95 protein-coding genes (1 of these 95 only partly in view) are annotated in these 106098 nt (G+C 40.5%); 56 read left to right on the top strand and 39 right to left on the bottom strand.

The features are described from left to right. Positions 1–1393, top strand: the 3' portion of a protein-coding gene (locus CLV94_RS15310; protein WP_121377386.1) for a sialate O-acetylesterase. 512 nt of this gene lie to the left of the window's left edge; only the last 1393 of its 1905 coding nucleotides appear in the window; its start codon lies beyond the left edge, outside the window; its stop codon occupies positions 1391–1393. A 75-nt stretch (positions 1394–1468) separates the two neighbouring features. Here the strand turns inward: CLV94_RS15310 and CLV94_RS15315 are convergent, their stop codons facing one another. Next, positions 1469–2440 (bottom strand): hydrogen peroxide-inducible genes activator, encoded by a 972-nt coding sequence (locus CLV94_RS15315; RefSeq protein WP_121377387.1) that lies wholly within the window; start codon positions 2438–2440, stop codon positions 1469–1471. A 121-nt stretch (positions 2441–2561) separates the two neighbouring features. Here CLV94_RS15315 and CLV94_RS15320 point away from each other — a divergent pair, with 121 nt between their 5' ends. Then, positions 2562–2978 carry an OsmC family protein gene (locus tag CLV94_RS15320; RefSeq protein WP_121377388.1) on the top strand — a complete coding sequence of 139 codons (417 nt, stop codon included), beginning with the start codon at positions 2562–2564 and terminating at the stop codon, positions 2976–2978. A gap of 77 nt (positions 2979–3055) precedes the next feature. On the opposite strand, the gene CLV94_RS15325 is transcribed toward CLV94_RS15320, so the two are convergent. From CLV94_RS15325 to CLV94_RS15340, 4 genes are all read right to left on the bottom strand, one after another. Further along, positions 3056–4987, bottom strand: a complete 1932-nt coding sequence (locus tag CLV94_RS15325; protein ID WP_121377389.1) for an OmpA family protein — start codon at positions 4985–4987, stop codon at positions 3056–3058. 11 nt (positions 4988–4998) lie between these two features. After that, entirely contained in the window at positions 4999–5910 is a 912-nt protein-coding gene (locus CLV94_RS15330; protein WP_121377390.1) for a PorP/SprF family type IX secretion system membrane protein, read from the bottom strand. A 51-nt stretch (positions 5911–5961) separates the two neighbouring features. Further along, complete coding sequence (locus CLV94_RS15335; protein WP_121377391.1) at positions 5962–14802, bottom strand: DUF7507 domain-containing protein; 8841 nt, start codon at positions 14800–14802, stop codon at positions 5962–5964. A gap of 265 nt (positions 14803–15067) precedes the next feature. Further along, positions 15068–15799 carry an aquaporin gene (locus CLV94_RS15340; RefSeq protein WP_121377392.1) on the bottom strand — a complete coding sequence of 244 codons (732 nt, stop codon included), beginning with the start codon at positions 15797–15799 and terminating at the stop codon, positions 15068–15070. A 261-nt stretch (positions 15800–16060) separates the two neighbouring features. On the opposite strand from CLV94_RS15340, the gene CLV94_RS15345 reads away from it, so the two are divergent. Then, entirely contained in the window at positions 16061–19057 is a 2997-nt protein-coding gene (locus CLV94_RS15345; protein WP_121377393.1) for a ligand-binding sensor domain-containing protein, read from the top strand. Here CLV94_RS15345 and CLV94_RS15350 read toward each other — a convergent pair. The 3 genes from CLV94_RS15350 to CLV94_RS15360 form a co-directional block, all read right to left on the bottom strand. Then, on the bottom strand, positions 19054–19680 hold the full coding sequence (locus CLV94_RS15350) for a response regulator (RefSeq protein ID WP_170148816.1): 627 nt from the start codon (positions 19678–19680) through the stop codon (positions 19054–19056). The genes CLV94_RS15345 and CLV94_RS15350 overlap by 4 nt on opposite strands. Positions 19681–19788: 108 nt before the next feature. After that, positions 19789–20490 (bottom strand): response regulator transcription factor, encoded by a 702-nt coding sequence (locus CLV94_RS15355; RefSeq protein ID WP_121377395.1) that lies wholly within the window; start codon positions 20488–20490, stop codon positions 19789–19791. Position 20491: 1 nt separating this feature from the next. Beyond that, positions 20492–21868, bottom strand: a complete 1377-nt coding sequence (locus CLV94_RS15360; RefSeq protein WP_121377396.1) for a sensor histidine kinase — start codon at positions 21866–21868, stop codon at positions 20492–20494. A 183-nt stretch (positions 21869–22051) separates the two neighbouring features. Here CLV94_RS15360 and CLV94_RS15365 point away from each other — a divergent pair, with 183 nt between their 5' ends. From CLV94_RS15365 to CLV94_RS15380, 4 genes are all read left to right on the top strand, one after another. Then, positions 22052–22954, top strand: coding sequence for an alpha/beta fold hydrolase (locus tag CLV94_RS15365; RefSeq protein WP_121377397.1), 903 nt, complete (start codon positions 22052–22054; stop codon positions 22952–22954). Between the two features lie 29 nt (positions 22955–22983). Then, positions 22984–24084, top strand: coding sequence for an alpha/beta hydrolase (locus CLV94_RS15370; RefSeq protein ID WP_121377398.1), 1101 nt, complete (start codon positions 22984–22986; stop codon positions 24082–24084). Positions 24085–24162: 78 nt separating this feature from the next. Next, complete coding sequence (locus CLV94_RS15375; RefSeq protein ID WP_121377399.1) at positions 24163–24948, top strand: alpha/beta hydrolase; 786 nt, start codon at positions 24163–24165, stop codon at positions 24946–24948. Positions 24949–25061: 113 nt separating this feature from the next. Then, on the top strand, positions 25062–26234 hold the full coding sequence (locus CLV94_RS15380) for an acetyl-CoA C-acyltransferase (protein WP_121377400.1): 1173 nt from the start codon (positions 25062–25064) through the stop codon (positions 26232–26234). A gap of 78 nt (positions 26235–26312) precedes the next feature. Here CLV94_RS15380 and CLV94_RS15385 read toward each other — a convergent pair whose 3' ends face one another. The 6 genes from CLV94_RS15385 to CLV94_RS15410 form a co-directional block, all read right to left on the bottom strand. Beyond that, positions 26313–26993: a hypothetical protein gene (locus tag CLV94_RS15385; RefSeq protein WP_245982610.1), complete on the bottom strand. Its 681-nt coding sequence runs from the start codon at positions 26991–26993 to the stop codon at positions 26313–26315. 47 nt (positions 26994–27040) lie between these two features. Then, on the bottom strand, positions 27041–28024 hold the full coding sequence (locus CLV94_RS15390; protein WP_121377402.1) for a hypothetical protein: 984 nt from the start codon (positions 28022–28024) through the stop codon (positions 27041–27043). Between the two features lie 46 nt (positions 28025–28070). Next, positions 28071–28565: a hypothetical protein gene (locus CLV94_RS15395; RefSeq protein WP_121377403.1), complete on the bottom strand. Its 495-nt coding sequence runs from the start codon at positions 28563–28565 to the stop codon at positions 28071–28073. Positions 28566–28607: 42 nt separating this feature from the next. Continuing rightward, complete coding sequence (locus CLV94_RS15400) at positions 28608–30128, bottom strand: WG repeat-containing protein (RefSeq protein ID WP_121377404.1); 1521 nt, start codon at positions 30126–30128, stop codon at positions 28608–28610. Between the two features lie 46 nt (positions 30129–30174). Further along, on the bottom strand, positions 30175–30648 hold the full coding sequence (locus CLV94_RS15405) for a hypothetical protein (protein WP_121377405.1): 474 nt from the start codon (positions 30646–30648) through the stop codon (positions 30175–30177). 87 nt (positions 30649–30735) lie between these two features. Continuing rightward, positions 30736–31059 (bottom strand): DUF4870 domain-containing protein, encoded by a 324-nt coding sequence (locus CLV94_RS15410; RefSeq protein ID WP_121377406.1) that lies wholly within the window; start codon positions 31057–31059, stop codon positions 30736–30738. Between the two features lie 234 nt (positions 31060–31293). Between CLV94_RS15410 and CLV94_RS15415 the strand changes: the two genes are divergently transcribed. Both CLV94_RS15415 and CLV94_RS15425 read left to right on the top strand, forming a co-directional pair. Continuing rightward, entirely contained in the window at positions 31294–33150 is a 1857-nt protein-coding gene (locus CLV94_RS15415; protein ID WP_121377407.1) for a transcriptional regulator, read from the top strand. Between the two features lie 356 nt (positions 33151–33506). Next, positions 33507–34379: a cation diffusion facilitator family transporter gene (locus tag CLV94_RS15425; protein WP_121377409.1), complete on the top strand. Its 873-nt coding sequence runs from the start codon at positions 33507–33509 to the stop codon at positions 34377–34379. A gap of 58 nt (positions 34380–34437) precedes the next feature. Here the strand turns inward: CLV94_RS15425 and CLV94_RS15430 are convergent, their stop codons facing one another. Beyond that, complete coding sequence (locus tag CLV94_RS15430) at positions 34438–35004, bottom strand: hypothetical protein (protein WP_121377410.1); 567 nt, start codon at positions 35002–35004, stop codon at positions 34438–34440. A 25-nt stretch (positions 35005–35029) separates the two neighbouring features. Further along, positions 35030–35440, bottom strand: a complete 411-nt coding sequence (locus CLV94_RS15435; RefSeq protein ID WP_147406645.1) for a hypothetical protein — start codon at positions 35438–35440, stop codon at positions 35030–35032. A 364-nt stretch (positions 35441–35804) separates the two neighbouring features. Between CLV94_RS15435 and CLV94_RS15440 the strand changes: the two genes are divergently transcribed. The 3 genes from CLV94_RS15440 to CLV94_RS15450 are packed head-to-tail and all read left to right on the top strand — an operon-like array spanning position 35805 to position 37735. Beyond that, complete coding sequence (locus tag CLV94_RS15440; protein WP_121377412.1) at positions 35805–36743, top strand: ring-cleaving dioxygenase; 939 nt, start codon at positions 35805–35807, stop codon at positions 36741–36743. A 6-nt stretch (positions 36744–36749) separates the two neighbouring features. Beyond that, positions 36750–37376, top strand: a complete 627-nt coding sequence (locus tag CLV94_RS15445) for an alpha/beta hydrolase (RefSeq protein WP_121377413.1) — start codon at positions 36750–36752, stop codon at positions 37374–37376. Further along, positions 37376–37735, top strand: a complete 360-nt coding sequence (locus CLV94_RS15450; RefSeq protein WP_121377414.1) for a cupin domain-containing protein — start codon at positions 37376–37378, stop codon at positions 37733–37735. The genes CLV94_RS15445 and CLV94_RS15450 overlap by 1 nt, the downstream gene beginning before the upstream one ends. A gap of 63 nt (positions 37736–37798) precedes the next feature. Here the strand turns inward: CLV94_RS15450 and CLV94_RS15455 are convergent, their stop codons facing one another. Then, positions 37799–38146 (bottom strand): winged helix-turn-helix transcriptional regulator, encoded by a 348-nt coding sequence (locus CLV94_RS15455; RefSeq protein WP_121377415.1) that lies wholly within the window; start codon positions 38144–38146, stop codon positions 37799–37801. Between the two features lie 111 nt (positions 38147–38257). On the opposite strand from CLV94_RS15455, the gene CLV94_RS15460 reads away from it, so the two are divergent. Further along, on the top strand, positions 38258–38860 hold the full coding sequence (locus tag CLV94_RS15460) for an FMN-dependent NADH-azoreductase (protein WP_121377416.1): 603 nt from the start codon (positions 38258–38260) through the stop codon (positions 38858–38860). An 80-nt stretch (positions 38861–38940) separates the two neighbouring features. Here the strand turns inward: CLV94_RS15460 and CLV94_RS15465 are convergent, their stop codons facing one another. Then, complete coding sequence (locus tag CLV94_RS15465) at positions 38941–40455, bottom strand: tetratricopeptide repeat protein (RefSeq protein WP_121377417.1); 1515 nt, start codon at positions 40453–40455, stop codon at positions 38941–38943. A 128-nt stretch (positions 40456–40583) separates the two neighbouring features. Further along, complete coding sequence (locus tag CLV94_RS15470) at positions 40584–43739, bottom strand: T9SS type A sorting domain-containing protein (protein ID WP_121377418.1); 3156 nt, start codon at positions 43737–43739, stop codon at positions 40584–40586. Between the two features lie 299 nt (positions 43740–44038). Here CLV94_RS15470 and CLV94_RS15475 point away from each other — a divergent pair, with 299 nt between their 5' ends. Further along, a complete protein-coding gene (locus CLV94_RS15475; RefSeq protein ID WP_121377419.1) occupies positions 44039–44956 on the top strand; it encodes a phytanoyl-CoA dioxygenase family protein in 918 nt (305 codons plus the stop codon). Positions 44957–44972: 16 nt separating this feature from the next. Here the strand turns inward: CLV94_RS15475 and CLV94_RS15480 are convergent, their stop codons facing one another. From CLV94_RS15480 to CLV94_RS15495, 4 genes are all read right to left on the bottom strand, one after another. Further along, positions 44973–45482 (bottom strand): hypothetical protein, encoded by a 510-nt coding sequence (locus CLV94_RS15480; protein WP_121377420.1) that lies wholly within the window; start codon positions 45480–45482, stop codon positions 44973–44975. Positions 45483–45601: 119 nt separating this feature from the next. Further along, a complete protein-coding gene (locus tag CLV94_RS15485; protein ID WP_121377421.1) occupies positions 45602–46048 on the bottom strand; it encodes a response regulator in 447 nt (148 codons plus the stop codon). 63 nt (positions 46049–46111) lie between these two features. Further along, positions 46112–46549, bottom strand: a complete 438-nt coding sequence (locus CLV94_RS15490; RefSeq protein ID WP_121377422.1) for a hypothetical protein — start codon at positions 46547–46549, stop codon at positions 46112–46114. Between the two features lie 188 nt (positions 46550–46737). Then, a complete protein-coding gene (locus CLV94_RS15495) occupies positions 46738–47451 on the bottom strand; it encodes a LexA family transcriptional regulator (protein ID WP_121377423.1) in 714 nt (237 codons plus the stop codon). A gap of 409 nt (positions 47452–47860) precedes the next feature. On the opposite strand from CLV94_RS15495, the gene CLV94_RS15500 reads away from it, so the two are divergent. The 6 genes from CLV94_RS15500 (at position 47861) to CLV94_RS15530 (ending at position 59687) form a co-directional block, all read left to right on the top strand. Beyond that, the gene (locus tag CLV94_RS15500; RefSeq protein ID WP_121377424.1) at positions 47861–54886 is read left to right on the top strand and encodes an Ig-like domain-containing protein; all 7026 of its coding nucleotides are present in this window, start codon (positions 47861–47863) and stop codon (positions 54884–54886) included. Between the two features lie 37 nt (positions 54887–54923). Then, on the top strand, positions 54924–55850 hold the full coding sequence (locus tag CLV94_RS15505; protein WP_121377425.1) for a PorP/SprF family type IX secretion system membrane protein: 927 nt from the start codon (positions 54924–54926) through the stop codon (positions 55848–55850). A gap of 11 nt (positions 55851–55861) precedes the next feature. Then, positions 55862–57796 carry an OmpA family protein gene (locus CLV94_RS15510; protein ID WP_121377426.1) on the top strand — a complete coding sequence of 645 codons (1935 nt, stop codon included), beginning with the start codon at positions 55862–55864 and terminating at the stop codon, positions 57794–57796. Positions 57797–57946: 150 nt separating this feature from the next. Then, positions 57947–58144, top strand: coding sequence for a hypothetical protein (locus tag CLV94_RS15515; RefSeq protein WP_121377427.1), 198 nt, complete (start codon positions 57947–57949; stop codon positions 58142–58144). Positions 58145–58490: 346 nt separating this feature from the next. Next, a complete protein-coding gene (locus CLV94_RS15525) occupies positions 58491–59345 on the top strand; it encodes an SDR family oxidoreductase (RefSeq protein ID WP_121377485.1) in 855 nt (284 codons plus the stop codon). Between the two features lie 90 nt (positions 59346–59435). After that, positions 59436–59687, top strand: a complete 252-nt coding sequence (locus tag CLV94_RS15530) for a hypothetical protein (protein ID WP_121377429.1) — start codon at positions 59436–59438, stop codon at positions 59685–59687. Between the two features lie 79 nt (positions 59688–59766). Here CLV94_RS15530 and CLV94_RS15535 read toward each other — a convergent pair whose 3' ends face one another. Continuing rightward, entirely contained in the window at positions 59767–60078 is a 312-nt protein-coding gene (locus CLV94_RS15535; protein WP_147406646.1) for a hypothetical protein, read from the bottom strand. Positions 60079–60558: 480 nt separating this feature from the next. Here CLV94_RS15535 and CLV94_RS15540 point away from each other — a divergent pair, with 480 nt between their 5' ends. From CLV94_RS15540 to CLV94_RS15560, 5 genes are all read left to right on the top strand, one after another. Continuing rightward, positions 60559–61116 (top strand): helix-turn-helix domain-containing protein, encoded by a 558-nt coding sequence (locus CLV94_RS15540; RefSeq protein WP_121377431.1) that lies wholly within the window; start codon positions 60559–60561, stop codon positions 61114–61116. A 45-nt stretch (positions 61117–61161) separates the two neighbouring features. Beyond that, positions 61162–61614 (top strand): response regulator, encoded by a 453-nt coding sequence (locus tag CLV94_RS15545; protein ID WP_245982612.1) that lies wholly within the window; start codon positions 61162–61164, stop codon positions 61612–61614. 18 nt (positions 61615–61632) lie between these two features. After that, positions 61633–63414 carry an ATP-binding protein gene (locus CLV94_RS15550; protein ID WP_121377432.1) on the top strand — a complete coding sequence of 594 codons (1782 nt, stop codon included), beginning with the start codon at positions 61633–61635 and terminating at the stop codon, positions 63412–63414. A gap of 151 nt (positions 63415–63565) precedes the next feature. Next, complete coding sequence (locus CLV94_RS15555; RefSeq protein WP_121377433.1) at positions 63566–65944, top strand: TonB-dependent receptor; 2379 nt, start codon at positions 63566–63568, stop codon at positions 65942–65944. A gap of 16 nt (positions 65945–65960) precedes the next feature. Continuing rightward, entirely contained in the window at positions 65961–66782 is an 822-nt protein-coding gene (locus tag CLV94_RS15560; protein ID WP_121377434.1) for a DUF4249 domain-containing protein, read from the top strand. On the opposite strand, the gene CLV94_RS15565 is transcribed toward CLV94_RS15560, so the two are convergent. Genes CLV94_RS15565 through CLV94_RS15580 form a run of 4 tightly spaced genes read right to left on the bottom strand, consistent with a single transcriptional unit; the run spans position 66783 to position 68735 of the window. After that, entirely contained in the window at positions 66783–67169 is a 387-nt protein-coding gene (locus CLV94_RS15565) for a rhodanese-like domain-containing protein (RefSeq protein WP_121377435.1), read from the bottom strand. Between the two features lie 56 nt (positions 67170–67225). Then, positions 67226–67540, bottom strand: a complete 315-nt coding sequence (locus tag CLV94_RS15570) for a rhodanese-like domain-containing protein (RefSeq protein ID WP_121377436.1) — start codon at positions 67538–67540, stop codon at positions 67226–67228. Positions 67541–67560: 20 nt separating this feature from the next. Next, the gene (locus tag CLV94_RS15575) at positions 67561–68178 is read right to left on the bottom strand and encodes a thioredoxin family protein (RefSeq protein ID WP_121377437.1); all 618 of its coding nucleotides are present in this window, start codon (positions 68176–68178) and stop codon (positions 67561–67563) included. Positions 68179–68201: 23 nt separating this feature from the next. Then, on the bottom strand, positions 68202–68735 hold the full coding sequence (locus CLV94_RS15580) for a TlpA disulfide reductase family protein (protein WP_121377438.1): 534 nt from the start codon (positions 68733–68735) through the stop codon (positions 68202–68204). Between the two features lie 148 nt (positions 68736–68883). Between CLV94_RS15580 and CLV94_RS15585 the strand changes: the two genes are divergently transcribed. The 9 genes from CLV94_RS15585 to CLV94_RS15625 all read left to right on the top strand — a co-directional run bounded on the left by CLV94_RS15585 (position 68884) and on the right by CLV94_RS15625 (position 76829). Continuing rightward, positions 68884–69345: a MarR family winged helix-turn-helix transcriptional regulator gene (locus CLV94_RS15585; RefSeq protein ID WP_121377439.1), complete on the top strand. Its 462-nt coding sequence runs from the start codon at positions 68884–68886 to the stop codon at positions 69343–69345. Between the two features lie 8 nt (positions 69346–69353). Continuing rightward, positions 69354–69986 (top strand): NAD(P)H-dependent oxidoreductase, encoded by a 633-nt coding sequence (locus tag CLV94_RS15590; RefSeq protein WP_121377440.1) that lies wholly within the window; start codon positions 69354–69356, stop codon positions 69984–69986. Positions 69987–70012: 26 nt separating this feature from the next. Next, entirely contained in the window at positions 70013–70582 is a 570-nt protein-coding gene (locus tag CLV94_RS15595; protein ID WP_121377441.1) for a YceI family protein, read from the top strand. A 206-nt stretch (positions 70583–70788) separates the two neighbouring features. Next, positions 70789–71358, top strand: a complete 570-nt coding sequence (locus tag CLV94_RS15600; protein WP_121377487.1) for an anthranilate synthase component II — start codon at positions 70789–70791, stop codon at positions 71356–71358. 192 nt (positions 71359–71550) lie between these two features. Next, the gene (locus CLV94_RS15605; RefSeq protein WP_121377442.1) at positions 71551–72177 is read left to right on the top strand and encodes a TetR family transcriptional regulator; all 627 of its coding nucleotides are present in this window, start codon (positions 71551–71553) and stop codon (positions 72175–72177) included. Further along, positions 72167–73510: a TolC family protein gene (locus tag CLV94_RS15610; protein WP_121377443.1), complete on the top strand. Its 1344-nt coding sequence runs from the start codon at positions 72167–72169 to the stop codon at positions 73508–73510. Before CLV94_RS15605 ends, CLV94_RS15610 begins: the two co-directional genes overlap by 11 nt. 12 nt (positions 73511–73522) lie before the next feature. Next, complete coding sequence (locus CLV94_RS15615) at positions 73523–74602, top strand: HlyD family secretion protein (RefSeq protein ID WP_121377444.1); 1080 nt, start codon at positions 73523–73525, stop codon at positions 74600–74602. 73 nt (positions 74603–74675) lie between these two features. Next, positions 74676–76262 carry an MDR family MFS transporter gene (locus CLV94_RS15620; RefSeq protein WP_121377445.1) on the top strand — a complete coding sequence of 529 codons (1587 nt, stop codon included), beginning with the start codon at positions 74676–74678 and terminating at the stop codon, positions 76260–76262. Between the two features lie 219 nt (positions 76263–76481). Next, positions 76482–76829, top strand: a complete 348-nt coding sequence (locus CLV94_RS15625) for a hypothetical protein (RefSeq protein WP_121377446.1) — start codon at positions 76482–76484, stop codon at positions 76827–76829. On the opposite strand, the gene yaaA is transcribed toward CLV94_RS15625, so the two are convergent. Next, positions 76830–77588, bottom strand: coding sequence for a peroxide stress protein YaaA (gene yaaA, locus CLV94_RS15630; protein WP_121377447.1), 759 nt, complete (start codon positions 77586–77588; stop codon positions 76830–76832). It abuts the gene before it with no gap. Between the two features lie 138 nt (positions 77589–77726). Between yaaA and CLV94_RS15635 the strand changes: the two genes are divergently transcribed. The 5 genes from CLV94_RS15635 to CLV94_RS15655 all read left to right on the top strand — a co-directional run bounded on the left by CLV94_RS15635 (position 77727) and on the right by CLV94_RS15655 (position 80705). Continuing rightward, positions 77727–78308: a Crp/Fnr family transcriptional regulator gene (locus tag CLV94_RS15635; RefSeq protein WP_121377448.1), complete on the top strand. Its 582-nt coding sequence runs from the start codon at positions 77727–77729 to the stop codon at positions 78306–78308. Between the two features lie 266 nt (positions 78309–78574). Beyond that, a complete protein-coding gene (locus CLV94_RS15640) occupies positions 78575–79294 on the top strand; it encodes a pirin family protein (RefSeq protein WP_245982616.1) in 720 nt (239 codons plus the stop codon). A 41-nt stretch (positions 79295–79335) separates the two neighbouring features. Continuing rightward, entirely contained in the window at positions 79336–79866 is a 531-nt protein-coding gene (locus CLV94_RS15645) for a YceI family protein (RefSeq protein WP_121377450.1), read from the top strand. A gap of 51 nt (positions 79867–79917) precedes the next feature. Further along, positions 79918–80226, top strand: a complete 309-nt coding sequence (locus CLV94_RS15650) for a hypothetical protein (RefSeq protein WP_121377451.1) — start codon at positions 79918–79920, stop codon at positions 80224–80226. 62 nt (positions 80227–80288) lie between these two features. After that, positions 80289–80705 carry an OsmC family protein gene (locus tag CLV94_RS15655; RefSeq protein WP_121377452.1) on the top strand — a complete coding sequence of 139 codons (417 nt, stop codon included), beginning with the start codon at positions 80289–80291 and terminating at the stop codon, positions 80703–80705. Between the two features lie 12 nt (positions 80706–80717). Here CLV94_RS15655 and dcm read toward each other — a convergent pair whose 3' ends face one another. Further along, positions 80718–81722 (bottom strand): DNA (cytosine-5-)-methyltransferase, encoded by a 1005-nt coding sequence (dcm, locus tag CLV94_RS15660; protein WP_121377453.1) that lies wholly within the window; start codon positions 81720–81722, stop codon positions 80718–80720. Between the two features lie 150 nt (positions 81723–81872). Here dcm and CLV94_RS15665 point away from each other — a divergent pair, with 150 nt between their 5' ends. After that, on the top strand, positions 81873–82340 hold the full coding sequence (locus tag CLV94_RS15665) for a helix-turn-helix transcriptional regulator (protein WP_121377454.1): 468 nt from the start codon (positions 81873–81875) through the stop codon (positions 82338–82340). A gap of 119 nt (positions 82341–82459) precedes the next feature. Beyond that, positions 82460–82999 (top strand): DUF4199 domain-containing protein, encoded by a 540-nt coding sequence (locus CLV94_RS15670; RefSeq protein ID WP_121377455.1) that lies wholly within the window; start codon positions 82460–82462, stop codon positions 82997–82999. A gap of 53 nt (positions 83000–83052) precedes the next feature. Here the strand turns inward: CLV94_RS15670 and CLV94_RS15675 are convergent, their stop codons facing one another. The 4 genes from CLV94_RS15675 to CLV94_RS15690 all read right to left on the bottom strand — a co-directional run bounded on the left by CLV94_RS15675 (position 83053) and on the right by CLV94_RS15690 (position 86119). Beyond that, positions 83053–83244: a hypothetical protein gene (locus CLV94_RS15675; protein ID WP_121377456.1), complete on the bottom strand. Its 192-nt coding sequence runs from the start codon at positions 83242–83244 to the stop codon at positions 83053–83055. A 167-nt stretch (positions 83245–83411) separates the two neighbouring features. Further along, the gene (locus tag CLV94_RS15680; protein WP_121377457.1) at positions 83412–83840 is read right to left on the bottom strand and encodes a DoxX family protein; all 429 of its coding nucleotides are present in this window, start codon (positions 83838–83840) and stop codon (positions 83412–83414) included. Between the two features lie 627 nt (positions 83841–84467). Next, a complete protein-coding gene (locus tag CLV94_RS15685; protein WP_121377458.1) occupies positions 84468–85511 on the bottom strand; it encodes an RluA family pseudouridine synthase in 1044 nt (347 codons plus the stop codon). Further along, entirely contained in the window at positions 85508–86119 is a 612-nt protein-coding gene (locus CLV94_RS15690; protein ID WP_121377459.1) for a PASTA domain-containing protein, read from the bottom strand. The genes CLV94_RS15685 and CLV94_RS15690 overlap by 4 nt, the downstream gene beginning before the upstream one ends. Before the next feature lie 174 nt (positions 86120–86293). Between CLV94_RS15690 and CLV94_RS15695 the strand changes: the two genes are divergently transcribed. The 3 genes from CLV94_RS15695 (at position 86294) to CLV94_RS15705 (ending at position 88361) form a co-directional block, all read left to right on the top strand. Further along, positions 86294–87280, top strand: a complete 987-nt coding sequence (locus CLV94_RS15695; protein WP_121377460.1) for a D-alanine--D-alanine ligase — start codon at positions 86294–86296, stop codon at positions 87278–87280. After that, the gene (gene coaD / locus CLV94_RS15700; RefSeq protein ID WP_121377461.1) at positions 87268–87726 is read left to right on the top strand and encodes a pantetheine-phosphate adenylyltransferase; all 459 of its coding nucleotides are present in this window, start codon (positions 87268–87270) and stop codon (positions 87724–87726) included. The genes CLV94_RS15695 and coaD overlap by 13 nt, the downstream gene beginning before the upstream one ends. Before the next feature lie 68 nt (positions 87727–87794). Further along, positions 87795–88361, top strand: coding sequence for a PhnA domain-containing protein (locus CLV94_RS15705; RefSeq protein ID WP_121377462.1), 567 nt, complete (start codon positions 87795–87797; stop codon positions 88359–88361). 146 nt (positions 88362–88507) lie between these two features. Here the strand turns inward: CLV94_RS15705 and CLV94_RS15710 are convergent, their stop codons facing one another. After that, positions 88508–89851: a DEAD/DEAH box helicase gene (locus tag CLV94_RS15710; protein WP_121377463.1), complete on the bottom strand. Its 1344-nt coding sequence runs from the start codon at positions 89849–89851 to the stop codon at positions 88508–88510. Between the two features lie 108 nt (positions 89852–89959). Here CLV94_RS15710 and CLV94_RS15715 point away from each other — a divergent pair, with 108 nt between their 5' ends. Continuing rightward, positions 89960–91690 (top strand): M14 family metallopeptidase, encoded by a 1731-nt coding sequence (locus tag CLV94_RS15715; protein ID WP_121377464.1) that lies wholly within the window; start codon positions 89960–89962, stop codon positions 91688–91690. An 11-nt stretch (positions 91691–91701) separates the two neighbouring features. Here the strand turns inward: CLV94_RS15715 and CLV94_RS15720 are convergent, their stop codons facing one another. Beyond that, on the bottom strand, positions 91702–92304 hold the full coding sequence (locus CLV94_RS15720) for an NUDIX hydrolase (RefSeq protein ID WP_121377465.1): 603 nt from the start codon (positions 92302–92304) through the stop codon (positions 91702–91704). A 7-nt stretch (positions 92305–92311) separates the two neighbouring features. Between CLV94_RS15720 and pyrE the strand changes: the two genes are divergently transcribed. Together pyrE and CLV94_RS15730 are read left to right on the top strand one after the other, a co-directional pair. After that, a complete protein-coding gene (gene pyrE / locus CLV94_RS15725; RefSeq protein ID WP_121377466.1) occupies positions 92312–92977 on the top strand; it encodes an orotate phosphoribosyltransferase in 666 nt (221 codons plus the stop codon). A gap of 17 nt (positions 92978–92994) precedes the next feature. Beyond that, positions 92995–93387, top strand: coding sequence for an SRPBCC family protein (locus CLV94_RS15730; RefSeq protein WP_121377467.1), 393 nt, complete (start codon positions 92995–92997; stop codon positions 93385–93387). Between the two features lie 53 nt (positions 93388–93440). Here CLV94_RS15730 and CLV94_RS15735 read toward each other — a convergent pair whose 3' ends face one another. Then, positions 93441–94172, bottom strand: coding sequence for a biotin--[acetyl-CoA-carboxylase] ligase (locus CLV94_RS15735; protein WP_121377468.1), 732 nt, complete (start codon positions 94170–94172; stop codon positions 93441–93443). Between the two features lie 92 nt (positions 94173–94264). On the opposite strand from CLV94_RS15735, the gene rsfS reads away from it, so the two are divergent. The 7 genes from rsfS (at position 94265) to CLV94_RS15770 (ending at position 99812) form a co-directional block, all read left to right on the top strand. Further along, positions 94265–94636, top strand: a complete 372-nt coding sequence (rsfS, locus tag CLV94_RS15740; protein WP_121377469.1) for a ribosome silencing factor — start codon at positions 94265–94267, stop codon at positions 94634–94636. A 12-nt stretch (positions 94637–94648) separates the two neighbouring features. Beyond that, positions 94649–96589 carry an ATP-dependent zinc metalloprotease FtsH gene (gene ftsH, locus CLV94_RS15745; RefSeq protein ID WP_121377470.1) on the top strand — a complete coding sequence of 647 codons (1941 nt, stop codon included), beginning with the start codon at positions 94649–94651 and terminating at the stop codon, positions 96587–96589. 111 nt (positions 96590–96700) lie between these two features. Then, positions 96701–97300: a lactate utilization protein B/C gene (locus CLV94_RS15750; protein ID WP_121377471.1), complete on the top strand. Its 600-nt coding sequence runs from the start codon at positions 96701–96703 to the stop codon at positions 97298–97300. 1 nt (position 97301) lies between these two features. Continuing rightward, positions 97302–98105, top strand: a complete 804-nt coding sequence (locus tag CLV94_RS15755) for a phosphatidate cytidylyltransferase (protein ID WP_121377472.1) — start codon at positions 97302–97304, stop codon at positions 98103–98105. Then, on the top strand, positions 98098–98757 hold the full coding sequence (locus CLV94_RS15760; RefSeq protein WP_121377473.1) for a phosphatidylserine decarboxylase family protein: 660 nt from the start codon (positions 98098–98100) through the stop codon (positions 98755–98757). Before CLV94_RS15755 ends, CLV94_RS15760 begins: the two co-directional genes overlap by 8 nt. Further along, entirely contained in the window at positions 98757–99023 is a 267-nt protein-coding gene (locus CLV94_RS15765) for an acyl-CoA-binding protein (RefSeq protein ID WP_121377474.1), read from the top strand. The genes CLV94_RS15760 and CLV94_RS15765 overlap by 1 nt, the downstream gene beginning before the upstream one ends. Before the next feature lie 3 nt (positions 99024–99026). Further along, positions 99027–99812, top strand: a complete 786-nt coding sequence (locus CLV94_RS15770) for a superoxide dismutase (RefSeq protein WP_121377475.1) — start codon at positions 99027–99029, stop codon at positions 99810–99812. Positions 99813–99876: 64 nt separating this feature from the next. Here CLV94_RS15770 and CLV94_RS15775 read toward each other — a convergent pair whose 3' ends face one another. Continuing rightward, positions 99877–102510: a valine--tRNA ligase gene (locus CLV94_RS15775; protein WP_121377476.1), complete on the bottom strand. Its 2634-nt coding sequence runs from the start codon at positions 102508–102510 to the stop codon at positions 99877–99879. A gap of 253 nt (positions 102511–102763) precedes the next feature. On the opposite strand from CLV94_RS15775, the gene CLV94_RS15780 reads away from it, so the two are divergent. Further along, complete coding sequence (locus CLV94_RS15780; RefSeq protein ID WP_121377477.1) at positions 102764–103192, top strand: DUF1573 domain-containing protein; 429 nt, start codon at positions 102764–102766, stop codon at positions 103190–103192. Positions 103193–103223: 31 nt separating this feature from the next. Here the strand turns inward: CLV94_RS15780 and CLV94_RS15785 are convergent, their stop codons facing one another. Continuing rightward, positions 103224–104540, bottom strand: a complete 1317-nt coding sequence (locus tag CLV94_RS15785) for a PDZ domain-containing protein (RefSeq protein ID WP_170148817.1) — start codon at positions 104538–104540, stop codon at positions 103224–103226. A gap of 129 nt (positions 104541–104669) precedes the next feature. On the opposite strand from CLV94_RS15785, the gene CLV94_RS15790 reads away from it, so the two are divergent. After that, positions 104670–105860 carry a pyridoxal phosphate-dependent aminotransferase gene (locus CLV94_RS15790; RefSeq protein WP_121377479.1) on the top strand — a complete coding sequence of 397 codons (1191 nt, stop codon included), beginning with the start codon at positions 104670–104672 and terminating at the stop codon, positions 105858–105860. Positions 105861–106098 lie beyond the last annotated feature (238 nt).

A 106098-nucleotide genomic window follows, 5' to 3' on the forward strand; every position in this document is an offset into this window, starting at 1 on the left:
TTTTTTCGGAAGGGAATTGTTCCAAAAATACAATGTGCCGATCGGACTCATCAATTCGTCTTGGGGCGGTACCAATATTGAGGCTTGGATGAGCGAAGACTTGATGGGAAAACATACGGCTGCCCAAAAAGTAATTGCCGAGATGAAAGGCATCAACTTTCAAGAGGTCATGAAGAGTTATAAAAAGGAATTCACGGCTTGGGAGAAAAAAGCAGACGAACTGGATTTGGGCACAAAAGAAAAATGGCACAATAAAGATTACAATACGTCGTCCTGGAAAACGATAACCTTGCCTGTGTATTGGAGCAAAGCGAAGGTTACGCCTAACGATGGCGTCATCTGGGTAACGCGAAATTTCGAACTGACAGCAAAAGACTTGGCCAAAGATGAGCTGACCTTAGCTATCGGACGTGTCGATAATGAAGATATTACGTATATCAACGGCATAAAAGTGGGTGAAAGCACACAGAAGGATTTGGATCGTTTTTATAAAGTTCCGAAAAGCGTGCTGGTTGCAGGGAAAAACGTGATTACTATCCGCGTAAAAAACACAGGCGATATTGGCGGTTTCCGTGGCGATGCACAATCGTTATATATTGAAACGGCATCACAGCGACTTTCTTTGGCGGGGGAATGGAAATATGAGGCTGGCACAAAAGATATCGAAGAAGTTCCTGTTAGACAGCATCCGACAAAATATCCAACGTCTTTGTATAATGGAATGGTCGCTCCTTTTTTTGGCCTAAAAATCAAGGGAATTATCTGGTATCAAGCCGAAGCGAATTCTAAAAACGCGAAAGAATACGCCGGAATGTTTAAGGATATGATTACGGACTGGAGAAAGAAATGGAATGCAGACTATCCTTTTATATATGCACAGCTTCCTAATTATGCCAACCAAAACAACCGCTGGATAACATTGCGCGAATCACAAAGCAAGGCGCTGGAATTGAAGAATACCGGAATGGCCGTATTGATCGATGTAGGCGAAGACGATAACATCCACCCTATCCACAAGCAGATTGTTGGCAAACGCATGGCGCTGATTGCTTCAAACGTAGCATATGGCGAGAAGGATGTTCCGGCATCGGCTCCTGTTTTTGACAGTTTTAAGATTGACGGAAATTCAGTTACTGTCACTTTCAAAAACGGAACTTTTGCGCCTGAAACGGCAAAGGCTAACATCAATGGCTTTATGGTTGCGGGAAGCGACAAAAAATTCTATCCTGCAAATGCTTATTTACAAAGCGACATGAAAACCATAAAGCTCAGCAGCGATAAGGTTTCGTCTCCAAAAGATGTCCGCTATTTGTGGGAAGATGCTCCTGGAAAAATCATGCTTTATAATAAAGAAGGACTGGCAACACCCCCTTTTAGAACCGATAGTTTTTAATTAGTTGATTTAGTTTAGTTATTTTTATTTCGCAAAAGATAGCTTACAGGAGAAATCTTGTAAGCTATTTTTATTTTAGAGAAAACCTTTTGTCGCGTTAATGAAATAAGGCGAATCGTTCCATTGGATCTTACGATAGCTGAAATCTATCTTCAAGGTTTCTGGAAGGCAGTCCCAAATGCTCTTGCTCATTTTTTCGAGCAATAGTTTTTTGGAAAAGGTATCCGAAACGACCAAGCTGATTTCGCGTATGGGCTTTGGTTCTTTGAACGGCTTGAAGAGCTGCTTTTCTTTTTCATTCAATATGGAAAGTTCGGGTATGATGGCAAAGCCTAATTGTGCCCTTACTAGGTTTTTCAGCGTTTCAATAGAACTAATATCATACGAAAATTGTTCGCTGATCTTCCTGTCTTCTTTAAGACCGCAGATATCGAGAAGCTGTGCATTATAGCAATATTCATTTTGCAACAAGAGCAATTCCGGCTTGTCACTGGCTTGCAGCTCGTAAAAATCTTCTTGGGCCAAAGGATGGTTTTCATTCAGATAAGCTACAAAAGGTTCGTTGAAGACATGGTGTTCTTTTAAATTTGGATTTCCGGTCGGACTGGCCATTAATGCAACATCTAGAGCGCCTGTTTCGATATCGTGCATGAGATGGCCTGTAGAGGCTTCCTTGATGACAAATTGCATCTTTGGCGCCGCTTCTTTCATGGACTTTATGAATAGCGGAATCAGATAAGGCGAAAGTGTAGAAATGACTCCTAATTTGATTTCTCCTTCAAGTATGTTTTTTTCATTGACAACAAAATCTCTGATTTCGTTTACTTCTCTAAGGATTTTTTTCGCTCTCGAAATAATCTTAGCGCCTAAAACGGTCGGCGTCAACGGAACTTTTGTACGGTCAAAAATCTTAATTCCTATTTCTTCTTCCAGATTTTTTAATTGTATGGTAAGTCCTGGCTGGGTTACCATACAAACTTCTGCTGCCCTAGCAAAATGGCGTTTTTCGTCTAAGGCTACGATGTATTTTAATTGCTGAATTGTCATACATTATAATTTTATTTTATAAAGGTAAAAAATTATCAATTTGATTTATGACTAAACCCGCAATAAATTTGTCCTATCAAAAATCAACAACTAATAAATAAACAATTTAAAATCAAACATTATGAAATTTACAAGAAAAGCAAACGCACAATGGCAAGGAAAAGGAATGGAAGGAAAAGGAACCATCAGTACACAAAGCACCACTTTAGACAAGGCACAATTATCTTTTAAAACTCGATTCGCAGAAGGTGTTGGAACCAACCCTGAAGAATTAATCGCAGCAGCACATTCTGGTTGCTTCACTATGCAATTGAGCTTCTTGTTAAGCGAATTAAACTATGTACCGACTGACTTAAGCACGGAAGCCGTACTTACTTTTGAAGACGGAACGATTACCAAAATCCATTTGGAACTAAAAGGTGATGTTCCTGGAATCACCAACGAAGAATTCCAAAATACTGCCTTGAAAGCCAAACAAATCTGTCCGGTATCAAAAGTATTAAATGCCGAAATCACCTTGACCGCTACGCTGGCATAATCAAAAAGTTATTTTTCTAAACAAAAAAACCGTGCCTTAACAGCACGGTTTTTTAATTTTAAAACTATTTTAGAACATTACATGGCTGTAATAATGAACTCACTTCTGCGGTTTAGCTGGTGTTCTTGTTCAGAACATTCCACGCCGTCGGCGCATTTGTTAACCAATTGCGTTTCGCCATAGCCTTTTCCAGTTACTCTTTCTTTGGCAATTCCGTCTTGAATCATCCAAGCGATAGTAGATTTTGCTCTTCTATCAGAAAGTTTTTCGTTGTATTTGTGCGTCTGGCGGCTGTCGGTATGTGAACGGACATCTACTTTCATGTTTGGATATTGCTTCATGACATCAACGATTTTAGCCAAATCGATGGCTGCGTCTGGACGGATGTCTGATTTATCCAAGTCGAAATAGATAATCTTGATTCCGAACGTCTTTGCCAAATCGGTTCCAACCGTAATTTGTTTTACCGGCTTGTCCAATTCGATAGAAAGATCGGTTTCTCCAGATTCTTTCGGGATGATCGCTTTCAATTCCGTTGGCGTATAATCTTTGCTTTCTGCTTTTACGTAATACGCATTGCCGCATTCTACATCAAAACTATACTTTCCTTCGTGGTCAGCATAAATCGTCTTGATGACCTTGAAAGAAGCATCAGACAATGTCACACGAGCATTGGCAATCGGAAGTCCAGATTCTCTATCCGTAATTTTTCCTGATAATAACTGCTCGCATTTCAGCTGTCTTGTTTCTTGGAATTTATAGATATCATCATAGCCTTTTCCGCCATCTCTGTTGGAAGAGAAAAATCCAAAGCGGGTCTTGGTATCAATGATAAAGGCAAAGTCGTCTTTCGGTCCGTTAACCGGAGCGCCTACGTTTTTGATTTCGCCATAACTTCCGTCTTTGTTGATTTGAGTAACAAAAACATCCAATCCGCCTAATCCCAATTGTCCGTCCGAAGCAAAATACAATTCGCCTTCTTCTGTAATGTATGGAAAGGTTTCACGGCCTTCTGTATTGATCTTGTTTCCTAAGTTTTCTGGCGTGCCAAAAGTTCCATCGGCATTAATCGCTACCTTAAACAAATCCGACTGGCCTAATGTTCCAGGCATATCCGAAGCAAAATACAACGTCTTTTCATCAATGCTTAAAGCCGGATGCGCTGTGCTGTAATTGTCGCTTGTAAACGGAAGCTCGGTAATGTTTATCCATTTTCCGTTTTCAAGAACGCCTTTGTAGATTTTCAAAAGCGTTGCCTTATCGCTGTTCTTGCCTCTTTTACCTTTGTTGTAATTGTTTCTGGTAAAATAAACGGTCTTTCCATCTTTTGTAAAAACCGGCGTCGCTTCGTTGAATTTCGAATTTAGGGACGTATTGAATTTTTCAGGTTCCAGCATATTTCCATCCGAACTAATCTCAGCGGCATACAGCTTCGTAAATGATTGGTTGGTCCATTGGTGTTTTCTGTTGAAGATGCCTCCCGTGTCTCTTGCCGAAGCAAAAACCAATTTGTTGTCGTAAAAAGCAGTTCCGTAATCGGAATATTCTGAATTGATTCCGATGTTTTCTACCTTATATCGTCCAGAATTCGCCTTGATATCTTCGAGATAATCCTTATGCTTCGTATACAATTGCGCTCTTAAATCGTCAGCGTTCTTTTGGTTGAACTGCGACAGCATCTCATTGGCTTTTGCATAATCGCCAACCGATTTCAAAGTCTGCGAATAACGGTAATAGTATTCTGCATCAACAGGCTGGTTCATCGCAAAAAGCTCGGCATACCATTTATTGGCCTTGTCTAATTCGGCATTGAAATAGTACGCATTTCCAAGCTTCTGGAACAAATCAACCGACTTGTATCCTTTTTCAGCAACTCGCTCATAGGTCTTGATCGCATCTACATAGGCAAATTCTTCGTATTTTTTATCTGCAGATGCAAGTTTGGCTTCTTGTGCCTGGGCCGTCATTAAAGCAAAAACCGCCAAGGCTGTATATAAATGTTTTTTCATAATTACTGCTTTTAGAAGAATCTTGGAGATGTTACTTTATTGAATTTGTTGAACAGCTCGAAACGTAGGAATACCTCATGCGAGCCTGAATTGTAGTTGGAAAGCTTAGTCGTTTCCAAATCATATCCATAGCCGATAAAAAGTCCGTCGGTTACTTGAAAACCAGCCATCGCACTTACGGCGGCATCCCATCTCCAAGCCACGCCAAGCGTCAGCTTGTCGTTGAAAAGGAAATTTCCTGAAAGATCGGTCTGAAGCGGTGCTCCGTTTACGGCTTTCACCAAAAAGGCAGGCTTGAATTTGATGCTTGCGCTCAAGTCAAAAACATAACCTCCAATCAAGTAGAAGTTCATTCTTTCTTGGTTTACGGAAACAGAATTATCATCGTATCGGTGCGTTTCGAAAAAGTTCGGCACCGAAAGTCCCAAATACATCTTATCGGAATGAAGATACGCTCCTGCCCCTATGTTTGGCGTGAAGTTATTATTCAGGTCCTGAAAGCGAGGATCTCCTTGGTCGGCAGGATTCAATTTATTGATATCCAGATTAAAAAGATTCGCAGTAGCCTTGATTCCGAAAGACAGCTTGAATGTTTCCGATGTCTTTACCGTATAGGAGATGTCTGCAGAAATTGCATTCTCATCTGTCGGTCCTATCCTGTCGTTGACAAAAGAAAGTCCCATTCCTATATTGGTACCGTTAATCGGCGAGTTGATCGAAACAGCGTTGGTCACGGGTGCTCCATCCAAACCAACCCATTGCGTTCTGTGAAGTCCAAAGATGCTGAAAACGCCTCTTGAACCTGCATAGGCCGGGTTAATATTGATGGTATTGTACATGTATTGCGTGTATTGCGCATCCTGCTGAGCAAAGGTGGTTGCGGTTGCAAGAATCCAGACGAAAAGTATGATTATTTTTTTCATTGATTTATTTTGTTTATTCTGGGAACCATTACGGTTCCCAGAAATTTAACTTTATCTGCTTAAATATAAATAGCCGCTTTTCTCACTAACAGAACCGTCTGGTTTTTTATATTTCAAGAAATAGAAATACGTACCGTCTGGCAATCCTTCAGATTTGTTCACTGTAACTCTTCCTTCAGAATAGCCTCTGAAAGCCTTGTCGTTGTTGTTATAGCCGTTTGCTTCATAGACTAGAACTCCCCAGCGGTTGAAAATCTCTACTTTGTTATCTGGATAGCATTCTAAGCCACCGATGTATAAAATCTCGTTGTCTCCGTCATTGTTTGGCGAAACCGCATTAAATACATTGATCGTACAGCCGTCAATTTCGATAACCGTCGGGTTATTTCCTGTATTGTCGGTGTTATCTGAAGCATCGGTAGCTTCTTCTCCAAGAGGACTTCTACCGGTTGCAATAGCTTGGTTCGAAACACTTCCTGCATTGATATCCGCCTGCGTAATAGCATACGTTGCAGTAAATGTAGTGCTGTCGCTTTGTCCTACTGCTAAAGTAATAGGGCCTCCGCTTACCACAACTCCAGGAAGCGGATCGTTGATAGTCACATCGCTCAAGCTCACATTTCCTGTATTGGTCACTGTGAAGTTATACGTGATCGTTTCTCCAGCTTCTGCAATTCCGTTATTGTTCTCATCATTAAATATCGCAGTCTTGATCAAGGCAATACCTGGATTCTGTTCTAGAATCGTAACAGTACAATCTGGACAAGTCGGCTCATATAATGGATCATCCGTACCTACTGGCGAAGGATCTTGCGATTCATCGTCTATCGGATTTCCGTTCGGGTCAGTTCCTTCAGCCAATGCTAAATTATACACAGCCCCTAATTCAATATCCGCCTGCGTTATCGTGTACGTTGCTGTGAAAGTAGTACTATCCGAAGCTTGTGGCGCTAAAGAAGCCAATGGTCCGCCTGAAACTGTAACGATTGGGTCGGTTACCATAATATTGGTGATGGTAACGTTTCCTGTATTGGTTACTGTAAAGTCGTATTCGATAACATCTCCCGCATTTACGATACCGTCATTGTTGGCATCTTGATACGTTCCTTCTTTCCACAATTGGAAACTTGGATTCTGAGGCAAGGTCGTTACCGTTGGATCATCATTGCCTGGCAATGTAGGATCGTTGCTGTCAGACAAATCAGTAATTGGCTGTCCGACAATCGGAGTAGCGCTAACTAATGCCTGGTTGTTTACAAATCCAGCATCTACATCGGCTTGCGTAAAGGTATAGACGGCAGTAAATGTAGTGTTGTCTGTTGCTCCTGCATTTAGCACTGCAAGAGGACCGCCGGTTACTGCCACTAATGGATCCGTTACCGTAATGTTCGTCAATTGCATGCTTCCTGTATTTACGACAGAGAAATTATAGGTGATCGTCTCTCCTACTTGCGCAAAACCATCGCCGTTGGCATCATTGAAAGTTCCAGTCTTGGTAATTTCAATCGATGGCACTTGCACTACAATTGTTACTGTAGCTGTATCGCAATTCGTCGGATTTAAGACCTCACAGATGCTATATTGCAAAGTGTAAGTTCCTGCCGGTGTTCCTGCTGCTACAGAGATTGTTCCATCAGCATTCAATGTCAATGGCGCATCTGCAGTTATAGTAGTCAAAGTTACTTCCGAAGGAATCACTGCAACGCCGTTTAAAGTGTCATTTGAAAAGACATTTCCAGCGTTTACTTGTCCTTCGTTACCATTTACAACCGCAGCACTTAAGTCGTCGTTTACGGCATCAATCGGAGCCGGATTAACTACTATGGTTACTGTTGCCGTTTCACAGTTCGTAGGGTTTAATATTTCGCACAACTGGTATATGATAGTGTAAGTTCCCGCAGGTGTCTGTGGGTCTACGCTTACCGTTCCTGTTGCAGGGTCTAGCTCAACACCTGGGTTTGAAGACGGTGTCGTTACCGTAACCACCACTTCAGACGGGATTACCGGAACGCCGTTTAAGGTATCGTTGTCCAATACGTTTACAACGTCTGGGTCGCCAGTATAGCCGTTTACCGGATCAGGTGTGTCGTTTACTGCATCAATTGGTGCTTCTTCAACAACTATAGTTACCGTTGCAGTCTCACAATTTGTTGGGTTTAATATTTCGCACAATTGGTACACGATAGTGTAGGTACCCGCAGGTGTCTGTGGATCTACGCTTACGGTTCCTGTCACAGGATCTAGTTCTACGCCTGGGTTCGAAGACGGTGTCGTTACCGTAATCACTACTTCAGACGGGATTACTGGAACGCCGTTCAACGTATCGTTATCTAAGACATTCACTACATCTGGGTCACCCGTGTAACCGTTTACCGGAGTTGGGTTGTCATTTACTGCATCGATTGGTGCTGGGTTAACCACTATAGTTACCGTTGCAGTCTCGCAGTTGGTAGGGTTTAATATTTCGCACAATTGGTATACGATAGTGTAAGTACCTGCAGGAGTCTGAGGATCTACGCTTACCGTTCCTGTTGCAGGGTCTAATTCTACGCCTGGGTTAGAAGACGGTGTCGTTACCGTAATCACTACTTCAGACGGGATTACCGGAACGCCGTTCAACGTATCGTTGTCCAATACATTTACAACGTCTGGGTTGCCCGTATATCCGTTTACAGGAGCTGGGTTGTCATTTACCGCATCAATCGGAGCTGCTTCCACCACAACCGTTACGGTTGCCGAGTCGCAGTTCGTAGGATTCAATATCTCGCACAATTGGTAGACGATAGTGTAGGTGCCCGCAGGAGTCTGTGGGTCTACGCTTACCGTTCCTGTTGCTGGGTCCAATTCAACGCCTGGGTTCGAAGCAGGTGTCGTTACCGTAACCACTACTTCAGAAGGGATTACCGGAACGCCATTCAACGTATCGTTGTCTAACACATTGACTACGTCTGTATCGCCCGTGTAGCCGTTTACCGGAGCTGGAGTATCGTTCACCGCATCGATTGGCGCTGCTCCAACCACAACTGTTACGGTTGCAGAATCACAGTTGGTAGGGTTCAATATCTCGCACAATTGGTACACGATAGTGTAGGTTCCCGCAGGTGTCTGTGGGTCTACGCTTACCGTTCCTGTTGCCGGGTCTAATTCAACGCCTGGGTTAGAAGCTGGTGTCGTTACCGTAACCGCTACTTCAGACGGAATAACCGGAACGCCGTTTAAGGTATCGTTGTCTAATACGTTGACTACGTCTGTATCGCCTGTGTAGCCGTTTACCGGAGCAGGAGTATCATTCACTGCATCAATCGGTGCCGCTCCTACCACAACCGTTACGGTTGCCGAGTCGCAGTTCGTAGGGTTCAATATCTCGCACAATTGGTAGACGATAGTGTAGGTTCCTGCAGGTGTCTGTGGGTCTACGCTTACCGTTCCTGTTGCTGGGTCTAATTCTACGCCTGGGTTCGAAGCTGGCGTCGTTACCGTAACCGCTACTTCAGACGGAATTACCGGAACGCCGTTCAAGGTATCGTTGTCTAATACATTGACTACGTCTGTATCGCCAGCATATCCATTTACTGGTGTTGCTGGAGTATCATTTACCGCATCAATCGGAGCTGCTCCCACTACAACAGTTATGGTTGCTGTATCACAATTGGTCGGGTTTAGTATTTCGCAGATCGTATAATCAAAAGTATAACTTCCTGCTGCTGTGCCAGCCAGCACATCTACTGCTCCTGTAGTCGTATTGAATGTTATTCCTGCCGGAACACTTCCAGGGACTACGCTAATAGTTACTTGGCTAGGTAGTACTACTACCCCATTCAACAAGTCATTTGTCAGTACATTTGGAATGGCATTACCTCCTGCATAACCATTTACTGGAGTTGCATTAGTATCGTTAAAAGCTTCTATTTCTGCTGCTTCCACTACAACTGTAACCGTTGCCGAATCACAATTTGTCGGGTTCAGCACCTCACATAGTTGGTAGATAATCGTATAATTTCCCGCAGGTGTCTGTGGGTCTACGCTTACCGTCCCCGTTGCTGGGTCTAATTCAACGCCTGGATTCGAAGCCGGTGTTGTTACCGTAACTACTACTTCAGATGGAATTACCGGAACGCCGTTCAACGTGTCATTAGTCAATACGTTTACTACATCTGTATCGCCCGTATAGCCGTTTACTGGAGCCGGAGTATCGTTCACCGCATTAATCGGCGCCCCTTCTACTACAACCGTAACCGTTGCCGTATCACAGTTCGTAGGGTTCAGCACCTCGCATAACTGATAGATGATCGTATAAGTGCCCGCAGGTGTCTGAGGGTCTACGCTTACTGTTCCCGTTGCTGGGTCCAATTCAACGCCTGGGTTTGAAGCTGGTGTTGTTACCGTAACTACTACTTCAGACGGAATTACCGGAACGCCATTCAACGTGTCATTAGTCAGTACGTTTACTACATCTGTATCGCCTGTGTAGCCGTTTACAGGAGTAGGATTGTCATTTACTGCATTGATTGGTGCTGCAGCTACGTTTACCGTAACCGTTGCCGTATCGCAATTCGTTGGGTTTAATATCTCACAAATAGTATAATCAAATGTGTAGGTTCCTGCCGGAGTTTCTGCATCTACCGTAACCGCGCCTGTTGCCGTATTAAAGGCAAGCCCTGCCGGAACTGCTCCCGGAAGCACTGAAATAGTCACCGCACTTGGAACAACTGCCACGCCGTTAAGCGTATCATTTGTAAGTACGTTTGGTATTGCCGTTCCTCCTGCATAACCGTTTACTGGCGTCGCAGTCGTGTCATTATTGGCTACAATTGGCGCTGCTGCCACGTTTACAGTAACTGTTGCCGTATCACAATTTGTTGGGTTTAATACTTCACAGATCGTATAGTCGAAAGTATAGGTTCCTGCCGGAGTTCCTGCATTGACCGTAACCGCGCCTGTTGCCGTATTGAAAGCAAGCCCTGCCGGAACTGCTCCCGGAAGTACCGAAATGTTCACCGCACTTGGAACAACCGCCACGCCGTTCAGCGTATCATTAGTAAGCACGTTTGGTATAGCTGTTCCTCCCGCAAGTCCGTTGACTGGCGTTGCCGTAGTATCGTTATTCGCTACAATAGGAGCCGCTGCCACGTTTACCGTAACCGTTGCCGTATCACAGTTCGTTGGGTTGATAACCTCACAAATCGTATAGTCGAAAGTATAAGTTCCTGCCGGAGTTCCTCCATTGACCGTAACCGCGCCTGTTGCCGTATTAAAGGCAAGTCCAGCCGGAACTGCTCCTGGAAGTACCGAAATGTTTACCGCACCTGGAACAACTGCCACGCCGTTAAGCGTATCATTTGTAAGTACGTTTGGTATAGCCGTTCCTCCTGCAAGTCCGTTGACTGGCGTTGCAGTAGTGTCATTATTGGCTACAATTGGCGCTGCTGCCACGTTTACCGTAACCGTTGCCGTATCGCAGTTGGTCGGGTTGATGGTCTCACAGATCGTATAGTCGAAAGTGTAGGTTCCTGACGGAGTTCCTGCATTGACAGTAACTGCGCCTGTTGCCGTATTAAAGGCAAGCCCAGCCGGAACTGCTCCTGGAAGCACTGAAATGTTTACTGCGCCTGCAGCGATTGCTGCACCGTTCAGCGTGTCGTTGCCAAGCACATTCGCTATAGCGGTGCCTCCTGCAAGTCCGTTGACTGGCGTTACAGTAGTATCATTATTGGCTACAATAGGAGCTGCTGCCACATTTACCGTAACCGTTGCCGTATCGCAATTGGTCGGGTTGGTGGTCTCGCAGATCGTATAATCGAAAGTATAGGTTCCTGCAGGAGTTCCTGCATTGACCGTAACCGCGCCTGTTGCTGTATTGAAAGCAAGTCCTGCCGGAACTGCTCCCGGAAGTACTGAAATGTTTACTGCGCCTGCAGCGATTGCTGCACCGTTCAGCGTGTCATTGCCAAGCACATTTGCTATAGCGGTGCCTCCTGCAAGTCCGTTGACTGGCGTTACAGTAGTATCATTGTCTGCTACGATTACATTATTAGGTGTTGTCGTTACAGAATCTGTATTATCAGTCGTATCAGGATCGTTTTCGTCTCCGTCAACCGAAGCTGTATTCGTATAGTTTCCTGTTGCGTTTACCGTTGCCGTGATCACCAATGTCTGGTTGGCACCGTTGGCCAAGCTGCCAATTGTCCAGATTCCTGTTGCTGGAACATAGTTAGCTCCTGCCGTATGAGAAACATAGGTATATCCTGTAGGAAGCTGGTCTGTTACAATAACATTTGTCGCGTTCGCTGTTCCGTTATTTGTAACAAGCAAGGTGAATTCTACTTGATCTCCTACGCTTGGAGTAGTATCATTTACAGTCTTGCTGATCTGCAAGTTGGCATCAGGATCTGGTGCTACTGTTATCTCATCTGTATTGTCGCCTGGCACCGGATCTGTTTCTGTTCCCGTTGCCGTTGCTACGTTCGTATAATTTCCTGTAGCATTTACAGTTGCTGTAACGGTCATAGTCTGGGTGGTACCATTAGCAATAGTACCCACATTCCAGATTCCCGTACCAGAATTGTAAGCGCCTGCCGTAACTGTTGCAGAAACAAATGCAAAACCAGTCGGCATCAAATCTGCTACTGTAACTCCAGTAGCAGCATTCGGTCCGTTATTCGTAACAGCTATCGTAAAGGTTACTTGCTGCCCTACTGTCGGAACCGTAGCGTTTGCTGTCTTCACAACCCTAAGATCTGCTATAGCTGCAACGTTCAAATTATTATAAGCGATGTTGTTACAATTCTCAACAGCTGTTCCGTTTAGACACTCTAAATGCGGGTCTGTCGGAGGCGTAGTACCTGGATTCGTCGCATCGATATCAGTCACGTCAGCCGGACGGATAATCGAAGCTTCTACATTTAAAGGCAATCCTGCCAAAGAGGATCCTACTGTTCCTGTAATCGTGAATACGATTTCAGAACCGTTTGTCATGTTAAGGTCTGCAATATAATTGCCCGTAACCGGATCAACTGTTCCGGTAACAACTACTACAGTTCCTTGGCTGTTTACGTAAGTAACGCCCGTTATCGTGAATCCGGCTGGAACAATAAATGCAAAGCCGGCTCCAGTTACGTCGCTAGGTCCGTTATTTTTTACGACAACTTGATAGTTCATCGTTTGTCCGATGCTGATAGTTGTCGTTGATGGTGTGATGCTTTCTACTTCCAAGTCGGCAGAAGCAACAATGATATCTAATGTCTTTATGATGACTTCGCCGGGAACAAAACTCCATGTATCCAATGATTTTTCGTTTCCAAAGCTCGAACCTCCATCTCCTGTGTTTCCAGAGCCAGAACTTCCTGAGCTATTTCTTCCCCATCTGTGTCCGTTGCTGTTACTTGAAATACCAGCATTTCCTGAAGCTGTCGGGTTTGATACCGTATTTACATTTCCTCCAGTAACATTCGAATCGTCCCAGTACACCAAGTCTCTGTTCGGAGTAAATAAAGCATAGCTTTCATTCAGCTGCTCGATGATGATACCTCCCGGATTGATTTCCATGTCGATAAAAGGGAAATGCACCTCGGCACCAAAAAGCTGTACCCTGATCTCTCCGATATTGGTATTCGGCGCCAGTACATTGCCTGCTCCGTCTCTTCCATCCCATAAAATAGTATTTGTTCCCGGAGAACAGTTTCCTGTAATGGTTCTGGTCGGGAAATCTCCGATTATTTCAATCCTGAACGTTCCGGCTAGGTTGGAATCAAAACCGATATAGGCTCCTTTGTTCCCCGAAAGGTTAGGCGTTCCTTCTACACCTGTATAGGTCAGGTTAGTGGCTGTAGGCGTTATCACCGCATTCTTAAGCCATGTTGTAGTGCTTGATGACGTACTTACTGCTTGTATCGCGTTAGCAGGCAAGTCCGCTGCAGGATCTGTATAAAATATCTTATGGGTCACATTATTGGCATCATCTTGGCTTCTAGGATCGTGAACCCTAAAATCAGCGCTTGAAGGACTTGAAATATTCAAACTCTTATAAGATGGTCCTCCTGTGGTATCTAAAAATCCTTTGTTATTTACAAAAAAAGTAAAACCTACTCCGTTAGAGCCATTATTGGTTACCCTGTAGGCAACTCCATCTCGTGTTAAAACGACAAATTTGCCATAAAAGGCTTTTGCTGATGAAAACACTGTTCCTTGTATGTGCAAGTTGAAAACGTTAGAATATACTCTTCCGGAAATCCAAGCCGAGTTAGCCGCATTCCTTACCGATACGTCCCAAGCCGCTATCAGTTCCGTATTGTTTCCTTGCGTCCAGGCAGCATCTGCAGCGGTATCGGTAACCCCAGGCGTAGAGCTGCTGGTTTCAGAGCCCGAAGGCAAAAATTCTACTTTCCAGATTCCGGCCTGTCCCGCACCTACGGTAACAGTATACGGAAGGTATCGGTTACCTCCTGCTCCCTGTCCCGGATATTGAGGTCCGGCCAGCTCGCCATTACGGTTCGGTATCTGTCCTGTTGCGGTTGCGGTAGTAAGATACTCTGATCCATTCGGAGCAATCAGCCTGATTCGGCCATTCCCTATATTCTGGGCACTCGATGCAGCAGCAATAGTCTCTCCAACATTGGCATACACATAGTGCGTCCCCAAGGTCTTGAACGGCCAAGAGTTGATTGTAGTTCCTCCTGCCGTATAGCTATTGCTGTACAGAAAAGCACGGTTCCCAGTAACTCCCGAAGGATAAAGATCTTTACTCCCGTCTGCATATAGAGACGAAAAGCCGGCAATAGTCAGAAGGAAACTCAGTAAAAAAACTTTCTTGATTCTTACGGCAGTATCCCTAAACATGACGCTCACCTGTCGGTAGGGCAAGAATCTGCCTTGACAACTGTAGTTTTTGTTCATCGTTATAATTTTAATTATTTATTTGAAAATGAGGGGAAAACGGTTTAATGGTGGTATCGTTTTATAAGCAATCAGCTTAGAAGAGCATAATTTTTACGCATACACGAATGGATTTGGTTAATAAATAGGTTCAAAGGCAAGCCAGATTGCTAGAGCAACCATGACCGTGCAAATTTCCTTAGTATGAACCGTAGGCGTTGTAGATAATAAATACAGCATTTGTAGAATAAATTCTACAAGCCTTGATATTGTTTTAGGCTAGTCTCTAATGGACAGGCCTGATAAAAGTGATGAAGTAAATAATCCCTGCCATGCAGGCACCTGCAAATGGAGAGAGCCAGACGATTACTGCATCCAACATTTCGTGCTTTCTAAAAAGCAGCAGCTCTCCTGCTGTCATGGCCGGATTCAATGGATAGCTGGTAATCGACAGGTTGACAAAGTTGGCAATGCCTATGGCTATTGCCATAAAAGTTGCCATATAGAGCCTGCCTTTCTGCAAATACGTCAGGCCTAAAAAAAGCAGCAATACAATAAACATCATTACGCTCTGGCATACCGACGAAAGCATCAGGCTTTCGGGATGATGCGGGACAACAGGTGTAGAAAACAGCAAGATAGAATCATTCCTATTATCCGAAAACAAGAAAAAAACAAGCAGCGTAGCCAAGAGACCGCTTATGATATGGGTGCATATATAGACAACCAGCTTGCTAAAACCGATCCGGTTTGCGATAAAAAACCCGACCGAAACGGCAGGATTAAAATGTGATCCCGACACGGAATACAGAAAAAAAGTAGTCAAAAAGGTAATGCCTCCGATGGAAAAGCAGGCCAGGATCTGGTTCAAAAAAGCATCCTGAAACCCTACTACAGCCGAAGCCGCAAGAGCAAAAAATGTCAGCAGAAAAGTTCCTGTAAATTCTGCCAAAAGGCTCCTGAGCTGTATCGTATGGATCGTATTTTTATGCCTATCGGCAAAAGCAGTCAAACGCATATACTCTAAAAATAATATGCAAGGGAAAGAAACCCTCTCCCTTGCATGAAGTAATCAAAACCAATAAAATTAATAGGGCCAAATCTTTTACTAAATTCCACATTGGCTGTCGAAAAAATTGTGGCTCATATCACTATTCTTTGTAGAATTAATTCTACAAAGAAAGCCGGCGTTTCTCATCCTTATCTTCGTAATATTGGACACTGAACTGCCCCGTTCAGATTAAGATATTATTATGCCACAGATTAATATCTGGTAACGATGCGTTTTCCCAAGCACTTTTTATACATATATCTTATCTCGCTCTTTAGCTCTTCTCCTTTATTTTCACAGCAAGAAAATAGAGATTACGACCTTATATGGCATTCTGCCGACGACAACAGCCTGCCGCAAAACAGCGTAAAATCGATTATCAAAGACCGTTATGGGTTCTTGTGGCTTTCGACCGAAAACGGACTCGTGCGGTATGACGGAAACAAATTCAAGGTCTTTAACATCGAGAACCTCAAGGGACTGACCACAAACCGGATCAGCTATTTCAGAGGCACCGTAGCTACCGACAGTATTTATGTGCTCAGCGATTTTGCCGACTTGATCCTCATCCGAAAGAACAAGCCAGCTATAATTCCCGATAGCAAAATTCCAGAGTCTTTTCGCATCCAAAACCAACTGCTGAAGGGAAAAAGATATTTTATCCACAAAATCTACAAAACCGACAACAGCTACTTTAAGCTTGCTGATGGAACCATTACCGCTTTTACCAGAGACAGCAAGCGCCTTTGGGAAATCGCGCACGATCTCGATGCCACGTTCTTTATTTGCGACAACGTACTCTACTCTTATACGGCTAAAAATTTCGTGCGTTTTGAAAACGGGCGGGCCTATTTTACTACTATAGAAGGACTCCCGTCCTCAGGCTTTGAGCTGATTCCCAACCAGGTCGCGCAGCAGACTTTCTTTACTTTCAACAATACAGTCTATCTGCTCGAGAGCCATCAAGGAAAGCTGCAGCTGAAGCCGCTCCTTACCCATTTCGACATCGCCAAGAACAATATCATTTCCTATTATTACGACTTCCAAAATGAGACTCTTTATCTCGGGAGCAGTACCAACGGATTGCTTATCGTCAAGAAGAAAAAATTCAAGAGCATCTTGGGCAACAACAAGAATGGCGTGTACTATGCCCAGATTCACTATGGCAAGAACAGCTTCCTGACTGCCTCTGGAGAAATATTCAGCGAGCAGGGAGCCCAGAAAAAACTCGTATTCAACATAGAGACCGACAATTATACGCTTCTCACCGACAAGCAGGGCAATATATGGACCAAAGACAATAATACGGTCTACAGACTAAATAAAAAGACTCATTTTTCGACCATCGACAAATGGTTTTTCGAAGACCGCGTCATCCAGCTGTTTGAAACCAAAAAAGGCGAAATGCTGGCCGGAACCGCCATTGTCGGCTCGCCTGATGGCAAGCTCTTTATGCTAGACACATCCGACCCGAAAAAAAAGCCCAGCTTTAGGCTCTATATGAACCTGCCTTTCAACCCTACCTATATGGCAGAAATTGAAAGCAATATTATCTGGACAGGATCACATCTGGGATTCCACCGGATTTTTCTAAAGGAGAAAAAGATAGAGAACATCAAAGAGATTTCGAATACCTATGTCCGCAGCATTTATATCGGCAAGCCCGACGAAATATGGGTAGCTACCTACGAAAAGGGATTCTTTCTTTACAACCAGTTTACCAAAAAGACCACCCACTTCCCTATCGACAAGAACCGCTACCTGCTCTCATCGCACTGCATGATCGAAGACCAGAACGGCTACTTGTGGATAACAACCAACAAGGGGCTCTTTCAGGTATCCAAAAAGAACCTTTTTGAATATTCGGAGCAGAAAACAAAACACGTCTACTACCAGTATTATGACAAGTCGGACGGATTTTATACCAACGAATTTAACGGCGGCTGCCAGCCTTGCGGCCTGCGGCTGGAGAACAATTCCATTTCGTTTCCTTCCATGCGGGGCATTGTTCTCTTTTCTCCCGAAAAGATAAAACTGCTCCTGCCCGACAATGATATCTATTTCCAGGAAGCCGAAGTCGACAGCCGCTACCAAGAAATCGGCAACGATACGCTGCAGCTAAAAAATGATTTCGGAAGGCTCAGGCTGTTTATCAACAGCCCGTATTACGGAAATCCTAACAACCAGAATATTGAAATCAGGCTGCAGGGACCAATCTCCCAAAATTGGATTCCGCTTAAAGACAACGAGATTTCCTATACGTCGCTGCCGCACGGCACCTATTATCTTACGGCCCGAAAGCTTACTGGGTTTAACTCCGGCTACAAATACAAGACGCTCACCATACTCGTGCCGCCAGCCTTCTATGAAACAATCTGGTTTAACATCCTCCTTGTGATCATCGGACTGCTGCTGGTATTCTATACTATAAAGATGAGAATCCGATACATCAGAAGAAAGAATATCCTTCTGGAGAAAAAAATTGCGGAACAGACTTCCCAGCTCAGGAACACCATCAGCACGCTCAGAAAGACCAAGGAAAACCTCAGCGAAGAGATCATCAACCACAAAAAACTTATCGGAACCATAACGCACGATATCAAAAGCCCGCTCCGTTTCTTGGCGCTGACCGGAAAGCATGCCTACCAAAATATTAACGACACTGCTGCGATAGCCGAAGACCTGAAATCGATCTACACCTCATCGTTCCATCTCTTTAATTTTGTAGACAATCTTCTGGAATATACCAAGGTAAGCAAGCAGGAAAATTCGTCAGACCCCTACAACCTATACGGTCTTGTAGAAGAAAAGATAAAAATATTCCTGAACATTGCGGCGTCCCAAAAAACAGAAATAACCAACAGGATTGACCGCAGCAGCATACTGACGACCAACAAGCTCTTGCTTTCTATTATCATCCACAACCTGCTGGATAATGCTGTCAAGAATACCTTAAATGGCAAGATTAGCTTTACTTCGGGAAGAAAAGGAGAAAACATCTTTATAAAAATCAAGGATACGGGCAAAGGAATACCTCCCGATGTAGTAGCATTCTATGCGAATACCAAAAGTACCAAAGCATCAGAAAATGCCAGAAAAACAGGAATGGGACTGCCCATGATCACCGAACTGCTGATTATCCTAAACGGCAGTATCGATATTGAAAGCACGCTCGGCAAAGGAACCGAAATCACTATCTGGCTGCAAGAAGAAAAAAGTAGCTAGTTATCGTAAATCTTCAGCATCTCGACCAGGCTGACTACATTATTGATGCGCAGCTTTTCGAAAATCCTATTCTTATAAGTGCTTACCGTTGTCATCTGGATGTTCAGCAGGTTGGCTATTTCCAAGTTCCCTTCCCCGCGAGCCAAAAGTCCGGCTACCTCGATTTCTCGATCCGACAGGCTTTCTAGAGGATTGATAGGAGTCTTGTGCAAGACATTCTCCAAGATCTTCTCTTTGACGGCAGCGCTGATGTATTTTCCGGTTTCCATGACCACCTGCACGGCGTTCACGATCTCGCTTTCTGAACTGTGCTTGTTCAAGAAGCCGTTGGCTCCGGCATGGATATAACGCAGCGCATACTGCTCTTCGTCATAAGCCGAAAACATCAAGATGGTCAGGTCAGGGTGTGATTCCCTGATCTTTTCAATCATCTTGGTGCTGTTGCCACCCGGAAGGTTGATATCTAAAAACAATAAGTCAGGGGCATTTTCTTTCAGCTGTGACAATACAGAAGGAAAGCTTTCTGCATGGTCTACTGAAATCCCTTGAAAGGATTCCTTCAGTATTAAGGAAATTCCATGCCTGACAACGCTGTGGTCGTCAGCTAGTAGTATTTTTTTCAATTCGGTTACCATGGGGATCGGTCAGTTTACCTGTCAAAAATACAATTATTTCGTTGAAAGGCAAAGAGTAAGAAAATTACTTATAAGCGCTTTATGCACAATCTTCCCCTACAAGCCTTCTTTGACAATCATCTTATACCCTATTCCCCTAATGTTCACGATAGAAATGGCATCATCGTCCGCAAAATGCTTTCGTATCTTCGTAATAAAGACATCCATGCTCCTCGCATTAAAGAAAGTATCGTCGCCCCACAAGTCTTGAAGCACACGCTGCCTTTGCAGCACATTGTTCTTGTTTAAGATCAATTGCAGGATCAATTCGTTTTCCAAATGTGTGAGTACTGTTTTTTTTTCGCCGCTGCTCAGTTCCATACTCGAATGGTCAAAAACATACTTGCCGATCTGGAACGTAGTCTGAGCCTGAGGCTCGCTCTTTGAAACCGTCACCCGATTCAGCAGCGCCTTCATCCGTATGATCAATTCTTCAATGCTAAAAGGCTTTTTTAGATAATCATTGCCCCCTATCTCAAACCCTTTTACCACATCTTCTGTCAAGGAACGGGCCGTTAGAAAAATCACCGGAATGTTCGGGTCGGTCTTCCGGATCTCTTTCACAAACGAGTAGCCGTCCAGTCCGGGCATCATGATATCCACAATACAAATATCAAAGATCTTAGCTTTAAACACTTCCAAACCTTTTCTTCCGTCCAAAATCCATTGAACCGAAAAGCCATTCTTGACCAGCATGTCATTCGTTATTTTGCCTAATGACTCCTCGTCTTCTAGATAAAGTACTTTTATAGTGTCCATATTATACAGGTAAGATGATTTCAAATGTAGTTCCCAGATTGTCTTTTGAATCGACCAATTCGATCGTACCGCCATGAAGCGCAACCACATCCTTCACATAGCTCAAGCCAAGCCCATAGCCTTTTACTTTATACTGGTCGCCATTCGGAACTCGAAAATAAGAAGAAAATATCTGATTCTTGTACTTCAGGTCAATTCCGATTCCATTATCCGAAAAACGAATTGTTGTAAACTTGCCATCTTCTGCCGCCTCAATCAAGATTCGCGCATCCTCAGCAGAATATTTCAGCGAATTGTCGATCAGGTTCGTAAAGACATTCGTAAAATGCTCCTTGTCTACCGTAACAAAAATAGTATCAGGGATGGTTTCATGCGCCACCACCGCTTTTTTTATGGCCAATTGCGGTTTTAAGTCCGATACGATACCCTCAACAAAATCACGAAGCTTTACCATCTGGAAATCCATCACCATCTTGCCCTTGCTCAATTTTGCATCGTTCAAGATCGATTCGGTCATGGCAGAAAGCCTTTTCAGGTCATTCCGCATCAAGCCGATGTATTCCCTTGCCGTTTCCTTGTCATCCAGAATATTATACGTAGTCAGCGCCTCGGTAGCCGCATACAGCGTAGCCAGCGGAGTCTTGAACTCGTGCGTCATATTGTGCGTGAAATTATCCTTCATCTCCATAAGCCTTCTTCGCTTGTCGATATTCTTCAGCAAGAAAATCACGGCGCTCACGCAAATCAAAAGATAGAGGAGCGACAGCAGTATCGACCCAAACATCTTGTATAAGATCACCTCCATAAGGTTCCTAAAATACAACTGGTAGGTTCTCCCCGAATCAATTTGAGAGACTATCTTTTGAGAATTGTTGTTCGTGTTTTTCCATTTATGTTGCGGAAAGACCAGCTTGTTTTTTCCTTTTTCAACCAACAATGAAAACTCCAATCCGGGATAAGAAGCATTCATCTCTTTTTTGATATCCAGATAATACGGCTTGATATCCATCTGAGCCGCATCGTTCTTTTCCATCATCTGGTTCAAGGCATCGGTAGCCTGGTTGTCAAGAAGCTCATCTCCTTCATACGAAATCTTCACTTTTATATCTTCTCCTTTTAATGATTTCAAGACATCTGCCAATTTACTGCTGACATTATCCGACAAGCCAGAAGCTGCTCCAGTACCTGCAAGCGCATTCAGGTCTTTCTTTAATACCCGAGCCTGAAGGATATTTTCGGCTTCCTTCACAACTAAGATTTTTTGTTCTGCATATACAGAGTACAGCCAATACACCTGAAAGGTCGCTATCAAGGCAATCGCAATGCCCGCATACAGCCGTATGACCCTATTGCTTATGTTAACTCTTGGTTTTCTCATAAAACAAAAATAGATAAATAATAAAGATATCGTTTCCACTTAACACTAAATAACAGTATGCAACACCAGATAACTCTTTGACGTTCAGATGCGCTATACATTTGTACTATCAATTTGTCACAACAGCCAAAAAGGTACAGACAAAAGGATATTAAATAAACAATAACCATAAAATACTACAACATGAAAATCAAGACTACACTTATCAGCTTAGCACTGCTCCTTGCCACAGGAGGACAAGCCGAAGCCCAAAACGCAGCCAGCTCAAAAACACAGTATGCTGCCACTGGCGACAGAAAAATTGCCTACCGCTCTATCGGGAAAGGAACACCGATCATTCTCGTAAACCGTTTCAGAGGAACATTAGACACTTGGGATCCTTTATTCTTAGACAAGCTGGCAGAAAATTACAACGTCATTACGTTTGACTATACCGGAATCGGTTCTTCAACAGGAACGCTTCCTACGGATATCCCGACCGTAGCAAAAGACATCAAAGACCTGTCCGATGCCTTGAAGCTTAAAAAAATCATCGTCCTAGGCTGGTCGTATGGCGGATTGGTAGCTCAGGCAGCCACGTTCCAATATCCCGAACTGGTTACGCATTCTATCTTAGTCGGCACAAACCCTCCCGGAAAAAACGAAATCCCCCTAGAACAAGTCTTCTTTGACCGGGCACTTAAACCGATCAACAGCTTTGATGACGAAATCGTCCTGTTCTTCGAGCCCAAATCCGAAAGCAGCAAAAAAGCCGCCCAGCTGTCGCACGACAGGATCTATAAAAGAATCGACGTTTCTAAAATTCCAGCCACACAAGAGGTCTTCGAACGCTATTTCAAAGGAGGCGCCGGATTTAGAGAAGACAAGCAAAACTTTAGGGAGCAATTGCAAACCACGCAGACCCCAATTCTGGTCATCTCAGGCGACCACGATATCAGCTTTGCCGTAGAAAACTGGTTCGCATTGCTTAGGGAATTGCCGACTACGCAAATGATTGTCTTCCCACACACTGGACACGCACCACAGCACCAATACCCAGAACTCACCGCAAACTACATACACAATTTTATAACACTCAATAAATAATAATTAATCAATTTAAAACCACCTTTATTATGAAAACAACAACTTTTTTAAGACCAGCTACCGGATTGTTATTCTTGACTATCCTTACAGCATCCTGCTCAGACAATCCAAAAATTAGCGTAAGAACAGGAGACGAAGCACAAGAAACAGCTTCAGAAGACGTAGAAATCCAAGATTATGCCACCGACCCGAACATCGACAGGGGCACCAAAGAATTCTTAAAAGTATTGAACTCTGGCGGAACACCCCTAGAAAAACTATCTAAAGAAGATGCCAGAAACGTTTTAGTAAATGCCCAAGCAGGCGTCAAGGTAGACCTTTCGGGAATTGAAGAATCAGAAAAAACGATTACGAGCGACGGCCTTACCGTAAAACTAAACATCGTCCGTCCGCAAGGTAAGACTGGAAAGCTACCTGCCTTTATGTTCATCCACGGCGGCGGATGGATACTCGGAGATTACCCAACGCACAAACGATTCGTAAGAGATCTAGTAGTAGCTTCAGGATATACGGCCGTTTTTGTAAACTACACCCCATCGCCAGAAGCTAAATACCCTACCGCCATCAATGAAATATATGCCGCTACCAAATGGGTAGCCGAGCACGGAGATGAAATCAACGTAGACGGAAAAAGACTTGCCATGGTCGGAAACAGTGCCGGCGGCAACATGGCAGCAGCCGTAACCCTGATGGCAAAAGAGAAAAACGGGCCTGAAATCAAATCGCAAGTACTCTTCTGGCCCGTGGCAGACACCAATTTTGAGACAACATCGTATAAAAAATTTGGGAAAGACCGCTTCCTAACCTCTTCTGTAATGCAATGGATGTTTGACCAATACACTACAGATGCCGAAGCCCGCAAGAGCATCTATATCTCTCCGGCAAGTGCAGACGCGAAACACTTTAAGGGACTTCCTCCAACACTGATCCAAGTAGCAGAAAACGATATCCTGCGTGACGAAGGAGAAGCCTACGGAAGAAAACTAGACGAAGCCGGAGTGCAAGTAACCACCGTTCGCTATGACGGCATGATTCACGACTTCGGACTCCTAAATGCCTTGGCAGAACTCCCAACCACAAAATCACTATTCATTCATGCCGGAGCCGAACTCCAAAAACACCTAAAATAATCCAAACAATGGCATGGCATCGAACCCCGATGCCATGCCTATCCAAAACAAGAAATATTAAATTAAAATCATATTACAATGGAAAATATCAAATCAAAAACAGTCGTATTTATTACCGGTGCCTTCGTTAGCCATACCGGATGGGACCAATGGAGAGCCTATTTTGAAAGCAAAGGCTATACCACCCTAGCACCAGCCTGGCCCCAAAAAGATGCCCCAGCCTCAACCTTGAGAGACAGGCAACCTAACGATACCGGATTGGCCAACCTAAGGTATTCCGAAGTGCTTGACCATTATGCCAAGATCATCCAAGAACTGCCAGAAAAGCCTATCCTGATCGGACATTCGCTAGGCGGATTGACAGCCCAGCTATTATTGCAGCGCGGTATCGCAGCGGCAGCAGTAGCCATCCACTCCGCACCACCGCAAGGCGTACTCTCTTTTGAATTCTCTTTCTTAAAATCATTGTGGAAACCGCTAGGGCCGTTCAGCTCTACCAAAAAAACACACCTGATGAGCTTTAAGGAATGGCAATATGCCTTTACCAACGGACTATCCTATGCCGTACAGAAAGATGCCTACGAAAAGAACACGATTCCAGAATCCAGAACCGTATTGAGAGATACCCTGACCAGCGTTTCCAGAATCGATTTCAGCAAGCCTCATGCCCCGCTTCTTTTTATTTCTGGCAACAAAGACCACATCATGCCCGCATCGCTAAACTACAAGAACTATAAGAAATACAAGAACAACGGCTCGGTTACGAACTACAAGGAATTTGAAGGAAAGAACCACTTTGTGCTCGGACTCCCTACCTGGAAAGAAGAAGCAGACTACGCGCTTAACTGGATCCAAAAGAACTAAGCATCACAACCTCAGCCTTTCAAGCAAAAGGCTTTCCTAAAAATAAAAGTTAAATGAGTTGCTTAATTATACCGATTGGTATATTTTTGCGGCTCATTTATAGTTTCAAGAATATGAAAAATGTATATATCGCACTAGCTAAGAGAACGCCCATCGGAGGCTTTCTCGGCACGCTTTCCCATCTGTCTGCCATAGAATTGGGAACGCTTGCCATTGAAAACGTACTGCAAGAATCCAACATCCCAACCGATGCGGTCGACTCTGTCTATATGGGCAATGTATTGAGCGCCAATCTCGGACAATCTCCAGCCCGACAGGCCTCTAAATTTGCCGGAATTGCGGATGAAACCGATGCAACCACCATCAATAAAGTTTGCGCCTCTGGCATGAAAGCCGTCATGCTCGGAGCCCAGCAGATACAGCTTGGCATCGATACTGTCGTAGTTGCGGGCGGCATGGAAAGCATGAGCAATACGCCCCATTACATACAACAGCGCAAATGCAACAAGATGGGACACGGACAGTTGGTCGACGGACTGCTGAAAGACGGACTGACCGATGTCTATAATAACTTTCATATGGGAAATGCGGCAGAAATCTGTGCCCGCGAATACGGCCTGACCCGCGAAGCGCAAGATGCCTTTGCTGTAGCTTCTTATGAAAAGGCCGCAAAGGCGACCAAAAACGGCAAGTTCAAAAACGAGATTATTCCGATTTCCATAGCCCAAAAGAGCGGCACGTCCCTAATTTCTGAAGACGAGGATATTTTTAAGATCATCCCCGAAAAAGTACCGACCCTAAAACCGTCGTTTGAAGAAGGCGGCACCATCACTGCGGCTAATGCCAGCAACCTGAATGATGGCGCTGCAGCGCTGCTGCTTGTTTCTGAAGAAGCTTTAGAGAAATACGGCCTTACTCCGCTAGCCAAGATTATCGGCTATGCAGATGCGGCACAGGCTCCAGAATGGTTTACCACCTCCCCTTCTATTGCCATCCCAAAAGCCCTGAAACAAGCAGGTCTTGCGCTGGAAGCTATTGATTATTTTGAGATCAACGAAGCTTATTCAGCAGTTATTTTAGCCAACCAGAAAATCTTAGGCATTGCCCCTGAAAAAGTCAATGTATATGGCGGCGGCGTTGCCATGGGGCATCCTATCGGAGCCTCTGGTGCGAGAATTATTGCTACCCTTATTTCTGTACTGCACCAAGAAAACGGAAAATTTGGCGTAGCAGCCATCTGCAACGGCGGCGGCGGCGCATCGGCTATCGTGCTCGAAAAAATATAAGGCGGATTTTCAAGCAATAGAGCCCGAAATAGAATCAAGAACTTTTGAGCAGGAATAAGGCAATACACTAGCATTGTCTTATTCCTGCTCAAACTTTTTCAACGTTCCGTCGGTGCCAAACTCAATAGCATAACGCTCGCGGCTGCCGTTGATGCTCGACGGAAACCAGCGCATGCGGTTGTCCCAAACCGAAACATACACGCTTGTCGTCGGCTTTGCCCCTTCCACCTGCGCCGCCTTTTCATTATACGTCTTGGCAATAGCGGCCACGGTAGCAAAGCGCACGCTGCTTAGCGGAACCATCCTGCTCTGTATATTGTCCCTTACCGATAACAGCTTCGGGCTCGGCTCAGACCATTGCCCTTTTTTATATTCATAGCTGTCTACATACTTCGGATTCTCAGGGTGCTGGAGCATCACATGGATGCTGCCTTCGTTATAAAAATGAATCGTGGCATAAATAAAGATATCTTTTCCTGCATACTGCGGCAGCTTCTTTAATGCCACTTCCGCCTCATTTAACTTGCCTTCATCCATCAGGAAATTAATATCCCTGCCCTCTTTATGATGCACTGTATGAGTCGTCGTATGCGTTTCTACCATAGTAGTGACCTGCTGCTCGATCTGCTTTATCTGCTCTTCAACAGCCGCCTCATACGGACTTGAATGTGGCGGCACTGCGGCTGGCGGCACCACCGTTTCTTTCACGGCAGGATGAAATGTATCTTCGATGCTTTTTGAAAACTGTTGGCAGCCCATACAAAAGGAGCCGCACAAGAGTAAGGTTAATGCTTTTTTCATACTGTCTAGCTTATTTCTTCCAGATCCGCCTCAAACGCAATACGGTCTGGATGGTCCTTGAGATAAAAAATGACTGCCGTTTCCTGCTTGGCACTGTTTAGGTCGAGCAGGTCGACGATTTTTTTGATTTCTGCCCTCCGGGTCCGTTTCAGGTGGTCGGTAAATTCTAGCTGGAAGCGTACCATCGGCTGCTCGTTGATGTACGTTCCGGTCTGGCTTGCACTGATAAGCCTTGCGGTAGTGCGTATGCCCTTGTACTTGATCAGCACCGCCTCGTCTAGCCTTTTGCCGCCGATGCGGTTAAAAATCAGCCGCAGCAAGCCCCTGTAAAACAAAAGCACGGCCGGACAGATAATCAGGGGATGCCAGAACGCCATAAAGCGCCAGCCCATCCCTATATTTTCTGTCTGATACGAATAGACGTAATACCCAACCACCAAGACGACTACTGCGATCCAGCCCAAAAACACAAGCAGAATGCCCAGCGGACGTATCGTGGCCTCTGAACTGGCAAATGTAAAATACGGAACGTGCTTTATCTCCCTATCAATGAGCACCTCTACCTTTTTGCCTGCTTCAAAACGGCGCTCCGATGGCCTTGCATCGTTTACAACCGTCTTTTGTATGATTTCAGAATCTGCCAGGTTCTTGAATGCCAGACGAAGCTCGTAGGTATCGTACCGGCTGCCGTCTTTAGAAATCTTTACGGCCGACCTGATTTCTGCCAGCCGCAGTATTCCATGCGCTTTCAAGCGTTCGATATTCCGTTTTGCAATAAAATTAGACAGTACCCATTTCTTAAAATAGCCGGCCAGAAGCAGCAGCCACAAGACAACAGATACGGCCAAAAGGCCCAATGCCACCCACGGACTTGTACTGCCCAGCTCAGGCGAGTCTTCGCTCTTGATGTTGTAATACAAGAGCATTGGGAAAGGAATAGCGTAGAACAGCATGAACAGTATCCAAAATAATCCAAAACCTCGTTTCATTTCTATTGTGTTTTAGTAGTTGTTTTGCGACATCCGAAGTATCAAATTATGCATTTCTGACAAAATCCAAGATAGGTCCCAATACTTCCTCTATATAAGCTACTTCCCTCTCGCGGCTCTTTTTGCTGTCGGTAAAAGTATCGCTGATGCTATAGTTCTTTAAGAACTGTTTCCCTTTCCTGCCGATGACATAGTGCATGGCACCGCATTCCCAAGAATTGATGATGAGCATTTCTTCAAATCCCATCAGCCGTTTCTTATAAAACGGCGCATTGATCTTATAGATGCTGGCCGTCTCCTTATCAAACAAGAACGTTACGTTTAGGTGGAACAGAAAATCATATAAGGCATACACCACCATGCAACCGCCAAGCACATAGCCTACGCATTGCAAGTCATAGCCGATTATAGCTCTTAGAAAAGGCAGGCTGCCAAACAGCAGCAAAGCCAAAAGGCTGAACAGCCGTATCTTGCCCTTATAGCCAAAATAAGGCTTTATGCTGAGCTGGGAAGGCGTTAGTGTTAGTTGGTATCGATTCATATACTGTAGATGTGTAGCACGTTTCTATGCTGTGTCAAGCGATCATTTAGTATCGGTAGGCTCAAAGTCGGAGATTTCAGAATACTTGGTCTTGGTAACCACATTGCCTTTCAAATCCATCAGGCCCTGCCGCTGCGCGTCATAGCCTTCGCAACTGCTGCACGGCTCGCCGAATCGGACCAATGCGAATTGGTACGCCAAAAACTTGGTATCCTGATGCTTGGCAAGGTCGATTGTTATTTTGGCCGTCGAGCCCGCAAAAGCTACAGGTTCTCCGTATCCATTCGTCTCAAGAAACAAGCCGTTGCCTAAATCCAAAAGATGGGCATCCGTAAAAGATCCCAGCGTTTTTCCTTTAGTCGTGATTCTTCTCATCTGGGAATTGTCTAAGGGAACTGCCCAAAGCTGGCTGCCGTCAATCAGCCTCAAGTACTTCCAATTGAAATCCAATACAAAAGTTCCTTTGGTGTTGATCAGCCCATAGCGCGGCCAGCCGTCATCCGTATCATCAATTTCTGATACGACCGCCATGCCATAGCGGAACTGTTCTGCGGTAGCAAACTGCGGCTTGACGACTTCCTTCCCTTGGGTATTGATATAGCCATACGCCGGATATGCCTCTCTTAAATCTGCTGTCGATTTGTAGACCATGACTTTAGCCAGGCCGTCAGTAAAGTCCCAAATCTCGTCATATACAGGAGGCGTCAGTATCTTTCCTTCCGTAGTAATTATTCCGTACCGTACCGCAGCATAGGGCTCTAACTTAGATAGAGAATATATTGCCAGTCCTTCCGAAAAATCAGATTCGATATCATAATCGGCAGCAGTAACCCTTTCCCCTTTTTTATTGATGGCCCAGCAGGCCATGCCTTTCCTATTCGTATTCTGATCTTTCTTTTCAAACACTCGGGCACGTCCGCTTTTAAAAGAACGAGCGCTCTCGTATTGGAACCCTATGACCTCTTCGCCTTGGGTATTGATATAGCCGTAACGTCCTTTTTTTTGGACTGCGGCATATCCTTCCGAGAAAGCCTCGGCCTTTTCATATACGGCCGGAATTATAATCTTGCCCGTCGTATCGATATAGCCCCAACGGCCTTTGATTTCTACAGCTGCCCTGCCCTCGCTGAGCGGCAAGGCTTTGTCAAACTGAACCGGAATGGCCAATACGCCAGCGGCATTGCAGTAGCCCCATTGGCCGTCGGCATTGCCTGCACCCTGCTCTCCTGCAGGCGGCCCCAATTGGATATAGATAGAAGAGTTTTCGATTGAATCGGATGCCTTTCCAGGGTCGACAGCTAGTTTCGGCATGGGCGGATCGATGAGCGCAGGATTCGATTTTCCGATATTGACCGGAATAAGATTGTCGCCCCAAGTACCGCTGTCGTCAATACTACCATAGGCGCCCACATCATCATAAATAACGGGAACGACTTCTTTGCCAGAAGTATTGATATAGCCATATTTATCATTCAGCCGGACTTGCGCCAGATATTTTTTTTCTTGCGCAGACCCGAGAGCATGAAAGGCGATCGCTACTAAAAACAGTTTCAACTTCATCATGACACCTAATTAAAAGAGTTATACCAAGTTCAATACGACAAGCCCACTATCGGGCATCAAAACCCATAATGCTGCTGGTTTCATTGATAGCGTCCTGTACAGGCCGTGTGCTGAACAATCCGACCACTATCGGCACCCGCTTCTCACGGCCTTCTTGATTGAAGATGAAGAAAGCAGTACTGTCCATGGTGAGAAAGAGGTACTTTCCGGTAAGCACATAAAACTGCTCAAAATCATCATAGCGGTAGACCGCTTCGGCATTCAGCAGGTTATTTTTGTGGGTAATCGTCCTTGCCGTTGTGTCGATGACCAGCCTTTTTGTCGTTTTTAACAAGTTGACCAAGGCAAAAAACACAAAAATCAGGGCGCCCCAGAGACCGATTTTCTTCTCTGGAGGCACTATAAAATAAACCGTAATGCCTATTGCCAAGCATGCGATAGCACGCACAATAGCGATAGGCCTGCTTGTCTTCAGGTGGAAACGGTTTCCTTCTTGTATAAAATACTTGTAGTTGCTCATTCCGATTGTTTTTAGTCCCTGCTGCCCTAAAAAGGGCAGCCCAAGACAGTTATTCTCTTTGTTCTGCGTTTCCTGCCGGAGCACGAATTAGCCTATAAAAGCAAATTTATCCTCGAACATCTTGCCAAATATGGGAATTGGCTTTTCAGCACCGTTGGCTGCGTTGATGATTCCTAAGATCCAGAACACCAAGAAAACCAGTCCGATAAGCCCTAGAAATGATAAGGCCGGAACGACCGAAGCCACAATTCGCAACACAATATTAAAAGCAATGCTCACTAATGCCAGTCCTAGCGCCTGACGCAGGTGGTATTTTAGCAGCGAATCTGCCTTGTCTTTGCCGACCAGGTAGGCAATCAGCCAGCCCACGATAGTAATGTAAGAAACGATAGATAATGTCTTGTTGTCCATAACAATGTAAGATTAGGTTATCAGCACTATTGCTATTACAAATATCCGCAACATGATACGCTGTTTCCAATCCTTGCTATCCTACAAACCATCTACCGTATTTTAAAGAGCGTCTACAATACGACTACAACAGTAAAAAAATACTGATTTTCAGCACTTTTGCAACTGATGCTACTACTGTAGTACATCGATTTTTATATGGGTTCTTGACAATTTTTCCTTACATTTAATCTCATGAAATGCATCCGAAACAAATTTTTTATAGCGCTCTGTCTCTGCCTGCCTTTTGGCAGCACGGCACAAACCACACGCACTGACAGCCTGCTGGCGGTCGTTGCCAACTCTGCACTCCACGAAAAAGAAAAGCCTGCCCTATTGAACCAGCTTGCCGAAGCCTACCGCATCGAGAGAAACTATCCTGCAGCAGAAGCCAAAGCAAAACAAGGCATCGCTATTGCGCTGCGTTATAAAGACTATACCGAAGCCGCAAAAGCCTATACACTGCTCACCGTCATCAAAGCCAACGACCAGCAATTTGCTGCCCTAAAAAAAAACAGCGATTCTGCTTTTATGCTCGCCCAGAAAGCCAGAAATCCTATAGCGATGGCGTATGGTTATTATGCGCAGGCCTTCCTGTATAAGATGCTCGAAGATCCGGAAAACCGGATGAAGTTCTGCCAGCTCGGCCTAAAAGAACTCGAAAAGGCGCCAGACCCTTATATAGTCGCCAAATTATATTACCAGCTGTATGTCATCCATTCTGATTGGGACAATATTCCCAAGGTAAACGCCTATGCCCACAAGGCTGTCGAAAATGCCCTGCAGACCAAAGATTACAACCTGCTCAGCAATTGCTATACTGCGCTGTCGGTAGCTCACGAATACAACTACAAAACAGCGAAGAACAAGACAGCGCTTGACAGTGTCTTATACTACCTGAAAAAGTCGGAAACGCTCTACCATAGCTATCCGAAACAAGTAGCCAATTATACCTATGCGATCACCTGCATCAATATTGCCAGCGCCTACCTCAAATACTTTCCGGCTGCCGACAAGACCGCAGAAGCGCAGGCCATCCGATATGCCCAAGCCGCAAAAAACATCGTGAAAAATATGGGCAATACCCAAGAAGTGACCGCCAGCAGCCTAGGCATACTGAGCGAATATGCCGCGCGTAAAGGAAACTATACACAGGCAGAAGCCTACCTTTTGGAAGCCTATAACCTTATGAAGGCCGAAGAGCATCCTTATTATTATACGCTGATCAGCGTAGTACATTCCCTATCTGCCCTCTATAAAAAACAAGGCGATTTTAAAAGAGCACTCGCCTATCAAGAAGAAGTAACCGAGTACACCAATAAAAATTTCGCGCAGAAACAAGACATGGCCGCCCAAAAGCTGGAAGTACAATTTGAGACCGAAAAGAAAAACAACGAAGTACACCTATTGAAAGAACGCGAGGAAAGCCGCAGGCGCCAAGGCTTTTTGTATGCGTGTATCGCGATTGCCTCTTCGCTAGGACTGCTGTTTATGTTCCGCTCCTATCATTTTAAATTGCGCCTGTCGTTGCAACGCGAAAAGCAGCTAAAATTAGAAAAGCAGGAATCTGAAATACAGGTGCTGCTGGAAAAAGAAGAGCAGGCACGCCTAAAAGCAGAACAGCAGTTGCTGGAAACCCAGCAGCAGCAGCTCCAGAAAGAAGTCATGGCCAACGTATTGCAATTGGAACACAAAAACCGCATGCTCTCTGACATCAAGGACAAGCTGGCCGATGGCGACCCCGTAAACATGCAGAAACTGCTGAAAGAAGAAATGATACTGGACAAGGATTTTGAAGATGCCAAGCTCCGTATCCAGCAGGTGCATCCTGATTTTTTCAGCCTTATCAATGAAAAAGCACACAAAAAGCTTACGCTGCTCGACATGAAACTCTGCGCCTACCTCTACCTCAAGATGGACAACCGACAGATTTCGCAGCTCATGCATATCGAGCCAAAAAGCGTGCGTATGAGCCGCTACCGAATCAAGCAAAAATTAGGTCTGCAAAAGGAAGAAGACCTCAATCTTTTCTTACAAGAATTGGGACGCTAGATTTTTAAAAACTGGTATTGAAAAAAATGAAAATTTATTCGTTTTTTGTCAATTTCTGTAAGATAATACATATTTTTTCTCTTTATTTTTCAGGAGGTTTTGTTCGGGTTTCGTTCGGGTCTCGTTCGGGTTTTCTTCGGGAAAATTTCGCAAAAAAACTTTTTTACCGAACAAGGGTGCAAGAAGACCCGAAGCAAGGCCGAAAAAAAGACTTTTTGAGGCTTATTTTTATCTTTTTTGGGGCCGATTAAAACAAGCCTTACTGATGTATAAAAAAGTACGATTTATATAAAAATTCTCGACAACGTGAAGTATCTTGCACCCAATTAAAAACACCAACCCGCAAGCCTGACCTGATGACAAAAAATACCGAAACAGCCATCAAGACGACCTATTTTAGCATTATAGGAAACACGGCATTGGCGCTCATAAAAGGGCTGGCCGGGTATTTTGGGAATTCGTATGCCTTGATAGCAGACGCGATAGAATCGACGGCTGATATCTTTTCGTCTTTCTTGGTCTTGTTTGGATTAAAGTATTCAAGCCGTCCTGCGGATGAGAATCATCCCTACGGACACGGCCGTGCGGAGCCGCTGATTACCTTTTTGGTCGTTGGCTTCTTGATTACCTCTGCTACTATCATTGCCTACGAAAGCATCGTCAACATAGGAAATCCGCATGACCTGCCAAAGCCGTATACGCTGATTGTCTTGGGGGCGATTATCATCTGGAAAGAGATTTCTTTCCGCTTGGTCATGAAAAAAAGCAAGGAGACGAACAGCTCTTCGCTAAAGGCCGACGCATGGCACCACAGGAGCGATGCCATCACTTCGGTAGCCGCATTTATCGGAATCTCGATTGCCTTGTTCTTTGGAAAAGGATATGAGTCTGCCGACGATTGGGCGGCACTGCTGGCATCGGGACTGATACTTTATAACAGCTACCTGATCTTTAGGCCTGCACTGGGCGAGATTATGGACGAGCACCTGTATGATGACCTGGTACTAGAAATCAGAAAGGTTTCGGTCACCTCAAACGGAATTCTTGGGACAGAAAAGTGCTTTATCCGCAAAGCGGGCATGAAGTATCATGTAGACCTGCACGCGATTGTAGACGCCACCATTACTGTAAAAGAAGGGCATGACCTCGCCCACCAGCTGATCGATACGCTGCATCGGGAAATCCCGCAGCTGGGCTATATCCTGATTCATATTGAACCGAATAGTTAAAAAAAGGAGCTGCGATTGCAGCTCCCTTTTTTTATAACCAATTTGATAAAAACAACATCTAGATGATGTTTTCGAGTTCTATTTCGTTTACGCTAAAAACGAGCGCCTTGGCTTGCAATAGAAAATCTTCGATTTCGATTTCTTGTGTGCGTATCTGGCAGAACAAGGCCGCGTACTCATCGTGAAGCTCTCCTCTCTTGTCTTCGTTAAGGCTGTCGTATCGTTCCAGATTCGTGCCCAAGATGATGAAATCGATGATAAACGGCACGTCAAAATTATTGTCCGTATCGGTCAGCTTGTGCGTTATGCTCGAGAAGTGTTCCAGTTTCTGCTGCGCCGCATAATACCTTTCTAATTGGGTGTCATTAAAATGCCTGCCGTTCAAGACACAGTCTATGATCTCATAAAAAATCTCGGTTTCTATATGCAGATCCGATTTCAGGTCTCTGTATAGCTTATTGATCCAAGTAATAGAATTAATCACGTTCAGTACCTCGACAGAATATCCGAACTTCTCTACATCGCTAAAATATTGGAAATGTTTCGTATCCAAGATCATAAACGGACTGTGCTCCTCAAGGTTAAAATCCTTGTTTTCTTTTAGGTCTTCTTTTTTAATTATCATCTTTTCCTTTTTAACTATTTATTATTTATTCAACTACCAGTTCCCAATTATTGCCTTCTTGATCTTTGGCTGCCAGCCGATCCTTCCCGATCCATTCGACATCGACCTCAATCTCATTGCCCATATCGTCTTCGATGGCGCCTTTTCCATGCTTTCCTTCAATATCGGCATAGCCCGTTACCATGTTGCCTTCTTTGTCTGAACCGACTACGTCATAGTGCGATTCGTAGTCTGCTGAGTCAGCAGAATGCGGTACTTCTTGGTGTTGGGAAATAATATAGCAGATAATGGAATCTTTGGAAAGGTGCTCATGGTCTTTGAGCTCTGATAAATCAAGGTTATTGTAGGTAACGATGTGCTTCTCTTCTTCGCAGCCCCAAAGGACAAACAGCAGCAGGGCCATATACACAAGAGCGCAAGGGGGATTCTTGATCATATATTAGTGTCATTAGATTATAACATGCCGATCATTTAAGAACTCCAGCAGCCTAATTTCATTACGTGGTAGATGATGAAATTGAATGCGGATCACTATCCAAAAAAATATGCGAAAAAGCAGATAAGGATATATCGTTGGCTTTCCTTTCAAATATAAAAAGGACGAAAAGGCTTTCCTTACGGTTTTCCGTAATGGGCGCGAAAAGTTTGAAAAAAATTAAAAAGAATTCTTTTTGGCAAGAAAAAAGCTTCGTGAAAGAGCCGATTTTATTTTCTTGTCCTAGTTCAATGCCTGCGTTTTAGAACTGCCGTAAATTTGTACTATAAATTAACAAGCATATCTAATCAAACACATAAAACACATGGAAAATAAAATTTTAGGCATACATCATATTACGGCGATTGCCGGAGATGCCAAACGTAACTTTGATTTTTATTCTAAAGTCTTGGGATTGCGATTCATCAAAAAGACGGTCAACTTTGACGATCCAGGCACGTATCACTTTTATTTTGGCGATGAAGTGGGAAGCGCGGGAACGATACTTACTTTTTTCCCTTGGGGCGAAGGCATACAGCAAGGCCGAAAAGGTTCTGGAATGGCTACCGAAATTGGCTATTCTGTACCCGAAGGAAGCTTGGATTTTTGGGTGAAGCGTTTTGAAGAGTACAACGTGATCTACAACAAGCCGTCCGTAAAATTCGGAGAAAAGTACCTTACTTTCTTAGATCCGGACGGATTGAAATTGGAATTGATCGAATCTAAAACGCCAGACCACAGAAAGGCATGGGAAACGGATGAAGTGAAGGCAGACGTTGCTACAAAGGGCTTTCACCATATTACCTTGACCTTGAACACCATCAAGCCTACGGCCGCCGTCCTTACCGAAGTGTTTGATTACAAGCTGATCGAGCAGGAAGCAAACCGCTACCGCTATGCTACGGATGCTGTTGAAGGCGCCGCTATTGTGGACTTGGTAGAATTAGCCGACGAGAAAAGAGGCCATGTAGCTAACGGAAGCGTGCACCATGTGGCGTTTAGGGTTAAAAACGATGAGATCTTGATGCATTTCCGTGACAAGATCGAGAAGCGAGGGTTGAGCATCACGCCGCAGATCGACAGGCAGTATTTCCATTCACTCTACTTCAGGGAGCCAGGAGGGGTATTGTTTGAAATCGCGACAGACAACCCAGGGTTTACCATCGACGAGACATTAGAAAACCTAGGAAAGGATTTGAAACTGCCGCCGCAATATGAATCACGCCGCGACCAGATTGAAGCACATTTAGTAAAAATAAATTAAGAAACTATGGATTTTCAGCCTTTGCACTATATATACAAGCCGTCACAGAACCCGCAAGCGGCAACGCTGCTGCTTTTGCATGGTACAGGCGGCAACGAGCACGACTTGATTCCGATAGCGGAAAGCTTGGGTACCGATTTTAATATCTTGAGCCTTCGAGGCAATGTGTTGGAAAACGGCATGCCGCGTTTTTTCAGGAGGCTCGGGATGGGCATCTTTGATGAGAAAGACTTGGAATTCAGGACGCACGAAATGATTGCTTTTATAAAGGAAATTTCGGAGAAAGAGGGTTTTGATCTTTCTAAGATTATAGCGCTCGGCTATTCGAACGGGGCTAATATTGCAGGCGCTTCCTTGTTCTTGGAACCTGATTTTTTAGCCGGAGCTATTCTTTTTAGGCCTATGCTGCCTTTTAAAGACACCCTTCCCGCAGCTGCTAAAAGCAGGGTACCTGTCTTTTTGAGTTCTGGAAAAAACGATCCTACGGTAGACCCAAATGCTACAGAAAATTATCTGGAGGTATTGACCAAAGCAGGATTTGACACTGCACATTTTGAATTGAACACGAGCCACAACCTTACGCAGCAAGATCTGGATCTTGCTGCAGAATGGCTCGGCAAGTATTTTAACTAATGGAACCTTTTGTAATTACGCGCCTGTATGCTGATGAAAAGGGCGACAGCCGATTTGAAGACGTCAGCGTCCCCTTGCAAGAAAAGGGCACGATCGGCTTTTTATCGGAAGCACAGAAAGCGGGAACGGTAGTATTCCGGAAAGTAGCGGCAAGCTATGATTATGATTTCCATACGGCTCCGGCCAGGCAGTATATCGTGCTGTTGGACGGGAGCATTGAAATCGAGACTTCGCTTGGCGACAAGCGAGTTTTTGAATCGGGACAGGTGCTTTTGGTTGAAGATGTTACTGGAAAAGGACACAAGACTAAAAACCTGACGTCTCAGATTAGGTCTTCTTTATTTATAACACTGGACTAATGCAAAATGCCTATTGTTTCCAAGAGCGGAAACAATAGGCACTTTTGTATAAGGCAGAAAGGTTTACCTGCCTGTAATTTTCTTTCTGTGCTGGATTCCCCAGTCTCTCATTTCTGCGATGACTCTTGAAAGCGTGCCGCTATACCCTGTCAAGGCATACTCGATCTTGACCGGAGTTGTCGGATACACCGTGCGCGTGATGAATTCGTTGGCTTCTAAATCTCTTAATTCTTTTGAGAGCAATTTCGGCGTTATTCCTGTTATCATTCTTTCCAGCTCGTTGAATCTTTTAGGGCCGGAGTCAAGAGCAATTATGATAGGAAGCTTCCACTTTCCGTTAAGGACATCTAAAGTATCCCTCACGGCCATAAGGCTTTTGGTACAGGCTTCTGGGGTATGTTCTATTTCCATAAGTTGCTGTTTGTCTGTTACTATCCCTAAAGATAGTACTATCCTTTAGGATACTGCTATCTTTTGCATAGCAAAGATAAATAACTTTGGCCTCATAGAAATAGAAAAAAGATGAAAAAAATACTGCACATTATTTCCAGCCCTAGAGGCGACGCGTCTATGAGCATAAAGCTCGGCAATGCGATTATTGAAAAACTACAAGCTGCTTATCCAGACAGCCAGGTCAAGGAGCATGATCTTCTGAAAGACCGGTTCCCGCATCTTGATGAAATGCACATCGCTTCCTTTTTTACGCCTGAAGAAAACAGGTCGGCTCAAAACAAGGAAGCCATACGCCCTTCTGACGAAGCCATTCAGGAAATCACCGACGCAGACATCATTGTCATTGGCACGCCGCTTTTTAATTTCGGGATTCCTTCGAGCTTAAAGGCATGGATCGACCATATTGCCAGAGCCGGAGTGACTTTCAAATATGATGAAAATGGTCCCGAAGGCCTAGTAAAAGGCAAAAAAGTGTATGTCGCGATGGCGTCTGGAGGCATCTATTCTGATGGTCCGATGGCATCGTATGACTTTGCTGTTCCGTATCTGAAATCTGCTTTGGGCTTTTTGGGCATGACCGATATTACGGTCTACCGTGTAGAAGGGACTATGATTCCGACTATTCAAGATACGGCTCTTGAGAAGGCAGTCGATGGTATTCTAATAAGCTAACTGGGCAATCCGGCCTTTAAAGAAAAAGAACGGCCGCAAGCCGTTCTTTTTAATTTTGATTGATTCTTGAAACGATGGTGTTATTTTATGACCATTGGCAGAAAGTCTTCTACGCTGTCATAGCCTTCATTTTTGAGCTTTTTCTTCAGCCTCATCTTCCCTACTCTAACGCTTTGGGGCGAAATGCCTAATATTTTCGCCATTTCTTTTCCTGATAGGTCCAGATAAAGCAAGACAATCAGGCGAATTTCTGCTTCTGTCAGCGTTATTTTAAATTGCTTGATTCGGGAGAAAAAAGCGGGATATATGGATTTGAACTTGATCTTGAATGTTTCCCAGTCTTCTTCTGTCAATATTTTTTGTTCTAGCAATTGGGCTACTTCTGAGTCGTTTTTGCTGTGTGGCTGCAGTCCTTTTGAGACTTCTTCTTGGAGTTTGCTGATAGCGACACTTTTCTTGGTCAGATCGATTATGTAGGCTTTTAGTTCTTGTTCTTTTACGTCTAGTATTTTTTTAGAGTTAGAAAGCTCCATTTCCAGCTTTCTTTTATTGTATCGGATTTTTGAGAGGTATCTGTAGACAAAAAAGGCTACGATAAGCAGCACGATTATGATTCCCGTTCCAATAAACCATATCCTGTTTTCTGCTAGTTCTTGTTCTTTTTCAAGATTCCTAATCTGGAGGTTCTTGACCTCGCTCCCCATGTCGGCTTGGTATCTGGCTAATATGTTGGATTGATTGGCAACGAGTATGGCTTTGTTCAAGTCGTTGTAAATTTTAAAGTATTTTAAGGCTGAATCGGGCTGGTGAAAGTGCTCGTAAACTTCGGACATCTTTTGGTAGGCTTCTGTGATATGTACCTTGCTTTGGATCTCCAGGCTTAGCTTGAGGCTTTTTTGCACGGCATCAAGCGATTGTTTTTCTGCCCCTTGTCGGAGATAGATATCGGAAAGATTGTAATAGCTCGCCGCAGCACCGTCTTTGTAATTTACTTTTTTGTAGTTGTCCAAAGCTCTTAAGTAATATACTCTGGCAGAGTCTATCATTCCTTTGTTCTTGAATATCTGCCCTTGATTGTTGAGCGCAATGGCCAAGTCTCTATAATATCCGTACGTTTTAAAAATCTCGATGGCCTTGTTGTTGTGAAAGAATGCTTTTTCGAAATTGTGCTGTTCTTTCAGGATCAATCCTCTGTTGGTATGGGTGAGCCCTAATAACCTGTGCATGTTTCGTTTTTCGGCAATCTTTCCAGATTCGGTATAACATTCCATGGCATCGGCATTGTTCTCAAGCCTCCAGTGCACGAGTCCGAGCGTGTTTAGGACTTTGGCTAGCTCTTCTTCGTCATTTGTCGCTTTTGCCTTCTTATAGGCTTTTGTTATATAGTCTAATGCTTTTTGATAGTTTCCTATTCTCCATTCGTTGATTGCGGATTCGTTTAGCGAATCGATGCTTCTGTCTTCTGTATTTTTAGAGAGGGAGTCTTTGGATGTAAGCGCAGTTTCTTTTACTTCAGAGGAAGTAGTAGAGTTGCAACTGGCCAATCCTAGCAGCAAAAACAAAAGAAATAAAGCGGCAATCTTGTTTTTCAGCATTTTATATAGTGGTAGCGGTTTATCAAAAATAAGAATGTTTTGTCTTAAATACTATAGAAATTCCTGCCTTGCATTGCTGCAGGACAGGAGATTTCTTGGCAATTGTCAAACGGACTAACTATTTTCTATTATTTGATAATTATTTTTCGGGCTTGCTTAAAATTGTCGGCAACCAATTGGTAAAAATAAATGGCTTGGTTCAGGCCCGATACATTTACCTCAACAGTGTTGTATCCTTGCGGGAAAACATCGTCAGCAACATCCATAATGTATTTTCCTGTACTGTCATAGAGCTTGATTTTCACTTCTCCTGCATTTTCGATATAGAAAGGTATTTCTGTTTTTCCGATGGCTGGATTCGGATAGTTTTGTCCCAGCCAATTGGATTTAATTTCTGGATTCGGGTGTTCGCCTGTTCCTAAAGAATTATGGTCTGTTTGGAAAAAATAGGTTCCTTGAAACAAAAACATTTCGTTTTCTAAGGTTCCCGGCATCATTAATCTTCCGTCCGGAAGCGGCAACAAGCTCACAGGATTAAAGGCAGACAGTTCTGGACCTACTAAAAGCTCTTCTGTTCCGTTTCCGGTAGGATCAACTTTAATCAGAGAGCCAATGTAATAAGCACTCGTACTGTAGTTTAGCCTATACGGGAATGAGCTTGTATATATCTGGCTCAACATAAAAATATCATCTGAGGCGTCAACGTAAATGTCTCTATAAAAATGGTTTAGTTCGGTTTCTCGTACCCAGATTCTGTTTCCGCTTTCATCGTATTTTTGAAGTACGACCTTATTGTTTACGCCATAAATTACGCTAAACGAAACGAGGATCAAGTCTCCCGTACTCAATTGTTTTACGGCATAGGAACGTATGTGTCTTCCTGGCTCTTCATAGAGTGATGACCATTGAAGAGCACCTGCTGGGTTTATCTTTGCCACTAATGATTTCTCATTATATTCTGTTTCTGATTGTGCGGCACCATTCACATAAAGGCTGCCATCTTGATCAAAAATCAAATCGCTTCCCGCTGAAAAATGGCCTGCGATGTCATAATTATTGAACCATTGCAATGTTCCATTGGCAGCATATTTTAATACGGCAAGATTGGTGTCTTGGACTATCATACCGCCAAATCCTGACGCTCCAACTAAATATATATTACCATCTGCATCTGCTTTTCCGGATTCAATAGTGTAGATATTGTCATCTGGATTTGGAGACGTCGCAAAGTCAGTCCACACTTCGCTTCCTGTATTGGATATTTTGATGGTTGTAAATACTCCGAAAATATCGGAATCGTTTTCTTTTGCTTTTCCGCTGATGTATGCATTTCCAGAATCATCTAGAAAAAACGCATATAGTTTGGAGCCAAAAACGTTTTTAGAAAAATCCCAAAGCAAAGTACCGTCCGACGTGAATTTTTTCACTTTTAAAGGATAGGCCGCATCCTCAGATGGGATCAAGTAGACCATTAGTTCCCCATTTGAATTTGCCAGTATTTTAATTCCGTTACTTTCATTTCCGTTGGAAGGGTTGAACACTTTTTCCCACTCTAGGTTTCCGGTCGGAGAATATTTTTTTACGTAATAGTTGGATATGCCTCTATCTCCGCTCACTGTACTGAAAACTCCGGCAACATAGGAATTATTATCGTCATCATGTACTGCCGATAAAGCTTGCGAAGCAAAGGCATCACTGCTATAAATATTTCTCCACTCAGGCTGAGTGGCTGTCGCAGTAAAAGAGAGTTTTAGAGTTTCAAAAACGGTTCCTTCGGCAGAAAGGTCTGTAGTAAAAACCGGCATCAGGTTGTTTGAACTTGTTACTCCAACTCCAATAAACTCAGAAGTCGATTCTGTTGGAGAAAATGGCTTGACAAAACTTGTTTCTCCAGCCAACGAACCATCAACATTATATTTGTGGGCTACAAATTTGTTGTCAGCAAAATTCTCGTCTAAGCCTCGACCTGCAATGACAGGAAGGTTTGTAGCATCTAAAGTCAGGTGGGCATCTTTTATTTCGATAAGATTGTTGGTTTCTCTTGTCCAATTTTCTGTACCATCTGGATTATAAGAGATCAGGAAAAAGCCGTCATCAACCCAATCGCCAAGATGTTTTCCTCCTACATAAATCTTAGCATTTGGGGTCACTTTAATATCATAAGCATTGGTAAAATCTGTACCGCTTCTGAATATTTTTAGCCATTGCTGTTGTCCGGAAGCATTATATTTTACGGTTCCTGCCTTGCTCATAAAAGTATTTAGGGTTCCGGTTACGTAGCAATTACCATCAGCATCGAACGTAACATCGCGCGCAATTGAGTTCGTATCTTGCAAAGGACTATCGGGATCATTCGGATCGGAGCTATCTGTATACGTGTAGTTTTGTTTCCATAAAACATTCCCATTGCTTGCATACTTGATCGTATAGTAGGTCTGCCAATAGTCGGCATTCGTACCAAATCCAGTTACGGCTATATTGCCTGCATTGTCTACAGCTACTGAAGTCGGCTCATTCCATGATTCTTCGACCTCATTACTGTCAATAACCGACCAAAGGAGCGTTCCGGCCGCATCGTATTTCAAGGTCACATAGCGTATGCTTGTTCCGGCATATGCGACCCCGACAATAATTATATTTCCGTTTCCGTCGACTGTCATGGCTGTCGGCACATCCAGTCCTTCGTTGCCTCCATCAAAAACTCTTTCCCAAGTTACATTTCCTGAAGCGGCATCATATTTTACAGTTCGAATATCCATATCATTTCCGTTCCATTTAATTCCTGTTGCAATTGGGTTTCCTGTTGCATCAAGGGCAATTTTAGTTCCTATCTCTGCTGCATATAATGTTCCTTCTTGACGTTTTTCCCACACTCTGTTTCCGTTGGCATCTACTTTTATGGTTACAAAGTTTGCCTCAGCCGAAATGCTATTCGAACTTGTTCCGGTTATATAGACATTTCCTGCTGCATCATTGGTGCTTGAAAAAGGGACGCTTCTGCCGCTTAAAATAGTGGCTTTAAAGCCATAATTTGAAGGAGTAACTTCTCGTGCCGCATCTCCTTCATTTAAGTCTGTACCAATCAAAGACTTTCTTTCTAACTGGCTATTTTGTCCCTCTTTGACATTTTTCAGTTTTGACAGTATCCCTTCTTTTTGAGATAATTCATAGCCATGAAATTTTTTGGCCTCCGTACCAAGTATTGTTTGAGAAAAGGCCGGGCCGCAGAAACCACAACCTAATATCACAACAATGAATCTTAGATATTTGTAATTATTTTTCATACCTGTTTTTTAAGGATTAGACATTAATAATTGTATTCTTAATTGATTGAAGGAATTTCATAAAAGAATAACTTTCTTTATCAAAACTACTTCATATTCATTCAATAACGTAAAAAACCGCGTTGACAAAAGTGTTGACATTTAAATTGTAACTCATTGAAAAATTGAGGAAACAGCGCACATTCTAAAGAACAACGAATAAATCTTATAGGAAATAATGCGTAATGAAATAAGAGATTGTTTTTGATACCCTCTTTGTCATTATTCGCTATTTTTGATGCAACTTTGATATAAAAACTATGGCTTGGTCTCTTCTTGAGAAACTCTGGCAACGAACAGTAAGTTCTCACGTAACTGTAAATCCTGATACAACTTCTTGGGACAAAGAAATCGAAACGCTCTACCGGCTCGGTATCAGCATGGAAGACGCCCTCCAATTTCTTTATTTTGAAAAACCTGATTTTGAAGCTTTCAAAACTTGGATACATAGTCGAAAAAGAGAAGCTGAAGCTGTTGCAAGTGAACGTGAAGATGACGTACTCCTACCAGAAGATCTTGAGTTTTGGTATAAAAACGGGTATATTATCGTAAGAGAAGCAATTTCAAAACAAGACTGCAAGGCAACAGAAGAGGCTATTTGGAATTTCTTAGGAATGGATCCTAATGACAAAGAAAGCTGGTATAACAGACATGCAGAACAAAAAGGACTAATGCTCAGTTTTTCAGATCATGAGACTTTAAACAAAAACAGGGGTTCTGTTCGCATACGAAAAGCGTACGAACAGCTTTATAAAACGTCGAAGATCTATCCTACCATAGACAAGGTAAGTTTTAATCCGCCTGAGACGGAACATTTCCGTTTTAGGGGAAGTCCACTCCATTGGGACGTCAGCTTGAAACAGCCAATACCTTTTGCGATGCAAGGACTTTTATACTTAACGGACTGCGGCCCGCAAGATGGCGCATTTCACTGTGTGCCAGGATTCCATAATTCGATTGATTTGTGGCTGGAAGGATTAGAAGAGGGTGAGCATCCGAGAGAAAAGGCGATCAACACGTTACAGCCTATTCCTATAACAGCCAATGCAGGCGACTTTATCATCTGGCAAAATACGCTGCCGCATTGCGCTATGCCCAATCATGGATTGCATCCGCGTATGGTACAATATCTCACGTATCTGCCTGATGATTATTATGCTTCTCCAGAATGGATTTAGCCGCCTGTCGCGAAAATTAAGACTTATTGATTATACTCCATCTTGGGATTCTTGCGTTATCGCCTTCTTTAAGAATAAAGCGATAGCCGTAATGGGTGTCGACTATTTCACGAGTAGTCGGATCTGTAATCGTATATTCGATGTGTGCTTTCTGCTTGAAATATTTTTTCCAAGCCGGAAAGATATCGAGGTATTTTCCTCTGATGGCTTGGAATTTCAAGGCTTTTGTTTCTAGCTTGTTTTGCAATTTGAAGTCGACATATAGGCATTCGTCCCACTCGCTTTTGCTCTCGAGGTCTGCATCAGAGATAGCAGCCGGAGCATAAATAATAGTGTAACTGGAATCGGCGGCTTTCTCCATGACCTTATAGAATCTATAGGAAAGCGTTGTCAGCGAGGCAATCTTATCGGAAGCCTGGCGCGCATTTCCTTTATCTGTCCTGGAAATAGCGCTTATAAAAGCTACATCTTGCGCCATTGTAACGGTGCAGATGAAAAATACGGCAGATGATAGAAACGTTTTCATAGAAATTGCTATTGAATAGTGCAAAGATATTGCAAAAAGAATATCCTTTTTTTATCGTTTATTACTTATTTTAAATTTTTTATTCATCAGCATCCCCTTTCTCCAAAGCTCTTTATAAATCAGACATTGTAGAAGAAAGTTTTCCTGTCGAGTCCTGATTTATGGTAATGCCAATTAATATTCAGGACGTTTCTTATTGTCTTTTTCAAGGCGGCATAGTCGTTGGGTTTTGTGATATAGATATTTGCCCCGTTAATAAATGTCTCTTCTATATCTTTTTCTAAAGACGACGTGGAGTATATGGCTACAGACACGTCCATAAACCTAGGGTTGCTTCTTATTTCTTTCAAGCATTCGGATCCCGAAACAAAAGGCATGTTCAGGTCTAAGAATATGATATGCGGCAGCACTATATTTTCTTGATTGAGATGTTCCATCAGCTCAACGGCATTCTTGAACATCAAGAGCTTATTGGAAGCTTTGATTTCCTTTACGACTTCTTCAAAGAGCTGCTGGTCGTCTTGATCGTCATCGACAAGAAAAATAGTCATAGCAGATGAATTCATATGAATTTTAGATATTAGTTTTTGGTTTGAGTGTCATTTGTCAAAATTGCGGAATAAAGAATCTCATTCTGTCTTTTTATTGCCTACTATCAGCATATAGATATCATGCTTTAAAAAAAGCGTCAGAAAGTCCCTTCCTGAATTCCAAGTCATGAAAATTTTTGACTTTTCTTCTTTTACGGAATTGTGCAGTTCTTCGTAACTGTGTTCGGACTGCAGGCTCGGATGGAATGAAGACATATCGCTGATGGTTTCTTCAAACTTGAGGTTGTTTTCGGAAAGTAATCGTCTTACTTCCTTGAAGGCCGTAATAAATCCGTTAATGTCACGCTCGAAGTTAATGATATAGATGTTTTCTTCTTCCGGATGGGTATACCATTTATAATAGGACATGTCCTTTTCTTCTATGGGTGACGGATAGATAGCAATAGGAGTCTTTCCAAAAGTTTGCGAAAAACTTTTGGAGCAAAAAAGGAGTAGTAAGAAACAAAGTAATTTCATAATTCCTATTGCTTATAGGACACAAAATTATTTATATCTAATTCTAAAATCGTTACATAATTTTAAGGTAATTTTATTTATTAGGTCAGCTTTGCAGAAATTCAGCTACCTATGCAACCAAACAGGCAGAACACTTATCATCCAAGTACTCTGCCAATCAGTTGCTAATCTTATATTTTAAAAAAGTATTATTTGACTTTAGTGTCGTCTAGGAACTTGTTTATCCTTTTGATGCTTTCGTTCATAAACTTGAACTTATTTGCATTATTCACATCATAAGACAACACACCTCTAACTACCCAGGCTTCTGCGATTTCGACAACGCTTAATTTGACGCTGCTGTAAAAATCATTTTCATTGCTCAGCACAAAAATATGATCATCATAAATGCTTTTGGCCACACGGTTAATAAACAGTCCTTTTTCTCGGCTGATTACAACGATTATAGAGTCGTTTTCAATTCTATCAACATCGATTCTTTCACAAATCACGAATGAGTTTTCATCTATGACTGGAAACATGTTATTGCTTACCACTTGAAACACTCTGGAGTCTTCTTCTATAATAAAAGGAAAACTGTATTTCGGGAGAATATCGAGTAAAGAGACCACATCGTTTCCTTTTGCATATTGAAATTGTACTTCGCGAGAAATAAGAGGAGTGTGATTAGTAAAAGAACCAGCTTTTTTCTTGTTTAAGAATATCTCGTTCAGGTCGAGTTCGTATAACTCGCAAATTGTGATTATCGAATCAAAATCTACGCTATTCCTTTTTTTCCATGTAGAAATGGTATTCGGCTTAATATTCAAAAATTCAGATAATTCGATATCTGTCTTGATTTTCAGCGCTTTCTTCAATCTTTCGATAACGCTAATCGCGTTTTGTGATTTATTTTCTTGCATATTCGCAAAATGTATTGTAACTTTATCATAAGATAAAATTAAATTATGAATTCCGTTAAAAATCCACTTTATGAAATTGACTGCACAATCTATTCATAAAGCATTTTTTTAAAAAATATTCACAAGGACTCGTGGTATTTTTTAAACACCAAGCATAAAGTCATATCACAGGATGAATCTATGAGGGCGCGCTTTTGGAAATTTGGGGATGAATTATTACGTTTTAAAGATTAATAACAATTCGAAAACAAATATATACTTTTTCTAAAAATACCACTCAAAACATATTATAAATTATTCATAATTACTCATTTACAATAAAAATGTAAGAAAAACTTTAAGAAAACTATTAATTTCCCGTTAAAAACAAAGGTTCCCAAAATCTATCTATTAACTAAATGCTTTGCTTATGAAAATTAATTTTACTTTTCTAGGGGCGTATTATTTTCGATACTTTCCTATTTTTCTCTTACTGCTCTTTTACCATAATCCTCTCAGTGCGCAATCCACTAGAGTTTATGCTAGAGCAGTTTCAAGCGAAAACAACACTGATCTTTCCTCTAATGCAGTTGACGGAAACCTCGCTACTAAAGCGGCCGTCAGAGCTAGTTCAGGACTAGCCTTAGGGATTGGAGCCTATTCTGGCTATATCGAACTAGAGTATCCGGCGCCTTTGCCTGCGAATACTACTTCTTATGTAAAAATACAAACAGACGAGAATCTCCTTCCGGCATTGCTGGGCGGAAGTCTTGGAAACTTACTTTCTAACGTATTAGGTGCTGTATTGATAGGAAATCAAGAATTTACGGTCCAGGCAAAAAACGGAAATAGCATAATTCTCCAGGGTGACAGCCAAGACATTGGTGAATTTGCCACAGAAAGGCTCCGAATCGTGACAGACGAGACAGGTGCCTTTTTTATTGCCATCACTCCGTCTCAGCCTTATAATAGAATCCGACTCAGAAACAGGATTGGCAGCTTGCTAGGCCTGTTCAACACTAAAGAACTTGGCGTCTATGATGCATTTTATATTTCTGACGAAGACAATTGTGGCTATGCTTCTTACACTTCCTATAGCGGAGAAGGTATCAGCCTTGATTTATTAAATCTGGGTGGTGCCGGCGTGACTAATCCGCAAAACGTATTAGATTCTAATCCAAATAGTTTTTCTAAATTAAGTCTCGGAATCTTGGGAGTAGCAGCTTCAATCGAGCAGACCATTTATTTTGACGGCCTTTCCGAGACGACAGATGAATTTGACATCAGACTGAAAGTAGACCCCTCCTTATTAGCTTTAGGTGTCGCGAACAATATCCAAATCATTGCTTACAACGGTCCTGCAATCGTAGATTCGCGGTCATTGAACTCACTGCTCAATCTTGACCTTCTGACGCTACTGCAAGGAAATCAAATCGCTTCCATCCCTTTTGCCCCAAATGCACCTGCCGATAGAATTACGATTCGCTATTCTTCCTTGCTCAACCTGCAGTTGACACAGAGCCTTGACTTATACGATATTGTTCGCGTTCCTAAACTGCCTACCATCACTGACCCATTTACCTTGAACGCGATAATATGCTCAGGAACTACGGCTTCTCTAATTGCAACTACAGCGCCTGGAAATGAAATCAGATGGTACAATACTGCTCAAGGCGGTGTTGCTTTAGGGACAGTCGCATCTGGTGTTCCATTTCAAACTACACAACTAAACAGTGATACTGTATTTTATGTCGCTGCCGCAAAAATCGGATGTACGGAAGAATCGCGAAGAGTCGCGGTTCCTGTTAAGGTGATAACCGTTCCGACTGCTGCCGACATCAATATTCCCGACACGCTCACTGCCTGTCAAGGAAACATAACGCTTTCGCCTACGACAAGCTTGGGAGGCGCTCTTATTCGATACTATACCGACCAGAATAAGACGCAGGAAATCACGACTGGGTATACCGGTGATGCAGGAGTAACGTATGTAAAAGATCCGGTTACCGGAGCGCTTACTATTAGCGGACTAAATGCTACCGATTCGCCTTACTCCTATTTTATATCTTTAACTTCCGGCGGACTCTGCGAAAATGCGGCTAACACCCTTAAAGAAGTTACTGTAAATTTCTCTACCGTACTTTCGCTGCAAGTACAATCTGCCATCTCAGGATGCGGTTCTGTTAATCTAGCTGATGCGATACTGAATCTCAGTCCAAGCAACACTTATATTTTCTTTGATGCTTCCAACACTCCTATTACGCCGGAAGCAGCATCCAATATAACCTCTAGCGGTACCTTTTATATCCAAGCACAGAGTGCGAATACTTCTTGTTCTTCGGATGTGCTTCCAGTTGTAGTTACAGTAAACCCACAGCCAAGTCTTGCCATTGCAAATACGGCTCTGGTTACCCAAATTGGAAATACAGTTACTCTAAATGCTATTTCTACAGGAACTATCACATGGTATACTGCAACAGGAACTGCGCTTCCTTCTAATATTGCAGGTCCGTTCGCAACTGCTGGAATATATACTTTTACCGTGATAGCCGTAGATGGAACATGTTCTAGAAGCGGAAGTGTAACGATAACCGTACTCGATCCTGCTGAATGTCCTCCGCTGACAGAAAGGAATTATGCCGATTCTCAGCGCTGGAATACCATACTCACGGGCGGTGTAATCAATGCAGGAAGTGCCGCAGATGGAAATCCTCAGACGTTTTCTACTATTACAACAGGAATAGGACTTTTGGGCATAGGAACCACTTCACAGATTTTAGAGTGGAATGAAACTATTCCAGCCGGAACTGCTGTTACCTTAAAATTAGGCTCTGAATATAGCGGACTCACTCTTGTAGGCGGCTTTTCTGTCGTAGGTACAAAAAGAAATGGTTCGGGAGTTCCAGTAGATGTAGGTACGCTACAGCCGGTTTCGGGTTCGCTTCTTAATTTATTATCAGGGCAAAACAACTTTGAATACACTTTCGTCCCGTCAAACAATACAGGCCCTCAAGCTTATGACGGCGTAAGAATAGAAATTACTTCGCTTGTAAGTGTTGCCCAAAGTGCCAAAGTCTATGAAGCGTATTACAAGAATCCGGTTACTCAAGTTGCTTGCGAAGCTGGCGATGCCGAAGATGTTCTTTTTGGAGCTATTGATTTAGGAGTTGGCGCAGCGACAGCATTAGTTGGCGTGGGTACACCTCGTAATGCCATAGACAACAGCGAGACTTCTTTTGCAACCATGTTCAGCGGTGCCGGAATTTTAGCGGCAGCCGAGCTTACGGCAGTTTTCAGGACTCCTTCAATTGTAGGAGATACTTTAAAGATAAGAATTTCAAGACCAAGCACGTTATTGACGCTCAATCTTCTTGCTGGACTTAACATACAGCCTATGTTAAACGATGCTTTGTCTGGTGCGCCAATCGACAATTCAAGCGTCTTATTAAATTTACAGCTGTTACCTGGCGACCAAGAAGCCATTCTTACCATCGTTCCTCAAGAATCTTTTGACCGAATCAGGATACGATTTGGAGGTGTTGCCAATGTCTTAGACCAATTAAGAATTCACAATATTGAAAGAGTTGCCAATACTAAGATTGAGGGCGCCGATATCAATAATGCTATTGAAGCTTGTCAAGGAGAAACGATTACACTAGAAGCCGATTCCATAGCCTGTACGTCTTTTATATGGTACGATGCCAGAGTCGGAGGCAATATTGTCTCGACAGGAAATTCATTTACAATTCCTGATGGATTGCCAGCCGGACAACATGTCTATTACATCCAGCCTGTTCGATTTGGATGTGAGTTTATGTCACGAGGCAGAGTAAGCGTAACGGTTACAGAAACAGCACCAGAAGACGCAATAGCCTCGGTTCAAATCAACGGAGGCAATACGACTTCTTTCTGTTCGACTACAGGAAACGTAGTATTGGATGCCGTATTGAATACGACACTAACCATTACTAATCCTATTTTCTACTGGTACAGCCTTAGCGGTACGACGCAAACATTGATTCCGTCAGAAACTGATTCAAGCCTTTCATTGACAGGGCTTGCGCCTGGAACGTATACCTATTTCGTAGGCATCAGTTCCGATGAATACTGCCAGACTGCTTTAGCAGATAGAACGCAAGTAACTTTTACTATCTTGCCACCTTCAACTGCTGGAGATGTATCGATTGACGATAAGACCGTCTGTCTAAATAGCACTGTCACGCTTACGCCTACAAGCACGCTGGCAAATCCGCAGTTCACTTATTATTTCACGAACGATACGACACAGCCTATCACAAATGGTACGATTGGTGGTATCACGTATGCGCTCGGAACTGGCGGAACGCTTTCTATAACAGGCCTGCTTACAGCCGGAAGTCCATTTACCTATTATGTTGCAGTAACCAGCGATACGACTTGTCTGAACACAGCAGGAAATCTTCAAGCAGTTACAGTGACTGTTGGAAACCCTCCTGCCCCAACAACAGGAGATCCGACTCAGAATTTCTGTAGCACAAACGATCCAACAGTAGCCGACTTGCAGGTAAATGAACCAAATGTTGTCTTTTATAACTTACCGATAGGCGGAGTTCCGCTACCAACAACGACTCCGTTGGCTCCAGGAATCTATTATGCCGCACAGATTGACGGCGATTGCGAAAGCGATCTGAGATTGGCCATTACTGTTACGATCGGAAATCCTCCGACACCGACAACAGCCGAACCTATCCAAAACTTTTGTCAGCTGGCCAATCCAACAGTGGCATCTATCCAAGTAAATGAGGACAATGTTGTATTTTACGATGCGTTGGTAGGCGGCAATCAGCTGGCTCCAACGACTCCGCTAACTCCTGGAATTTATTTCGCTACCATCTTAGACGGAACTTGCGAAAGTGAAATCAGATTGGCAATTACAGTGACAATAACCGATCCGGGAACACCGACAACAGATACGCCTACGCAAAATTTCTGCCAAGGCGATAATCCGACTGTAGCTGATTTGGACGTTAATCAAACCAATGTAATTTTCTATAGCGCGCCAACTGGCGGCACGCCATTAGCATTAACAGATGCTTTGACAAGCGGAACTTATTATGCCAGCTTATTAGACCCGACAGGATGCGAAAGCGTAATACGTCTTGAAATTACAGTCAACATTACCATAATCGGAATACCGACAACTAATGACAATACGCAAGATTTCTGTCTGGAAGATAATCCGACGGTAGCAAGCATTCAGACCAATGAAACGAATGTAATTTTCTTCAATGCTCCAACCGGAGGAAGTCAATATGCTCCAACAGCGGCCTTGACTAGCGGAATTTACTATGCCGCGCTAACAGATGGTATCTGCCAAAGCGAAACACGATTAGCAATAACCGTTACTGTGGCAAATCCTGCTACGCCAACGACAAAAAATACGACACAGAATTTCTGTTTGGCGAACAATCCGACAATTGGAGATTTAGACATCAACGAGTCGAATGTTGTATTTTATGATGTAGCTACAGGTGGCACTCCATTGGCTACGACCGCTCCGTTGACTGCTGGAATTTATTATGTAGCGCTTCAAGTAGGCGACTGCGAAAGTGCTGTAAGACTTGCAATCACGGTAACGATAAGCAATCCTGCAACGCCGACAACAAATGATAATACGCAGGAATTCTGCCGATCTGAAAATCCTACAGTTGCTGATTTACAAGTAAACGAACCGAATGTTGTGTTCTATAACCTGCCTTCAGGAGGAACTGCTTTAGCTCTGACAGATGCCTTGACCAACGGAACGTATTATGCGAGTTTATTGGATGCGACAGGATGCGAAAGCGTAACGCGCCTTGAAATTGCAGTAACAATAACTGTAGTCGGAATTCCGACAACGGACAGTACGACGCAGAATTTCTGCCAAGCTAATAATCCGACAGTCGGAAACATACAAGTCAATGAAGCTGGTGTCATATTTTATGATGCACCGACAGGAGGCAATCTGGTACCAACTACTACGGTATTGACATCTGGAGTTTATTATGCTTCTATCCAAAATGGAATCTGCGAAAGTGAAGCTAGGCTTGCCATTACAGTAACCATAACGAATCCTTCTACTCCAACGACAAACAATGCATCGCAAAGTTTCTGTCTGTCTGATGCGCCAACTGTAGCAAGTATCCAAGTCAACGGAACGAGCATCGCTTTTTATGATGCATCAACTGGAGGCAACCTTTTAGCTCCAACAACCGCACTGACTAATGGAATTTATTATGCAGTCACTGTAGACGGCATCTGCCAAAGCATTAACAGGCTTGCGATTACGGTTACAGTAAACAATCCAAATACGCCGACGACAAACGATCCTACTCAGGAATTCTGTCAAGCAGACGGACCGACGGTAGCCGACCTTCAGGTAAATGAAACCAACGTCGTGTTCTACAACACGCCAAACGGAGGAAATGCTTTAGTCTCAACAACGCCGTTAGTAGCAGGCATTTATTATGTTGCTTTAAGCGATGGAACTTGCCAAAGTGCCACAAGGCTAGCGATTACGGTTCAATTCTTGACCGACGGCTTAGCGGTAATTACTGGCGGAGGCAACGAGGCTTGTTATTCTGAAGCTGTAACTTACACTACTGCACCAGGAATGTCAGACTATATTTGGGATGCTACCGGCGGTACTATTACAGCCGGCGGCCAGACCACAGATAATTTTGCTACCGTAACCTGGAATAGCGTAGGAACAGGAACCATAAGCGTTACTTTCACGAATACTACAGGCTGTTCAAGCGATAATTTTGCTACGCGAGATATTACTATCGGAGTCTGCTCAGACATTACGATCAGCAAGACAGCAAGCAATCTTAGACCGAGCATAGACGAAAATATAGTATTCACGATTACCGTAACCAATAGTGGACTAAGCCATTTTACCGATTTAATAATCAACGAGCCATTGCAAAGCGGTTTCCAATACATAAGCTCAAACGCTTCATTTGGAACTTATTCTAACACTTCGGGAGTTTGGACTATTCCTAACCTAGGAACTGGACAAACAGCTACGTTGCAGATTACGGTAAAAGTGCTATCGACAGGAAATTATGAAAATACGGTTACTATAGCCTCTTCGAATCCTTCAGATTCTGATCTAAGCAATAACGTAGCACGACTTTCTATTGAGCCTATATGTCTGGTTGTATACAATGAGTTCAGTCCGAATAATGACGGTGATAACGATTTATTCCGAATTGACTGCATTGAGAATTATCCAAACAACACATTGCAGATTCACAACCGCTATGGTGTTGAAGTTTATAAGACAAGAGCCTACCAAAATACTTGGGACGGAACTGCGAATGTCAACTCTCCTATCAATGAAGACAAAAAACTTCCGACCGGAACGTACTACTATATTCTTGATTTAGGTGATGGAACTGGAACAAAAAGCGGATGGCTTTATTTAATCCGCTAATTCCAAAGGATAATTTCAATTTAAAAACAGCAAGAGTATGAAAATCACTATATACAAAATCAGCATAGCATTTCTTTTTATCTTGATTTCGATAAAAACCAATGCGCAACAAGACCCGGGATATACGCAATATATGTATAATCCCCTGACAGTAAATCCAGGTTATGCAGGATCAACAGGAACGCTCGAAGCGGTCCTGTTGCATCGCTCGCAATGGGTCGGAATAGACGGAGCTCCGTCGACACAAGCTTTTACGCTTCACAGTCCGCTAGCAAACGACAGGATTGGTTTGGGATTTACAGCCGTAAACGACAACCTAGGTCCTTCTAACGAAATTTACCTTGACGGAAATTTCTCTTACACGCTAATGTTTAGCTACAAAACCAAACTAGCTTTTGGAGTAAAAGCCGGAGCCAGAGTCTTGAACGTCGATTGGTCGAAAGGAAGATTTTATGACGGTTCTGATGCCATGCTAAATACGAACATCAATAACAAAATAACGCCTTCTATTGGAGCCGGAGCTTATTTGTATTCTGACAATTGGTATGTCGGAGCTTCCGTTCCAAGCTTTATCAAAGGTGATTATTATGATGACATTCAAGAATCCGTGCAGATCGAAAGGCTTCACTACTATCTTATCGGGGGCTATGTTTTTAATTTTTCAGACAATTTCAAGTTCAAGCCGGCTGTTTTAGCTCGAGGAGTGAGCGGAGCGCCTATTTCTGTAGACGTTTCGGCCAATTTCCTTATCCAAGAGAAATTTACTCTGGGTGCTGGATACCGCTGGGATGATTCCGTTAGTGCTTTGGCTGGGTTTCAGATTTCGAAAGATTTCTTCGTAGGATATTCGTATGATTATACCACGACCGACCTGAACAAATACAATGATGGTTCTCACGAGATCATCCTGCGCTATCAATTGTCTAGAAAAACAAGTCAAATCAAATCGCAACGATTCTTCTAAAAAACAAGCTCATGAAAAATATATACATACTATTCCTGTGCCTTAGCATCGCATCTGTTAGCGCACAAAGTAATTTAAAGAAGGCCAACAAGTTATTCAAGGAGTTTTCTTATGTAGATGCTTCAAAGGCTTATGAAGAATATCTGGAGAAAGAAAAATCGCCTTCAACGCAGACACTCAAAAATGCCGGAGATTCATTCTACTACATCGACGATAAGCGAAATGCGCTCAAATGGTACCAAAAACTATATGATATCCAAGGCACGAGCATTCCGGACGATTATTTTATCAGGTATATAGAATCCTTAAAAGGCGTGTTAGATTATGACAAGGCAGATAAAATCACCAAAGAATATCTTGCCAGCAAGGGCGACCAAAAAAGGATTGCCAATTATACAAGGCTAAAAAAACAGATGGACAGCTTGTCTAAAGAAAAGCCTTTGTATACGATCCGCAATTTAGAAATCAATACCGACAAGTCTGATTTCGGACCGGCTTTTTACGGCGACAAAGTAGTCTATTCTTCAAGCAAGGACACTACAAAATTCAAGGAAAAGCTTTATAACTGGAACAGGCAGCCTTTCTTAAATCTCTACGTAGCAGAAAGGAATACCGCCAATGGAAGCTTGTTTAACGAGACTGTTTTTCTTCCGAATGCCATGACCAAATATCACGAAGCTACGGTTGCTTTTACGCCAGACCTGCAGACTGTTTACTATTCGACCAATATTGTCCGCAAAAAGAAACTCGTTAACGACGAGGAAGGCACCAACAATTTCAAGATCGTAAAAGGCACTATTGCCGATGGAAAGCTGACCAAACCTCAAGATATTTTCTTCAACAACAAGAAATATTCTGCAGGACATCCAGCTTTGAGCGAAGACGGGAAATGGCTGTTCTTTGCTTCGGATATGCCCGGAGGATACGGAGGTTCCGACTTGTATGTCTGCCAAATTGCAGAAGATGGCACTATAGGCCCGCCAAAAAATCTAGGTCCTGAAATAAATACCGCAGGTAACGACATGTTTCCTTCGTTTTCGAACGGCACGCTGTATTTTGCTTCAGATGGGCACTTTGGCTGGGGAGGCCTTGATATCTATGAAAGCAAATTCAAACAAGATGCAACTTTTTCTGAGCCTAAAAACTTAGGAGCGCCGATAAACAGCAACAAAGATGATTTTGCGTATATCGTAGACCCGAAAGATACTTACGGCTACTTTTCTTCCAACCGCGCACAAGGCAAAGGCGACGACGACCTTTATTATTTTACCAAAGAAAAAGCTCCTTGCAATCAGTGGGTTTCTGGCAAAGTGACCAATTCGAAAAGCAAGCTGCCTATTGCAGAAGCAACGGTAATTGTTGCCGATATGTTTGGCGATAAAATCTCTGAAGTAGCTACTAATACTTTCGGAACGTATAGAATTAGCGTTCCGTGCGGCATGAAAGTCAAAGTTTCTGCTACAAAACCTGGCCATAGCACAGACGAAAAAGGGCTGGAAAGCAAAAAAGTCAACGGAGCCGAAATCAAAGACGTGGATTTTGAGTTGAGCAAATACGAGGATTTAGTTGTTATTGATGGCGATAAAGAAAAAATCGACATCAATCCAATCTTCTTCGATTATGACAAGTCAGACATCACGCCACAAGCAGCTACAGAATTAGACAAAGTAGTTTTTGCGATGTCTAAGTTTCCGAACATCAAGATCAAGATTGAGTCTCATACCGATTCAAGAGGAAAAGATGCTTACAACATGAAGCTTTCAGACAGCAGAGCAAAATCAACAAGAACTTATATTTTGTCAAAAGGAATCGATCCATCGCGTATCGAAAGTGCCATCGGGTATGGCGAGAGCCGCTTGACAAACAAATGCAAAAACGGAATAAAATGTACCGAAGCTGAACATCTGGCCAACAGGCGTTCCGACTTTATCGTTATTGAAAAGTAGATTTTTGGGGATTTTGATTGCGTTAGGACTGCCGTAAAAAAGCAGTCCTTTTTGCGTTAAAACACATCATATAACTTTTTCTATTAATTGTGTAAGAGGTTTTTGTCTTAAAATGGAGAAATTTGAATATAGTAACCTAAAAAATAAAGTATGAAAAGTATAGCCAGTAAATTATTCTTCGCGGCAGCCATTGTTATGATGAGTATGACTATCTCCTGCAAAGAAAAACCGACAGAAACAAATGTTGATGTAGATATTGTCGACACCACCAATGTAGAACCAGCCACCACGCCTGCTCCAGACACTATGGCCGTTCCTACAGATACGACAAAAACGCCTACGCCATAATACGTCAAAAACATTTCAAAGGAATCTAGACATGGAAGAGAATCATAATAAAAACAACCGTAATCTAAATCTTGGGTCGGAAAACTCGATAGATCTGAAATCCACACTGCCTGATTGGCTAATGGGATTTTTCAGTCCGTCCATGATATGTGCAGTTGCAGATATTAATGACGACCTATTGGAGGGATATCCGACTGATGATGATTTTTGATCGCAAACCTACTAGGTAATTGGGTGAGGGCCCAATTATTTAATTTTGGGGATTATTTATTCAGGAATCCCTGCTACTAAAGAGCAGGGATTCCTTTTTTACTTCTGTTTTTTTAAAAACGAAAATCTCTTTGACATGAAAAAGCCAGACTCTTTTCCCGCTCAGCAGCAATCCCAACCCGGAAAAGAATATAAAATGGTTCCGGAGCCCGAAATTATCCGCAAGGACTATACTGGAAGCAACAAGCTAAAAGGAAAAACGGCATTGATTACCGGCGGCGATAGCGGCATAGGAAGAAGCGTAGCTGTTCACTTTGCCAGAGAAGGAGCCAATATCGCTATTGCTTATTATAACGAAACCAAAGATGCCGAAGACACCAAAAAAATGATTCTTGAAGAAGGACAAGAGTGCCTGCTACTAAAAGGCGATCTTAAAAAAGAAGCTTTTTGCAGAAACATTGTCAAGAAAACTATAACAAAATTTGGCTCTTTGAATATTTTGGTCAACAATGCCGCTGTTCAATTTCCAGAAAAAGAAATCCAGAAAATAGACAAAAAACAGATTCTAGAAACTTTCGAGACAAATATATTTCCTTTTTTTTATGTTTCAATCGAAGCGATGAAGCACATGAAAAAAGGCGACACCATCATTAATACCACCTCTGTAACAGCCTATCGCGGAAGCGTGCACCTTTTAGATTATTCGAGTACCAAAGGCTCTATTGTTTCCTTCACGCGTTCTGCCTCGAATATGCTCGCAGAGAAAGGCATTCGTGTCAACGGAGTAGCTCCTGGACCCATATGGACGCCTTTGATTCCTTCGAGTTTTGATGGGAAAGAAGTCAAGAAATTTGGCAAAGATACCCCAATGGGCAGAGCGGGACAACCAAGCGAAGTCGCGCCAGCTTATGTTTTTTTGGCCAGCCAAGATGCAAGTTATATGACCGGCCAAATATTACATATTAACGGCGGAGAAATTGTCGGAGGCTAAAAATCTCAAATTTTATAAAATCATTAATACATAACCGTTTTTAAAATCGTAAATTTAAGTATCAAAAAAACAACTAATACATTTAACACAATGAAAACCAAAAACTTAATATTAGGAATCGCCGCTGGATTTGCTGCCGTAGCAGTAGCCAGAATGATCATGAAAAAAACTGGGCACTGGGATGCAATGTGCGACAAGGCATCGGACATGGAAGACAAACTATTCCACAAAGGCTACAGAAAAAGAGAAAGAGAATCGTTGAGTACTCTTCCGAAAGGAGAAGAAAAAACAGTAAACAAAAAACATTACGAAGCTTCAAAGCTAAAAAATGCAGTATTATAAAAAGCATCCAGCTTAGAAAATAAAAAAACGGCTTATGCTATGGTTATAAGCCGTTTTGCATTTAGTATACTTGCATAAACTAAACAGTATCTTGATATTTTGGTTCTTCTTTGAAATGATTATGCTGTTTCAGCCTAATGATACGCTTGTGTTTCGCCGCAAGCTTTTTTTGTGAAAAATTGCTGTATAAAAACACATTCACCTTCCGCCTTCCACGAATGAACAGCGGCAAATTAATCATAATCCCAACGACACATATCGACATCAAGATTAACAACAGGCTCATATATATAATATAGTTCAGCTCAAAAGAGCTTCTAAAATCGACCGCAAAGAAATAGGCGGCAATTGCGAAAACAAAAATCGATAAGAATAAGGATGCTATTTTCATGATTTTGTGTTTTAATTGAACTAATAAATCAGGCATGTACATTTTACCTTAGTTATCAAAGTTATAATTTTGTTAACAAAAATTTTTACATAATTTTAAGAAATAGTTATATGAATGAAAACAGAAATTTCACTTCATTTTACAATAAGAGTAGAAATTATGTAAATTAAAATATTAATAATGTAACTATTTACGTATTAACAAAACTGAGATTTGTAAACCAAACTAAACCAATTTATTAAAAAATAAAATAAAATTAACGTAAAAACCTATCAATTGATTAAAACGGGAGAAAATGCTATGAATCTCAATTTATAAAAAATGGAATGCTTTATAAAGCATTCCATTTTTATATCGTTAAGTAGCTGACTCCTAACTAAAAACTATATGCAATTAAAAATTCATGTGAATAGTCGGTGAGAAACGATAGGACTTAGAACATTTTTTAATAAATTTATTGTCCTAATCTGCGACACGAATATGAAACTATACATCAAATATGATATTAACCAGGCTTGCAGGGTAATTTTGCAAGAACAACTTGAAAAATTTGGCATTCAATACCAGCTTTTAGACTTAGGCGAGATCGAATTCAAGGAAGCAATTCCTGAAGAAATCTATTCCCAGCTGAGAGAGGCCCTAAAAAAATACGGTATCGAAATGCTCGATAACCAAAAAAGCCAGCTCATCCAAAAAATAAAAGACACTATAGTAGAAATGGTATATGAAAAAGACAAGCTCCCTACCTCGACCATTTCATCTTATCTTTCGGATAAACTCAATCTTAGCTACGGCTATATTTCGAATATATTTTCTGAGCATACCTATACCTCAATAGAGAATTATATAATCATGCAGAAAATAGAGCGAGCCAAAAAGCTAATTATAGAAGACGGACTCACATTGACAGAAGTTTCTTATAAATTGAATTACAGCAGCGTAGCTCATTTATCCGGACAATTCAAAAAAACAACAGGGCTTACGCCTTCGATGTTTAAAAGGATTGTCGATAAAAGGCGTAACATGACTAAGGAATAAAGAAATTAAACGCTATATTTGAGATATCAAAAAAAAACCTAAACCATGATTAAGGATAAGTCTCCGATAAATATTATGCTTGCAGATGATGATGAAGATGATCGCAATTTTTTTAATGATGCAATAAAAGAATTAAAAATCAACAACAATCTGACCGTTTTCAAAAACGGAAGAGAATTGATGGATTACCTGGAGCATCCGAATACGATTCTGCCCCATATTTTATTCTTAGATTTAAACATGCCAAGCAAAAATGGGAATGAATGCCTTAAAGAAATTAGGCAGAATTCTAAATTCAAGGATATATCCATAGCCATCTATTCTACCTCATCGGCAGAAAAAGATATTGAAGAAACGTTTGTAGGCGGTGCCAATATCTACATCAAAAAACCTAATGATTTTACGAATTTAAAAAAAGTGCTTAAAGAAGTCGTCAATATAAATTGGCAATTCCATACTTCTGGATTAAACAAAGACACTTTCTTTTTCAGCATATAAAGGCGAAAACTAAAGGATATGAAATTAAAGGAATTACTTACCCCTACACTTGTTTACAGAACAGCTCTAGGGGTATCTTTTATTTTGGTGATAAGCGTCGCTATCGTTTTTCATATCCAGATGAAAAGCTTGAACCAATCTGTAGATTTGATTTCGGATTCTAATAAGAAACAATTTGAGCTCGAAAAAATCATCACCGAAATTATCCAAAGGGAAAGCGGGATCCGAAGCTATATCATTACCAAAGATTCCCTTTTTTATGAAAACAATCTGCAACTTAAACGAAAACTCTTCAACGGTCTTTCCCAGCTAAAAAGTGGTTATTCAAGTAGCGAAGATATCCAGAATATCGAAAACCTGAGCAAGGATATCCAAAAAAGGCTAGCGCTTTTTGAAGAAGTCTTGGCCATTTCCAATTCAAAACGTACCGACCCTGCCCTACTGCATGCCAAATTAATTGAAGGAAACATGCAGACAAAAGCTATTCAACAAAAAATATACAAGCTTATTGATAAGGAAGTTACAAAGTTAAAGTTGCACAACATCAATCATCGTTATGATATAGAAACGTCTACAATCACAGCTTTTTCGCTCACAATCATAACTTTGGTCGTATTGTTATTTTCCCTCAACAAGATAAACCTTGATTTCGTAAAAGTAAGGAAGCTGAACGAAGAGTTGAAATTTGTCAACCAAGTTTCTGATAATGCTGAAAAAGTAGCAGGAATAAGCCATTGGAAAATAAACATCAAGACAGGCAAGTTTTTTTATTCCGATAATTTCTTTCGGATATTAGGACTCAAGCCACATGCTTTTGAACAAAATCTAGACAACTTTACTCCTTTTATCCACCCAGATGACGTAGAAGATGCGGTAAGACAGCATGAAGAGTCAATGCGAAATCATACGCCAACATCAATGATCTATAGGATTGTGCGCCAAGACGGTGAAATAAGATACATCAACTCAACAGGAGATTTTACGCATAACAGCAAAGGAGAGCTTGTCAAGATTGGCGTCAGCAATGATATTACCGAAGAATACACGAACAAGCTGGCATTGGAAGAAAAAAACAGGACGCTGATTGCTATGAATGCTGAATTAGAATCGTTCAACCAGATTGTGAGCCATGACTTGCAGGAACCGCTCCGGAAAATACAAATGTTTATTTCCAGGATTGAAGATTCTGATTTTGAAACCATTTCAGAAAAAGGAAGGGATTATTTCTCAAAAATCAAAAATGCTGCGAATAGGATGCAAAACCTGATGATGGATTTGGTCGACTATTCAAAAACCATAAAAGACGACAAAGTTTTTGTAAAGACCAACCTTAACAAGCTTCTCGAAGATGTGGTTCATGAACTTGCCTTAAATATCGAAGAAAAAAATGCAGTAATCGAAATTGGCAACTTGCCGAAACTAAATACAATTCCGTTCCAAATACACCAACTATTCGTTAATCTTATTTCTAATTCACTGAAATACAGCAAAGAAACCACACCTCCGATCATTAAGATCAAAGCGGTAAAAATCAAAAACGGAGAGAAAATCAATGATATCGAGCTTTCCGATAAAAAATATTACAAGATAACGGTAACCGATAACGGAATAGGATTCAAGCAAGAATTCTCTGAAAAGATCTTTATGCTCTTCAAGCGACTCGAAACAGACATTGATTATTCCGGAACCGGGATAGGGCTCGCCATCTGCAAAAAGATTATCGAAAACCATAATGGATTTATCAAAGCCGAAGGCAAGCCTGATATCGGTTCTGTTTTTATCCTCTATCTCCCTAAATAAAGATTTCTTAAAGTTAAATAATGTAACATTCCGATTTGTTTGTCGTCCTACGTTCTGAAACGTTAAAATATGTTTTTGTAAAATAATTCTTAAACATAGACGTTTTCTAGAAAGTGAATTTTCTCACAGAACAATAACAATCAAATCAATCATGAATCAAAAAACGAACGTTCCTTTATTAATCCTGCTCTTCCTCATCGGAAGCTGGGCAAAAGCCCAAGACAAAGTCACCATAAGCGGTACGATTGTCAACTCCCAGAGCAATGAAACCCTGATCGGGGTCAACATCTTCATCCCTGAGCTACAATCGGGGACAACCACAAACGAATACGGCTTCTTCTCCCTCTCTGTCCCAAAAGGCGATTACACCCTTCAAATCAGCTACATGGGATTCCAGACTTCTGAAGAAAAAATATCGTTGCAGCAAAATCTTCGGAAAAACATCAGCCTGGAAAGTACTACCCAGAATCTTGATGAAATCGTAATTACCGAAAGAAAAAATATTGCCAATATCAAAAAACCTGAAATGAGCGTGAACAAGCTCTCCATTCAGGAAATTAAAAAAATGCCTGCAGTATTAGGAGAAACCGACATCCTAAAATCAATCCTTCAACTGCCTGGAGTTACGAATGCAGGCGAAGGTTCATCAGGATTTAATGTACGAGGCGGAGCAGCCGACCAGAATCTTATCCTTCTTGACGAAGCCCTGATTTATAATTCATCGCACTTATTCGGATTCTTTTCTGTTTTTAATTCAGATGCCATCAAAGATCTGAAACTATACAAAGGCGGAATTCCTTCCCGTTTCGGAGGCCGTGTTTCTTCCGTATTGGATATCTACCAGAAAGAAGGAAACAGTAATGAATTTCACATGAATGGTGGTATCGGACTGATTTCCAGCCGACTTTTAGCAGAAGGGCCTATCGAGAAAGGAAAAGGTTCCTTTCTTGTAGCAGGAAGAAGCTCGTATGCACATTTGTTTTTAAAGCTTACAGATAATAACAACAGCGCCTATTTTTATGACCTAAATACTAAATTGAGCTACAAGCTGAATGACAACAACAGCCTCTTTTTATCCGGATATTTCGGAAGAGACGTTTTCGATATCAACGATCAGTTCAATAATGTGTATGGAAATGCCGTATTGAACTTGAGATGGAACCATCTTTTTTCGGATAAGCTATTCTCCAACATGTCTATGATCTACAGCGATTATTACTATGGACTTAAGCTCGATTTCGTCGGATTGAACTGGGATTCTGGAATCAAGAATTACAACTTCAAATATGATTTCAAGCATTACATAAGCGAAAAGCTAAAAATGACCTATGGTCTAAATGCTGTCTATTATGATTTCAATCCTGGAACTATTTCGCCTACAGGCCCATCTTCAGGAATCAACCACGACCAATTGGACAAAAAATACGCTCTAGAACCTGCACTTTATATCGACGCAGAGCAGGAAGTGACAGAAAAACTTAGTGTCAATTATGGTCTTCGTTATAGTATGTTCTATCGCCTTGGACAGCAAGACATGAATATCTATGCCAACAATGAAGCCGTGACTTTCAACCAAGAACTTCAGATTTACGAAAAAGGAAAACCAATCGGAACCGAGCATTTTGGCAGTGGCAAGACAATCGCCTCTTTCGACAATCTTGAGCCTCGCCTTGCCGTATCTTATCAGTTAAGCGATAATCAGTCCATCAAAGCAAGCTACAACCGAATGAGCCAGTACATCCACTTGATTTCGAATACCTCTTCTCCTACTCCTTTGGACGTTTGGGCGCCTAGCGACAAATTCATCAAGCCGCAGCTTTTGGATCAGGTAGCTTTAGGATATTTCAGAAATTTCCACAACGACGATTATACTTTGGAAACTGAAATCTATTACAAAAAAGTAAAAAACAGAATCGATTATATCGACGGAGCCGACCTTATTGCCAATGAAGCTATCGAACAAGTAGTCTTGAACGGAAAGTCCAGATCGTATGGTTTGGAAGTATTATTACGAAAAAATTCAGGCAAATTAAACGGCTGGATTTCTTATACTTTGTCTCGTTCCGAACAGCAGACACCGGGAAGAACGGCTGCAGAAACAGGAATCAACAACGGAAAATGGTACAGCACTGGCTATGATAAAACACACAATTTGGCTATTACCGCATCTTATAGCTTAAACGACAAATGGTCTTTCGGAAGTACATTTGCATTGCAATCAGGACAGCCAGTTACTTATCCGAACGGTCAGTATGAATATGGGGGCATCATTGTTCCGAGTTATGGGGCGCGAAATGACGACCGTCTTCCAGCCTATCATCACTTAGATGTTTCGGCAACTTATGTTCCAAAACCAGATAAGAAAAAAGGCTGGCAAGGCGAATGGGTTTTCAGCATCTACAACTTATACAACCGCATGAATTCTGCTTCGATGACCTTTAGGCAGAATGAAGATACTGGAAGAAATGAAGCCGTAAGACTTTCGATCTTCGGAATCATTCCAAGCGTAACCTACAATTTCAAATTCTAATCAGACAAACGATATCATGAAAAATATAAAATATATAGCCATTCTTTTCTTATCAATACTTTGCTTCAGCTGTGAAGAAGTAGTTGATGTCGATCTAAACACGACGCCACCAAGACTTGTTATCGATGCTTCGATTGACTGGATCAAAGGAACCGACGGAGCTTCGCAGAAAATCAAACTGACAACTACGACTGGGTATTTTCAAAGCGTCATTCCTGTAGTTTCTAATGCCACGGTTTTTGTTACGAACAGCAGCAATACGGTCTTTACTTTTACAGAAACTCCCGGAACTGGAGAATATTTCTGTACCGATTTTCAGCCAGTGATAGGAGAAACCTATGTCTTGACCGTAGTCCGTGATGGACAAACCTATACAGCAACAGAAAAGATGATGGCTGTTCCTGAAATTACAAGGACAGAACAGAATAACGAAGGCGGATTTTCAGGCGATGATACCGAAGTTAAGTTCTTCTATAACGATAATGGCAATGAAGACAATTTCTACCTGAGCAAATTTGTGACAGGCCGACTTCCTTACCCTGACTATGATGTCCTAGACGACAAATTCTTTCAAGGCAATGAAATGTTTGGCGTTTTCACGCACGAAGATTTTGTAACTGGCGACGAACTCAACATTTCTCTATTGGGAATTTCAGAGCGCTACTATAACTATATGTATATCTTGATCGGTATTTCCGAAGGCGGTGGCGGCGGTCCATTCCAGACAACGCCAGCGAACGTAAGAGGAAATATCATCAATCAGACCAACAGTAGCAATTACGCTTTAGGATATTTTAGAGTATCGGAAAGAGTCGATATGACCTATACGATAGAATAATTATTGTTCTAAAGGCTTGCCACTTTCTGTCCAAGAATCGGTGCCGCCTTTAAGCTCTATAATGTTTTGAAAACCTTGAGCCTGCATTATTTCAACTGCCTCAGCGCTTCTCCCGCCTGCTTTGCAGTAGATATAAACAGGCTTGGTTTTATCAAGCTTATTGATTCGGTCAACGAAATCTTGGTCATAAAGATGGATGTTTTCAGCTCCTTTCAGATGGCCTTGCTTGTATTCTTTCGGAGTTCTGACATCGACCAATTGCACAGCAGCGGCTTCAGTTTTTTTAGCAAAAACTTCAGGAGAAACCAATTCAGGAGATTTGCTCTGCGATTGGCAGGAAGCAAAACTTATCAGGAGTAACAATAAAGAAAATAATCTAGTCTTCATATCTTAGAAATTTAAGGCCTAAAAGTAATAAAAAAAGGAGCGATACGCTCCTTTTTTTATTCTGGTAATTCAACAGGTCCGTCCCATTCAGACATTCCGCCTATAAGATTATAAGTCGTATCAAAACCAAGCTGGCCCATTACGTCGCAGGCCTTTGCACTTCGCATTCCTGCCTGGCAATACACATAATAGTTCTTGGTCTTGTCTAGTTCTTCTACTTCATAGATAAACCCTTGGCCTTTATAAATATCAATGTTTTTGGCTCCGGGAATCATTCCTCGATTGTATTCGTCTTCGGTTCTTACGTCTAAAATTACAGCATTTTCATCTTCCTGTAATTGGGACCACCATTGTTCTTGTGATATATTCATTATTTTTTTCTGTAAAAGTATTATGCTTTGATGGAACATCCAATAGCTTTGGTCTCTTTAACTACTACTTCTTTGTTTTTCAAAAGAGCATCCACTGCTTTTTCTACATATTTTTCCTTAACTGCTTTTTCATCTCCATAATTATCATCAATAGCACCGATATATTTCACCTGGTTTCCTTTTGCTGTTTTCTGCAAGATATACACATGTGGTGTTTTTGTAGCTCCATATTGAGGATAGATTTTTTGTCCTTCATCTAATAAATACGGGAAAGTAAATCCTTTTTCTTTTGCTTTAACTTTCATCAGATCAAAACTGTCATCCTTTTGTTTTTCAGGATTGTTCGGATTGATCGCAATTACAGGATAGCCTAGTTTTTTATATTTCTTATCTAAAGCTACGATTCGATCCTCATATGCTTGAGCATACGGACAGTGATTGCAGGTAAAAATCACGATAAAGCCTTTGGCATCTTTGAAATCTTTCAAGGAAACTTTTTTATTGTCGATGTTCTTCAAGCTGAAATCTGTTGCAATATCGCCTACTTTATAACCAGCAGCGGCATCCATATTTTTATACGTAAAAGCGCTTGCAAGCCCTGCAAGCAATACAAAAGCAAAAATTTTAATTGTTTTCATAGTATGATGTTTATAGTTTGATTTTAGTTTTGGAATTGTTTTACCTCATTCTCAAGTTCTTCAAATGAAAAGCTCTTTTCATAAAAACGGCGCTTATCACCTTTATAGATAATTGTCGCCGGAATCGCGCCGCTCCATGTAGAATCCACTTTGTTAATCCATGTATTAGCATCTGGATCATTAAGCAATAGCACTTCTGACTTAAGATTATGTTCTTTGACAAAAGGCAGTAACTTGGTCTCTGCCATTTTCGGAAAATCGATGCTTACCAAAAGTACTTTTACCTTTTTGTCTTTGTATTCTGCATTCAGCTTTTCAAAATTGGGAAGTTCTTCTACACAGGGAACACACCAAGTCGCCCAAAAATTAACCACATAAGTAGTGTCATTATCCTTTTTCAGATAGGGCTCAAGGCCTAAAAAATTATACGAATCGATAGAAATACCGTCTTTTGAATAAGTTTTTAATGGTTTTGGATTAGAAATTGCTTCCTTTTTCTCCTCAGATTTGCAAGAAACAAGCAGAAAAACGATACCAATGGCAATAATTTTCTTCATTTATAAAAAATTTATTTTGTCTTTAAACCCAATAAAAATAAGCATTCTACGTACCGACATCATTTATTTAACAAAAATTTAATCCACATTTGTATATACAATTAAAAATAGTACTACATTTGTACATACAAATTTTGTAATTACAATAATGAAAATAGAAGAAATCATCAAAACGACCTCTCCTATGGCAATCGGAAAAAAGACGGTGCTGAACATTATGTACACGCAAAACGTCTTAGCAGAAAAATTCAACGAGATACTGAAAGCCTACGATTTATCGCCAGAACAGTTTAATGTCTTAAGAATTCTAAAAGGTCAGAATGGCAAGCCAACCAATATGTGCGTTATCCAAGAACGGATGATTGCCAAGACTAGCAATACCACGAGGCTGGTTGACAAATTGCTTCTGAAAGAGCTCGTGACCCGAGAAATCTGTCCTGGCAACAGACGAAAAATGGAAATCGCCATTACAGAAAAAGGATTGGAACTTTTAGCCGATCTTAATCCAAAAGTAGAACATCACGAATGCCTTTTGGCACAAAAACTCTCAGCTGAAGAACTTGAACAGCTAAATTATTTACTAGAAAAATTAAGAACAATTAATCCATAAATTTAAAAATGAGTGCAATTATAAATAACCTGAATTGGAGATATGCAACGAAAAAATTCGATGCAACAAGAAAAATATCAGACCAAGATTTAGAAACAATCAAAGAAGCAATCAGACTTAGTGCTTCCTCTTACGGCCTTCAGCCATACAAAATCTTAATCGTCGAAACGCCAGAATTAAGAGCAAAATTACAGCCAGTTGCTTGGGGTCAATCTCAAATTGTAGATGCTTCGCATTTGATCATCTTTGCAAATCAAACTAATTTTGGAGATAACGGAATCGATTCTTACGCACAGAACATTGTTGAAACAAGAGGAATTCCTGCAGAGAGCATCCAAGGATATGTTGATTTCATGAAATCAAAAATTTCAACTCTGCCATTAGAATCAAGAAACCACTGGACATCAAAACAAACCTATATAGCTTTAGCTAATCTTTTGAATGCTGCAGCTGAGCTAAAAATCGACGCTACTCCAATGGAAGGCTTTGATGCCGAACAAGTAAATGAAGTACTTGGACTAGATAAATTAGGCCTAAACGCTTCTACAATAGCTACTTTAGGCTACCGCCATGAAGAAGATGCCACACAGCATTTTAAAAAAGTGAGAAAATCTAACGAAGAATTATTTATCAATTTATAATAATAACCTTAATTCAATTAAAAACAATGAAAAATTTCAAGACTATTGCAATCGCTCTTTTAGTAGCATTCGGATCATTTACAGCAACGGCACAAGAGAAAAAAGTTGATGTAAAAGCTAGCAAAATCAACTGGGTTGGTAAAAAAGTAACAGGACAACACGAAGGTACAATCGACCTAAAAAGCGGCGTTCTTGTTTTCAAAAGCAACAAACTTGCTGGAGGAAACTTTACAGTTGACATGACAACAATTTCTACTACAGACTTGAAAGCAGGTCAAGGAAAAGAAAAACTAGACGGACACTTAAAAGCTGACGATTTCTTCGGAACTGACAAATACCCAACAGCTAAATTGGTATTCAAATCAATTGGAAAAAAATCAGATAACGTTTATTCTGTAACTGCAGATTTAACGATCAAAGACATTACAAACTCCGTGAAATTTGATATTACAGTTAACAAAAATAACGCTACAGCAGCATTAAAAGTAGACAGAACTAAATACGGTATCAAATACGGTTCTGGAAACTTCTTCGAAGGCCTAGGCGACAAAGCAATCTACGACGAATTCGAATTAGCTGTAGATTTAAAATTCTAATTCCAAACAATTATTTTTCCCAAGTCCCTGTCAGATGTTTTTCTGGCAGGGATTTTTTTATTAGGGCGAATCCCTTCGGGTCGGGCTATTCGCTCTATCTTTTGCTCCATTTCATGCCGCAAAAGGATGCCGCTGCTATCCCTTTCGCGGACGTATCGCTCCAAAAAACTTCCGTAACTTTGCCAAATAAAACAACAACTATTCCGATGAAAAACATACTTGTAGTAGACAATTACGACAGCTTTACCTACAATCTAGTTCACTATTTAGAAGCCCTAAATTGCAAGGTTACGGTTCTCCGAAACGATGAAATCGAGCTCGAAGAAGTCAAAAACTACGACAAAATATTGCTTTCTCCGGGCCCTGGACTTCCATCCGAAGCCGGTTTATTAAAAGATATTATTAAAGAATATGCTCCCTCAAAAAGCATTTTAGGCATCTGTTTAGGACAGCAAGCTATCGGCGAAGTCTTCGGTTCGACGCTCAAAAATCTCGAAAAAGTATACCACGGAACAGCTTCAAAAGCAAAAATTTTGGTCGAAGACGAATCGCTTTTTACAAATATTCCGAACGAATTTATGGTCGGAAGATACCATTCGTGGGTCGTAGAAAAATCAAATTTAGGTTCCGATTTAGAAATAACTTCAGTAGACGAGAACGGAGAAATCATGTCGCTACGCCACAAAAATTTCGACGTAAAAGGAGTACAATTTCATCCTGAATCCATCTTGACACCATTGGGAAAACAAATTTTAGAAAATTGGGTTCGCAATTAGCAATACTAATCTATTAGTTTATATAATTAAATTCAATAGTCTGAATTAAAATTATTTAAAAAATCAATATAGAAATTATCTATCGTCATTTTCTCAAACGTTTTTCGTTAAAAAAATGTTAAACAAAAATTAAACAATCGTTTAATTTAAACAAGTGTTTAATTTTGTACTCGATTTAATGATGTACAAAAAATGACGACTGAATTTAATGAAAAGCAATTAGAAATCCTTCAGGTAGCCGAGGAGCTTTTTGCAGAAAAAGGATTCGACGGAACTTCCATCCGCGACATAGCAAAAAAGGCCAATATCAACATTGCGATGATTTCCTATTATTTTGGCTCCAAAGAAAAATTACTCGAATCGTTGATCATCTTCCGAACTTCCGATTTGAGATTACAGCTCGAAAATCTTTTTAGCGAAGACCTCTCTCCTATCCAAAAAATCGAGAAGCTTATCGAACTTTACATAAACCGCCTGAACAAAAACAGATGCCTGTACCAAATTCTCCATTTTGAATTTTCTTCCAAAAAACGAATCATGGATTTCAAGGTCTTTACCGATGTAAAAAAACAGAACCTCCTATCGCTTCAAAAAATAATTGCTGAAGGACAAGAAAAAGGAGTCTTCCGAAAAAACATCAACACGGCGCTTTTGCCTCCTACGATCATGGGCACTTTTTTTCACTTCCATACCAACCGCCCTTTTTATGAAGAACTCTTCAACTTGAAGACTGAGGAAGCATACGATCATTTTATAAAAACAGAAGTAATAAGTCACATCAAACAAACAATTAAAGCCTTTTTAGTTTATGAAAACTAACCCATTGTTGTTGGGAATGCTATTGATTCTGGGATTTGCTGAAGCAACCGCCCAAGAAAAAAGACCCCTGACACTAAACGAGGCCATCAGCTTGGCCACAACTCAAAGCAACGAGGCCGGATTGGCAGACACCAAAACCGAAACTTCGAAGTACGAATTAGAAACCGTAAAAAACAACCGCTACCCTAGCCTGAAAATTTCCGGACAATACCAGCGATTGACCGAAGCCAACATCAATTCAAAAGTTTCCTTCGGAGGCTCTGAACCAGCTGAAGGCGAAACAACTTCATCGCCAAAGGTAAACCAGTTGATTTTAGGACAAGCCAGCCTTTCTATGCCGATCTTTTCTGGATTTAAGCTAAAAAACAGCGTAAAAGCTTCCGAGAACAGATACCAGGCCGAATTGCTGAACGCAAAAAACACCAAAGAGCAGCTGGCTATGAACACGGTGATTCTTTACGTGAATCTTTACAAAGCACAACAGTCCGTACGATTGATTCAAGAAAACCTGAAGAGCTCTCAACAGCGTGTCAAAGATTTTACCGCCATGGAAGAAAACGGGTTGATTGCTAGAAACGACCTTTTGAAATCGCAATTGCAGTCTTCCAACATCGAATTGTCTTTAGAAGATGCTAAAAGAAAAGTTGTCACATTAAACTACCAGCTTGGGAATCTGCTCAAGCTTCCAGAAGGAACGCAGATTTCTCCCGACGATGCTATTTTTGAAGACTCAGGCTTTCCTAAGGCTTCAATTAATCAAAATGATGCTCTTGCCGGCAGAAGTGATTTGGAAGCTTTAAAATGGATGCAAAAAGCCTCAGAAGCGAATATCAAGGTTGCCGAAGGAAACTATTATCCTTCTGTATCGCTAATCGGCGGTTATGTCGCTTTTAATCTGAAAAACGTCTTGGAAGTAAATAATGCTATCAATTTTGGAGTCGGTGTTTCGTATGACCTTGCTTCTATTTTCAAAAACGGAAAAGATGTAAAGCTGGCACGAAGCCAAGCTTCAGAAACAAAACAATCTGCCGATATCCTGACAGACCGTATCAAAGTGGAAGTTCAAGAAGCACAAGAAAATTATGCACTTTCGTTGAAACAGTACAAAGTCTACCAAGAAGCGATTGTTCAGGCATCTGAAAATTTCAGAATCGTAAAAGACAAATACGACAACGGGCTTTCGGACACCAATGACCTTTTGGAAGCCGACGTACAAGAACTTCAAGCAAAATTAAATGAAGCCTTTTCAAAAGCAGACATTGCACAAAGCTATTACGAACTGCTAAGTGCTTCCGGCAAACTAACCGACTCATTCAATATCACTAAAAACTAAATTCCCTTCACGATGGAAAAGAAAAAAACAAATAAAAAGTTTACGTTCATACTTGCTGCGTTAGTCGTAATCGGCGCAACTTATGGAATATACAAATACGTTCACTCGCTTTCTCACGAAACAACCGATGATGCCCAGATTGAGAAAAACATGAACCCGATCATTCCGAGAGTTTCGGGCTATGTGACAAAAGTGTATGTAAAAGACAACGACTTCGTTAAAAAAGGCGATACGCTTTTTACCATAGACGATAAAGACTACTTAGTAAAAGTAGAAGAAGCAAACGCAGCATTAGTTGCAGCACAGGGCAGCTTAGAAGTTTCGAAAGCTGATATTGGCGGTGCTTTGGCAAATATCTCTATTTCTGAAGCAAACATTTCTTCTGCGGGCGGAAATATAGAAACCGCAAAAATCAGGCTGACAAGAGCGGCAAACGACTTTGTACGTTACCAAAATCTTTACAAAAACAAATCGATTACCAAACAGCAATTCGAGCAGGCAGAAGCTGCAAAATTAGAAGCCGAAAGCGAATTGAGAATCTTACAGCAACAACAGAGAGCTAGTACGTACCAAAAATCAGTAGCAGCCTCTCGTTCAAACGTAACGAACAAACAGACGGAAGTGGCCGCTGCAAATATCAAAAAAGCGCAAGCCGTTCTCGATGCTGCGAAATTGAACTTAAACTATACTGTAGTTACTGCTTCAATCGACGGACAAGTTTCTAAAATCAACATACAGCCAGGGCAATTTGTGCAGCCGGGGCAATCGATGTTTTATATCATCAACAACAGCGAAGCTTGGGTTATCGCTAATTTCAAGGAAACCCAATTGAGCAAAATGGTAGTCGGGCAAAAAGTAGGCATTCATGTCGATGCTTATCCTGATTACGAATTCAAAGGAACAATCACGTCATTTTCTCCTGCAACTGGAGCGCGTTTTTCATTGCTTCCTCCTGATAATGCTACTGGAAACTTCGTAAAAACAATCCAAAGGCTTCCTGTAAAAATCAGCCTTGATCCTGAAAATGCTCCAGACAAAGTAAAAAATCTTCGTCCGGGTATGAACGTTGACGTTGACGTACACTTAAAATAAATCCCAGCATATTAATGATTTAAGGTTTGTAAATCGCAAATCCTAAATCATCAATCCAAAATCTTAAATTAAAATGGAAGCAACTTCAGGAGAAGACAGTTTAGTTGAATACGGCTTCAGAAGGGTTATCATTACGATTACCGCGGTACTTTGTGCCCTGTTGGAAATCGTCGATACGACCATCGTAAACGTTGCCCTGACAGACATGCGCGGAAGCCTCGGTGCTACCCTGACTGATGTCGCTTGGGTAATTACTGCCTATGCGATTGCCAACGTAATCGTGATTCCGATGACGAGCTGGTTGTCACAGCAATTCGGAAGAAGAAATTATTTTGCCGTGTCCATCGTCATCTTTACCGTTTCATCATTTCTATGCGGTAACGCTACAAACATCTGGGAACTTGTCGTTTTTCGCTTTGTCCAAGGACTTGGCGGAGGAGCATTATTGGTAACGGCACAGACAATCATCACGGAAAGTTATCCGGTTGCCAAACGAGGAATGGCTCAAGCAATTTACGGCTTAGGTGTAATCGTAGGACCGACATTAGGACCGCCTTTGGGAGGTTATATCGTAGAAAATTATTCTTGGCCTTATATCTTTTACATCAATATTCCTTTAGGAATTATAGCAACCATCTTGACCTTGTCGTATGTAAAAAGCCCTAAATATGGTGAAAAGCTAAGGGCAAGCCAAGTCGATTGGTGGGGAATTCTGCTGTTAGCCATGTTCATCGGTTCTTTGCAATTTGTTTTAGAACACGGACAGCAAGACGATTGGTTTGACGACGGACTGATTACTACATTAAGCATCGTCAGCCTTTTTGGATTGATATTATTCATCTGGCGAGAGCTGACCTATAAATACCCGATTGTAAACCTCAGCGTACTAAAAGACGGAAATCTTAGAATCGGTACCGTAATGTGCTTTATCCTTGGATTTGGATTATACGGCTCGACATTGATCTTGCCAATCTATACCCAATCGGTTTTAGGATGGACAGCTTTAGACGCTGGATTATTGCTAATTCCAGGCTCTATTACTACCGCATTCATGATGCCTATCGTCGGGAATTTAATCCAGAAAGGCGTACCGCAAGGTTATATGGTCGGTGTTGGATTCTTGGTATTCTTTTTCTTCACTTTCTGGATGCACAATGTGATTACGCCCGATACCGGTGTCGAACATATGTTCTGGCCGCTGATTTTAAGAGGAATCGGACTTGGACTATTATTCGTTCCTATCACTACTTTAGCCTTATCAACATTAAAAGGAAAACATATTGGAGAAGGTGCTGCTTTTACAGGAATGATGCGACAATTAGGAGGTTCCTTCGGAATTGCGATTATCACCACTTTCATCACAAGATTCAGCCAAAACCATCGCGTGGATTTGGTGTCTCATTTAAGTGCCGATAAATTGGAAGTCCAAAACAGAGTACATCAATTGCAACAAGGATTCATGGCAAAAGGCTTTAGCTCCAGCGAAGCGCTCGGAAAAGCGTATCAGGTCATGGATGTTTCGGTCATGAAACAAGCTACGGTCTTATCGTATATGGATATCTTTATGTACTTAGGAATTATGTTCTTGTGCTGTATACCGATCATACTTCTCATCAAGAAAAGTAAAAACAAAATTAATCCGGCAGATGCCATGCATTAATATTTTTTCAAGGTTATTATTTGAGAAAGCTTCGGAAATTCCGAAGCTTTCTGCTTTTAAATTAGCGTTTATTTAATATCCGCTTAATTTGTTTCCCTGATATTCCGCCTACTTTAGCCTTGTGCTTAAAATAAAAGCCAAGCAATGCACAACAAATCCTTTTATTTCATACATTTGATTGAATGTAAGGTAGTTGTATTAATTTTTAATCTGATTATCATGGGACTATTCGGCAAAAAAGAGAAGAAAATATTCAAGGAATTCAGCAAAAAAAGCGTCGAATACCTGACAGATATTAACAAGGATACCGATGAGCTTTTGGAAGAACTCCAAGAAAGTTACTCAGAAAACCGATTTGCGATTCCAGAATTCATCAGCCTTATCGAATCTATAAAAGCAAAAATTTCGCTTGAAGAATCTCAAAAGCTTGAGGAACTTTCCCAAAAAATTGTCCAGATAAAAAAATGCGCTAAGAAAAGCGTCAGCGCTGTAGCCGAACTTTCAAGAAACCAGCGAAAAACAACCCGCGAAGCCATAAGAGAATTCAGCGAGTTTGTTGAATCGTAATTATCTCGTAAAAACCAATTTGTTCCCTTTCGACAAGTTCGCGTCAAATTTATAACCTTCATAATCGAATCCTTTCAAATCATCGATCGTTTCCGCATTCGTATCAATAATATAACGAACCATCATGCCTCTCGCCTTCTTGGCAAAGAAACTGATCATCTTTAGCTTGCCATCTTTATAATCCTTGAATTCTGGAGTGATTACAGGAACTTTTAGCGCCTTCGCATCCACAGAATCAAAATATTCATTGCTGGCCAAATTCACAAACAGCTCGCCTTTCTTCAATTCTGAATTCAATGACTTCGTAATTTTCGCCTTCCAGAATTCATACAAGTTCTTGTTTTTTCCGACTGGAAGCTTGGTTCCCATTTCCAAACGATACGGCTGTATTAAATCCAAAGGCTTAAGCAAACCGTACAATCCTGACAAAATTCTAAGTTTGCCTTGCAAATCATCTAATTTTTCCAAAGGCAGAGAATACGCATCCAAACCAATATAGACATCGCCATTAAAAGCATAAATCGCCTGGCGGGAATTTTCCAATGTAAAAGGTGTTGCCCATTCTTGATTTCTATGCCAATTCAAATCCGCTAACTTTTCTGAAATGTCCATCAACTCAGAAAGTTTTTTAGGCTTCAGCTTTTTTAAGACTCTGTGGATGGTGTTCGATTCTTTTAGAAAAACAGATTCGGTATGTGTAGTTGTAGGCAGTGCGGTTTCAAAATCTAAAGATTTGGCAGGCGAAATAACGATTTTCATGTTCTGGAATTTGATTTCAAAAATACAAAATCATACGCATGAATTTTGATTTTTTATATCAAAAATACGAGAGCTAATTCCATAAATCCAGTTTCTCTCTTTTTAGTATATTTGTAGAAACCTCAAAAAACTCACGCCTTGTATTCACAAATCAACAAAAGCATCAGTCGTTACGTTTCATTTTCGGAAGAAGAATTGTCTACGTTCAATTCGTTATTAGAATATAAAAAAGTACCCAAAAAAACCATCATGCTCCATGAAGGCGAAATGTGCAATTTTGAAGCATTCGTAATCAAAGGCTGCGTCAGAAAATATTATATCGACGCCAACGGTTTTGAAGTCATCCTACAATTCGCGATTGAAGATGCCTGGGTTAGCGATATCTCCTTCAGTATTTATGAAACCAAGCCGAGCCAAGTTTTTATCGAAACTCTTGAAGACTGCGAGTTTTTAATATTTTCGCCAGAATCAAAAGAAGAACTGTTTACCAAAGCGCCAAGATTTGAAAGAGCGTTTCGTATTTTGATGCAAAGAAATCTGTCAGTAACCCAAAACAGGCTTTTCCACACTATTTCTCAAACGGCAACAGAAAAATATCTTGAGTTTCTGGAACTCTATCCTACCATTCCGCAGCGCGTAGCACAACATTATATTGCTTCCTATTTGGGGATTTCGCCTGAGTTTCTCAGCAAAGTAAGAGCTCGAATCGCAAAAAACTAATATTTTAAATTCCCTCAAAAAAATTTACAAAAAAAGTTTTTCTTGTCCTAGTTCAATGCATAAGGAGGTTTTCTGACGGAAATTTGTCCTGTAATTAAAACGCATTAGAAATGGACCGTAAAAATTTTATAAAAAAAGGATTGATGGGCACTGGAATGTTCATCACGTCTGCTGCGATAGGCGATGTCATGAAAAACGATATCGACGAGATCAAAGAATTGGAACCGCTTGGATTCAACCATCTTCCAAATCCAGAATCATTTGTTATGGAAAATACGGTACTGCATAAATCAGCTACTCGCGGACATGCAAATCACGGCTGGCTGGATTCGCATCATACGTTCAGCTTTGCAAATTACCACAATCCCGACAGAATGCATTTCGGCGTTTTGAGAGTATTGAACGACGACCGCGTTGATGCTGGTATGGGCTTCGGAAAGCATCCGCATGATAACATGGAAATCATATCAATTCCGCTTGAAGGCGATTTAGAACACCAAGATAGCATGGGAAATGTGGCCGTAATCAAAAAAGGCGATATCCAAGCCATGAGCGCCGGAACTGGAATTTATCATAGCGAATTCAACAAGAATAAAGATAAATTGACTAAATTCTTGCAGATTTGGGTATATCCAAACAAGAAAAACGTAACGCCTAGATACGATCAGATTTCTTTAGATGAAAACGAACGCCATAACAAGCTGCAGCAGATTCTTTCTCCAAATGCCGATGACGCAGGGGTCTGGATTCATCAAGATGCTTGGTTTCATTTAGGCAAATTTGACAAAGGTTTTGCAACAGAATACAAGCTTAAAAAACAAGGAAACGGCATTTATGCTTTTGTCATCAAAGGCGATTTCAATATCGGAACTATTGCCTTAAACGAAAGGGACGGTTTGGGAATCTGGGACACAAAAGCGATCGCCATTGAAGCTTTATCCGAAAATGCAGAAATCCTGCTGATGGAAGTCCCGATGGCTTTATAAGAATTCAAACAAAAATAACATACTAATTAAAAACAAAAATTATGACAACAACAAAATGGTCAATCGACCCAGCACACTCAGAAATCGGTTTTAAAGTAAAACACATGATGTTTACAAATGTATCAGGAAACTTTGGAAAATTTGATGCTTCCATCGAAACGCAAGGTGATGATTTTGAAACAGCACAGTTTGAATTTACAGGCGATATCGATTCTATCACGACAGGAAACAAAGACAGAGATACGCATTTACTAAGCGCTGATTTTTTTGATGCAGCACAGTTTCCGAAAATCAATTTCAAATCTACTTCTTTCAAAAAACTAAACGAAGGAGAATACAAACTGACAGGTGACTTGACATTACACGGCGAGACAAAATCGGTCACTTTAGACGTAGAATTTGGCGGATTGGCAAAAGATCCTTGGGGAAATACCAAAACAGGATTGTCAGTATCAGGAAAAATCAATCGTAAAGATTGGGGATTGAACTGGAATTCTGCTTTAGAAACCGGAGGCGTTTTGGTCGGAGAAGAAGTAAAACTTCAGATCGAATTGCAATTTATCAAGCAATAATTATACAAGCAGGCCTTTCTTTAATTGAGAAAGGCTTTGCTTTTTATCATCATGAAAAATATCTTATACATCGGACGGCACCCAGAAATACTAGAAACGGTCGTCAGGCTGATTAACAACAACGAAGACTGGTTTGGGGCTGGAGCAGAAACAGATGAAACGGCTATGGAATTATTCCAAAGTATCAATTTTCATATTGTACTGCTGGGTTGCGGAATAGAGCCCGAAAGCGAAGAAAAATTGCGTACCTTTTTTGCAACAACTAATCCGAATTGCAGGATCGTGCAGCATTATGGCGGCGGAAGCGGCCTGCTTAAAAACGAAATCCTTTCGGCTTTAGAAAATCATAACATGGTTTAAGGTTTCTAAAAAATATTTTTCTCTAACTTTATGCTCAATAACAAACCTAAAAAACAATACACATGAAATTCACAAGACAAGCAAGCGCCAACTGGCAAGGCACCGGAATGGAAGGAAAAGGAACCATTTCTACACAAAGCACTACCTTAGATAAAGCACAATTATCGTTCAAGACTCGTTTTGCAGACGGAGTCGGTACCAATCCCGAAGAATTGATTGGAGCGGCTCATGCGGGATGTTTTACCATGAAGCTAAGCTTTGTCTTATCGGAACTTGGCTTTACGCCAGACAACCTAGATACGGTTGCGAAAGTCACTTTTGAAGATGGAAAAATTACCACTATTACGTTAGACCTGACAGCTACAGTAAGCGGAATTACGGAAGAACAGTTCCAAGAGGCAGCGAAAAACGCTAAAGAAAACTGTCCGGTTTCGCAACTTTTAAATGCCGAAATTATCCTGAATGCTAAATTAGCATAAACTATACAATTATTAATTCTGAACCGCTTCGAATGGAGCGGTTTTTTTATTCTTATCCCCTTTTTTCAAAGCTTTTAAGATCGAAACAGCTATGCGCTCAACAACGGGAACGCTAACAGAGTTACCAGCTTGTTTATACAAACGTGAATGGCTTATCTTGCCCGGCAAGACAAAATCTTTTGGAAAGCCTTGGAATTCAAAACATTCTTTTGGCGTTAACTTTCGGATGCCTTTGTCGGTCAAGACCAGCGGAACGTTATGTCCGCCAGTTCCCATGTTGGCTGTCAATGTCGGGCATACATCTCTTTTATTTTCCCGAACGTATTGCCTTCTCCATTGATAAACTGTGTCTTTTCTGCGGATGGATTGCTGTAATTTATCGAACATATATTTGTCTTCGCCATAAAAATACTTAGAGTCTGAAACAGAGTTGTCTACGATATCAACAACTTTTCTTTTCAATTTCATGGCTTTTGGAAATTCAAAATGTTCGGTATACCTGTTGGTTCCGTCCTCATCATTCCTAAAACAGACCATATAGATACGCTCTCTGTTTTGCGGCAGATTTCCATGTTCTCTGGAATTCAATACTTTTGCGGCAAACGAATAGCCATTAGCTTTCATGGCTTCTTCAATAATGATATATGTTTTGCCATTATCATGGCTTTTCAGGTTTTTTACATTTTCCAAAAAAATAACTTTTGGCCGGCCTAAAGCTTCTACAAAATCTAATATTCGGTAAAAGTGATTGCCTCTTTCGTCACCAAATCCCTTTCTATAGCCAGCAAGAGAAAAAGGCTGGCACGGAAATCCAGCAGCTAAGACCTCGACTTTCTCTAATTCTTCAGGATTTAACTTCCAGATATCTTCTTCAAAAATAGGGTGCTCAAAGTTGGCGCGATACGTCACGCAGGCTTTTTTGTCGATTTCATTAGCCCAAGCCATTTTTGCTCCGGCATTTATAAATCCTTGACAGATGCCGCCAACTCCAGCATATAAGCTTCCTACTTTAATCATATATCAGCTGTTTTGAACAAAAATAGCATATTAAAAACAAAAATCTGCTTTTACTTTTTTTGTATCAGTTCCTAAATTCTGCATCATCGGTAAACAGGACTAAAAACATTTTAAAAATACATTTTCTATCTTTGAAGCATAAAATAATGCATGCGACAATTTTTTTTAAAATATAAATCTCCCATCCTCTACGGAGTCTCTTTGGCCGTCTTGCTTTTTTTGGTAAAATGGCTCGAGCTTCGTTTTATCATCATAGACCATTCTTTAGAAATATATGTAGGATCGATTGCCGTGGTTTTTACAGTTCTTGGAATCTGGCTTGCGCAAAAACTCACGAAGCCCAAAAAAGAAACCATAATCGTTGAAAAGGAAGTGTATATTGAGTCGGCAGAATTCATACAAGACAAAAGCCAGCTGGAGAAATTAAACCTCAGCAAGCGAGAAATGGAGGTCTTGGAATTGATCGCGCAAGGCTGCAGCAACCAGGAAATAGCTTCGCAGCTTTTTGTCTCATTGCCAACCATAAAAACGCATTCTTCAAAACTTTTCGAAAAGCTTGATGTCAATCGTAGGACGCAAGCCGTAGAGAAAGCAAAACGCCTAAGACTTATACCCTAAAAGGTTCATACTAAAGTAGCAAAACGACCCATTTGATTTAAAATCATCCTTAAGTATGACTTCGATACGCCTGAAAACATTCAATTTTGCAGTAGTAAAATCAACTAAAAACTTTTAAAATGAAAAAAACAATTTTGACAAATGGTCTTATTGCAGGGTTTATCGTCACGGCAATGATGGTAGTCTCTACCATATTATGTTATGACAATGCTAACTTTGAAGGAAGCATGGTCTTGGGGTATCTCGGAATGCTTCTTGCCTTTTCTTTTGTATTTGTAGGCATCAAAAATTACCGCGACAAATTCAATTCGGGATTGATTTCTTTCGGAAAAGCGTTCAAGATCGGATTGCTTATTACGCTTATTGCTTCTACAATATATGTAGTCGTATGGCTGGTCGAATATTATTTCTTTATTCCTGATTTCATGGAAAAATATACGTCGCATATGCTAAAGCAGGCAGCAGAAAGCGGTGCTACCGCAACCGAAATAAAAGCGCAGACTGCTACAATGGAAACGTATAAAGAATGGTATAAAAACCCATTGCTGATTATCGTGATGACCTATGGCGAAGTACTTCCTATTGGATTAGTCGTTACGCTGATCAGCGCACTGATATTAAAACGCAATTCGAAAAAAGAAAATTACGAGACTGCCTAAAAAAATAAGCCTTGCTAACGCGAGGCTTATTTTTTATTCCTTATAAAGTTCTCTTAGAAAAGCATCATATTGATATCATTGCTTTTCAAAAGTTCGAGATTGGTCTTCAAGAGATTCTTTAATTGCAGATTCTTGTCTTTCATTCTTTTTTTCAGCTCTTCCTTTTTACTGATTAATTCTTCTGTAAAGCTCGGTTTTTGAAATCGGTCTTTCTCTTCCGTCCCAAAAGTAATTTTCGTTTCCATGATATAGCAATTTCAAGATTATTCTTATGTCCTTTTCACATCTACAAGTTACGACATTTTATACATAGCAACGCTAATTTTAACTTAAGAGATAATTAAATAATCCGTCAAATAAAAAAAGAGCAGGCTTATTAGCTGCTCTTTTCTTAATCTAAATTTAATATTCTTTATTTCTCCATCTTAAAATAATAATCTGCCGAATGCTTGCCGCTGCCATAAATTAAAAAGAAAATGCAGACGATAAGCGTTATGACAGATACAATCAAGTTGGATACAACCAAAGTTCCGATGAAATTAATTAATACGGCGCCAATCAAAATCGGCAGTTGTGCCCAGATTGCCCATCGCGTCAAGAGTCCAAAGACAATCATAACACCGCCCATAATATGTGCAGCAGCTACATAGTGGTAGACAAACATACCACCGTCAAAATTACCCAAAGGAGAGAGCAAATCGATAAGCCTATGGCTGTCTTTTATAAATGATACTCCTTTCAGGAATAAAAAAACGCCTAAAGCAATCCTTAGAATATCTATGGGATAAGAAGTATGCGAATTGGCCCACTTGTTTAGGTTTTTAATTTTTACCGTTTCCATGATGATATAATTTATAATTACACATCTAATTTACTAATATTTAAGTATATAATTAAATAATTAGCATTAATTTTAAATTATTACTAGAACACTACGTGAAAAAGACACTAAGCCCCTAAATAGAAAATTTTAATCAAGCACTCCTTTTTTTACACGAATGCTGCATGATATTTTATGAATGCTCTATAATGCTGATGTTATATTACATTTTAAAAATGTCATGTAACAATGAATAAGTGTAGCATGACATAGCACTTGTGTTGTATTATATATACTTAATGTTTTGTAACAATAATATGACACAAAACAACATAGAATAAATGTTGTATAACATTAGTTTAGTGTAGTTTTATATAGCACTTATGCTGCATAGCACCTAGTTAGTGTTGTATAACAAGAAACTGATGTAGTACAACACCAGCTTTATGTTATACTACATCAGTCAGATTCTGTCGTAAGTTTTGGTTTTTACGCTAATTTCTTGCTACTGCTAGCGTGCATATCTGTATAGAAAGATAAAAGTATACCGTTTTTTATTTTATTTACATCGCAATACTGAATCATCTTATAAAAACAAAAGGCAACGCCGAAAACGTTGCCTTTGTTATTGTAGTTTCTTTTAAACTCTTAATTTTCTTCTTCTTCAACAGTATGCGAATTAGAATACACCCTCCATTTCGCGATACACTCCTTCATATCCTCTGGAAGTTCGGTATTAAAGCTCATAAACTCTTTTGTTGTCGGATGTAAAAAGCCTAGCGTTTTTGCATGCAGCGCCTGCCTTGGCAACACCTTGAAGCAGTTGTCAATAAACTGTTTGTATTTTGTGAAGGTAGTACCTTTTAATATCAAGTTACCGCCATAACGTTCGTCATTGAAAAGTGTGTGTCCGATATGTTTCATGTGCACGCGGATCTGATGTGTCCTCCCTGTTTCTAATTTGCAAGACACCAAAGTCACATAGCCAAAACGTTCCAAGACTTTATAATGGGTCACGGCATGTTTTCCTTCCCCATCAGGAACGACAGCCATCTGCATTCTATCTTTGGCATGTCTGGCAATATCTCCCGTAACCGTACCCTCATCTTCCGCTACATTGCCCCAAACTAAAGCGACATATTCTCTTTCGGATGTTTTTTCTTCAAATTGCTTGGCCAAGAAAGCCATCGCCTGCTCTGTTTTGGCAACGACAAGCAATCCTGAAGTGTCCTTGTCAATTCGGTGAACCAATCCCGGACGCTCACTGCTGTTTAAAGGCAAGTTTTCGAAGTGGAAGGCTAAAGCATTTACCAACGTTCCCGTATAATTTCCGTGTCCCGGATGAACGACCAAACCAGCCGGCTTGTTGATAACCAAAAGCGCATCGTCCTCATAAACAATATCCAACGGAATGTTTTCTGGGAGAATAAGGTTTTCAAAAGGCGGATGCGAAAGCAAAACTCGCACGACATCTAGGGCCTTTACTTTATAATTGGATTTTACAGGAACATCATTTACATAAATATTCCCTGCTGTTGCTGCTTGCTGTATCTTGTTTCGGGTAGCGTTTTCGACCAGATTCATCAAGAATTTGTCTACACGCAAAGGCGACTGCCCTTTTGAGGCTTCAAATCTAAAATGTTCAAATAATTCGTCATCTAGCGTTTCGTCTGCAATCGGATTCTCTATCATTCTGCCGGTTCTGTATCTGTATTGTTTTTAATCGTATCTGCTTCAGACTCTTCAAATCCTACTTTTCCATCGCCAAGAACTAAATCGATTTTGGATGCTTTTTTTACTTTATCGCCCGGTTTTATCTTTTTACCGTTTGAATGCATTTCCAAAACCATATCCTTGCCTAAATAAGGCTTGTATGTTTTTTTGCCAATCTCAAGTCCTAAAGCTAAAAGCGATGGTTCTGCCTGGCGTAATGTTTTTTCAATCAAATCAGGAACAGTAACCAACCCGAAATCGGCTGAATTTACTTTGATGTAAATCTTCCTGCCGTCTTTTACCTTTGCTCCCGGCAGCGGGTCTTGCTGCACAACAGTATATTTTGGAAAATCTTTATTGAAGTCTACCGTATCCAGCAAAACATATTCTAAATTAAGCTCGTCAAGTTTCTCTTCTACTTGCTGTTCCGTAAGCTTTTTCAAATCCGGAACTGTTATTTCATTGCCGTGATCTGTAGTATAACTGAGCCATTGCAATAGTATAAAAACAAGTACGACTACAATTCCCAAAGCCAGTAAAAGTTGTTTAAAAAAAGATTTGCTTGTAAGATATTTTCCTAAAGTCATATAAAATGTATTTCGTGCAAAGATATAAAAATACTAAAGGTTTTTAGTTTCAATAATTAGTGATATTTTTGTGAGAGGTTTCGGCCGTTTTAGTTAGCAGTTTTCAATTTTCAGACTAAACTTCTAACAACAAACAAGTCTCAAATCTGTAATCTAAAAATCTTCAATCTTACTATGAACATAGCCGTTGTAATGGGCGGATATTCTGACGAATCAGTGATATCGCTTCGAAGTGGTCAGCTAATCCTAAACAATCTCGACAAAAACAAATATAAAACGTTTGAAGTCCATATTTTATTGGATGGCTGGGACGTAATTATCGATGGAGAGAAATTTCCGATCGACAAATCCGACTTTACCTTCACCAAAAACGGGACAAAAACAACGTTTGACGTTATCGTAAATACCATCCACGGAACGCCTGGCGAAGACGGGCATATGCAGGCGTATTGGGAGCTAATAGAAATTCCGTATTCCGGGTGCAACTTTTACCAATCGGCTCTGACGTTTAACAAAAGAGATACTTTGTCTGTCCTTTCAAAATTCAATATCCCAAAGGCAAAATCCATATATCTTTCTAAAGGTGACAAAATCACGGCTGAAGAAATCAAAGCTGAATTAGGCTTGCCTTTTTTCGTAAAACCGAACCAATCCGGAAGCAGCTTGGGCGTTTCAAAAGTGAATGACTTATCTGATTTTGAAAAGGCATTAGATTTTGCCTTTGCAGAAGACAGCGATATTTTGATTGAATCCTATTTAAAAGGAACCGAAGTTTCTGTCGGAGTACTAAATTACAAAGGAGAAACAAAAGTTTTAGGTCTTACCGAAATCGTCTCTCACAATGACTTTTTTGACTACGAAGCTAAATATTTAGGAAAATCAGAAGAAATTACGCCAGCAAGATTGTCTGCAGAAGTGGAACAAAAAGTACGTGAAACAGCCGCAAAGGTATATGAAGCCCTAGGAATGTCTGGTTTTTCAAGAACCGATTTTATCGTAATGGATGACGTACCGCACTTTATCGAAATCAATACCAATCCCGGGTTGTCAGGACAAAGCATTTTCCCGCAACAAGCAGAATATGCCAAAATTGCTTTTTCGGATTTATTGGATAATGAAATCGAATTGGCATTAAAACGAAAATTATTATGGAGAAAATAGCCGTATTCCCAGGATCATTTGACCCGATAACGTTGGGGCATTATGACATCATCAAAAGAAGTATTCCGCTTTTTGACAAGATAATCGTTGCCATCGGCGTTAATGCTGAAAAAAAATATATGTTCTCTTTGGATGAAAGAAAGCGTTTTATCGAAGAATGTTTTGAGAACGACCCTACGGTTTCTGTTGTCAGCTATGAAGGCCTGACAATTGACTTCTGCAAAAAAGTAAAAGCAAAATTTATTCTGAGAGGCCTGAGAAATCCAGCCGATTTTGAATTTGAAAAAGCTATCGCGCACACCAACCGCAAGCTTTCTAAAATCGAGACTGTTTTCTTGCTGACAGCTGCGAATACTTCTTACATCAGCTCCAGCATTGTTCGCGATGTTATCCGAAATGGAGGGGAATATGAGTTATTGGTTCCCGATTCGGTCAGGACAAAATAGTTACAGACTACCAAATTTGTAAGACATGCTATTAAATAGTACTTTCGCCAAAAATAACATCCTTTAAAATGAGTATAGAAAGAGAACTAATAAAACGCAGTGGCGGAAAGTGCGAGCTTTCTGGAGTTACTGAAAACCTGAAAGTATATCAAGTGCTTCCAACCCGAAAAGGTGGTCTAGACGAAAGCATTTTAGCCAGCGCTACTTGTATCGACCAGATTGAAAATCCCGAAAAAATGGATCCGAATTTATGGAGATGCCTTAACGAGAGCATGTGGAGCGAACATCTTCCTGTTCAAGTGGTATCTTGGAGAATGTTGAGCCGTATGGGCAATCAAGAATTGTTGGACCAAATGTATCTCGAAGAAGATGATTTAGCTTGGGCTAAAGCTACAGGAGAAGGCGAAGATGACGAAAATAAGCTAGTCCACCGCGACAGTAATGGAGTAATTCTACAGACCGGAGATTCTGTTGTGCTAATCAAAGATTTGAAAGTAAAAGGCTCTAGCATGGTTGCCAAACAAGGAACCGCAGTCCGAAATATTCGATTGGATCATGAAAATGCAGAATACATCGAAGGAAAAGTAGATGGCCAGCTGATTGTTATCATTACGCAATATGTGAAGAAAATATAATTTTAGATCGTAGATTTCAGATTTCAGACGAGATACTTAACATTCTTAATCTGAAATCTGAAATCTGAAATCTGAAATCTGAAATCTGAAATCTGAAATCTGAAATCTGAAATCTGAAATCTGAAATCTGAAATCTGAAATCCAAACTACTCCTCTTTCTTCACAACCTTCCTCGCCACTTCAATCTTAAATTTCTTGCCTTTCATCTTTTCATCCTTGATGTTTTTCAAGAAATCCTTCACTTTTTTAGATTTTACGGCCGCAAAAGAAATAAAGTCTTTTACTTCTATCAATCCCAAATCGCCTTTTTCTAATTTCCCTTTTTGAGAAAAGAATCCGACGATATCAATTTTATTCAGTTTATTTTTCTTTCCGCCAGAAATATAAATCGTCTGGAATTCTGGAGGTTTTGGCAATGAATTCGAGTTTTCTATATTCAAGACTTCCATATCATAATCAATATAGTCTAGTTTTTTTTCGCTTTCATGAACAATAATATATGCCGTTCCTGAAGCTAACATTCTAGCAGTACGTCCGTTTCGATGCGTAAATTCATCTTCTTTCGAAGGCAGATGATAATGAATTACGTGTTTCATTTCCGGAATATCCAATCCCCTAGCCGCTAAATCGGTTGTAACGAGATAACTTACACTTCCATTTCGGAATTGAATAAGAGCGCGTTCTCTTTCCTCTTGGTCCATTCCGCCATGATAATAAGTCGCATAAATCCCTTTTTCGTTTAAGGTATCACTGATTCTCTCAGCAGCATCTCTATGATTACAAAAAATCAAGGCCGACTCAGACTTCAAAGAACAAATCAACTGAAAAAGACTGTTGATCTTGTCCTTTTCTTTAGAAACCACCATCTTCATAGAAAGATTGGTCTTTTCCTCATTTCTTGGAATAAAATCTAAAACGGCTGGATTTATAACTCTTGTATATTTTGGAATTTCAATATCGGATGTCGCCGAAACCAAAACTCGTTTGTTCAGTTTTGGAAGACGGTTGATGATAAAGGACATTTCTTCATGAAAGCCCAATTGCAACGACTTGTCGAATTCATCCAAAACTAATGTCTGGATTTTGTCCGTCCTGAAAGTTTCTCTATCGATATGGTCCGCAATTCTTCCCGGAGTGCCTATTAGAACTGCTGGAGGATTGCTTAAATTGTTAATTTCAGTATCAATAGAATGTCCGCCATAGCAAACATTAGCTTTATAACCAGTACCCATTTTTTTCCAAACCTGCTCAATCTGCAGACCCAATTCTCTCGACGGGACAATAATCAGACATTGTACCGAAAGAATTTCCGGTTGCAAGATTTCAAAAACAGGCAATAAAAAAGCCAAGGTCTTTCCAGATCCTGTCGGCGAAAGCAATAAAGTATTATTATTTTCGACAATGGTTTCTTGGGCCGCTACCTGCATCTCGTTAAGGCTTTCTATGCCTAAATTCAGAAGAAGGTTGGTGGAATGGTGATTGTTATTCATGCGGCAAAGGTAATTTTTAATTGTGAATTATAAATTACGAATTACGACGAGCTGATTTTTCGCAATTCGTAATTCATAATTTGTAATTTTGATGTTTTTCAAATCAATATGATAAAATCCCTACTTCCAATTTTCTTACTTTCTATTATGGCAAATGCTCAAAATAAAACAGACTTCCTGACTCCTTATGAAAAAGGAAACGGAAACCAGACAGCAACTTATGAAGAAACAATCGCGTATTTCCAGCTTCTGGATGAAAGCTTCGAGACGGTTTCGATGCAAGAAATGGGACTTACCGATTCTGGAGAACCGCTGCATATCGTAACATTTAATCCTGCCAAAGATTTTGATTTTGAAAAGATTCAGAAAGAAAAAGCTGTCTTGTTAATTAATAACGGGATACATCCTGGAGAGCCCGACGGCATTGACGCTACGATGATGCTTTTTAGGGATTTGGCTTTGGGAAAAATTAAAGTCCCGAAGAACGTTGTGATTGTGAATATCCCAATTTATAATATCGGCGGTGCCTTGAATCGAAATTCGTTTTCAAGAGCGAACCAAAACGGACCGGAAAGCTATGGATTCAGAGGAAATGCTAGAAATTATGACTTAAACCGAGATTTTTTGAAGTCAGACACTAGAAATGCCCGAAGCTTTGCGCAGATTTTCCACAAAGTAAATCCTGATATTTTTATTGACAACCATGTAAGCAACGGTGCCGATTATCAATATGTTTTTACGTATATCGCAACCCATCCTCAAAAAATTGGCGGTAATCTCGGGAAGTTTTGGGAATCTGAAATGCTTCCTTCTTTGCTTTCTGATTTGAAAAAGAAAAAAATAGAATCAGTACCTTACGTCAACATTCACGATGAAAAGCCGGACAATGGTTTTGAGGCTTTTATGGATTATCCGAGATACTCTACCGGCTTTGCTTCTATGTTCAATACTATAGGCTCTATGCCCGAAACGCACATGCTGAAAGAGTATGCTTCGAGGGTAAAGGTAACCTACGAATACATGATTTCATCAATCGAATATGCCGATAAAAACTATAGAAAGATTAAGGACTTGCGAAAAGAAAACCTGCAAAATTATCGTCCAGGTCAGAAATATGTTTTGTTATGGGAATTAGATGCGGACAAAGTTTCTAGCATTCCGTTTTTAGGCTATGAAGGCGGTTACAAACCGAGCGATATTTCTGGAAAACCACGATTATTTTATGACGAAACCAAGCCTTTCAGTAAAACAATTCCTTATTATAGAGATTACAAGCCGTCGTTGGAAGTCTTGATTCCCGAAGCGTACATCGTTCCGAAATCATGGTGGAACGTAATAGAGCTTTTAAAAATCAACAATATCCAAATGATACCGTTGGAAAAAGACACGGAATTGGAAGTAGAAAGCTATCGTATCAAGGATTTCAAGACAAGCAGTTCTGCTTATGAAGGACATTATCCGCATAATTCTGTAAATGTGACAAGCACGAAGAAAAAAGTGCTTTTCAGGAAAGGAGATTTTCTAATAAAAACACAACAGCCAGGCGTGAAATATTTGCTGGAAACATTGGAACCGCAAGGAAATGATTCTTATTTCGTTTGGAATTTCTTTGATTCGATTTTACAGCAAAAGGAATATTTTTCAGCTTATGTTTTTGAAGACTTGGCAAAACAATTGTTGGATAAAAATCCGAAGCTGAAATCCGAATTTGAAAAGAAAAAGGCTGAAGATCCAAAATTTGCCGATTCAGGAGAAGCACAATTGGATTGGATTTACAGGCATTCTGACTATTACGAAAAGTCACACATGGAATATCCTGTTTTCAGGATTATGAAATAATAAAAAAGCTCCTATTTCAGGAGCTTTTCTGTTTCAAACAACAGCTTGATATTTTCGTAAGAGTTTTTCAATGCTTCTTGAACTTGCTCTGGATTGAGCCAAGCTACCTTTTCGATTCCTTCGTCTTCCTGCGGCATTGGCGTTCCTTCAAAATCGGTTTTCATTTCAAACCAATGCGTAATTTTCAGTTTGTATCTTCCATTTCGGATAAAAACATGATAGGTTTTTTGTAGTTTTTTTGTGATTGACAATCCCGATACGCCGGTTTCTTCTTCTACTTCTCGAATAGCCGTGTCTTCGATCTCCTCTCCTTTTTCAATACCTCCTTTCGGCAAGTCCCATTTTCCATTTCTAAAAATAAAAAGCACTTCGCCTTTTTTGTTATAGACCAATCCGCCGCCTGCTTTGTTCACGGGAATTTTTTCTTTCAGCTTTTTCATAATTTCCTTCTCATCAGGATGATACAAATAAGCCTTCTGAATTTTATTTTGGAACATTTTCACAATAACCTGATGGATATCAACGCTTTCTAAAAGAAAAAATTGAAAATCGGTTTCTTTAACTATTTGATTAGTTAAAAAAAGTGGTTTATCGTTGACAAAAACTTTATACATTTGTAGTATGATTTTTAATAAAGACACCGCTCAAAAAACAGCCGAATTGCTTTTACAAATAAATGCAATTAAATTGAATCCAAAAAATCCTTTTACATGGGCTTCTGGATGGAAATCTCCTATTTACTGCGATAATAGGATAACACTCTCATTTCCACCAATCAGAAATTACATCCGTGAAGAGTTTTCTAAAAATCTAGAAAAGCAGTTCGGAAAGCCTGACGTAATTGCAGGAGTTGCAACTGGAGCTATCGGAATCGGCATGCTTGTCGCTGAATATATGGGACTTCCATTCGTATATGTACGTCCGGAACCTAAAAAACATGGAAGACAAAACCAAATAGAAGGTTTCTTACAAAAAGGACAAAATGTTGTCGTGGTTGAAGATTTAATCAGTACTGGAAACAGCAGTCTTATGGCTGTCGAAGCATTGAAAGAAGCTGGAGCAAACGTAAAAGGAATGGTTGCTATCTTTACTTATGGTTTTGATGTGGCTACAGAAAACTTCAAGAAAGCTAATATAGACTTGCTTACCTTAAGCAATTACGAAAATCTGCTAGAATTAGCAGTTGCTAAAAGATACATCACGGAAGAAGAACAGGAAACATTAAAAGTTTGGAGCAAAAGCCCTTCGACTTGGAATGTAGAAAGTGACAGTACTTCAGTAAAATAACCGCTAATCCTTAAAAAATGAATTTAGAAAGTCCAAAAGTAAGCGTACAAAAGTCGGCTCAATATTTATTTGACCAGCTGACAGACGTAAAGAATTTTGAAAAATTGATGCCCGACAATATTGCCAAATTTGAGGTTACGGGCGAAGATGCTTTTATTTTTGGATTAAAAGGAATGCCAGAAATCAAATTAAAGATGAAAGACAAAACAGCTCCTACAAAAGTAGTTTTAGGTGCTGCAAGCGACAAGCTTCCTTTTACTCTGACTGGAAATATTACTCCGACATCAGACGATTCAAGCGATGTACAGCTTCATTTTGAAGGTGAATTCAATGCCATGATGGCCATGATGGTAAAAGGCCCGATAAGCAAGTTTATAGAGACTTTGGCAGGAAATATGCACAAGCTATAACTAAAAGATTAAAATACATTAGAGCCTTTCAGCAATCAAACTGGAAGGCTTTTTTAATACAGCATCTTGATTTCTTTTATTTCATACGATTCAACAGAATCGTCTTCCAGAACTAATTGCAACTTTCCTGATTGGTCAACGCCACTGATAATGCCCATAAACTTATTTCCTTTCAAGTTTTCAAAAGGCATCGGAATTCCTTTTTTGTAAAGGCAGGAATGGTATTTCTGCCAAAGCGAATCTGTATTTTTATTTAGGATTAAAGAAACATTACGCGTCAGGCATTCGACAATCGAAATTAGCACCGCTTCTTTATTGATCTCTCGTTTTAGCAAAATAGACAAAGAAGAAGCCTTCGGAAGATTTTCAAAGTTCTGCTGGTTTACATTTATCCCAATACCAATAATCGAAAATATCTCTCCGTCACTTTTCAAACTGTTCTCGATCAATATGCCACCTATTTTTTTTCCTCCTGCCAAAATGTCGTTAGGCCATTTTATGGCGAGTTCTTTAATTTCAAGAAAAGATAAGGCTTCGATTATGCTTACTGCAACAGCAACATTCAGATGAAAAATATGGTTGACTTCTAATAGCAAATCCTTAACCAAAACACTAAAAGTCAAGTTTTTACCAGCCTGAACACTCCATTTCGAACCCATCTGCCCTTTACCATCTGTTTGATTTTCAGCAGTAACAATAGTAAAGTTCTCTACAAATTGTCGTTGCAATAATCCTTTAAGATAATCGTTGGTTGAGTTAATGGCATCGAGTTTGATGATGTTCATAGAAAATAATTGAAGTTATCTTTTTAATCTTATGTTAAGGTTCAAAAATAAAGACAAAAAATGATAACTTTGCGAAAACATATAAAATTTAAATGGCGAAAAAAAATATAAGCAATGATGATTTGTTGGCCAACATCATCAAAGGAATTGAAGAAGTAAAAGGTAATGATATTGATATTTTAGATTTAAGAGCAATCGACAACACCGTTTGTGATTATTTTGTAATCTGCAACGGTACTTCAAATACTCAAGTTAACTCCATCGTTAACTCGGTTCAAAAAACAGTTTCCAAAGAATTAAAAGACAAGCCTTGGCACGTTGAAGGTACTGAAAACGGCGAATGGGTGTTGATGGATTATGTAAACATTGTAGTTCACGTTTTCCAGAAACACATCCGCGAGTACTACAACATAGAAAGCTTGTGGGGTGATGCTAAAATCACTACAATCCAAAACAAATACTAAAGAAAGACAGCAATGGCTAAAGATAACAATACAAATCCTAATCCGAAAAAATTCAGGTTAAGTCCATGGTGGATTTATGGTGGCTTGATTTTGTTTTTCCTTATCTTAAACTGGGCTTCAGGCGGCTCAAAATGGGGAGAAACAAGCAAAGCATCCGCATCTGATTTTAACAAGCTGCTCGAAAAAGGGCAAATTGAAAAAGTCGTAGTCTACAATAAAAACGAGGCTGAAATTTTCCTGAACAAAACCGGATTGGCCGACCCCGTAAATAAAAATGTAACCAAAGATATTTTTGACAAGCCAAACCCAGGCCCTCACTATATTCTTGACAATATCGGTAACGACGAGCTATTCCAAAAAAAGCTTGAAACAGCACAATTAGAAGGAAAATTAAAAGACTATAACTTCTTGCCAAAAAGCAATTGGGGCGAAATATTCATAACCCTTCTGCCAATCTTGATCATTGTTGGAATCTGGCTTTTCATCATGAGAAGAATGTCTGGCGGATCAGCTGGCGGCGGCGGCGGACAGATTTTCAATATCGGAAAATCAAAAGCAAAACTGTTTGATGAGAAAACCGATGTGAAAGTTACATTCAAAGATGTGGCTGGACTTGAAGGTGCAAAAGAAGAAGTTCAAGAAATCGTTGAATTCTTGAAAAACCCAGAAAAATATACTAATCTTGGAGGAAAGATTCCAAAAGGCGCCCTTTTGGTTGGACCTCCTGGAACAGGAAAAACATTATTGGCAAAAGCCGTAGCCGGCGAAGCCAGAGTACCTTTCTTTTCACTATCAGGTTCTGATTTCGTTGAAATGTTCGTGGGTGTTGGGGCTTCTCGTGTAAGAGATTTGTTCAAGCAAGCCAAAGAGAAATCACCTGCCATCATTTTCATCGATGAGATTGATGCTGTGGGACGTGCAAGAGGAAAAAATAACATGTCAGGCTCAAACGACGAGCGCGAAAACACATTAAACCAACTGCTTACAGAAATGGACGGCTTTGGTACCAATACCAACGTAATCGTTTTGGCCGCGACTAACAGAGCTGATGTTTTAGACAAAGCATTGATGAGAGCTGGTCGTTTTGACAGACAGATCTATGTTGATTTGCCGGACATCAGAGAACGTAAAGAAATTTTTGAAGTACATTTAGCTCCTTTGAAAAAAGTAGAAGGATTAGATACCAACTTTTTAGCAAAACAAACTCCAGGATTTTCTGGTGCTGATATTGCGAATGTTTGTAACGAAGCGGCCTTAATTGCTGCTAGAAAAGACAAAAAGGCAGTAGACAAGCAAGATTTCCTAGATGCTGTCGATAGAATCATCGGAGGTCTTGAAAAGAAAAACAAAATCATCACGCCAGAAGAAAAAAGAGCCATTGCCATCCACGAAGCCGGGCACGCGACTGTTAGCTGGATGGTAGAGCATGCTGCTCCGCTTATCAAGGTAACGATTGTTCCAAGAGGGCAAAGCTTAGGTGCTGCATGGTATCTTCCAGAAGAAAGACAGATTGTAAGAACTGACCAAATGCTGGATGAAATGTGTGCTACTATGGGCGGACGTGCTGCAGAAAAGGTAACGTTTAACCGAATTTCGACAGGAGCATTGAGCGATCTTGAAAAAGTGACCAAGCAAGCAAGAGCAATGGTTACGATTTATGGCTTGAACGATAAATTAGGAAACATCACCTATTACGATTCCTCTGGACAAAGCGAATATAACTTCTCAAAACCTTATTCTGAAGACACTGCGAAGGTAATCGACGAGGAAATTTCAGAATTAATAGAAGGCCAATACCAAAGAGCTATCAAGATTCTTGAGGAAAATAAGGACAAACTAAACCAGTTGGCCGATATTCTGATCGAAAAAGAAGTTATTTTCAAAGACGACTTAGAAGCTATTTTCGGGAAACGTGCTTTTGGTGAAGCAGTTGAAGAAGTCTTCGAAGAGTAAATCTGATTTTTTAAGAAATTTTACAAAAATCTTAATTCAAAAGCAGTTTTGAATTAAGATTTTTTTATCTTTGATTGTTTTGAAATTGCAAACAAAGAATTTGACCAATTTATGAGTCTCTTTAAAAAACTTTTTGGCGCTGGCGAATCTTCTGACGAGGATAAAGATGGCAACTTAAGTCCATTCAACCCTGAAACTGTTATTCCGGCGGATGAATTATTTACGCTCAACTTCAAAAAAAACGGAGGTAAATTCTTGTATTGCGAAAACCTTGAAGAAGCAAAAGAACACTTCGAACATATTCTTGAAGAAAACGACTGGTTTGAATCAGAAGCTCTTTGTTTCGAACCTAAGCTTTTCAGCCTTTTGGAAGAAAACAAACTTGATTATATAAAGCCTACTAATCCTAAATTTCTTTTGGCAAGCTGCGAGAATCTTATTGCCGATGAAGGCTCTGTCCTATTTTCATCCAATCAGATCAAGCAATACAAGCCAAATGAACTTCCGGCCAACATCGTAATCCTTGCAACGACAAGTCAGATTTTGGAAAGCAAAAGCGATGGGCTTCGTGAAATCAAGAAAAAATACGAAAAGGACTACCCTACCAATATTACCACAATAAAATATTTCGAAAAAGCAAAGGACGAAGATTTCCTGCAATACGGAAGTGTTGCCAAGAATCTGTACCTCCTGCTTTTAGAAGACCTTTAAAATGCGTGAAACCCTAACGAGATCATTATCTGGCCTAGTCTATATTCTTTTATTAATTGGGGCAACGCTTTATTCCCTTGACAGTTTTCTTCTGCTTTTTGGATTATTCTTAGTGGTCTGTACTGCAGAATTTTGCGACTTGGTTAATCTAAAAAAACCTATTCTTATAGTTCTCGCTGTCGGAGGCTATGTCTTATTTTCTTATTTCAATACATTCAATACTACTAATGACTGGCTATTGGTTGGAGCGACATTATTCGTTTCCATCAAGCTTATTATATTTCTATTCAGCGAAAAACGCCAAAAAGTAGACAAGCAATCCAAGTATGTCTATCTTATCGGTTATATTGTACTTCCTTTTATCATCCTGACGAAAATTCCTTTTGAATCGACCGTTTTCAATCCAAAAATCCTGATTGGAATTTTTATTCTTATCTGGACAAACGATACCTTCGCCTATATTGTTGGGAAATCCATCGGAAAGAGAAAATTATATGAAAAAATCTCTCCTAAAAAAACCATTGAAGGCTTTTTGGGAGGATTAATTTTCGCCGTGATTTCTAGTGTTTTTATTGCTCTCTATTTTATAGGACAGCCCGTATATATATGGATTATCCTCGCTTTGATTTCGGGAATTTTTGGCACCATAGGCGATTTGATCGAATCCAAATTCAAAAGAATTGCTGGCGTCAAAGACAGCGGAAAGATAATGCCTGGCCATGGAGGCATACTAGATCGGCTAGATAGTATTATATTTGTATCACCATTTATTTTTTTGTTTTATCAAATTTTAAATTATGCTTAAATTTCATAAAGAAGGAGCCAAAATTATCCTAATTACTTGTGCAGTAGTCGTTGCAATCGTATTGTTAACCGATTCATGGATTGCAAATTTCTGGCTTCTAAAAACGATTCAGATTATCTCGCTATTATTTCTTATATTAGTACTACAGTTCTTTAGAAATCCGAAAAGATATACGCAGCTTAACGAAAGCCAGATAATTGCACCTGTAGACGGAAAAGTGGTCGTGATTGAAGAAGTGTATGAAAGCGAGTATTTCAAAGACAAAAGGCTTATGGTTTCAATTTTCATGTCGCCGATTAACGTGCACGTAACACGCTATGCAATGAGCGGAATCATAAAATTCAGCAAATACCATCCTGGAAAATATCTTGTAGCATGGCATCCAAAAGCAAGCGAAGAAAACGAAAGAACGACAGTTGTTATTGAAAACCCAACTTTTGGAGAAATCTTATACCGTCAGATTGCCGGAGCTTTGGCAAGAAGAATTGTCAATTATGCTAGCGAAGGAATGCAGGTAGTACAAGGCGAAGATGCTGGATTTATAAAATTTGGATCAAGAGTAGATTTATACTTGCCTTTAGGAACAGAAATTAACGTAAAGCTTAATCAAAAAGCAGTCGGAGGTATAACAGTAATTGCATCAAGATCTTAATGTCAGAAAAGGATTTAGATACTCAATTCGAGGAAGCTTATGAATTAGCTTCAAACATGACAGAAGCTCTACCGCAAGATGTCATGCTACGGATTTATGCCTATTACAAACAGGCAACACAAGGAACTGCCAAGTCGAAAAGAATTTCAAGCGTAGATTTAAGAGATGCTTTTAAAACAAATGCTTGGATGCAGATCAGCCATCTATCAAGCGATGAGGCCAAACGACTTTATATCGAAACAATTAATTCACTTATTAAAAAATAATTTATGAAAAAAACACAGTTATTTATTTCAAGCCTAGTGTTGGCATTCGTACTGCAATCTTGCAACAAAGAAAAAAAGCTAGATGAAGTTCAAGTACCACTTCCAACAACAGAAGAAAAAGCACCAATGGGCAATCCTGACGATGTAGCCGCTGAGCCAGGAGCTTTTAAAATGATGAAGCTTCCGTATGCTTATGATGCTTTAGAGCCTCATATCGACGCTAAGACGGTTGAAATTCACTATTCTAAGCATCATGTCGGATATGTAAACAATCTGAACAAGGCTATCGCTGGAACAGAATTGGAAAAACAGACAATCGAAGAAATACTTTCAAAACTAGATCTGGAAAATAAGGTAGTTCGTAATAATGCGGGCGGTTACTATAACCATAATCTGTATTGGGAAATCATGGCACCTAAAAAAGGTGGCGAGCCTACTGGAGCTCTTGCGGAAGCAATCAATAAAGATTTCGGTTCATTTGAGACTTTCAAAACACAACTGACTGAAGCTGCAACAAAACAATTTGGTTCAGGATGGGCTTGGCTAGTAGTTGACAAAACAGGGAAACTTGTAGTTGGAAGTACGCCGAACCAAGACAATCCTTTAATGCCTAATATGTCAATTTCTGGAACTCCTATTTTAGGATTGGATGTTTGGGAGCATGCGTATTATCTAAAATACCAAAATAAAAGGCCAGACTATATTACGGCTTTTTTCAACCTGATCAATTGGGATGCGGTTGCTAAAAAATACGAAGCTGCAAAAACACCAGTTCCTGCTGTTAAATAAGTAGCATCATAAGAAAAGAAAAGCCCCGAATATTCGGGGCTTTTTTATTAGCACAATATGCAAATTATTTTAAGCTAGCCAAACTTTGCTCTATTGTAGCAATCTTTGACAAGGCATCGGCTTCTTTCTTTCTCTCGATTTCTAGAACCTTTTCAGGGGCATTGTTGACAAATTTCTCGTTAGACAATTTTGCCTGAACCGATTTCAAGAAACCTTGGTTGTATTTTAATTCTTCAGAAAGTTTTGCAATTTCTTCTTCAACATTGATCGCTCCACTAATTGGCACAAAATATTCGTTTGATTTTGCACGGAACGTCAAGGCTCCATTTACAGCTTCAGAAACATATTCTAAAGAACTGATATTGCCCAGTTTTGTAATAACAGCATCAAAATAAGCCGACGTATTATCATTATTGATGGCTTTCAATTCAATAGCATCCTTAAACGGAATGTTCTTTTCCTTTCTGATGGTTCTTATGCCTGAAATAACTTCTGCCGCAAAATCAAAATCAGCTATCAATTTAGCATCGAATGATTTAAGTTCAGGCCAAGTCGAAATAATCAAGGCTTGTTCTGGAGTTCTTTCTGCTATATGCTGCCAAATTTCTTCGGTCAAGAAAGGCATGAACGGATGCAACAGCTTTAAGTTGCTTTCCAACATTTCGATTGCCTTGTCAAACGTTTTTTTGTCAATCGGCGCTTGGTAAGTCGGCTTGATCATTTCAAGAAACCAAGAGCAGAAATCGTCCCAAACCAATTTATAGATAGCCATCAAGGCATCTGAAATTCTGTATTTTTCAAAATGATCTTCAATTTCGGCTAAAGTCTGTTGCAATTTTGCTTCAAACCATTCTATAGCTACTTTTGAAGATTCTGGTTGCGGAATCGTATCGCTTACCTCCCAGCCTTTTATCAATCGGAAAGCGTTCCATATTTTATTCGTAAACGCTTTTCCTTGACTGCACAGTTCTTCATCGAACATAATATCGTTTCCTGCAGAAGCGCTCAAAAGTAAGCCCACACGAACTCCGTCAGCACTAAACTTATCAATCAAATCTAACGGATCAGGAGAATTCCCTAAGGACTTTGACATTTTGCGTCGTTGCTTATCGCGAACCAAGCCTGTCAAATAAACATTAGAAAATGGTTTTTCTCCTGTATATTCATACCCTGCAATAATCATTCTGGCTACCCAGAAAAACAAGATATCCGGACCTGTAACCAAGTCATTTGTTGGATAATAATACTTGAAATCTTTGTTTTCAGGCTCGATAATACCTCCAAAAACGGCCATTGGCCAAAGCCACGCTGAAAACCAAGTATCTAAAGCATCGACATCTTGACGCAAGTCTTCGGCTTTTAGTTCTGTTTTTCCAGTCGCTTTTTGGGCAAGAACTATTGCATCTTCGATGGTTTCAGCCACAACGAAATCTTCTTTGCCATCGCCATAGAAAAACGCAGGGATTCGGTGTCCCCACCAAAGCTGACGAGAGATATTCCAATCGCGGATATTTTCCAACCAATGACGGTACGTATTATCAAAACGCTTTGGATATAATTTGATTTCTTCTGTTTCAAGAACGGCCTTGATAGCTGGTTTTACCAATTCTTCCATTTTAAGGAACCATTGATCAGATAAACGCGGTTCGATTACAGCCTTTGTTCTTTCAGATGTTCCTACTTTATTAAGATGAGTTTCAGTTTTTGCCAAGCTTCCGTTTTCTTCTAGCTCTTTGGCAATTTCCTCACGAACCACAAAACGGTCTTTTCCAGCATAATGCAATCCGAAAGAGTTTAATGTGGCATCTTCGTTGAAAATATCGATTACTTCAAGATTGTGTTTATCTCCTAAAGTTTTGTCATTCATATCGTGAGCAGGCGTAACTTTTAAGCAACCTGTTCCAAACTCAACATCAACATATTCATCTTCAATAATAGGAATTATTCTTCCAGCAATTGGAACGATGGCTCTTTTACCTTTTAAATGCGAAAAACGTTCGTCATTCGGATTGATACAAATAGCTGTATCTCCAAAAATAGTTTCCGGACGGGTTGTCGCCACTGTCAAGAAATCAGCGCTTCCTTCAATTTGATATTTAAGAAAGTATAGTTTCCCTTGTCTTTCTTCAAAAATAACTTCTTCGTCAGACAAAGTCGTCTTTGCTTCCGGATCCCAATTGACCATTCTATAGCCTCGGTAAATCATGCCTTTGTTGTACAAATCAACAAAAGACTTGATTACAGACGCCGACATATCCGGATCCATCGTAAATTTTGTCCTTTCCCAGTCGCAAGAAGCGCCTAGTTTTTTTAATTGGTCAAGGATAACTCCGCCATATTTATGCGTCCAATCCCAAGCATGTTCCAAAAACTCTTCACGGGACAAATCGTTTTTATTGATTCCTTCTGATTTTAATTTTGCTACAACTTTAGCTTCAGTCGCAATCGACGCATGGTCTGTTCCTGGAACCCAGCAAGCATTGAATCCTTTTAAACGTGCACGGCGAATTAAAACGTCTTGTATGGTGTTATTCAACATGTGTCCCATGTGCAAGACACCTGTCACGTTTGGTGGCGGAATTGTAATTGTATAAGGAGTTCTGTGATCGGGTTGTGAATGAAAATAATTATTTTCCATCCAGTAGCCGTACCATTTTTGCTCTACTGATTTGGCATCGAATTGTGCTGGAATTGTCATATTTTTTGTCTTCGTTTTTTCTATGTTTATATCTTACCAAAATTTACTTTCTCTGAATGATTTTTACCTTAAGTTATAACAACTAAAAGCCTTGATCATACGCTTCAAATCCTAAAAACAAACTTGGTATGGATTTTGTAAATCTTGAAGCACAAAAGTAATTAAGTATGTGCAGTATAAAAAATTAAGATTTAATAATTTGCACTTTAATTAAAACTAAGTAATTTTACGAGGATTAACTAAAATTTTTATGATGAAAAAAATACTAAGTTTATTTGCAGTTATGATGTTGGGCTTTTCGTCTATGGCACAAACTGGACCAAAAATCGAGTTCAAAGAAGAGACTATTGATTACGGAACTGTTACGAAAGGTGAAGATTCAGGATTGAGAGTTTTTGAATTTAAAAATATTGGAGACTCGCCTCTAGTTATTTCTGATGTTAAATCATCATGCGGGTGTACTGTTCCAACAAAACCAAAAGAACCGATCATGCCAGGAAAAACAGGTACGATTGAAGTACAATATAATATGAATCCAGGCCCTATCAGCAAAACTATTACAGTACAATCTAATGCTGTAAATAAAGATAGCGGCATCATTCCTTTGCGAATAAAAGGCAATGTAATTGTCAAAGAAGAAATAAATTTGATGGAGAAAAAGAAATCACTTCCTAGTTCATAAATAAAAAAATCCTGCCAATTGGCGGGATTTTTTATAATATCTTTTTGAGCTGAAATTTGAAGGCTATAGGAGTTGATTTTCTTTCGATATCTATATAAATCCATTTGCCTTCTTCCGACTGCAATAAGTCGTTTATTTTTTGGATGGTATATTCGTGAATGCTTCTCTTATTAATTTTGGAAATCTTATCGCCAGGCAATATTCCAGCCAAATCAGCAGGAGAGCCTTTTCTAACAGATGAAACTTCAAAGACCGGCTTCAAAGTGAATTGATATTTAAATCTGTTATCATCTATGACCTTATCTACTTTACTACCAAATTCTGGTTTTATTTCTAGTTTTAGTGGCTCTTTGACGTATTCAATCCCATTGTGCTGAATTACAATACCGCTCATATTATAATTAAACGGCTTCAGGAATCTTGAATTTTTCTTTAGGTATAAAAACTGATCTTGATAATCAATTACAATATTAAATCGATGGAGAATTTCGCCGCCAATTGAGCCATTTCTTCCATTGACAATGCCAACTCTAGGAAAAAAGCTTTCATGAGGATAAGACACTAAGGCTTCGTTTAAAGTAAAATCTGCTATTTTCACGGCTTCTACCCTCGACCTTTTTCCCATAATCGGACCATTTAATCCACGACCCAGAATATCCTCAAAAAAAACAGCACCGGCTTTAATATCCTTGTCTTCAAACAGCCACAACCCATCACCCAAACCAATGTCAATAAGAAGCTTTAAATTAATGGTATCTTTTTCAATTTTTGTTGGGACATCAATATAAGGCCTGCTGTTTATAATGCTAATAGGATACTTGTGGTATTTTTTAAATTTTTTCTTCTCAAGAAACTTTCTGTTTCTATGGATCGTCATTATCTTTTTTTGATAATTGATTTCAATTGGGTATTCCTTAAAAAATGAGTATCCTAAGATTCCATTAACCGGAATGCCTAATCTTGCAGAGAAATTCACGTCTTGATCTAAGACTATAAGCATCGGAAACTTATCGTCTTCAAATCCAGAAATTTTAATTTTATTGTTTTCTGAGAGTAATCCTTCAATCACTTCTTCGGAGCCAAGCCCTTTTACTTTAACTTTTTTAGAATTGTAAAACCGAAGCGTATCATTTTCAGGAAGGCTGAAGATTATCGAATTATCTGCTCCCGTATCTAAAAGCATGTTCAGTTTCGCTTTATTGATTTCTACAGGAATGATAATTAAATTATAGACATGTTGAAAAGGAATTTCGATTTTGCTTTTATTTGAATGCCATTGAAAGCCTTTTTGTCCAAAAAAAGTGCATGGAGATAGCAATAGCAAAAAAACAAATATCCTTATTCTCATATTCATTTTTATTTACAATAAATGTAGTAATTTTTAGAGAATTAACACTATCATTTCTATTGCTTTGCGTACATTTTTTTCTGAATTTCTTAAAAAAAAGTCGCAAATTTGCAAACAAAACAAAAAGTCATGCCAAAAATTTCTACAAAAGGGCAGCACATGCCCGAATCGCCAATCAGAAAATTGGTTCCCTATTCAGAAATAGCAAAAAAGAAAGGCCATAAGGTCTATCACCTAAACATTGGCCAACCTGATATTAAAACACCAGAAGTTGCCCTAAATGCTGTAAAAAACACAAACATTACCGTTTTAGAATATAGCCATTCCGCTGGTTTTGAAAGCTACAGAAATAAGCTTTCACAATACTACCAAACTCATGGACTTCCAATCAATGTTGCTGATATTATAATCACTACAGGCGGATCAGAAGCTTTGCTTTTTGCAATGGGAAGCACAATGGACCAAGACGATGAGATTATTATTCCAGAACCTTTTTATGCTAATTATAACGGATTTTCAACCGCTTCAGGTGTTAAAGTAGTTCCTGTAATCTCTACAATCGATGAAGGATTTGCATTGCCTCCAATTGCAGCTTTTGAAAAATTAATTACTCCAAAAACAAAAGCAATTCTTATCTGCAATCCTGGAAATCCTACTGGATATTTATATTCAAAAGAAGAAATACTCCAATTGGCAGAAATTGTAAAAAAACATGATTTGTTTTTGATTGCCGATGAAGTTTATAGAGAATTTATTTATGATGGAGAAGAGCACTTTTCTATTATGAACGTACCAGGTTTAGAAGAGAACGCCATAATGATTGATTCTGTATCAAAAAGATATAGTATGTGTGGCGCAAGAATCGGCTGTATCGTGTCTAAAAACAAAGAAGTAATGGCAACAGCTATGAAATTTGCACAAGCCCGATTAAGTCCTCCTACCTTTGCTCAAATTGCCAGCGAAGCAGCTCTTGATACTCCTCAAAGCTATTTTGATGATGTCATTACAGAGTACAAAGACAGACGTGATACTTTAATTACAGAACTGCAAAAAATAGAAGGTGTAAAAGTCGCTACACCAAAAGGTGCTTTTTACTGCATTGCAAAGCTTCCTGTGAAAAATGCTGATGATTTTGCACAATGGCTATTAGAATCATATGACCTAAATGGAGAGACTGTCATGGTGGCTCCGGCTGCCGGTTTTTATTCCACACCTAATGTAGGCTTAGACGAAGTAAGAATTGCTTACGTTCTCAAAAAAGAAGACCTCATTCGATCTGTAGAAATTCTCAAAGACGCTCTCAAAACATATAACAAATAAAAAAAGCTCCTCAATGAGGAGCTTTTTTTATGCTTATACAAATTCAATCTCTTATAAAGAAGGGTTTCTGTATCTCTTTAGAATAATAAAAAAGGCTTCCAAGTGTTGGAAGCCTTTTTTATTATTTATCTTTTATTTATAAATTATCTCTTGAGCGAGAAGTGCGCCTTGAACTCCTTGCCCGTCCCGTTCTCCTGGTACAGGACCTTGAACCAGTAGTCGGTCGAAGGAAGCGGGT

It is taken from the genome of Flavobacterium endophyticum, assembly GCF_003634455.1.
Lineage (GTDB): Bacteria > Bacteroidota > Bacteroidia > Flavobacteriales > Flavobacteriaceae > Flavobacterium > Flavobacterium endophyticum.

What these genes read in the sequence shown, in the direction of transcription:
- CLV94_RS15455 (WP_121377415.1), bottom strand. Translation starts at nt 38,146, where the DNA reads ATGGAAATAGAACATACCCCAGAAGCCTGTACCAAAAGCCTTATGGCC.
- CLV94_RS15510 (WP_121377426.1), top strand. Translation starts at nt 55,862, where the DNA reads ATGAAAAATATATACATACTATTCCTGTGCCTTAGCATCGCATCTGTT.
- CLV94_RS15615 (WP_121377444.1), top strand. Translation starts at nt 73,523, where the DNA reads ATGGAAAAGAAAAAAACAAATAAAAAGTTTACGTTCATACTTGCTGCG.
- CLV94_RS15765 (WP_121377474.1), top strand. Translation starts at nt 98,757, where the DNA reads ATGTCAGAAAAGGATTTAGATACTCAATTCGAGGAAGCTTATGAATTA.
- CLV94_RS15590 (WP_121377440.1), top strand. Translation starts at nt 69,354, where the DNA reads ATGAGTGCAATTATAAATAACCTGAATTGGAGATATGCAACGAAAAAA.
- CLV94_RS15365 (WP_121377397.1), top strand. Translation starts at nt 22,052, where the DNA reads ATGAAAATCAAGACTACACTTATCAGCTTAGCACTGCTCCTTGCCACA.
- CLV94_RS15500 (WP_121377424.1), top strand. Translation starts at nt 47,861, where the DNA reads ATGAAAATTAATTTTACTTTTCTAGGGGCGTATTATTTTCGATACTTT.
- yaaA (WP_121377447.1), bottom strand. Translation starts at nt 77,588, where the DNA reads ATGAAAATCGTTATTTCGCCTGCCAAATCTTTAGATTTTGAAACCGCA.
- CLV94_RS15340 (WP_121377392.1), bottom strand. Translation starts at nt 15,799, where the DNA reads ATGCGTTTGACTGCTTTTGCCGATAGGCATAAAAATACGATCCATACG.
- CLV94_RS15495 (WP_121377423.1), bottom strand. Translation starts at nt 47,451, where the DNA reads ATGCAAGAAAATAAATCACAAAACGCGATTAGCGTTATCGAAAGATTG.
- CLV94_RS15460 (WP_121377416.1), top strand. Translation starts at nt 38,258, where the DNA reads ATGAAAAAAATACTGCACATTATTTCCAGCCCTAGAGGCGACGCGTCT.
- CLV94_RS15480 (WP_121377420.1), bottom strand. Translation starts at nt 45,482, where the DNA reads ATGAAAACGTTTCTATCATCTGCCGTATTTTTCATCTGCACCGTTACA.
- CLV94_RS15555 (WP_121377433.1), top strand. Translation starts at nt 63,566, where the DNA reads ATGAATCAAAAAACGAACGTTCCTTTATTAATCCTGCTCTTCCTCATC.
- CLV94_RS15550 (WP_121377432.1), top strand. Translation starts at nt 61,633, where the DNA reads ATGAAATTAAAGGAATTACTTACCCCTACACTTGTTTACAGAACAGCT.
- CLV94_RS15790 (WP_121377479.1), top strand. Translation starts at nt 104,670, where the DNA reads ATGCCAAAAATTTCTACAAAAGGGCAGCACATGCCCGAATCGCCAATC.
- CLV94_RS15410 (WP_121377406.1), bottom strand. Translation starts at nt 31,059, where the DNA reads ATGGACAACAAGACATTATCTATCGTTTCTTACATTACTATCGTGGGC.
- CLV94_RS15540 (WP_121377431.1), top strand. Translation starts at nt 60,559, where the DNA reads ATGAAACTATACATCAAATATGATATTAACCAGGCTTGCAGGGTAATT.
- CLV94_RS15735 (WP_121377468.1), bottom strand. Translation starts at nt 94,172, where the DNA reads ATGAACATCATCAAACTCGATGCCATTAACTCAACCAACGATTATCTT.
- CLV94_RS15430 (WP_121377410.1), bottom strand. Translation starts at nt 35,004, where the DNA reads ATGATAATTAAAAAAGAAGACCTAAAAGAAAACAAGGATTTTAACCTT.
- CLV94_RS15375 (WP_121377399.1), top strand. Translation starts at nt 24,163, where the DNA reads ATGGAAAATATCAAATCAAAAACAGTCGTATTTATTACCGGTGCCTTC.
- CLV94_RS15470 (WP_121377418.1), bottom strand. Translation starts at nt 43,739, where the DNA reads ATGAAAAATAATTACAAATATCTAAGATTCATTGTTGTGATATTAGGT.
- CLV94_RS15600 (WP_121377487.1), top strand. Translation starts at nt 70,789, where the DNA reads ATGAAAAACATACTTGTAGTAGACAATTACGACAGCTTTACCTACAAT.
- CLV94_RS15450 (WP_121377414.1), top strand. Translation starts at nt 37,376, where the DNA reads ATGGAACCTTTTGTAATTACGCGCCTGTATGCTGATGAAAAGGGCGAC.
- CLV94_RS15370 (WP_121377398.1), top strand. Translation starts at nt 22,984, where the DNA reads ATGAAAACAACAACTTTTTTAAGACCAGCTACCGGATTGTTATTCTTG.
- CLV94_RS15780 (WP_121377477.1), top strand. Translation starts at nt 102,764, where the DNA reads ATGAAAAAAATACTAAGTTTATTTGCAGTTATGATGTTGGGCTTTTCG.
- CLV94_RS15435 (WP_147406645.1), bottom strand. Translation starts at nt 35,440, where the DNA reads ATGATCAAGAATCCCCCTTGCGCTCTTGTGTATATGGCCCTGCTGCTG.
- CLV94_RS15525 (WP_121377485.1), top strand. Translation starts at nt 58,491, where the DNA reads ATGAAAAAGCCAGACTCTTTTCCCGCTCAGCAGCAATCCCAACCCGGA.
- CLV94_RS15440 (WP_121377412.1), top strand. Translation starts at nt 35,805, where the DNA reads ATGGAAAATAAAATTTTAGGCATACATCATATTACGGCGATTGCCGGA.
- CLV94_RS15730 (WP_121377467.1), top strand. Translation starts at nt 92,995, where the DNA reads ATGAATTTAGAAAGTCCAAAAGTAAGCGTACAAAAGTCGGCTCAATAT.
- CLV94_RS15775 (WP_121377476.1), bottom strand. Translation starts at nt 102,510, where the DNA reads ATGACAATTCCAGCACAATTCGATGCCAAATCAGTAGAGCAAAAATGG.
- CLV94_RS15710 (WP_121377463.1), bottom strand. Translation starts at nt 89,851, where the DNA reads ATGAATAACAATCACCATTCCACCAACCTTCTTCTGAATTTAGGCATA.
- CLV94_RS15670 (WP_121377455.1), top strand. Translation starts at nt 82,460, where the DNA reads ATGAAAAAAACAATTTTGACAAATGGTCTTATTGCAGGGTTTATCGTC.
- CLV94_RS15360 (WP_121377396.1), bottom strand. Translation starts at nt 21,868, where the DNA reads ATGAGAAAACCAAGAGTTAACATAAGCAATAGGGTCATACGGCTGTAT.
- CLV94_RS15720 (WP_121377465.1), bottom strand. Translation starts at nt 92,304, where the DNA reads ATGTATAAAGTTTTTGTCAACGATAAACCACTTTTTTTAACTAATCAA.
- CLV94_RS15425 (WP_121377409.1), top strand. Translation starts at nt 33,507, where the DNA reads ATGACAAAAAATACCGAAACAGCCATCAAGACGACCTATTTTAGCATT.
- CLV94_RS15405 (WP_121377405.1), bottom strand. Translation starts at nt 30,648, where the DNA reads ATGAGCAACTACAAGTATTTTATACAAGAAGGAAACCGTTTCCACCTG.
- CLV94_RS15715 (WP_121377464.1), top strand. Translation starts at nt 89,960, where the DNA reads ATGATAAAATCCCTACTTCCAATTTTCTTACTTTCTATTATGGCAAAT.
- dcm (WP_121377453.1), bottom strand. Translation starts at nt 81,722, where the DNA reads ATGATTAAAGTAGGAAGCTTATATGCTGGAGTTGGCGGCATCTGTCAA.
- CLV94_RS15750 (WP_121377471.1), top strand. Translation starts at nt 96,701, where the DNA reads ATGAGTCTCTTTAAAAAACTTTTTGGCGCTGGCGAATCTTCTGACGAG.
- CLV94_RS15395 (WP_121377403.1), bottom strand. Translation starts at nt 28,565, where the DNA reads ATGAATCGATACCAACTAACACTAACGCCTTCCCAGCTCAGCATAAAG.
- ftsH (WP_121377470.1), top strand. Translation starts at nt 94,649, where the DNA reads ATGGCTAAAGATAACAATACAAATCCTAATCCGAAAAAATTCAGGTTA.
- CLV94_RS15585 (WP_121377439.1), top strand. Translation starts at nt 68,884, where the DNA reads ATGAAAATAGAAGAAATCATCAAAACGACCTCTCCTATGGCAATCGGA.
- CLV94_RS15385 (WP_245982610.1), bottom strand. Translation starts at nt 26,993, where the DNA reads ATGGGCTGCCAACAGTTTTCAAAAAGCATCGAAGATACATTTCATCCT.
- CLV94_RS15690 (WP_121377459.1), bottom strand. Translation starts at nt 86,119, where the DNA reads ATGACTTTAGGAAAATATCTTACAAGCAAATCTTTTTTTAAACAACTT.
- CLV94_RS15675 (WP_121377456.1), bottom strand. Translation starts at nt 83,244, where the DNA reads ATGGAAACGAAAATTACTTTTGGGACGGAAGAGAAAGACCGATTTCAA.
- CLV94_RS15785 (WP_170148817.1), bottom strand. Translation starts at nt 104,540, where the DNA reads ATGAGAATAAGGATATTTGTTTTTTTGCTATTGCTATCTCCATGCACT.
- CLV94_RS15325 (WP_121377389.1), bottom strand. Translation starts at nt 4,987, where the DNA reads ATGAAAAAACATTTATATACAGCCTTGGCGGTTTTTGCTTTAATGACG.
- CLV94_RS15625 (WP_121377446.1), top strand. Translation starts at nt 76,482, where the DNA reads ATGGGACTATTCGGCAAAAAAGAGAAGAAAATATTCAAGGAATTCAGC.
- CLV94_RS15530 (WP_121377429.1), top strand. Translation starts at nt 59,436, where the DNA reads ATGAAAACCAAAAACTTAATATTAGGAATCGCCGCTGGATTTGCTGCC.
- CLV94_RS15320 (WP_121377388.1), top strand. Translation starts at nt 2,562, where the DNA reads ATGAAATTTACAAGAAAAGCAAACGCACAATGGCAAGGAAAAGGAATG.
- CLV94_RS15695 (WP_121377460.1), top strand. Translation starts at nt 86,294, where the DNA reads ATGAACATAGCCGTTGTAATGGGCGGATATTCTGACGAATCAGTGATA.
- CLV94_RS15640 (WP_245982616.1), top strand. Translation starts at nt 78,575, where the DNA reads ATGGAAAATACGGTACTGCATAAATCAGCTACTCGCGGACATGCAAAT.
- CLV94_RS15330 (WP_121377390.1), bottom strand. Translation starts at nt 5,910, where the DNA reads ATGAAAAAAATAATCATACTTTTCGTCTGGATTCTTGCAACCGCAACC.
- CLV94_RS15755 (WP_121377472.1), top strand. Translation starts at nt 97,302, where the DNA reads ATGCGTGAAACCCTAACGAGATCATTATCTGGCCTAGTCTATATTCTT.
- CLV94_RS15580 (WP_121377438.1), bottom strand. Translation starts at nt 68,735, where the DNA reads ATGAAGAAAATTATTGCCATTGGTATCGTTTTTCTGCTTGTTTCTTGC.
- CLV94_RS15415 (WP_121377407.1), top strand. Translation starts at nt 31,294, where the DNA reads ATGAAATGCATCCGAAACAAATTTTTTATAGCGCTCTGTCTCTGCCTG.
- CLV94_RS15685 (WP_121377458.1), bottom strand. Translation starts at nt 85,511, where the DNA reads ATGATAGAGAATCCGATTGCAGACGAAACGCTAGATGACGAATTATTT.
- CLV94_RS15335 (WP_121377391.1), bottom strand. Translation starts at nt 14,802, where the DNA reads ATGAACAAAAACTACAGTTGTCAAGGCAGATTCTTGCCCTACCGACAG.
- CLV94_RS15570 (WP_121377436.1), bottom strand. Translation starts at nt 67,540, where the DNA reads ATGAATATATCACAAGAACAATGGTGGTCCCAATTACAGGAAGATGAA.
- CLV94_RS15610 (WP_121377443.1), top strand. Translation starts at nt 72,167, where the DNA reads ATGAAAACTAACCCATTGTTGTTGGGAATGCTATTGATTCTGGGATTT.
- CLV94_RS15400 (WP_121377404.1), bottom strand. Translation starts at nt 30,128, where the DNA reads ATGATGAAGTTGAAACTGTTTTTAGTAGCGATCGCCTTTCATGCTCTC.
- CLV94_RS15390 (WP_121377402.1), bottom strand. Translation starts at nt 28,024, where the DNA reads ATGAAACGAGGTTTTGGATTATTTTGGATACTGTTCATGCTGTTCTAC.
- CLV94_RS15680 (WP_121377457.1), bottom strand. Translation starts at nt 83,840, where the DNA reads ATGGAAACGGTAAAAATTAAAAACCTAAACAAGTGGGCCAATTCGCAT.
- CLV94_RS15565 (WP_121377435.1), bottom strand. Translation starts at nt 67,169, where the DNA reads ATGAAGACTAGATTATTTTCTTTATTGTTACTCCTGATAAGTTTTGCT.
- CLV94_RS15465 (WP_121377417.1), bottom strand. Translation starts at nt 40,455, where the DNA reads ATGCTGAAAAACAAGATTGCCGCTTTATTTCTTTTGTTTTTGCTGCTA.
- CLV94_RS15345 (WP_121377393.1), top strand. Translation starts at nt 16,061, where the DNA reads ATGCGTTTTCCCAAGCACTTTTTATACATATATCTTATCTCGCTCTTT.
- CLV94_RS15595 (WP_121377441.1), top strand. Translation starts at nt 70,013, where the DNA reads ATGAAAAATTTCAAGACTATTGCAATCGCTCTTTTAGTAGCATTCGGA.
- rsfS (WP_121377469.1), top strand. Translation starts at nt 94,265, where the DNA reads ATGGCGAAAAAAAATATAAGCAATGATGATTTGTTGGCCAACATCATC.
- CLV94_RS15760 (WP_121377473.1), top strand. Translation starts at nt 98,098, where the DNA reads ATGCTTAAATTTCATAAAGAAGGAGCCAAAATTATCCTAATTACTTGT.
- CLV94_RS15665 (WP_121377454.1), top strand. Translation starts at nt 81,873, where the DNA reads ATGCGACAATTTTTTTTAAAATATAAATCTCCCATCCTCTACGGAGTC.
- CLV94_RS15605 (WP_121377442.1), top strand. Translation starts at nt 71,551, where the DNA reads ATGACGACTGAATTTAATGAAAAGCAATTAGAAATCCTTCAGGTAGCC.
- CLV94_RS15505 (WP_121377425.1), top strand. Translation starts at nt 54,924, where the DNA reads ATGAAAATCACTATATACAAAATCAGCATAGCATTTCTTTTTATCTTG.
- CLV94_RS15705 (WP_121377462.1), top strand. Translation starts at nt 87,795, where the DNA reads ATGAGTATAGAAAGAGAACTAATAAAACGCAGTGGCGGAAAGTGCGAG.
- CLV94_RS15575 (WP_121377437.1), bottom strand. Translation starts at nt 68,178, where the DNA reads ATGAAAACAATTAAAATTTTTGCTTTTGTATTGCTTGCAGGGCTTGCA.
- CLV94_RS15650 (WP_121377451.1), top strand. Translation starts at nt 79,918, where the DNA reads ATGAAAAATATCTTATACATCGGACGGCACCCAGAAATACTAGAAACG.
- CLV94_RS15315 (WP_121377387.1), bottom strand. Translation starts at nt 2,440, where the DNA reads ATGACAATTCAGCAATTAAAATACATCGTAGCCTTAGACGAAAAACGC.
- CLV94_RS15560 (WP_121377434.1), top strand. Translation starts at nt 65,961, where the DNA reads ATGAAAAATATAAAATATATAGCCATTCTTTTCTTATCAATACTTTGC.
- CLV94_RS15475 (WP_121377419.1), top strand. Translation starts at nt 44,039, where the DNA reads ATGGCTTGGTCTCTTCTTGAGAAACTCTGGCAACGAACAGTAAGTTCT.
- CLV94_RS15355 (WP_121377395.1), bottom strand. Translation starts at nt 20,490, where the DNA reads ATGGACACTATAAAAGTACTTTATCTAGAAGACGAGGAGTCATTAGGC.
- coaD (WP_121377461.1), top strand. Translation starts at nt 87,268, where the DNA reads ATGGAGAAAATAGCCGTATTCCCAGGATCATTTGACCCGATAACGTTG.
- CLV94_RS15490 (WP_121377422.1), bottom strand. Translation starts at nt 46,549, where the DNA reads ATGAAATTACTTTGTTTCTTACTACTCCTTTTTTGCTCCAAAAGTTTT.
- CLV94_RS15515 (WP_121377427.1), top strand. Translation starts at nt 57,947, where the DNA reads ATGAAAAGTATAGCCAGTAAATTATTCTTCGCGGCAGCCATTGTTATG.
- CLV94_RS15620 (WP_121377445.1), top strand. Translation starts at nt 74,676, where the DNA reads ATGGAAGCAACTTCAGGAGAAGACAGTTTAGTTGAATACGGCTTCAGA.
- CLV94_RS15380 (WP_121377400.1), top strand. Translation starts at nt 25,062, where the DNA reads ATGAAAAATGTATATATCGCACTAGCTAAGAGAACGCCCATCGGAGGC.
- CLV94_RS15770 (WP_121377475.1), top strand. Translation starts at nt 99,027, where the DNA reads ATGAAAAAAACACAGTTATTTATTTCAAGCCTAGTGTTGGCATTCGTA.
- CLV94_RS15545 (WP_245982612.1), top strand. Translation starts at nt 61,162, where the DNA reads ATGATTAAGGATAAGTCTCCGATAAATATTATGCTTGCAGATGATGAT.
- CLV94_RS15445 (WP_121377413.1), top strand. Translation starts at nt 36,750, where the DNA reads ATGGATTTTCAGCCTTTGCACTATATATACAAGCCGTCACAGAACCCG.
- CLV94_RS15535 (WP_147406646.1), bottom strand. Translation starts at nt 60,078, where the DNA reads ATGAAAATAGCATCCTTATTCTTATCGATTTTTGTTTTCGCAATTGCC.
- CLV94_RS15485 (WP_121377421.1), bottom strand. Translation starts at nt 46,048, where the DNA reads ATGAATTCATCTGCTATGACTATTTTTCTTGTCGATGACGATCAAGAC.
- CLV94_RS15655 (WP_121377452.1), top strand. Translation starts at nt 80,289, where the DNA reads ATGAAATTCACAAGACAAGCAAGCGCCAACTGGCAAGGCACCGGAATG.
- CLV94_RS15645 (WP_121377450.1), top strand. Translation starts at nt 79,336, where the DNA reads ATGACAACAACAAAATGGTCAATCGACCCAGCACACTCAGAAATCGGT.
- pyrE (WP_121377466.1), top strand. Translation starts at nt 92,312, where the DNA reads ATGATTTTTAATAAAGACACCGCTCAAAAAACAGCCGAATTGCTTTTA.